Source organism: Streptomyces sp. NPDC014894, from assembly GCF_043080985.1.
Classification (GTDB): Bacteria; Actinomycetota; Actinomycetes; order Streptomycetales; family Streptomycetaceae; genus Streptomyces.
Map to the genome: position 1 here is coordinate 1 of NZ_JBIBWD010000016.1, position 115343 is coordinate 115343.

Annotated in this window: 88 protein-coding genes and 1 pseudogene (1 of these 89 running past the window's edge); 41 read left to right on the forward strand and 48 right to left on the reverse strand. The window is 73.1% G+C overall.

Annotated features, from left to right (window positions below; genetic code table 11):
* Positions 1-543 precede the first annotated feature (543 nt).
* Entirely contained in the window at positions 544-1584 is a 1041-nt protein-coding gene (locus tag ACF089_RS29870; RefSeq protein WP_392033227.1) for an NAD(P)-dependent alcohol dehydrogenase, read from the forward strand.
* Between the two features lie 104 nt (positions 1585-1688).
* Here ACF089_RS29870 and ACF089_RS29875 read toward each other — a convergent pair whose 3' ends face one another.
* Together ACF089_RS29875 and ACF089_RS29880 are read right to left on the reverse strand one after the other, a co-directional pair.
* Positions 1689-2525 (reverse strand): TrmH family RNA methyltransferase, encoded by an 837-nt coding sequence (locus ACF089_RS29875; protein ID WP_392033230.1) that lies wholly within the window; start codon positions 2523-2525, stop codon positions 1689-1691.
* A 735-nt stretch (positions 2526-3260) separates the two neighbouring features.
* Entirely contained in the window at positions 3261-6212 is a 2952-nt protein-coding gene (locus ACF089_RS29880) for a BTAD domain-containing putative transcriptional regulator (protein ID WP_392033232.1), read from the reverse strand.
* Positions 6213-6399: 187 nt separating this feature from the next.
* Between ACF089_RS29880 and ACF089_RS29885 the strand changes: the two genes are divergently transcribed.
* The gene (locus ACF089_RS29885; protein ID WP_392033235.1) at positions 6400-7965 is read left to right on the forward strand and encodes an MFS transporter; all 1566 of its coding nucleotides are present in this window, start codon (positions 6400-6402) and stop codon (positions 7963-7965) included.
* A 451-nt stretch (positions 7966-8416) separates the two neighbouring features.
* Here the strand turns inward: ACF089_RS29885 and ACF089_RS29890 are convergent, their stop codons facing one another.
* The gene (locus ACF089_RS29890) at positions 8417-9427 is read right to left on the reverse strand and encodes a TerC family protein (protein ID WP_392033238.1); all 1011 of its coding nucleotides are present in this window, start codon (positions 9425-9427) and stop codon (positions 8417-8419) included.
* A gap of 622 nt (positions 9428-10049) precedes the next feature.
* On the opposite strand from ACF089_RS29890, the gene ACF089_RS29895 reads away from it, so the two are divergent.
* The gene (locus ACF089_RS29895) at positions 10050-10988 is read left to right on the forward strand and encodes a LysR family transcriptional regulator (RefSeq protein ID WP_392033240.1); all 939 of its coding nucleotides are present in this window, start codon (positions 10050-10052) and stop codon (positions 10986-10988) included.
* A gap of 99 nt (positions 10989-11087) precedes the next feature.
* Here the strand turns inward: ACF089_RS29895 and ACF089_RS29900 are convergent, their stop codons facing one another.
* The 6 genes from ACF089_RS29900 to leuA form a co-directional block, all read right to left on the reverse strand.
* Complete coding sequence (locus ACF089_RS29900; RefSeq protein ID WP_392033243.1) at positions 11088-12548, reverse strand: class I adenylate-forming enzyme family protein; 1461 nt, start codon at positions 12546-12548, stop codon at positions 11088-11090.
* 104 nt (positions 12549-12652) lie between these two features.
* A complete protein-coding gene (locus ACF089_RS29905) occupies positions 12653-13501 on the reverse strand; it encodes a DUF6282 family protein (protein ID WP_392033245.1) in 849 nt (282 codons plus the stop codon).
* A gap of 51 nt (positions 13502-13552) precedes the next feature.
* A complete protein-coding gene (leuD, locus tag ACF089_RS29910) occupies positions 13553-14179 on the reverse strand; it encodes a 3-isopropylmalate dehydratase small subunit (RefSeq protein ID WP_392033248.1) in 627 nt (208 codons plus the stop codon).
* Positions 14176-15612 carry a 3-isopropylmalate dehydratase large subunit gene (gene leuC, locus ACF089_RS29915; RefSeq protein WP_392033250.1) on the reverse strand — a complete coding sequence of 479 codons (1437 nt, stop codon included), beginning with the start codon at positions 15610-15612 and terminating at the stop codon, positions 14176-14178. Before leuC ends, leuD begins: the two co-directional genes overlap by 4 nt.
* A gap of 73 nt (positions 15613-15685) precedes the next feature.
* Positions 15686-16378: a class I SAM-dependent methyltransferase gene (locus ACF089_RS29920; RefSeq protein ID WP_392033253.1), complete on the reverse strand. Its 693-nt coding sequence runs from the start codon at positions 16376-16378 to the stop codon at positions 15686-15688.
* Positions 16379-16453: 75 nt separating this feature from the next.
* Positions 16454-18364 carry a 2-isopropylmalate synthase gene (gene leuA / locus ACF089_RS29925; protein WP_392033536.1) on the reverse strand — a complete coding sequence of 637 codons (1911 nt, stop codon included), beginning with the start codon at positions 18362-18364 and terminating at the stop codon, positions 16454-16456.
* Between the two features lie 1550 nt (positions 18365-19914).
* On the opposite strand from leuA, the gene ACF089_RS29930 reads away from it, so the two are divergent.
* Positions 19915-21744, forward strand: coding sequence for a glycoside hydrolase family 3 protein (locus tag ACF089_RS29930; protein ID WP_392033256.1), 1830 nt, complete (start codon positions 19915-19917; stop codon positions 21742-21744).
* Between the two features lie 82 nt (positions 21745-21826).
* Here ACF089_RS29930 and ACF089_RS29935 read toward each other — a convergent pair whose 3' ends face one another.
* The 7 genes from ACF089_RS29935 to ACF089_RS29965 form a co-directional block, all read right to left on the reverse strand.
* The gene (locus ACF089_RS29935; protein ID WP_392033259.1) at positions 21827-22576 is read right to left on the reverse strand and encodes a 3-keto-5-aminohexanoate cleavage protein; all 750 of its coding nucleotides are present in this window, start codon (positions 22574-22576) and stop codon (positions 21827-21829) included.
* Between the two features lie 47 nt (positions 22577-22623).
* Positions 22624-23289 carry an RraA family protein gene (locus tag ACF089_RS29940; protein ID WP_392033262.1) on the reverse strand — a complete coding sequence of 222 codons (666 nt, stop codon included), beginning with the start codon at positions 23287-23289 and terminating at the stop codon, positions 22624-22626.
* Between the two features lie 7 nt (positions 23290-23296).
* A complete protein-coding gene (locus ACF089_RS29945; RefSeq protein WP_392033265.1) occupies positions 23297-24097 on the reverse strand; it encodes a carbon-nitrogen hydrolase family protein in 801 nt (266 codons plus the stop codon).
* Between the two features lie 55 nt (positions 24098-24152).
* Entirely contained in the window at positions 24153-25265 is a 1113-nt protein-coding gene (locus tag ACF089_RS29950) for an ABC transporter ATP-binding protein (RefSeq protein WP_392033268.1), read from the reverse strand.
* Position 25266: 1 nt separating this feature from the next.
* Positions 25267-26343, reverse strand: a complete 1077-nt coding sequence (locus ACF089_RS29955) for a PotD/PotF family extracellular solute-binding protein (protein ID WP_392033270.1) — start codon at positions 26341-26343, stop codon at positions 25267-25269.
* 160 nt (positions 26344-26503) lie between these two features.
* On the reverse strand, positions 26504-27301 hold the full coding sequence (locus ACF089_RS29960; RefSeq protein WP_392033273.1) for an ABC transporter permease: 798 nt from the start codon (positions 27299-27301) through the stop codon (positions 26504-26506).
* Positions 27298-28170 carry an ABC transporter permease gene (locus ACF089_RS29965; protein ID WP_392033275.1) on the reverse strand — a complete coding sequence of 291 codons (873 nt, stop codon included), beginning with the start codon at positions 28168-28170 and terminating at the stop codon, positions 27298-27300. The genes ACF089_RS29960 and ACF089_RS29965 overlap by 4 nt, the downstream gene beginning before the upstream one ends.
* A 255-nt stretch (positions 28171-28425) precedes the next feature.
* Here ACF089_RS29965 and ACF089_RS29970 point away from each other — a divergent pair, with 255 nt between their 5' ends.
* Positions 28426-28911 (forward strand): Lrp/AsnC family transcriptional regulator, encoded by a 486-nt coding sequence (locus tag ACF089_RS29970; protein WP_392033277.1) that lies wholly within the window; start codon positions 28426-28428, stop codon positions 28909-28911.
* A 119-nt stretch (positions 28912-29030) separates the two neighbouring features.
* On the opposite strand, the gene ACF089_RS29975 is transcribed toward ACF089_RS29970, so the two are convergent.
* The gene (locus tag ACF089_RS29975; protein WP_392033280.1) at positions 29031-29522 is read right to left on the reverse strand and encodes an Lrp/AsnC family transcriptional regulator; all 492 of its coding nucleotides are present in this window, start codon (positions 29520-29522) and stop codon (positions 29031-29033) included.
* A gap of 42 nt (positions 29523-29564) precedes the next feature.
* Entirely contained in the window at positions 29565-30548 is a 984-nt protein-coding gene (locus tag ACF089_RS29980) for a LuxR family transcriptional regulator (RefSeq protein WP_392033283.1), read from the reverse strand.
* A 211-nt stretch (positions 30549-30759) separates the two neighbouring features.
* Here ACF089_RS29980 and ACF089_RS29985 point away from each other — a divergent pair, with 211 nt between their 5' ends.
* Positions 30760-32172 (forward strand): aminopeptidase P family protein, encoded by a 1413-nt coding sequence (locus ACF089_RS29985; RefSeq protein WP_392033285.1) that lies wholly within the window; start codon positions 30760-30762, stop codon positions 32170-32172.
* Between the two features lie 80 nt (positions 32173-32252).
* On the opposite strand, the gene ACF089_RS29990 is transcribed toward ACF089_RS29985, so the two are convergent.
* From ACF089_RS29990 to ACF089_RS30000, 3 genes are all read right to left on the reverse strand, one after another.
* Positions 32253-34694, reverse strand: a complete 2442-nt coding sequence (locus tag ACF089_RS29990) for a SpoIIE family protein phosphatase (protein WP_392033290.1) — start codon at positions 34692-34694, stop codon at positions 32253-32255.
* Between the two features lie 61 nt (positions 34695-34755).
* Positions 34756-39309 carry a HAMP domain-containing protein gene (locus ACF089_RS29995; protein WP_392033293.1) on the reverse strand — a complete coding sequence of 1518 codons (4554 nt, stop codon included), beginning with the start codon at positions 39307-39309 and terminating at the stop codon, positions 34756-34758.
* Between the two features lie 175 nt (positions 39310-39484).
* Complete coding sequence (locus ACF089_RS30000) at positions 39485-39832, reverse strand: hypothetical protein (RefSeq protein ID WP_392033296.1); 348 nt, start codon at positions 39830-39832, stop codon at positions 39485-39487.
* A gap of 407 nt (positions 39833-40239) precedes the next feature.
* On the opposite strand from ACF089_RS30000, the gene ACF089_RS30005 reads away from it, so the two are divergent.
* Positions 40240-44559, forward strand: a complete 4320-nt coding sequence (locus tag ACF089_RS30005) for a DNRLRE domain-containing protein (RefSeq protein WP_392033299.1) — start codon at positions 40240-40242, stop codon at positions 44557-44559.
* Between the two features lie 312 nt (positions 44560-44871).
* On the opposite strand, the gene ACF089_RS30010 is transcribed toward ACF089_RS30005, so the two are convergent.
* From ACF089_RS30010 to ACF089_RS30030, 5 genes are all read right to left on the reverse strand, one after another.
* Positions 44872-46200, reverse strand: a complete 1329-nt coding sequence (locus ACF089_RS30010; protein ID WP_392033302.1) for a UDP-glucose dehydrogenase family protein — start codon at positions 46198-46200, stop codon at positions 44872-44874.
* A 260-nt stretch (positions 46201-46460) separates the two neighbouring features.
* A complete protein-coding gene (locus tag ACF089_RS30015) occupies positions 46461-47612 on the reverse strand; it encodes a nitrous oxide reductase family maturation protein NosD (RefSeq protein WP_392033304.1) in 1152 nt (383 codons plus the stop codon).
* A gap of 266 nt (positions 47613-47878) precedes the next feature.
* Entirely contained in the window at positions 47879-49750 is a 1872-nt protein-coding gene (locus ACF089_RS30020; protein WP_392033307.1) for a right-handed parallel beta-helix repeat-containing protein, read from the reverse strand.
* Positions 49747-51000, reverse strand: coding sequence for a glycosyltransferase family 2 protein (locus ACF089_RS30025; protein ID WP_392033310.1), 1254 nt, complete (start codon positions 50998-51000; stop codon positions 49747-49749). Before ACF089_RS30025 ends, ACF089_RS30020 begins: the two co-directional genes overlap by 4 nt.
* 691 nt (positions 51001-51691) lie before the next feature.
* Positions 51692-52342, reverse strand: coding sequence for a TetR/AcrR family transcriptional regulator (locus ACF089_RS30030; protein WP_392033313.1), 651 nt, complete (start codon positions 52340-52342; stop codon positions 51692-51694).
* A gap of 80 nt (positions 52343-52422) precedes the next feature.
* Here ACF089_RS30030 and ACF089_RS30035 point away from each other — a divergent pair, with 80 nt between their 5' ends.
* Positions 52423-52830: a RidA family protein gene (locus tag ACF089_RS30035; protein ID WP_392033316.1), complete on the forward strand. Its 408-nt coding sequence runs from the start codon at positions 52423-52425 to the stop codon at positions 52828-52830.
* A 54-nt stretch (positions 52831-52884) separates the two neighbouring features.
* Positions 52885-53793, forward strand: a pseudogene (locus ACF089_RS30040) (IS5 family transposase).
* A gap of 207 nt (positions 53794-54000) precedes the next feature.
* Here the strand turns inward: ACF089_RS30040 and ACF089_RS30045 are convergent.
* The 13 genes from ACF089_RS30045 to ACF089_RS30105 form a co-directional block, all read right to left on the reverse strand.
* A complete protein-coding gene (locus tag ACF089_RS30045; protein WP_392033319.1) occupies positions 54001-54516 on the reverse strand; it encodes a lytic polysaccharide monooxygenase auxiliary activity family 9 protein in 516 nt (171 codons plus the stop codon).
* A gap of 438 nt (positions 54517-54954) precedes the next feature.
* Positions 54955-56172, reverse strand: a complete 1218-nt coding sequence (locus ACF089_RS30050; RefSeq protein ID WP_392033321.1) for a methyltransferase domain-containing protein — start codon at positions 56170-56172, stop codon at positions 54955-54957.
* A 143-nt stretch (positions 56173-56315) separates the two neighbouring features.
* The gene (locus ACF089_RS30055; RefSeq protein WP_392033324.1) at positions 56316-57305 is read right to left on the reverse strand and encodes an NAD-dependent epimerase/dehydratase family protein; all 990 of its coding nucleotides are present in this window, start codon (positions 57303-57305) and stop codon (positions 56316-56318) included.
* The gene (locus ACF089_RS30060) at positions 57295-57957 is read right to left on the reverse strand and encodes a dTDP-4-dehydrorhamnose 3,5-epimerase family protein (RefSeq protein WP_392033327.1); all 663 of its coding nucleotides are present in this window, start codon (positions 57955-57957) and stop codon (positions 57295-57297) included. Before ACF089_RS30060 ends, ACF089_RS30055 begins: the two co-directional genes overlap by 11 nt.
* Positions 57954-58679: a class I SAM-dependent methyltransferase gene (locus tag ACF089_RS30065; protein WP_392033330.1), complete on the reverse strand. Its 726-nt coding sequence runs from the start codon at positions 58677-58679 to the stop codon at positions 57954-57956. The genes ACF089_RS30060 and ACF089_RS30065 overlap by 4 nt, the downstream gene beginning before the upstream one ends.
* Positions 58676-59959, reverse strand: coding sequence for a DegT/DnrJ/EryC1/StrS family aminotransferase (locus tag ACF089_RS30070; protein WP_392033333.1), 1284 nt, complete (start codon positions 59957-59959; stop codon positions 58676-58678). The genes ACF089_RS30065 and ACF089_RS30070 overlap by 4 nt, the downstream gene beginning before the upstream one ends.
* Positions 59956-60924, reverse strand: a complete 969-nt coding sequence (locus ACF089_RS30075; protein ID WP_392033336.1) for a Gfo/Idh/MocA family protein — start codon at positions 60922-60924, stop codon at positions 59956-59958. Before ACF089_RS30075 ends, ACF089_RS30070 begins: the two co-directional genes overlap by 4 nt.
* Positions 60924-62348 (reverse strand): NDP-hexose 2,3-dehydratase family protein, encoded by a 1425-nt coding sequence (locus ACF089_RS30080; protein ID WP_392033339.1) that lies wholly within the window; start codon positions 62346-62348, stop codon positions 60924-60926. Before ACF089_RS30080 ends, ACF089_RS30075 begins: the two co-directional genes overlap by 1 nt.
* The gene (locus tag ACF089_RS30085; protein ID WP_392033342.1) at positions 62345-63562 is read right to left on the reverse strand and encodes a nucleotide disphospho-sugar-binding domain-containing protein; all 1218 of its coding nucleotides are present in this window, start codon (positions 63560-63562) and stop codon (positions 62345-62347) included. Before ACF089_RS30085 ends, ACF089_RS30080 begins: the two co-directional genes overlap by 4 nt.
* A 98-nt stretch (positions 63563-63660) precedes the next feature.
* Positions 63661-64965, reverse strand: a complete 1305-nt coding sequence (rfbH, locus tag ACF089_RS30090) for a lipopolysaccharide biosynthesis protein RfbH (protein ID WP_392033345.1) — start codon at positions 64963-64965, stop codon at positions 63661-63663.
* Positions 64966-64988: 23 nt separating this feature from the next.
* Positions 64989-65861 carry a sugar nucleotidyltransferase gene (locus tag ACF089_RS30095; protein WP_392033348.1) on the reverse strand — a complete coding sequence of 291 codons (873 nt, stop codon included), beginning with the start codon at positions 65859-65861 and terminating at the stop codon, positions 64989-64991.
* Positions 65810-66898, reverse strand: coding sequence for a dTDP-glucose 4,6-dehydratase (gene rfbB, locus ACF089_RS30100; protein WP_392033351.1), 1089 nt, complete (start codon positions 66896-66898; stop codon positions 65810-65812). The genes ACF089_RS30095 and rfbB overlap by 52 nt, the downstream gene beginning before the upstream one ends.
* A 5-nt stretch (positions 66899-66903) precedes the next feature.
* Positions 66904-67977, reverse strand: coding sequence for an SAM-dependent methyltransferase (locus ACF089_RS30105; protein WP_392033353.1), 1074 nt, complete (start codon positions 67975-67977; stop codon positions 66904-66906).
* Between the two features lie 114 nt (positions 67978-68091).
* Here ACF089_RS30105 and ACF089_RS30110 point away from each other — a divergent pair, with 114 nt between their 5' ends.
* Positions 68092-68469 (forward strand): hypothetical protein, encoded by a 378-nt coding sequence (locus ACF089_RS30110; protein ID WP_392033356.1) that lies wholly within the window; start codon positions 68092-68094, stop codon positions 68467-68469.
* A 369-nt stretch (positions 68470-68838) separates the two neighbouring features.
* Here ACF089_RS30110 and ACF089_RS30115 read toward each other — a convergent pair whose 3' ends face one another.
* Positions 68839-70182 carry a helix-turn-helix domain-containing protein gene (locus tag ACF089_RS30115; RefSeq protein ID WP_392033358.1) on the reverse strand — a complete coding sequence of 448 codons (1344 nt, stop codon included), beginning with the start codon at positions 70180-70182 and terminating at the stop codon, positions 68839-68841.
* A gap of 279 nt (positions 70183-70461) precedes the next feature.
* Between ACF089_RS30115 and ACF089_RS30120 the strand changes: the two genes are divergently transcribed.
* From ACF089_RS30120 to ACF089_RS30150, 7 genes are all read left to right on the forward strand, one after another.
* Positions 70462-71568, forward strand: coding sequence for a radical SAM protein (locus ACF089_RS30120; RefSeq protein WP_392033361.1), 1107 nt, complete (start codon positions 70462-70464; stop codon positions 71566-71568).
* Positions 71565-74033, forward strand: coding sequence for an AMP-binding protein (locus ACF089_RS30125; protein ID WP_392033364.1), 2469 nt, complete (start codon positions 71565-71567; stop codon positions 74031-74033). The genes ACF089_RS30120 and ACF089_RS30125 overlap by 4 nt, the downstream gene beginning before the upstream one ends.
* A gap of 592 nt (positions 74034-74625) precedes the next feature.
* Entirely contained in the window at positions 74626-75492 is an 867-nt protein-coding gene (locus ACF089_RS30130) for an SDR family NAD(P)-dependent oxidoreductase (protein WP_392033367.1), read from the forward strand.
* Positions 75486-76496, forward strand: coding sequence for an ROK family protein (locus ACF089_RS30135; RefSeq protein WP_392033370.1), 1011 nt, complete (start codon positions 75486-75488; stop codon positions 76494-76496). Before ACF089_RS30130 ends, ACF089_RS30135 begins: the two co-directional genes overlap by 7 nt.
* Positions 76493-77707, forward strand: a complete 1215-nt coding sequence (locus ACF089_RS30140) for a DegT/DnrJ/EryC1/StrS family aminotransferase (RefSeq protein WP_392033372.1) — start codon at positions 76493-76495, stop codon at positions 77705-77707. Before ACF089_RS30135 ends, ACF089_RS30140 begins: the two co-directional genes overlap by 4 nt.
* Before the next feature lie 2 nt (positions 77708-77709).
* Positions 77710-78843, forward strand: coding sequence for a Gfo/Idh/MocA family protein (locus ACF089_RS30145; RefSeq protein ID WP_392033375.1), 1134 nt, complete (start codon positions 77710-77712; stop codon positions 78841-78843).
* Positions 78837-79688, forward strand: coding sequence for a glycosyltransferase family 2 protein (locus ACF089_RS30150; protein WP_392033377.1), 852 nt, complete (start codon positions 78837-78839; stop codon positions 79686-79688). Before ACF089_RS30145 ends, ACF089_RS30150 begins: the two co-directional genes overlap by 7 nt.
* Here ACF089_RS30150 and ACF089_RS30155 read toward each other — a convergent pair.
* From ACF089_RS30155 to ACF089_RS30165, 3 genes are read right to left on the reverse strand one after another with little or no spacing between them, the layout of a single operon-like run.
* Positions 79664-80368, reverse strand: coding sequence for a PIG-L deacetylase family protein (locus ACF089_RS30155; RefSeq protein WP_392033380.1), 705 nt, complete (start codon positions 80366-80368; stop codon positions 79664-79666). The two genes, ACF089_RS30150 and ACF089_RS30155, sit on opposite strands and share 25 nt — an antisense overlap.
* A complete protein-coding gene (locus tag ACF089_RS30160) occupies positions 80365-80853 on the reverse strand; it encodes a type II 3-dehydroquinate dehydratase (protein ID WP_392033383.1) in 489 nt (162 codons plus the stop codon). The genes ACF089_RS30155 and ACF089_RS30160 overlap by 4 nt, the downstream gene beginning before the upstream one ends.
* Positions 80846-81529 carry an HAD family hydrolase gene (locus ACF089_RS30165; protein ID WP_392033385.1) on the reverse strand — a complete coding sequence of 228 codons (684 nt, stop codon included), beginning with the start codon at positions 81527-81529 and terminating at the stop codon, positions 80846-80848. Before ACF089_RS30165 ends, ACF089_RS30160 begins: the two co-directional genes overlap by 8 nt.
* A 142-nt stretch (positions 81530-81671) precedes the next feature.
* Between ACF089_RS30165 and ACF089_RS30170 the strand changes: the two genes are divergently transcribed.
* The 9 genes from ACF089_RS30170 (at position 81672) to ACF089_RS30210 (ending at position 91896) form a co-directional block, all read left to right on the forward strand.
* Complete coding sequence (locus ACF089_RS30170; RefSeq protein WP_392033388.1) at positions 81672-83192, forward strand: alkaline phosphatase family protein; 1521 nt, start codon at positions 81672-81674, stop codon at positions 83190-83192.
* Between the two features lie 12 nt (positions 83193-83204).
* The gene (locus ACF089_RS30175) at positions 83205-83492 is read left to right on the forward strand and encodes an acyl carrier protein (RefSeq protein ID WP_392033391.1); all 288 of its coding nucleotides are present in this window, start codon (positions 83205-83207) and stop codon (positions 83490-83492) included.
* Complete coding sequence (locus ACF089_RS30180) at positions 83492-84835, forward strand: alkaline phosphatase family protein (protein WP_392033394.1); 1344 nt, start codon at positions 83492-83494, stop codon at positions 84833-84835. The genes ACF089_RS30175 and ACF089_RS30180 overlap by 1 nt, the downstream gene beginning before the upstream one ends.
* Before the next feature lie 8 nt (positions 84836-84843).
* A complete protein-coding gene (locus tag ACF089_RS30185) occupies positions 84844-85560 on the forward strand; it encodes a hypothetical protein (protein WP_392033397.1) in 717 nt (238 codons plus the stop codon).
* Positions 85541-86347 carry a sulfate adenylyltransferase subunit CysD gene (gene cysD, locus ACF089_RS30190; protein WP_392033399.1) on the forward strand — a complete coding sequence of 269 codons (807 nt, stop codon included), beginning with the start codon at positions 85541-85543 and terminating at the stop codon, positions 86345-86347. The genes ACF089_RS30185 and cysD overlap by 20 nt, the downstream gene beginning before the upstream one ends.
* Positions 86348-86551: 204 nt before the next feature.
* Positions 86552-87868 (forward strand): GTP-binding protein, encoded by a 1317-nt coding sequence (locus ACF089_RS30195; protein WP_392033402.1) that lies wholly within the window; start codon positions 86552-86554, stop codon positions 87866-87868.
* Positions 87865-89259 (forward strand): alkaline phosphatase family protein, encoded by a 1395-nt coding sequence (locus tag ACF089_RS30200; RefSeq protein ID WP_392033404.1) that lies wholly within the window; start codon positions 87865-87867, stop codon positions 89257-89259. Before ACF089_RS30195 ends, ACF089_RS30200 begins: the two co-directional genes overlap by 4 nt.
* Positions 89249-91087, forward strand: a complete 1839-nt coding sequence (locus tag ACF089_RS30205; protein WP_392033407.1) for a B12-binding domain-containing radical SAM protein — start codon at positions 89249-89251, stop codon at positions 91085-91087. The genes ACF089_RS30200 and ACF089_RS30205 overlap by 11 nt, the downstream gene beginning before the upstream one ends.
* Positions 91081-91896 carry a hypothetical protein gene (locus ACF089_RS30210; protein WP_392033410.1) on the forward strand — a complete coding sequence of 272 codons (816 nt, stop codon included), beginning with the start codon at positions 91081-91083 and terminating at the stop codon, positions 91894-91896. The genes ACF089_RS30205 and ACF089_RS30210 overlap by 7 nt, the downstream gene beginning before the upstream one ends.
* 182 nt (positions 91897-92078) lie before the next feature.
* On the opposite strand, the gene ACF089_RS30215 is transcribed toward ACF089_RS30210, so the two are convergent.
* Both ACF089_RS30215 and ACF089_RS30220 read right to left on the reverse strand, forming a co-directional pair.
* Positions 92079-92480, reverse strand: a complete 402-nt coding sequence (locus tag ACF089_RS30215) for a VOC family protein (RefSeq protein WP_392033413.1) — start codon at positions 92478-92480, stop codon at positions 92079-92081.
* Positions 92481-92521: 41 nt separating this feature from the next.
* Positions 92522-93709 (reverse strand): hypothetical protein, encoded by a 1188-nt coding sequence (locus tag ACF089_RS30220; RefSeq protein ID WP_392033416.1) that lies wholly within the window; start codon positions 93707-93709, stop codon positions 92522-92524.
* A gap of 126 nt (positions 93710-93835) precedes the next feature.
* On the opposite strand from ACF089_RS30220, the gene ACF089_RS30225 reads away from it, so the two are divergent.
* The 12 genes from ACF089_RS30225 (at position 93836) to ACF089_RS30280 (ending at position 108882) form a co-directional block, all read left to right on the forward strand.
* The gene (locus ACF089_RS30225) at positions 93836-94234 is read left to right on the forward strand and encodes a hypothetical protein (protein WP_392033419.1); all 399 of its coding nucleotides are present in this window, start codon (positions 93836-93838) and stop codon (positions 94232-94234) included.
* Positions 94231-95172 (forward strand): transglutaminase domain-containing protein, encoded by a 942-nt coding sequence (locus tag ACF089_RS30230; RefSeq protein WP_392033422.1) that lies wholly within the window; start codon positions 94231-94233, stop codon positions 95170-95172. Before ACF089_RS30225 ends, ACF089_RS30230 begins: the two co-directional genes overlap by 4 nt.
* On the forward strand, positions 95169-95579 hold the full coding sequence (locus ACF089_RS30235; protein ID WP_392033425.1) for an MmcQ/YjbR family DNA-binding protein: 411 nt from the start codon (positions 95169-95171) through the stop codon (positions 95577-95579). Before ACF089_RS30230 ends, ACF089_RS30235 begins: the two co-directional genes overlap by 4 nt.
* A 25-nt stretch (positions 95580-95604) precedes the next feature.
* Complete coding sequence (locus ACF089_RS30240) at positions 95605-96927, forward strand: trans-sulfuration enzyme family protein (RefSeq protein WP_392033428.1); 1323 nt, start codon at positions 95605-95607, stop codon at positions 96925-96927.
* On the forward strand, positions 96912-97928 hold the full coding sequence (locus ACF089_RS30245; RefSeq protein ID WP_392033431.1) for an OsmC family protein: 1017 nt from the start codon (positions 96912-96914) through the stop codon (positions 97926-97928). Before ACF089_RS30240 ends, ACF089_RS30245 begins: the two co-directional genes overlap by 16 nt.
* Positions 97921-98202 (forward strand): acyl carrier protein, encoded by a 282-nt coding sequence (locus ACF089_RS30250; protein ID WP_392033433.1) that lies wholly within the window; start codon positions 97921-97923, stop codon positions 98200-98202. Before ACF089_RS30245 ends, ACF089_RS30250 begins: the two co-directional genes overlap by 8 nt.
* The gene (locus ACF089_RS30255; RefSeq protein ID WP_392033435.1) at positions 98199-102443 is read left to right on the forward strand and encodes an amino acid adenylation domain-containing protein; all 4245 of its coding nucleotides are present in this window, start codon (positions 98199-98201) and stop codon (positions 102441-102443) included. Before ACF089_RS30250 ends, ACF089_RS30255 begins: the two co-directional genes overlap by 4 nt.
* Positions 102440-104317: an ATP-binding cassette domain-containing protein gene (locus ACF089_RS30260; protein ID WP_392033437.1), complete on the forward strand. Its 1878-nt coding sequence runs from the start codon at positions 102440-102442 to the stop codon at positions 104315-104317. Before ACF089_RS30255 ends, ACF089_RS30260 begins: the two co-directional genes overlap by 4 nt.
* A complete protein-coding gene (locus ACF089_RS30265; protein WP_392033439.1) occupies positions 104314-105603 on the forward strand; it encodes a glycosyltransferase in 1290 nt (429 codons plus the stop codon). Before ACF089_RS30260 ends, ACF089_RS30265 begins: the two co-directional genes overlap by 4 nt.
* A gap of 142 nt (positions 105604-105745) precedes the next feature.
* Positions 105746-106165 carry an SgcJ/EcaC family oxidoreductase gene (locus ACF089_RS30270; RefSeq protein WP_392033441.1) on the forward strand — a complete coding sequence of 140 codons (420 nt, stop codon included), beginning with the start codon at positions 105746-105748 and terminating at the stop codon, positions 106163-106165.
* A gap of 87 nt (positions 106166-106252) precedes the next feature.
* A complete protein-coding gene (locus tag ACF089_RS30275; RefSeq protein WP_392033443.1) occupies positions 106253-106756 on the forward strand; it encodes an SgcJ/EcaC family oxidoreductase in 504 nt (167 codons plus the stop codon).
* Between the two features lie 194 nt (positions 106757-106950).
* A complete protein-coding gene (locus ACF089_RS30280) occupies positions 106951-108882 on the forward strand; it encodes a GTP-binding protein (protein ID WP_392033445.1) in 1932 nt (643 codons plus the stop codon).
* 90 nt (positions 108883-108972) lie between these two features.
* Here ACF089_RS30280 and ACF089_RS30285 read toward each other — a convergent pair whose 3' ends face one another.
* Positions 108973-110754 carry a hypothetical protein gene (locus ACF089_RS30285; RefSeq protein WP_392033447.1) on the reverse strand — a complete coding sequence of 594 codons (1782 nt, stop codon included), beginning with the start codon at positions 110752-110754 and terminating at the stop codon, positions 108973-108975.
* A 195-nt stretch (positions 110755-110949) separates the two neighbouring features.
* Between ACF089_RS30285 and ACF089_RS30290 the strand changes: the two genes are divergently transcribed.
* Genes ACF089_RS30290 through ACF089_RS30300 form a run of 3 tightly spaced genes read left to right on the forward strand, consistent with a single transcriptional unit; the run spans position 110950 to position 113545 of the window.
* Complete coding sequence (locus ACF089_RS30290; protein WP_392033450.1) at positions 110950-112017, forward strand: NAD-dependent epimerase/dehydratase family protein; 1068 nt, start codon at positions 110950-110952, stop codon at positions 112015-112017.
* A gap of 56 nt (positions 112018-112073) precedes the next feature.
* Complete coding sequence (locus ACF089_RS30295; protein WP_392033453.1) at positions 112074-112568, forward strand: NUDIX domain-containing protein; 495 nt, start codon at positions 112074-112076, stop codon at positions 112566-112568.
* Positions 112565-113545, forward strand: coding sequence for a galactokinase (locus tag ACF089_RS30300; RefSeq protein WP_392033456.1), 981 nt, complete (start codon positions 112565-112567; stop codon positions 113543-113545). Before ACF089_RS30295 ends, ACF089_RS30300 begins: the two co-directional genes overlap by 4 nt.
* On the opposite strand, the gene ACF089_RS30305 is transcribed toward ACF089_RS30300, so the two are convergent.
* Both ACF089_RS30305 and ACF089_RS30310 read right to left on the reverse strand, forming a co-directional pair.
* Complete coding sequence (locus tag ACF089_RS30305; protein ID WP_392033458.1) at positions 113542-114639, reverse strand: radical SAM protein; 1098 nt, start codon at positions 114637-114639, stop codon at positions 113542-113544. The two genes, ACF089_RS30300 and ACF089_RS30305, sit on opposite strands and share 4 nt — an antisense overlap.
* 143 nt (positions 114640-114782) lie before the next feature.
* A protein-coding gene (locus ACF089_RS30310) for a carbohydrate ABC transporter permease (RefSeq protein ID WP_392033539.1) crosses the window boundary here: on the reverse strand, positions 114783-115343 show its 3' portion. 285 nt of this gene lie beyond the right edge of the window; the window shows 561 of its 846 coding nt (coding positions 286-846); its start codon lies off the right edge, out of view — the gene reads right to left on this strand; the stop codon is at positions 114783-114785.

Genomic DNA, 115343 nt, shown 5'->3' on the forward strand with positions numbered 1-115343 from the left:
ATCGCGGCGGAGAGCACGCCGAGGAGGGTCAGCCGGGCGGCCGACTCCAGCGGGGCGGTGAGCCGCTCGGCCAGCTCGCGGGCTTCGTCGCCTCCTGCTTCGGCGGCCACCGCGAGTTCGCGGCGGAGGGTGTCGACATACGGTGTGAGGTCCATGACGCCATCATGGCACCACAATGGCGTCACGGGCAAGCCCAGGCGGCGTCGTGTGGGGACAGGTCGCGGGGAAATCGTGCTTCACCTGCGGAAAGGCTCGGGTGGTGGTGCGGCTCGCGGTGGTGCCACGCGCGCTCGCGTGTCGTTGGCCGTGCGGGGTGGTGCTGTGTGGTGCCATCGAGTGCCGCAGGAGTGGCGCGCCCGCCCGCTCCGGCACCGGGCCGCCCGCCCGGCGCCCCTCCCGTCATGGTGCGAACGGGGCGACCTCATCCGTATCGCGCGGGGTGTCGCGTCCGGGGCGATCGCCGCACCTCCCCGGGTGCCCGGCCGTCAAGCGGAGTAGCATCATCCGCATATGGTCCAACGTTCAACATGATGGAGAAGAGCGATGAAAGCAGTGCAGTACCGCACCGTCGGCGCCGCCCCGGAGGTCGTGGACATCGCGGTGCCCGAGCCAGGTCCCGGGCAGGTTCTGCTGAAGGTGACCGCGGCCGGCGTGTGTCACTCCGACATCATGGTGATGTCGCTGCCCGCGGAACGGCTGCCCTTCCCGCTGCCGCTCACCCTCGGCCACGAGGGCGCGGGCACCGTCGCCGCCCTGGGCGACGGCGTCTCCTCCGTCGCGGTCGGCGAATCGGTCGTGGTCTACGGGCCGCAGGGCTGCGGACGCTGCGCGGTCTGCTCCTCGGGCCGGGAGAACTACTGCCCCCACGCGCGCGGCCTCGGCATCCACCCGCCCGGGCTCGGCTCACCCGGAGCCATGGCCGAGTACATGATCGTCGACGATCCGCGCCATCTGGTCGCGATCGGCGACCTCGACCCGGTCTCCGCCGTGCCCCTCACCGACGCCGGCCTCACCCCGTACCACTCCGTACGGCGCGCCCTGCCCAAGCTGACGCCCGGCTCCACCGCCGTCGTCATCGGCACCGGCGGTCTCGGCCATCTCGCCATCCAGCTGCTGCGCGCCCTCACTCCGGCCCGCGTGATCGCGCTCGACGTCTCCGCGGACAAGCTGGAGTTCGCTCGCGGCGTCGGCGCGCACGAGGCGCTGCTGTCGGACGCGAACGCTGCGGCGGGCGTGCGCGAGCTGACCGGCGGCCTCGGGGCCGAGGTCGTCTTCGACTTCGTCGGCGCGGACGTCACCGGACGGTCCGCCGTCGCCATGGCCGCGCTGGACGCGGACATCCAGATCGTCGGCATCGGCGGCGGCGCCGTCCCCGTCGGCTTCGGCCTGGTCCCGTACGGCGCCTCGGTCACCGCCCCCTACTGGGGCAGCCGCACCGAACTCGCCGAAGTCGTCGCACTCGCCCGGTCCGGCGCGCTGTCCGTGCACACGGAGACGTACGGCATCGACGAGGCCCCGCTCGCCTACGAACGGCTCCACCAGGGGAAGATCTCCGGCCGCGCCGTCATCCTCCCCACCGCCTGACCGCCTGACCGCCTGACCGCCTGACCGCGGACCCGGACTTCCCGGGTCCGCCCAGGGGCCCGCCGCACCTCGCCGCACCTCGGACGCATCCGGTGCGGCGGCGGTCAGGCCGCCCGCTTCCGCGCGGCGATCCGCTGCCGGGAAGCCTCGTACAGGACGACCGTGGCGGCGTTCGCCGCGTTCAGCGAACTCGCCGAACCGGTCATCGGGACGCTGACCGTGTGATCGCACGCATCCCGCCAGGCGCCGCTCAGTCCGGACGTCTCATTGCCGACCAGCAGCAGCACCGGCTGGGTGAAGTCGAAGTCGAAGACGTCGCGCTCCCCCTTCTCGTCGGCGCCGACCAGGACGATCGGCCGCCCCGCCGCCCGTCGCGCGTCGACCCACGCCATCACCTCGCCGGGCGAGGGGACGCGTACGGCCGGCACGGCGAACAGGGAACCCGTGCTCGCGCGGACCGATTTGGGGTCGTACACATCGGCGGCGTGCCCGGAAACGATCAGCCCATGGGCCCCGAAGGCGTCCGCGGACCGGACGATGCTGCCGATGTTCCCCGGGCCGGCCGGCCGGTCGAAGAGGACGCCCAGGAAGTCGTCGCCCGTGCCCAGCCGGCCCAGGTCGTCGGCCGGCATCCCGATGACGGCGACCAGTTCCGGCGCGCCCTCCCCCTTCTCCCCGAGGTCCGCCAGCATCTCCGGCGCCATGGCGTACCGCTCGGCCTCCACGGACCGCAGCACATCCTCCGCCCAGCGCGACAGCTTCCGCCCGTCGTCGTAGATCAGCGCCTTGACCGGCCAGCCGTACCGGACCGCCATCGATATCGGCCGTACGCCCTGCACCAGGAACTCACGCGCCCGTGTCCGCTTGTTCCGGTTGGTCAACAGCGACTCCCACTGCTGGAAGCGGGCGTTGCGTGAGGTGATTCGCCGGAGCGGTGGCACGGGTTCTCCAGGGCAAGCCAGGCTGATGATGTGATGAACGTCAGCCTAGCAACGGCCCACTCATAGAGCCGAGTTGTCCGAGGGCGACGTGGCGGCGGGCTTGTCCGAGAGTCGCCCGGAGGCTCGCGGCCGGAAGAATTGCCCGGTCAGCCCGTCGATGTGCACGCGTACACCGTGACCGCCGTGGATCAGGCGGGCCACGCTTCCGCCGGATCGGCTCCGGCTCCCGGCACCGCGCCGGACACCGGACTGGCCCCGGCCCCCGTCACGGAGCTGAAGGCCGCCACGACCGGCCCCGAGATCGAGCCGAGCTGGAGGCGGAGCCCGGAGGAGGACGTCGAGCGCTACGACCTCTACCGGGGCCTCCTCGTGAACGGGGCGTGGCGGTACGAACTGTGGGCCGACGTCCCCCAGACCCGATGTCCGCATCGACGTCGTCGAACCGGATCCGCTCCCCGAGCCGTGACGCGGAGGGCCTCGCGCCCGCCCGAGCCGCGCGCGGAGGCGTCGCCGACAGCCGACATCGCCGGGATCCTCGGGGCCTCCGGGATCAGCGAGAACACCGGGACCTACGGGATCCTCGGGGCCTCCGGCATCGGCGGGATCAGCGCACCGCGGGCGGTGGGTGCCTGTCGCGAGAGGTACGGGGACGGGCGGGCCGGGTCGTGGAGCCGGAGGCTCGGTCGGGCGGGGGTGCGTGGTGGGTCGGGCCGGGGGCGTGCGGCGGCGGCTGGGTCAGGCCAGGGGGACGGGTTTCAGCTCCGGCGGGGCGTCTTCGGTGAGGGGGGAGACGCCGGAGGACAGCCGGCTCTTGGCCAGCGCGCGGTTCAGATGGCGCTTGGCGGCCTGCTGGTCGCCGCCGAGGCGGGCGGCGAGGCCGAGGCCGATCTCGGCGCGGATCTCGCCCCGGAGGTAGGCGCGTTCGGCCGAGACGGAGCGGGCGCGCTCGTACAGCTCGGTCGCCCGCCGGGCGTGGCCGCCGGTCAGGGCGGTGCGGCCGAGCCAGGTCAGAGCTTCCACGACCTCGGTCCAGAGCCCGAGTTCCTCGGCCGCCAGGAGACCTTCCCGGTGCAGCCGCTCGGCCCGAGCGCGATCACCGCGGTACTCGGCCGTGAGCGCCAGCGACCGGGTGGCGCGGAGCCGGCCCCAGCGGTCGCCGGCCTCGTGGAAGAGCGCGGCGGCCAGTTCCGCGTGGGACTCGCCCCGGGCCGGGTCGTGGGCCGCGAGTTCGACCAGGGCCGCGGCCTCGCCCCAGTGGTCGCGGGCGGCGCGCGCCCCGGCGAGGCTCGCCGCCACCAGCCGACGGCCCTCGTCGTGCCGGCCCTGGCCGGTCAGACCGGTGCCGACGAACCACTGCAACCGGGCCCGCAGCACCGGATCGCCGAGACCGGCCGTCGGGTCCTCACCGGCGGTCGCGTCCTCATCCGCCGTCGGGTCCGCGCCGGTCGGAGCCGGGACCTGGGCCTCAGCAGAAGGCACCGCGCCTGCCGGCGCCGGGAGCCGGGCCTCACCGGCCGGGATCTGAGCCGCGTCCGCCGTCGCCATGCGCAGCTCCACTCCGGTCAGCCAGGCCCGGGCCGTCAGACGCGCGGCCTCGGCGGCCTCGCCGCCGGCGGCCAGCGCCGCCCGGAGCGAGCGGCGGGCCTCGGTGAGCCGCCCGCGCAGGAACCAGTACCACGCCAAAGCGTTCACCAGCCGCAAGGCGGACCCGGCGACCTCCCCGGCCACCGCGAGATCCAGGGCACGGCGCAGATTGACCGACTCCGCGTCCAGCAGCTCCAGGCAGCGCCGCTGGTCCGGGCCGCGCAGCCGCTCGTTCCACCGCTCGGCCGGCTCGATGTGGCACCGCACGAATCGCGCGCGGACGGCGGCCGTCTCACCCGCCTCCGCGAGCCGCTCGGCGCAGTAGGCGGCCACCGATTCCAGCAGCCGGAACCGGCCCGACTCACGGACCACCAGCGAACGGTCCACCAGCCGGGACAGCAGATCGCGCACGCGCTTGGCGGGCAGGTCCCGGTCGGCGCACACGGCCTCGGCGAGGGCCAGGGTGCAGCCGTCGGCGTGCACGGCCAGCCGCCGCAGCACGGTCCGCTCGTCCGCGCTCAGCAGCCGCCAGCTCCAGTCGAGCATGCTCCGCAGCGTCTGCTGCCGGTCGGGCAGCCCGCGCGCCCGGACCTCGGGCGGGGCGAACCGGCCGTCCAGGGCGAGGGAGTCGGCCAGCTCGGCCGGGCTCAGCGTCCGCAGCCGGGAGGCCACCAGCTCCAGCGCGAGCGGAATGCCGTCGAGCCGTCGGCAGACGGCGGCGACGGCCGCCGCGTTCTCCGCGTCGAGGACGAAGCCGGGCACGGCCGCCGCCGCCCGCTCCACGAACAGCTCCACGGCGCTGGACCGGGCCACCGCTCCCGGGTCGGAGTCCCGCGGCAACGCCAGCGGCGGCACCCGGTGCACCACCTCGCCGGGGATGCCGAGGGCTTCCTGACCGGTGACCAGCAGACGCCCCGCGGGGACGGCCGACAGCACGGCACCGGCGAGCACGGCGACCGCGTCGACCAGATGCTCGCAGTTGTCCAGAAGGATCAGCAGCCGCTTCTCGGCCACCGCCCGGCACAGCCAGCCCACCAGGTCGTCCAGATTCGGCTCCGAGGCCGCGGTGTCGCACAGTCCCAGCCTGGTGATGACCCGCTCGGCGATGTCCTCCGGAGTCGACCCGGCCCCCAGACCGGCCAGTTCGACCAGCCACACCCCGTCGGGGAACCGCTCGGCCATGCCGCGCGCCGCCGCCGTCGCCAGCCGTGTCTTCCCCACCCCGCCGAGACCGGTGAGCGTGACCAGCCGGGTGTCCGCGTGCGGGCTGAGCCACGCCCGTACCCGGCCCACCGCCTCCCGCCGGCCGATCAGCGAGGTCAGCGGGGTGGGCAGATTGGTACGGCACGACAGGGACTCGACGGTCGGCGGCGCCAGATGCGGCTCCTGGCGCAGAATCGCCTCGTGCAGCGCGGCGACTCCCGGACCGGGCGACACCCCCAGCTCCTGATCCAGCCGACGCCGCAGCTCGTGGAAGCTCCGCAGGGCGTCGCCCTGCCGCCCGGAGCGGTACAGCGCGCGCATGTGGGCCATCCGCAGTCGCTCACGCAGCGGATGCCGCGCGACCAGTTCACCCAGCTCGGCGGCGAGCGCCGAGTGTTCGCCCAGCGTCAGCCGTACCTCGGCCCGCTCCTCGACGACGGACAGGCGCAGCGCGTCCAGCCGGGCGATCTCGGCGCGGGCGAACAGGGACTCGGAGACATCGGCGTAGGCCGGTCCCCGCCAGAGGGCGAGCGCGTCGGCGAACAGATCCGCCTTCACCGCCGGTTCCTCGTGGGCGCGGGCGCGCTCGGCCAGTTCCTGGAACCGCAGCGCGTCGAGCACGCCGTCCGCCAGCAGCAGCCGATAGCCCGCGGGCTCGCGCACCACCTGCTCCCGGCCGAGCACCCGGCGCAGCTGGGAGATCTTGGTCTGGAGGGTGTTGACCGAGCCGCCCGGCGGACGGCCCGCCCACAGGTCGTCGATGAGACGGTCGGCCGGCACCGGTCCGCCCCCGTGGATCAGCAGATTCGCCAGCAGGGCACGCACTTTCACCTCGGGGACCCTGACGGGCAGCCCCTCGGCGTCCCACACGGCCAGCGGGCCGAGCACCCCGTAGCGCATGCCCGCAGTCTAGAGCCTGTCCTGTGGGCCGGGCCGGGCCGGATCGGATCGGGGAGCGGGGCCGGGGCGCGCCGGCCCGGCGGGATCCGGCGGACCGGGCCCGGCTCCGGCGGACCCTCAGGATTTCGTGCGGGCCGGTCGCCAGAGTGACCGGCATGTTCTCGAACTCGCGACACCGGGACGTGCGATGAGCGCGTCGACCGTACACAGGGCCGGCCCCCGGGAGTGGGGAGGGCTGGCCGTCCTCTCGCTGCCCACCGTGCTGCTCGGCCTCGACGTCACCGTGCTGTACGTCGCCCTTCCCTCGCTCGCGGAAGATCTGCGCCCGAGCGGCGCCGAGGCTCTGTGGATCATGGACGCCTACGGCTTCCTGATCGCCGGCTTCCTGATCACCATGGGCACGCTGGGCGACCGGATCGGCCGCCGGAAGCTGCTGATGATCGGGGCCGCCGCCTTTGGGGCCGTCTCGGTGGTGGCCGCCTACTCCGACAGCACCGAACTGCTCATCGCGGCCCGCGCGGCGCTGGGGATCGCCGGAGCCACGCTGATGCCGTCCACACTGGCCCTGATCAGCAATATGTTCGCCGATCCGCGTCAGCGCTCACTGGCGATCGGCGTCTGGGCGACGAGCTTCGCGCTCGGCATGGCGCTCGGGCCGGTGGTCGGCGGCGCGATGCTGTCCCAGTTCTGGTGGGGCTCGGCGTTTCTGCTCGCGGTCCCGGTCGCGATCGTGCTGCTGGTGGCCGCGCCGATGCTGATCCCCGAGTACCGCGCCCCGCGAAGCGGCCGGTTCGACCTGCTCAGCGTGGTCCTGTCACTGATCGCGATCCTGCCGGTGATCTACGCGGTGAAACGCTTCGCCAAGGACGGTCCCGACGCCCCCACGATCGTCGCCGCGCTGATCGGGCTGCTGTTCGCGGCGGTGTTCGTCCGGCGGCAGGGCCGGCTGACGAGCCCGTTGCTGGATGTGCGGCTCTTCAGGGACCGTACCTTCAGCGCCGCCCTGAGCGTCCTGCTCGTCGGGCTGATCGGCGTCGGCGGCTCGCTGCTGCTCATCACCCAGCAGCTCCAACTCGTGGAGGGACTGCCTCCGATCGAGGCGGGCCTGTGGATGGGGCCGCCCGCGCTGATGATGTTCGTGGCCGCGATCGGGGCTCCGCTGGTCGCGCGCCGAGTGCCGCCGGGGATCGTGGTGGCCGCCACCCTGGCGCTCTCCACGGTCGGATACGCGCTGCTCACCCAGGTGGACGCCACGGGCGGCATCGCCCTGATCGTGATCGGCTTCGGGCTGGTCTATCTCGGACTCGGGGCGATCGCGGCCCTGGGCACGGATCTGGTGGTCGGAGCCGCGCCGCCGGAGAAGGCCGGTTCGGCCTCGGCGATGTCCGAGACCGTGCAGGAGCTGGGCCTCGCCCTGGGCGTGGCGATCCTCGGCAGTCTGGCGACCGCCGTCTACCGGGGCCGCGTCGGCGACGCGATCCCCGCCGGCACGCCGGCCGACGCGGCCGAAGCGGCGGGCGACAGCCTCGCCGGCGCGGCCGCGCTGGGGGAGCGGATGCCCGTCGGCTGGCTCGACCAGGCCGAGGAGGCGGCCACCTCCGGTCTGAACACCGCGATGCTGGTCGCCGCGGTCGGCACCCTGGTCCTCTCGGTCCTGTCCGCCGTGGTGCTGCGGCACATCGGCGTCATCGGCGGCGACGAGCCCGAGAGCGAGGAAGCGGCCCCGGGGGAACCAGCCGGGGCGGAGGTCTGAACACTCCGGAGCCCGCCGGTCGGTGACAGACGATGTCGCCGCCCGCCGGGGGCCGCCGCCCGGGCCGGCTCACCCCGCCACGGCCCGGCCGGACGTCAGCGCTGTTCGAGCAGGTGCCCTCCCCGGGAACCGGCTGGGGGAGCCGACCGTTCCGCGCCGGAAGCCGCCGGAAGCCGCCGGAAGCCGCCGGAAGCCGCCGGAAGCCGCCGGAAGCCGCCGGACTGCGACGCTCGGGCACGGCGGAGGCGCACGACGGGAGGTGCGCGGTACGCCGCGATACGCCGGGGAGCGCCGACACGGCGCTCCCCGGCCTCGTACTGTCCGCGTCCGTACGGCGGCTCTGTACGCAGCCGGGGCCGCCGACGCGCCGAACAGAGGACCCTTCGGCGGCGGAAAGCCCGGCGGCCCCCATGCGAGGCATGGGGGCCGCCGGGCTTTCCGCGGGAGGGGATCAGCCCTGGGTGTCCGCCTTCTCGGCGGGACCCGACTTCTCCGCTTCCTCCGCGGCCTTCGCGTCCGCCTTCTTCGAGGCGATCAGGCTGGTGATCGTGGTGATGATCAGCACGCCCAGGATGACGCTCAGCGAGACCGGGAGCGTGATCTCCGGAACGTGGATGTCCGTCGTCTCGTGGATGCCGTGCAGGACCAGCTTCACGCCGATGAAGGCGAGGATGACCGACAGGCCGTACGAGAGGTGGACCAGCTTCTTCAGCAGGCCGACGATGAGGAAGTACAGCTGCCGCAGACCCATCAGCGCGAAGGCGTTCGCGGTGAAGACGATGTACGGGTCCTGGGTCAGGCCGAAGATCGCGGGGATCGAGTCCACGGCGAAGAGCACGTCCGTGACGCCGATCGCCAGCATGACGATCAGCATCGGCGTGGCCAGCCGCTTGCCGTTCTCGCGGATGAACATCTTCGTGCCGTGCCACTGGTCGGTGGTGGGGATGCGCCGCTCGATCGCCTTCATCAGGCGGCCCTCTTCCCAGTCCTCCTCGTCCTCGCCGGCCATGGCCTCCTGGATGAGCTTCCAGGCGGTCCAGATGAGGAAGGCGCCGAAGATGAAGAACACCCAGGCGAACGAGTTGATCGCGGCCGCGCCGGCGGCGATGAAGACGGCACGCAGCACCAGCGCGATCAGCACGCCGATCATCAGCACGCGCTGCTGGTAAATCGACGGGACCGCGAACTTCGCCATGATCAGCACGAAGACGAAGAGGTTGTCGACGCTGAGCGACTTCTCGGTCACATAGCCCGCGAAGAACTCACCGGAAGCCTGTCCGTCGCCCCAGATCAGGAGACCGACGCCGAAGAGGACGGCGAGAACGATCCAGACGAGCGTCCAGACGCCCGCTTCCTTGATGGAGACTTCATGCGGCTTCCGACCGCCTATGAAGAAGTCGGCCGCGATGAGTACACACAGTCCTACAACTGTGAGAACCCACATGGTCATTGAGACGTCCAACCCCGGTCCCTCCCTATGGCGTAAAGCGCCAACCGTACAAGTATGACCAAGGAATGGTAAAGCGAGCCCGAAAGCCCCTGGTCGTGGACATCGTCACACGGCCCGGCCGGACGCCGTTGAGGGGGTGGCGAGTTGGGGCGGACGCCCCGGGTCCGGTGTCCGCGCGGTGAAGGCTTGCGCATCCCGTGGAAGTGTGCTTCTCCTCGCTCCCGCGCGGACTCCCTCGCGTACGAGGACGCGCCGGGTGTACGGAGTCGTCCGCCGCGCGGGCGGCGGGGGCGTACCGCGCGCCGGTGTCCAGGGCTCCGGTCGCCGCCGGTTCGCGGGGGCCCGCCGCGCTTGGCGCGGGCGTGTTCTCCTCGCGCGGGGCCGAATGACGTCGCGCGGGTGCGGCGCGGGCGTGCGGATCCGCAGAGGGGGCGCGTGCGCATTTCGCGTGCTCCTTTCTGTGACGGTGGTGCGGACGAGTGCGGATGGGGCGTATGTGAATCCGTGGTGCGGCACTCTGGTGCGATTGCGGGGAATTGCCGTTTCGGCGCGGGCCGGCGTGCGTATCCGGACCGGCGAAGCCTTCACGCGATGACTCGGGTGCCACGATCGGCCGCTGGGTAACGTCGTATGCATGGAGCTGCGGACCCTGGAGTATTTCGTCGCGGTCGCCGAGGAGGGCTCCTTCACCAGGGCCGCCGCGCGCTGCCATGTCGTCCAGCCCGCCATCAGTCAGCAGATCCAGGGTCTGGAGCGGGAGTTGGGCGAGCCGCTGTTCGAGCGCCTGCACCGGCGCGTCGTGCTCACTCGCGGCGGCGTGGCTCTGCTGCCGCACGCCCGGGCCTGTCTGGCCGCCGCCGAGGCGGCCTCGGTGGAGTTCGCCGACCGCGCCGGCCTCCGGGGCGGCTCCTTCACGCTCGGCACCGTCGGAGCCCTGGAGAGCACCCCGATCCCGGCCCTGCTGGGGGAGTACTACCGCCGTCACCCCGGTGTGGCCGTGAGCCTCGTCGGCGCGTCGAGCCCGTCGCTGCTGACCGGGGTGCGCGACGGAAGCCTGGACGCGGCGGTCATGGCGGCGCCCAAGGAGGATCTGTCCAAGAGCGTCGGGACGCGCGTTCTGTTACAGGACTGGATCGTCGCGGTGGTGCCCGCCGGGAGCAGGGCGGCCGACCGGCCTCTGACGCTCGACGAGGTCTCGCGGGAGCCCGTCATCACCTACGGCCCCGACAGCGGCGTCCGCGGATTCATCAGCGACGCCTTCGCCGCGAAGGGCCTTCCACTGGACGTCGTCTACGCGACGAACAATGTGGCGCTCCAGATCGCACTGGTCGTCGAGAATGTCGGCATCGCGCTCGCTCCCGGTTCCAGTCCCGCGCCGGCGGCCGACCGGCGAGTCGTGGTGGTGCCGGTGCTTCCTTCCATCGTTTTCCAGAAGGTATTCCTCTGGCGCGTGGACAAGCCGCTGGGCGCACCGCTGAGCGCGTTCCTCGATATGTGGAAGGAATTGACCCCGGCCGTGCCGCCCGGACCCGACGGCGAATTCGCCCGATTCCCCTTTCCCCCGGCGGGCTGAACCGTACGCCGAGGGACCGGGCGGCCGTTCAAGCGGTACGCCGTACGCCGCGTCGCCGGGGCGAGGCCCGGGGAGCCGGCGGCCCCGGCGGAGACCGGCTCAGCGGGCGCGCTGCGGGGCCCAGCGCCGCCGGATGAGCGGCTTGTCCGGCTTGCCGACGACGGTGCGCGGTACGGACTCCACCTCCCGGACCACCCCGTGGAGACCGAGTTCCCGCAGCAGGCTCCCCACCTGGGCCACCGCCGCGCCGGACGCGGCGCCCGCCGAGGCCCGCACGACGACCAGCACGTCCGGCGCGTAGACCTCCGGATCCGGGGTCAGACTGACGGAGTCGGCCGCCGCCGGGCACCGTTCGGCGATCAGGGCGTCGAGGACCGGCGCCGGCAGCGGGCCGTCCGCGGACGCGACGGCGTCCGTCGTACGTCCCAGCACGCGGTACGAGCCGTCCGCGCCCCGCCGGGCGATGTCACCGGTCCAGAACTCCCCGCCCCGGAAGGTGACGGCGTTCGCCTCGTCGTCGTGGAGATACCCCTCGCTCGTGCAGTCGGAGCGCAGCACCAGGACGCCCAGATCGGGATCGGAGCCCTCGCCGAGGGGAGCGAGACGGGCCCGGACCCCGCCGACGGGGACCATGCCCGCCTCGCTCTGCACGATGTCGTCCATATTGCCGAGACCCAGGCCGAACTCGGTCGATCCGTAGACCTGTCGGAGACGGACGCCCAGGACCTCCGCGCCGCTCCGCATCAGGGCGGGGCTGATGTACGCGCCGCCGCACAGCGGCCGGCGCAGACCGGACAGATCGGCGGGGTGCGAGCGGGCGGCCCCGATGAGGTCCTCGTAGTGGTTGGGGAGCGCGCTCATCAGCGTGACGCGGCGCCGCGAGAGCTGATCGAGCAGCTCGGCGGGAGGGGTGCGGGGATCGGTCAGGATCAGCCGGGCGCCGGCCAGCAGGGCGGCGAAGACATGCAGGTCCGTGGCGTGGGCCACGTCCAGGGTGTGGCGGCAGAGGACGACGTCGGACTCGCCGACGCCGATGTCGGCGATCCAGCGCAGCCGCTCGCGGACGAACGGGCCCTGCTTCCACGACACCAGTTTGGGGAGCTTGGTCGAACCGGAGGTCCACAGCCGGCGGAAGACCCGGTCCGCGTGACCCGTCGCCAGGGGCGCCGACCCGGGTCCGGCGGCCGCGAGGGCGGCGAGACCGGTTCGCGGCGGCCCGGATTCCCCCCTGCCCGGGTGCGGGGACCCGACCCAGAGGACCGGCGCGGTGAGCGCGAACACCCGGTCGACGGCCGCGCGGTCGAAGTCCGCCAGTACGGGTACGTAGCAGGCGCGCAGCGCGGCCACCGCGAGGATGAACGCGACATAGTCGGGGGTGTTGGGCAGACCGTGGCAGACCACGGTGTCCCCGGGGCCCACCCCCCGGGCCCGCAGCCCGGCGCCGAGGAGTTCGGTGCGTTCGATCAGCCGGGCGTAGGTCCAGCTCTCTCCGCCGGCGGTCTCCACCGCCGGGCTTCCGGGCCGGGCGGCGGCGATGCCTCTGATGGTCTCGAACAGCATGGGCGATTCCGTTTCCTCGGCGGTCGGTCCGGTTCTCGGCGATGGGTCCGGTGTTCCGGTGGTGTCAAGGAGGCCGTGCGGTACGCCGGCGGACGTCCGGCGTGTCACGGCAGCAGCAGATCCCGCGTCGTGGTGGTCATGAGAGCGGCGGCGGCGGACTCCCCGACCCTTCGTTCCAGCTTCCGCAGCCAGGGGACGACGGCGTCGGCCGGCCGGGGGAAGTCGGTGTGTCCCAGGTCGCCGCCGAAGACCAGCAGCGGCAGCGGATAGCGCTCCGTCAGCCCGAGGCAGGACTCCTCCGGCGGGCCGAGCAGATCGGGGACGACGCCCAGCTCGCAGTGGGCGCCGAGAGCGCGCAGCGCGTCGGCGGCCTCGTCCCGCCAGCGCAGAAAGGCCAGCTTGGGGTGGTTGACGAGCAGCCGCCGCACCCCGCGCCGCCGGGCCTCGGCGAACACCACCAGCGTCTCGGCCGCGCTCAGATGGCCGCTGCCCAGGACCAGATCGTGGGCGGCCACGGCGTCGAGCACGTCGTACCACTCCGTACGCAGCCGCCCGTCGTCGACCACGTCGACGGGCAGCAGCTCGACGGGACGGTGGACGGACAGCTCCGGAGCCGCCGCCACCGCCGCCCGGTGGGTACGGGAGGACAGGGTGGGCAGCCAGACGACCCGTCCGCCCAGGCCCGCGGCGACCCGGACCGCGTCGGGACTGGCCCCGCCGACAGAGCTGTTGAGCACCACCCCGCCGTACACGCCCGTACCGGCCGCGGCGGCCCGTGCGGCCGTGCAGCCCTCGTGCGCCTTGAGGACCAGCGTGCTGAAGCCCTGGGCCCGCATCGCGCGGACGGTGGCGCGGTCGTCGCCGTGCCGGGGCAGCAGACTGGGGGAGGAGTGCACATGCAGATCGGTCATTGCCCGCGCCCAGTCGGGCCGGGTAGGGGATCGGTCGGTCATCGGGCCGCCTTCGTGCTGGTCCGGGCGCGTTCCGCGGACGCCGCCCGTGCGCTATTTCCTGGAGTGCCGATGGTTCACCCCGGCCCGCCCGACGGGGAGCCACGGCGCGCGGCCCTTCTCGTAGGCGCTGATGTCGGCGTCGAGCCGCAGGGCGAGGTCGAGCAGTTCGAGGCCGTTGACCAGCCGGTGACGGGCGGACCCGTCGAGCTGGAACGGTGCGGCGGCCACGCCGGCCGCCGCGCAGCCGACGGTCCGGCCGACGACGTCGACGGTGATCTCCGCGTCCGCGTCGTCCTCGGCGGCGCGCAGGAGCGCTGCGGCGACGTCCTCGGTCACCTGTACGGGGACCAGCCCGGCGTTGGGCAGGTTGTTGCGGAAGATGTCCCCGAAGGAGGGCGCGACGACGGCGGTGAAGCCGTAGTCGCGCAGGGCCCAGGCCGCGTGCTCGCGGGAGGAGCCGCAGCCGAAGTTCGGTCCGGTGACGAGAATGGCGGCCCCCCGGCGCTCGGGCCGGTTCAGGACGAAGGCCGGGTCCTGTCGCCAGTGCGAGAACAGCCCCTCGCCGTAGCCGGTGCGGGTGGTCTTCTTCAGCCAGGCGGCGGGGATGATCTGGTCGGTGTCGACATCGGATTCCGGCAGGGGCACACCCCGGCCGGTCAGTGCGGTCAGCGGTTTCATCGAACGCTCCCGAGGCGGGCCGAGTCGCGTCGGCCGAGGTCGTCGGCGGCGGCCAGACGTCCGGCCACGGCGGTGGCCGCGGCGGTCTCGGGCGAGACGAGATGGGTGCGGGCGCCGGGTCCCTGGCGGCCCTCGAAGTTGCGGTTCGAGGTGGAGGCGCAGCGCAGACCGGGGGCCACGGTGTCCCCGTTGATGCCGACGCACATGGAGCAGCCCGGCGAGCGCCATTCGAAGCCGGCGGCCGTGAAGACCCGGTCCAGGCCCTCCGCCTCGGCCTGCCGCTTGACCATCGCGGACCCCGGCACGACCAGCGCCCGCACCGAGGAGGCGATCCGGCGGCCGCGCAGGACCCCGGAGGCCGCGCGGAGATCCTCGATTCGGCTGTTGGTGCAGGATCCGATGAACACGATGTCGACGGGGATGTCGCGCATCGCCGTGCCCGGGGTGAGCCGCATGTACTCCAGCGCGCGTTCCGCGGCCCGCCGCTCCACCGGGTCGGAATAGTCCGCGGGATCGGGCACGCGCGCGTCCACGGACGTGGTCTGGCCGGGATTGGTACCCCAGCTCACCTGCGGGCCGATCGCCGACACATCGACGGTCACCTCCTGGTCGAAGGAGGCGTCGTCGGCGCTCCGCAGCGTCCGCCAGTGGTCCAGGGCCCGTTCCCAGAGCCGGCCGCGCGGGGAGCGCTCCCGCCCTTCGAGATAGCGGAAGGTCGTGTCGTCCGGGGCGATCAGACCGCTCCGGGCGCCGGCCTCGACGGCCATGTTGCAGACCGTCATCCGGCCCTCCATGGAGAGCGAGCGGATCGCCCGGCCGCGGAACTCGATGAGCGTCCCCGCCCCCGCGCGGGTCCCGGTGCGGGCGATGGCGGCGAGCACCAGGTCCTTCGCCGTCACCCCGGGGCGCGGATCCCCCTTGACCGTGACCGCCGTCGTACGCGGTCTCGCGGTGCGCAGGGTCTGTGTCGCGAGGACGTGCTCGACCTCGCTCGTCCCGATGCCGAACGCGACGGCCCCGAAGGCTCCGTGGGTCGCGGTGTGGCTGTCCCCGCAGACGATGGTCATCCCGGGCTGGGTCAGGCCCATCTGCGGGCCGATGACATGGACGATCCCCTGCCCCGGGGAGCCGAGGGGGTGCAGCTCGATACCGGCCTCGCGGCAGTTGTCGGCCTGGAGACGCAGCTGCCGGGCCCCGCCGTCGTCGGCGAGCGGCAGACCGGCCCCGGCGGGGGAGGTGGGGACCTGGTGGTCGGCCGTGGCCACACAGAGATCGGGACGCCGGACCGCGCGTCCGGCGCGTCTGAGCCCCTCGAACGCCTGGGGCGAGCTGACCTCGTGGAGGAGATGCAGATCGATGTAGATCAGATCGGCCTCGCCCCGCTCGACGAGATGCCGTTCCCAGATTCGGTCGACCAACGTGGTTCGGTTCATGACCCTTCCTCGCTCTCGGCGGAGCCGGCCGTCCGGCGTCCCCGTCCCGGACGGCCGGGGGAGGCCGGGTAAGTCAGGGAGCGACCCAGCCGGCGTAGGTCGCGAAGCGCCAGTCCTTGGCGAGGCAGTCGACCTCGGCGAAGCCGGCGGCCCGGAGCCAGCCCAGCTGGGTGCCGAGATCGATGGGGATGTCGAACCGCATCCGCTCCCGGCCCGCGTCCCACTCCGCCTCGGGCGTGCCGGAGCGGACCACATGGGCCTCGTGCATCCGGTCGTACATGGCCTCCAGCCAGGGTTCGGACCCCAGCAGCTGCTCGACATGGACGAACACCCCGCCCGGGTTCAGCCTCGACCGGACGCGCGCGAAGAGCCGGCGCTTCTCCTCGTGGGGCAGATGATGGATCGCGAGGGCCGAGACGACCGCGTCGAACCGCCCCTCCGGCAGCGGGTCCACCAGGTCCCCGACCAGCACCCGCACCCGCTGCTCCGACGCGAATCTGCCGCGCGCCTGGTCGAGCATCATCTCGGAGCGGTCCATCAGCGTCAGATCGGCGTCGGGGAGGGTCTCCAGCAGCCGGGCGCTGAGCAGCCCGGTGCCCGCGCCGAGGTCGAGGATCCGCGGCCGCTCGTCGACCGTCATGGCGACGGCCTGGACCGCGCTGTCGTAGAGGAGGTCGAAGGACGGGATCAGCTGCCGGCGCAGGGAGTCGAAGGTGGTCGGGTCCCACAGGTCGTTTCCCCGGACGGTGAAGTGCTGCTGCGACACGGTGTCTTCCGTTCTCTGGAGGGGCCGCGCCTCGGCGGCGCGGCGGGAACACAGGGGCCGAGGCGGTCTGCCGGATCAGGTGAGCGGGGCGCGGTCGGCGAGGGGCTCGCCGTGCGTGCGACGGGTGCCGTGGGTCTGATGGGTCTGATGGGTCTGGCGGGCTGGGCGGGTCTGGTGCGCGCGGTTCAGGGCGGAGAAGGCCGCGTGGAGGGCCGCGGTGTCCGGGTCCGCGGCCATGCCCACACCCCAGAACCGGTCCCGGACGGGGTGCTCCCGGTCCTTGAGGACGATCGCGGCCTCCAGATAGACGACGGCCCGCGCGTCGGGCCGGCCGTTCGTCGGATCCTGCAGGCGACGCACCACCCTGAGCTGTGCGCCGAGGCCGGACAGCGCGTCGACGAGGGCGTCCAGCGGGGTGGCTCCCTCGGCCACCAGCTCCGTCTTGTCGCCGTCGAGACTCACGGTGAAGCCGTGCGACCCGCCGGACCCGCCGGACCCGTCGGTTCCGGTGGACCCGCCCGCCCCGTCCGTCCCGCCGACCGGGCCGTGATGGCGCAGAAGGCCCAGCGGCCCTTCCGGATCCACATACGCGTCGTGGAACAGCTCCCGCAGCCGGGCGGGAGTGACCTCCCCGCCGGCCCGGTCGGCGAACGACTGCACCAGCCGCGCGAACTCCGCCCGCAGACCGGGAGGCAGGGCGAGGGAGTGCTCGGCCTTCATCACATGGGCCGTACCGCCCTTGCCCGACTGGGAGTTGACCCGTACCACCGCCCGGTAGTCGCGTCCCACGTCCTTGGGGTCGACGGGCAGATACGGCACCTGCCAGCGAACCGCCGCCGCGTCCCCCGGGGCCCGGTCCGCGGCCTGGGCCTCCAGCCCCTTACTGATGGCGTCCTGGTGGCCGCCGGAGAAGGCGGTGAACACCAGATCGCCCGCATAGGGGTGCCGGTCGTGCACGGGCAGACCGGTGCACTGCTCCATCGTGCGGCGAACGCCGTCCATGTCGGAGAAGTCCAGCTGGGGATCGACCCCGCGGCTGAACAGATTCATGCCCAGGGTCACCAGGCACACATTGCCGGTGCGCTCCCCGTTCCCGAACAGACACCCCTCGACCCGGTCCGCTCCGGCCAGCAGCCCGAGTTCGGCGGCGGCCACCGCCGTGCCCCGGTCGTTGTGGGGGTGCAGGGAGAGGATCACCGAGTCCCGCCGCGCCAGGTGGCGGCCCATCCACTCGACGGAGTCCGCGTACACGTTCGGCGTCGCCATCTCCACGGTCGCGGGCAGACAGACCGCGGCCGGGCGCTCGGGAGTGGGCTGCCAGACGTCCATCACCGCGTTGCACACCTCCGCGGCGAACCCCGGCTCGGTGCCGGTGTAGGACTCCGGCGAGTACTGGAGTCTGAGGTCGGCCGGCCATCGCTCGGCGTGCGCCGCCACATGCCGCGCCGCCGAGGTAGCCAGGGCCTTGACACCCTCGCGGCTCTGCCGGAACACCACCCTCCGCTGAAGGGCGGAGGTGGGGTTGTAGATATGGACCGTCGCCTTCGGAGCGCCGGCGATGGCCGCGAAGGTGAGATCGATCAGCTCCGGGCGGCAGGGGGCCAGCACCTGGATCCGCACATCCTCGGGCAGCGCGCCCTCGTCGATGATCGACCGGATGAAGTCGAGGTCGGCCCGGCTGGCGGCGGGGAAGCCGACCTCGATCTCCTTGAATCCCATGCGCACGAGCAGATCGAAGACGCGCCGTTTGCGGGCGGGCGACATGGGATCGGCCAGCGCCTGATTCCCGTCCCGCAGATCGACGGCGCACCACATCGGGGCGGCGGAGGCGACGGCGCCGGGCCAGGTCCGGTCGGGCAGGGAGATCGGCTCGACCTCCTCGAAATAGGGCCGGTAGCGGTGGGCGGGCATTTTGCTGGCCCGCTGTGTGTTCCACCCGGCCGCCCCGGCCGAAGCGGAACCCGCGTTGTGAGGAGGCGACGTCATTTGCTGCGCGTTCATGGAAGCTCCTTGCCGTGGCGACGAGTGCTCCTGCCGGGCTTTCGGGCGACGAGACCGCGGCGAATTCCCTCACAAGGAAGAAAAGAGAAAGTCGGGGTCCGAATGTGCTGGTGCCTGTGCTCGGTCGACCGAGAAGGCCCTCGTGGGGCTCGACGAGAAGTCTCCCGCGCAAAGGGCACGCAGACCAATACCCACTGCTGCTCGCACCGATCACGGATACTGATGCGTGAATTCCCCCGGCCGTCGGCCGTCTTCGCCCCGGCTGAGGCGCCCGGATACGGGAGGGCCCGCGCCCGGCCCGAGCCGGCCGTGGTGGAGGGCGTGTGCCCAGGTCCGGGCCGTGATCGGCGCCTTACGGCCTCCCGGCCGGCCGGAATCGGTTCTCGCCGTCCGACGGAAGGCCCGGCCCCGCCTCCCCGGGCTTCCCGAACGCCGAGCGGGCGCCGCCCGACCCGGATCGGGGCGAAGCCGAGCGAGCGGCGGCCGCCGTATTCACCATGGTCGCCCCAGGTCACCCCGCCCCTGTACGGGACTTCCGCCACGGCTGGCCGGCGGGGCGCGACACCGGGAATCGCACCCGCATTCGCGCGCACGCCGACCGTCCGCGCGCGTGATCGCCCGTGCCCGAAGATTTCCGGACGGTATGGCCGAAAGGGCGAGTACAGCTTCGCGGAAGGGCGAGGACAACTGCGGAGACGGAAGCGGAGTCCCGAAGGGTACGGGCGGCTGACCTCGCCCGTACCCCGGACGCCGTCCCCGTCGCCGCCGACGTCAACCGCCGTGCGATGCGCTCGCCGACGGGCTCCGCCGCGCGGTCCTGGGCGGACGGCGGGGGCGGCCGCCTCGGGGAACGCCTCGCCGCGGCCCGGGATCGGACGGACGGGTCCCTGGTCGCGGCCGGTCGCCCGGCGGTCGGTTCGACCGGCCGGCCGTCCGTGACGGTCGCGGGAAGCCCGCATGAGCGCGAGCCGCCGACGGATCGCGGCGTGGCCCGGGAGGAGCCCGGCGGCCGACGGCCAGGGCCCGGTGCGGGCGGGCGGGCGGTCCGGCACCGTGGGTGGTCGGCCGGAGCCGGAAAGTGTAAACGGAATATACACATCCCATAAAATGGCGCTGCGTTGACGGTTAATCACCGGGAGAAACCTGTCGCCCCGTGCGCGGACAGCCCGTCGAACAGGCCGGTCCACCGGCCCGGAACACGAGCGATCCAGGTTTCTATTCAGTAGCCACCCATCGATCGGCGGACCCTGTGCCGAAAGCGCCCGGGGCGGCCGACCTCGTCGCCCGACCGGCCCGTTCCCGGCCCGTTCCCGACCCGTCACACCCGTTCCCGACCCGAGCGGACGCCGAATTGGTTCACGCACACAGGGCACCTGACCCCATAAACGGTCATACTCCTGCCGATGTATGTCGAGTTCCCCTCCGTATGTGAAATTCCCCTTGCCCCGGCATTGATTCGTCGGTGATCATCCGGCTGTCCATTTGTCTTCGGAAGTCTCTCGACGTCGATATCAGACAAGGCCGGAAGGGCTGCCATGTACAACCGGAGTTTCTCCAGACGAACCCTCATCGCCGCTTCGACCGCCACCGCCGCCACGGCCGTCGTCGCCCAGGGCAGCGCGCCGTCCGCCGCCGCCGAGAGCCCCCGGGCCCGGGACGAACGGCTGCGGCGGATCATCTCCAGGATGTGCCTGGAGGAAAAGGTCGGCCAGGTCTTCGTCCCCTTCGTCTGCGGCCCCTCGGCCACCGAGCCCGGCCCGGAGGCCGCCGCGGCCAACCGGGAACTGCTGGGCGTCAGCACCGGGGCCGAGGCGATCGCCAAGTACCACCTCGGCGGGGTCATCTACTTCGTCTGGTCCGGCAACCTCCGCAACCCGCGGCAGATCGCCGGCCTCTCCAACGGCCTCCAGCGGGCCGCCCTCGACAGCGGGGCCGAGCTGCCGCTGCTGATCTCCATCGACCAGGAGTACGGCGCGAACGTCCGGATCCACGCCCCGGCGACCCAGCTCCCGGCCGCGATGGCCCTCGGCGCGGGCGGCTCGGCGCGCGACGCCCGCGCCGCCGCCCGGATCGCCGCCACCGAGCTGGCCGCGATGGGCATCCGCCAGAACTACGCCCCGGTCGCCGACGTCAACGTCAACCCGGCCAACCCGATCATCAATGTCCGCGCCTTCGGCTCGGATCCCCGGGCCGTCGCCCGGATGGTCACCGCCCAGGTCGACGGATACCAGCGGGCGGGCGTCTCCGCCGTCGCCAAGCACTTCCCCGGCCACGGCGACACCGCGGTGGACAGCCACTTCGGCCTTCCGGTGATCACCCACACCCGTGAGGAATGGGAGCGGATGGACGCCCCGCCCTTCCGGGCTGCCATCGACGCCGGCATCGACTCGATCATGACCGCGCATCTCCAGATGCCCGCCCTGGACCCGACCGACGATCCGGCCACCCTCTCCCACCCGATCATCACCGGAGTGCTGCGCCGGGAACTCGGCTACGACGGCGTCGTCGTGACCGACGCGCTCAACATGAAGGGCGTCCTGCTCAAGTACGGCGAGGAACGCGTCCCCGTGCTCGCCCTCAAGGCGGGAGTCGACCAGCTCCTCTACCCGAACAATCTGCCGCTCGCATGGAAAGCGGTCCTCCGGGCGGTCGAGGACGGCGACCTGGAGGAAGCCCGCCTGGACGAGTCGATCCTGCGGATCCTGCGCCTCAAGGACAAGCTGGGGCTGTTCCGGGACCCGTACGCCGCCCCGGCCGAGGTGGACCGCACGGTGGGCGCCCGGAAGAGTCTCGCCGCCGCCGACCGTATCGCCGAACGCACCACCACCCTGCTGGTGAACGAGGGCGGACTGCTGCCCCTGAACCGGCGCGCGCACAAGAATCTGCTGATCGTCGGCGCGGACGAGGAATTCCCCGAGAACCCGGCCCACAGCTCCGTCCCCACCCTGGCCGGCGCCCTCGGCGAACTGCGCTTCACCACCACCGAGCTGCCCACGGGACTCAAGCCCGGCGCCGCGCGGATCGACGAGGCGGTGGCCGCCGCCCGGGGCAAGGACGCGATCGTCGTCCTCACCTACGACCTCGCGGCCGACGACGGACAGCGCACCCTGGTCGAACGGCTGATCGCGACCGGTGTGCCGGTGGTCCATGTCGCCGTGCGCAATCCGTACGACATCGCCCGGCTCGGCGGGGTGAAGGCCTCGCTCGCCACCTACTGCTGGACGGGCGTCGAGCTGCGCGCCGCCGCCCGGGTGATCGCGGGCCGCGCCGAACCCCGCGGTGAGCTGCCCGTACCCGTACAGCGGGCCGACGACCCCGGCCGGGTGCTCTACCCCGTCGGCCACGGGCTGCGCTACGGCCGCTGACCCGTTCGTACAAGGGGTCGCGACACGGCTGCCCCGCACCGGGGTCCGGTGCGGGGCGGTACGCGGGCGGGGCGGCGCGGGGTCAGCCGGCGGCCAGCGCGCGGGCCGCGCGGACGAGCGCCGCGTTGTCGGGGGCGTCCGTGCCGTCGGGGAGGTCCGTGCCGTCCTCGAAGCCGACGCGGGTCTCGTGACCGTCCTCGACGGCGGCCCGCACCAGGGGCCACACGGTCGGGCCGTCGCCGTGGTAGAGGATCGGGGCGGTCACTCCCGCCGCCCGGATGCGCGCGGCCATCGCGCGGGCCGCCGCGACCGCCGCCTCCGGCTCCTCCTCCAGCGGCTCGACGAGGATGCGGACATTGTCGTGCAGCGTCGGCGACGCCAGCAGCGCGGGCACGTCGTCCATCGTCCACACGGCGCTCTCCAGCACCATGCCGCGCGCCACCACCAGCTCCGCGGTCCGTGCCGCGTCCTCCTCGCTGAACGCGACGGACGCGAAGTCGGGCAGCGCCTCCCACGACTCGACGAGCCGATAGCGCTCCTCGGGGCCCGAGCAGGTCCACAGACCCGTGGTGGTGCCGACGACGGCGTCCGGGGCGACCGCGCGGATCGCGGACAGCACCTCGGCGAGGGCCTCGGGCCGGATGGTCTGCCCGCCGTCCGGGGTGCGGACATGGAAGTGGACGACGTCCGCGCCGGCCGCGAGCACGGCGAGGGTGTCGGCGGCGATCTCCGACGCGGTGACCGGGACGGTGGGCCGTTCGGTCTGCGAACGCCCGCCGTTGACGGCGGCTTTGAGGAGCACGATGGTCCTTTCGGGGGTGAGGTCGGTCATGGGGATCTCCCCGGCGCGGTGACCGGGACGCCGGGGCGGGGGACGGGTCAGCCCAGCCGCCGGAGCGTCTCGGTGGCGCCGGTCAGCGAGCCCAGCGGCTCGCCCCGCCACAATGCGGCGACGAGGGCCGGCTCCTCCGCGTCGTCGGCGAGGGCCTCGTCCACGACGGCCGCGAGCCGCGCCGCGGGGGCGATGATCACACCGTTGGCGTCGCCGAGGACGACATCGCCGGCCCGGACCGGCACTCCGCCGCAGACGACGGGCGCGCACAGCGAACCGTCCGCGATGCCGTGCAGCTTGGTGGTCAGGGCGGTGTGCCCGTAGGCGTACACGGGCAGTCCGAGCGCGCGCAGCGCGTCGACGTCGGTGCACAGACCGTCCACGACGGCCCCCGCCGCGCCCCGGGAGGCCAGCGCGTTGACGACGACCTCGCCCAGCGGCGCGTGGCGCCGGTCGCCGCCGCAGTCGACCACGACGACGTCCCCGGGCCCGACGAGCCCGGCGGCGTGGTGCAGCACCGTGGAGTCGGTGGCGGTGATCCGTACGGTCACGGCCCGGCCGACGATCCGGTCGGTCCCCGCCCGGCGCTGGAGCCGGGGGTCGCAGAAGCCCTCCTCCAGATAGTGGCCGAGGGTCGGGAAGTCCACGCCCCGCAGCTTCTCCACGAGTTCCCCGTCGAGGGGGGCGGGCAGTTCACGCAGGTCGAGCGGCATGACTCAGTCACCTCGGTCCGATGATGATGCGGCGGTTGCGGAGTACGGGAAGGACGGTGCGGGCCCGGTCGATACGGTCCTTGTCGGCGTCCACGACGAGCATCGAGCGCTCCTCCTCGCCGAGGGCGGCCCGGACCACGCCGAGCGGGTCGACGGCCATGCTCATGCCGATGCAGTCGGGCGTGGTCAGCGACGACGCCACGACCCAGCAGGTGTTCTCGATGGCCCGGGTGCGCACCAGCGTCGCCCAGTGGTCCTCCTTGAGCGGGCCCTTGACCCAGGCCGCCGACACCGACAGCAGATCCGCGCCCATCTCCACAAGCGACCGGGTGAACTCCGGGAAGCGGACGTCGTAGCAGTTCACCAGCCCGACGTTGAAGTCGCCGATCCGGACCACGACCGGGCCGGTGTCGCCGCGCTGGACCTTGCGGGACTCCTTGTAGTCGAAGGCGTCGTACAGATGCATCTTGCGGTAGAGGCCGAGGACCTCTCCGCTCGCGTCCACGGCGACGACGGTGTTGTACGGGAGGGCCTCGCCGCTGTCCTCGAAGCCGGCCGCGATGACCGCGATGCCGTGGGCGGCGGCGATCCGGGCGATCCCTTCGAGGAACGCGGGCCAGTGGCGCTCGGCGAGTTCGCGGAGCGGGACCTCCTCGGACTCGTCGGCGTCCGAGGGGATCATCGACTCCTCGGGGAAGACGACGAGTTCGGCGCCCGCGTCGGCGGCGTCCCGGGCCATCTCCTCGATGACCGCGAGATTGGCGGCCGCGTCGGCGGTCGGGGCGAACTGGGCTGCGGCGACCTTCACGGTCGTATCTCCTTGCTGGGGTGGGACGGTGCGGTGTCGGGGCGGGGGCGCGCGCTCATTCGGCGAGCACCCGGGAGTGCCTCGGATGCCATCCGACGACGACCTCTTCGCCGATGCCGAGTCCGCTCACGTCCGTGCCGCGGACCTCGGCGACGAAGTCCTGGCCGCCGGTGAGGGCGAGGTGGTAGCGGGTGGCGTTGCCGAGGTAGACGATCTGCCGGAGGACGCCCTCCAGGAGGACGGGGCAGTCCGCCGGCTCCTCGCCGGCGCGGGCGAGCCGGACGTTCTCCGGGCGGACGGCCAGATGCACCCGGTCGCCGTCGGGCCGCCCGTGGCCGTCGGGGACCGCGATGTTCCCCAGCCCCTCCACCCCGAGCCGTCCGCCGCCGAGGGCGCCGGTGAGGAAGTTGGAGGTGCCGATGAAGTTCGCGACGAACCGGGTCGCGGGCCGTTCGTAGATCGCCTCGGGGGTGTCGACCTGGAGCACCCGGCCGCTGTCCATGACCGCGATGCGGTCGGACATGGTCAGGGCCTCCTCCTGGTCGTGGGTGACGGTGACGAAGGTGACGCCGACCTCGCGCTGGATCTTCTTCAGCTCCAGCTGCATCTCGGCCCGCAGCTTCTGGTCGAGCGCGCCGAGCGGCTCGTCCAGCAGCAGCAGGGAGGGCCGGCCGATCAGGGCCCGCGCGATGGCGACGCGCTGCCGCTGCCCGCCGGAGAGCCGGCCGATGGGCCGGTCCCCGTATCCGTCGAGCCGGACGAGCGCCAGCGCCTCCCGCACCGCTTCCGCGATCTCCGCCCTGGGCCGGGACTTGCGGACCTTCAGTTCGAAGGCGACGTTCTCGCGGACGCTGAGGTGTGGGAAGAGCGCGTAGCTCTGGAAGAGCATATTGAGGTCGCGCTTGTGCGGCGGTACGCCCGTCGAAGGGATCCCGGACAGTTCGACCGTGCCCTCGGTGGGCGTCTCGAAGCCGGTGATCATCCGCATCAGGGTCGTCTTGCCGCAGCCCGAGGGGCCGAGGATCGAGAAGAACTCGCCGGCCCTGATGTCGAGGGTCACGTCCTGGACGGCCGGGGCGCCGCCGAAGGTCTTGCCGACGCCGGTCAGCCGGACGGCGGGCACGGCGGTCTGCGCGCGGGGCTCCGGTTCTTTCACGGTGGTGGTCATGTCAGGACGCCTTCACCTTGGTCCAGCCCTGCTGGAAGTGCTTCATCGCGGGGCCCGGGTCGAGCAGGAAGTCCGCGTTCTCGATGGCCTCGTCGCTCGCGTAGATCGCCGGGTTCTCCAGCGCCTTCTTGTCCTTGACGAACTCCCGGGCCTTGGCGTTGGTGCTGGCGCTGCCGCCGTCGTCGGTGGCCATCGCCGCGATCTCGGGGCGCAGGGTGAAGTTGATGAACTGGTAGGCCGCGTCCGTGTTCTTCGCGCCCTTGGGGACGGAGAGTCCGTCCGTCCAGATCGAGCCGCCCTCCTCGGGCACGACGTAGTGGACCTTCTCGTTGGCGGCGACGACCTTCGCCATGGCCGTACCGCTCCACGCCTGGGCGGCGCACGCCTGCCCGGTGGACAGCAGCTGCGGGTAGTTGGTGGAGTTGTAGCCCGCGAGGATCTTCTTCTGGTCCTCCAGCGCCTTCGTCGCGGCCTCGATCTCGCCCTCGTCGGTGCTGGTGGCACGGGAGCCGGTGATCTGGAGCCCGGCGATGTACGCCGCCAGCATGTTGTCCAGCATGTAGACCTTGCCCCGGTGCTTTTTGTCGAACAGGGTCTTCCAGCTGGTCGCCGAGGGCACACAGGTCTCGTTGTACGCGAATCCCGTGGTGCCCCAGATCCACGGGACGCTGTACTTGTTGCCCGGGTCGTACGACGGGTCGCGGAACTTCTCCGCGAGATTGTCCAGGCCCTTGATCCGGGAGTGGTCGAGCGGCTGGATCAGCTGCTGGCCGATGAGCTGCTGGACGGTGTACTGGCTGGGCTCCACCAGGTCGTAGCCCGCCGAACCGGAGCTGAGCTTGGCGGTCATGGTCTCGTTGCTGTCGAAGGTGTCGAGCGTGACCTCGATCCCGGTCTCCGCCTCGAACTTCTTCACCACCGACTCGGGGATCTCCCCGGCCCAGGCGTAGATGTTCAGCTTCTTTCCTCCGCCGCCGCCCGAGTCGGCGCCGGAGCCGGAGCAGCCGGCGGCGACGAGCGCGCACGCGGTGGCGGCGGAGACGGCGAGGACGGTTCTGGGAACTCTTCTCGTACGCATGAGGGTGTGCCTTTCACAGGGTCGGCGGGTCGGCGGGACGGCCGGTCAGGAGTCGGGGGTGCGGCGCGCGGAGCGCGGGCGGGGGAGGGGGCGGCGGGACTCGGCGGGGTCCCGGCCGCGGCGCCGGGGCAGGCGCGCCCGGCGGGACGGAAGAGAGGCCCTAGCCGCGCTTGCCGCCCAGCAGCACCTGGCGCATCTGGCGCAGCCCGACCCCGGCGACGATCAGCAGGGTGAACAGCACCAGCAGCGTGCCCAGCGCGTTGATCTCGGGCGTCAGACCGCCCTTGAGCATCGAGTACACCCGCAGCGGCAGGGTGGTGGAGCCGATGCCGTTGGTGAACGTCGACATCACGATGTTGCCGAACGAGACGGTGAAGCAGAGCAGCCACGCGGCGAGCAGCGGCTGTCGCAGCAGCGGCAGGGTCACCCGCCGGAACGCCTGCCAGGGATCGCAGCCGAGGTCGGTGGCGGCCTCCCCGAGCGCGGGGTCCAGCGCGTTGTACGCGCCGAGCACGATGAGCGCCGCGTACGGCAGGGTCACCACCAGATGGCCGAGGACCAGGGTCGTCATGCCGAGGTCCGCGCCCATCGTCCCGAAGACCGACAGCATGGCCACGCCGAGCACGATCTCGGGGATGATCAGCGGCAGGAACAGCCCGCCGGAGAACACGGCCTTCCAGCGGTTCCCGAGCCGGGCCATGCCCATCGCGGAGAGCAGCCCGCACACGGTCGCGAGGGTCGCGGAGACGAGGGCGACCTCCGCGCTGACCCGCAGCGCGGCCAGCAGTTCGGTGTTGCCGGCGAGCGTCCCGTACCAGCGGGTGGAGAATCCGGCCCACTTGTAGGTGACCTCGGAGTCGTTGAACGACAGCACCACCACGACGACGATCGGGATGTAGAGGAAGGCGATGACGCCGCGGGCCAGCCAGGCGGTCAGGGTGTCGAGGGCGTGCTTCATGCCGTCTTCCTCCTCAGCCGCCGGGCGGCCAGTCCGAACACCGCGATCGAGGCCGTCATCAGCACCAGCAGGACCACGGAGGCCGCGGCGCCCATCGGCTGATTGCGGAACTCGGTGTAGAGGGTCACGATCAGATTGCCGACCAGCTGGTCCCGTCCGCCGCCGAGCAGCACGGGGATGACGAAGACGCCGAGGGTCGGGATGAAGGTGAGGAGCGCCGCCGCGAGCATCCCCGGCCGGGCGATCGGCAGCAGGACCCGGGTGTGCACCCGCCACCAGCCGCAGCCGAGGTCGCGGGCGGCCTCGCCCAGCGAGCCGTCCACCCCGCGCAGCGCGGCGTAGATCGGGAAGATCGCCGTCGGCAGGAACGCGTACACCAGGCCGATGAACGACGCTCCCTGGCTCGGTATCCACTGGGTGGGCCCGTCGGTGAGACCGAGGGCGTCGGTCAGGCTGTTGACCGGGCCGCCGGGGCTCAGCAGATTGATCCACGCGAACGTCCGGACGAGGAAGTCCGTCCAGAACGGCACGATGATCAGCAGCAGAAGCAGCATCTGGCGCTGCGGGGAACGGCCGGCGAGATAGTACGAGACGACATAGCCGAGGACGAGGCAGACGAGTGTGTTCAGGGCGGCCATGCCGAGGCTGTAGCCGAAGACCTTGAGATAGATCGGCTCGAACAGATCCTGGTAGTTCGTGAGGGTGAATCCGCCCTGGACGCCGCCGTACGCGTCGGCGGAGGCGAAGCTGTTGCGCACCACCAGGAGCAGCGGCACGAGCACCAGACCGAGCACCGTGATCCCGGCCGGCGCGAGCAGCGCCGAGGTCACGGCGGTCCGGCGCGCGGAGCCTCGCGCGGCTGCCGTCACCGAAGCGCCCGGCGCTCGGTCCGGTCGGGTGGAGGGGTCGTGTGCATGCGCTGTTCTCCTTGGTCCGGGCGGGGGTTCGCCGATGGAGAACAGCGTCGGTCATCAGCCAGTGGCCGGAAAGGCATAGGTGAAACGAATCCCGTGGAAAGTGGAGCCTATTTCCACGGATCTCGCAGCGTGAGACCGGTGTGACGGTCGACTCTTGACGTCCGGGGGATGATGGCTGCTACTACCACGCGTCCTTGGAGGTGTCCCGTGATCGATGACCTCGACCGGCAGATCATCGACCAGCTCCGAGTGGACGGCCGCCGTTCCTTCGCCGAGATCGGCCGTGCCGTCGGCCTCTCCGAGGCCTCGGTGCGCGCCCGCTACCAGCGCCTCCAGCGCAAGGGCGTGCTCCAGGTGGTGGGCATGACGGACGCGATACGGATGGGTGAGATGGAGGTCCACCTCGCCGTGCGCGTCCACCACATCCCCGTCGCCCTGGTCGCCCGTGAACTGTCCCGGATGCCCGAGATGCGCTATGTGGCGTCCTGTATCGGGCCCTACGACCTCATCGTCGACGTCCGCTGCCGCGACCTCGAACACCTCGCGGAACTCCTCACCGAACGGGTCCGCCGGGTCAACGGCGTCGCCCACGCCGAGGCGCTCACCGTGCTGGAGGTCATCAAGGACACCTACCTCTGGGCCGGATTCCGCGAGGTCCCGGTGCGCCCCGGGGAGCGCATCATCCCCGGCTGAGCACCGGGACCGCCGCGCGCCGCGCACCCTTCCCCCGGGCCCGGCGCGCCCCGCTCGGACCCCGCCGAAGCTCGGACCGGCGGAAGCTCGGACCGGCCGAAGCTCAGACCCGCCGAAGCTCAGACCGGCGGAAGCCCTCCCGGCTCCTCGGTGACGCCCTGCCCCACCGCGCTCGCCAGCCCGCTCCACGAGTAGTCCTTGAAGTGCTCCAGCAGCAGCAGAACCTGGAGCCGGGACACCCCCGGCAGCATCCGGATGTCGTCCAGCAGCTGCACCAGCTGCGCCTGGTCGCGGCAGGTGCCGTCCAGGAAGATGTCCTGACCGCCCGCGCAGAGCGCCACATGATTGATCATCGGCATCCCGGACAGCGACTTCGCCACCGCGCGCGGGGTCAGATCCCGGACCCGGATCATCAGCCGCACCGACTGATGGCCGAGCGTCAGCGGATCGCACAGCGCCACGATCCGCAGCACACCGCTCTCCTGGAGCCGGGCCACCCGCTGCCGCACGGTCGCCTCGGAGACCCCGAGGTCCCGGGCGAGCGCCGTATAGGGAGTCCGGCCGTCCCGGGTCAGGGTCGAGACGATCCTGCGGTCCATGTCGTCGAGCACGCCCTCAACCATGGCACACCCCCGCCGACCGGCGGCGGCCCGTCACAGCCACCCGTTCCGCCGCGCCTGGAGGGCCAGCTGGAAGCGGTTCCCCGCGCCCAGCCTCGCCATCAGGATCTGGAGCCGCCGGTAGAGCGTACGGCGGCTGACGCCCAGCTCACGGGCGATCACCTCGTCGCCCGCGCCGCCCGCGAGAAGCCACAGCAGCCGGCGGTCGGCGGGCGGCAGACCGCCCGGGCGCGTGGTGCGGCCCTGGAACGGCAGGGCGTCCCGCCAGGACTGCTCGAACAGCGCGACGAGCGCGGAGAGCAGCCCGCACGGCTGCACGACCAGCATCGTGTTGTGCACATCGGCCTCTCTGATCGACAGCGAGACGAGCGCGCAGCCCTCGTCGATGATCACGAGCTTGACCGGCACCGACGGCAGCACCCTGGCCTGCTCGCCGGCCCGGACGCACGGCTCGATCACGTCCCGCAGATGGCCCGGGTGCTCCAGCGACTCCCGCGAGTAGACGACCCGCTGGACCACCCCGCGCGCGAGCGTCGCCAGCGCGTCGTCCGTGGCCCCCGGCAGCGGGAAGTACGGCGGCGACTCGAACTGCCGGATCTGCTCGCGGGCGCTCGCCCAGGCCTGCCGGATCCTGGGCCCGACGGCCTCGCCGGTGACGACCTCCACGAGATCGTCGTCGTACGAGGCGAGCCGCTGCCGCCGGAACGACTCGAACGCGCCCCCCACCGCGATCCGCGACTCCTCGACCTCGGCCGCCCGGTGCCGGGCGAGGATCTCCAGCCCGGCCGCGGGCGGCACCGGGACGGCCAGGTCCCCGCCCTCCTCGGCGGCGGCCGCCAGACCGGCGTCGACCAGCGTGCCGTACGCGGCGGCGAACTCCGCGCCGCCGGCCCCGGCCCCGGCCTCGATCGCGCTCAGCGGGGCCGGGGCCCGTTCGAGCAGCGCCAGATAGACCTGGGCCGCCGTGTCGTCGAGCCCCAGCCGCCGGAGGGCCTCGCCGAGTCTTCCGTTCGTCATGCATCCGATTATCGACCGGGTCCGGACGGAATCTGGCCGATCCGTGCCAGTGGCACTCCTCGGCGCCGGACGGGCGCGGTGCGGGATACCGTCCGGGAGCCGCCGACGACCGGCGGACGCGAGGGCGCCCGGGCCGCGCCGGAGGACGACCGGTCCCGCGGCCCGCCGGGCCCCTCGCCCCGATGAACCCACCCAGCGGAAGGTGTACGACATGGCGAAAGGCCGGAAGAACGGTCTCTACTCGGGAATCTCCGAGGAGCTGTCCGCCCTGATGCGGACGGGGTGGGCGGACACCGAGCGGCACGATCTGCGGCCCGGCGAGCAGGCCCCGTACGCGGCCGCCCGCCGCGAGGCGCTCTCCGCGCGCTTCCCCGGCGAGCGCCTGGTGGTCCCCTCGGGGAATCTCAAGGTCCGCTCCAACGACGACTGCTACCCCTTCCGGCCGTACACGGGCTACGCGCACCTCACCGGCGACCGGGCCCGGGACGGCGCCCTCGTCCTGGAACCCCGCGCGGACGGCGGCCACGACGCCTACTGCTACCAGCTGCCGCGCGACGGCAGGGACGACGACGAGTTCTGGACCGGCCCCACGGCGGAGCTGTGGATGGGCCGCCGGCGCACCCTCGCCGAGGCCGAGGTCGTCCTCGGTCTGCCCTGCCGGGACGTCCGCACCGCCGCCGGCGACCTGGCCGCCGGCTCCGGCGCGCCGACCCGGATCGTCCGCGGCGTCGACCCGGCCCTGGAGGCCGCCGTCACCACCGACGCGGAGCGCGACGCCGAACTGGAGGAGGCGCTCAGCGATCTCCGTCTCGTCAAGGACGACTGGGAGATCGGCGAGCTGCGCAAGGCCGTGGACTCGACCGTCCGCGGATTCACCGATGTGATCCGCGAGCTGTCCGGGGCGGTCGCCACCTCCGAGCGCTGGATCGAGGGCACCTTCTTCCGCCGCGCGCGCCTGGAGGGCAACTCCGTCGGCTACGGCTCGATCTGCGCCGCGGGCGAGCACGCCACGATCATGCACTGGACGGACAACGACGGCCCGGTCCGCCCGGGAGACCTCCTGCTGCTCGACGCCGGCGTGGAGACGCACACCCTCTACACCGCCGACGTCACCCGCACCCTCCCGATCAGCGGGACCTTCACGCCCGTGCAGCGCAGGGTCTACGACGCGGTGTACGAGGCCCAGGAGGCCGGCATGGCCGCCGTCCGGCCGGGCGCCGCGTACCGCGACTTCCACGAGGCGTCCCAGCGTTCGCTGGCGGCCCGCCTGGTCGAGTGGGGATTCATCGAGGGCCCGGCCGAGCGCGCGTACGAACTCGGTCTCCAGCGCCGCTTCACCATGGCCGGCACCGGTCATATGCTCGGCCTCGACGTCCACGACTGCGCGCAGGCGCGGAGCGAGGAGTACGTCGACGGAGTGCTGGAGCCGGGGATGGCGCTGACCGTCGAGCCCGGTCTGTACTTCCAGCCGGACGATCTCACCGTGCCCGAGGAGTGGCGCGGCATCGGCGTCCGGATCGAGGACGATCTGCTCGTCACCGAGGACGGCCACGAGAATCTGTCGGCGGGTCTGCCGAGGTCGGCGGACGAGGTCGAGGCGTGGATGGCCCGCTTCGCCGGCTGAGCGGGGCGCGCGCCCGAGCCCTTCGGCGTACGGCCGCCGGCCGGGACTCCTCCCGGCCGACGGCCTTCCCGCGCCCGCTCTCAGGTGATGTGGATGCCGATGAGACAGGTGTCGTCGTCGGTGTCCGACCGGCTGTGGGCGAGCAGATCGTCCAGACGCTGTTCGAGCGGCCGGTCGGGTCCGCCCGCCGCGCTCAGCAGATGGCTCAGGGAGTCGTTGAGGGCGAGATCCTTGCGTTCCACCAGTCCGTCCGAGTACATCAGCAGCGTGTCGCCCTCCTGGAGCTGCATGTCCTGCTCGCTGTACGAGACGTCCGGCACCGCGCCCAGCAGCAGGCCCTGGCCCAGCGGGAACGTCCGGGCCTCGTGGTTCCGGATCAGGACGGGCGGCAGATGCCCGGCGCGGGCCCAGCGCAGCACCCGGGTCCTGGGGTCGTAGAGGCCGCAGACGACGGTGGCGGTCACCGGTTCGTCGAGATGGTGGGCGACGAGATTGAGCCAGGTGAGCAGCTGGCCCGGGCCGGCCCCGGTGACCGCGAGCCCCCGCAGCGCGTTGCGCAGCACCACCATGTTGGTGGCCGCTCCGATGCCGTGTCCGGCGATGTCGCCGACGCAGAGCAGGATCTGCCGGGACGGCAGGACGACGCTGTCGTACCAGTCGCCGCCGACGAGCGCGTCCGTGGCGGCCGGGCGGTAGCGCACGGCGACGCTCAGACCGGTGAGATGGAGCGGCCCCTGGCTCGGCGGCATGATGGCGTGCTGGAGCTGGAGGGCCAGCCGGTTGCGCTCCTCGGACTCGGCCTCGCTGTGGGCGAGCTGGTCGCGGGTGGCGTGGAGCGCGACCTCGGTCCAGTGCTGGGACGAGATGTCCTGGTAGGCGCCGCGCACCGTGACGAGCCCCTCCTCCTCGTCGAGCACCGGCTCCGCGATGACCCGGATGTGCCGGGTGATGCCGTCGGGGCGCTGGAGCCGGAAGGCCGCCGAGGAGGGGCGGCGGTACTGGAAGACGGTGTGCAGCAGCCGGTCGATCACGCCCGTGTCGTCCGGATGCGCGTGCGCCGACAGATCCCGCAGCGACAGCGGGGCCGACGTCGGCGGCCGGCCGTACAGATCGAACAGCTGGCTGTTCCAGGTGATCTCGCCGGTGGACAGGCTCTCCTCGAACCCGCCGATGCGCCCGAGCCGCTGAGCGTGCTGGAGCAGGCTCGCCAGTCGCACGGTCTCGTCCTGGATCCGCCAGACGAGCACCAGGGCCGCCCCGTGGCGGCTGACGCTGACCTCGGCCACGGCCGTGAGCGGGACCTGGTCGACCAGCGCGGTGAGGCGCATGTGCCGGGCCCGGAAGGGCTCTCCGGTGGCATGGACCCGCTCGACCCTCCCGTACAGCCCGTGGTCCTCGGCGGCCAGCGGGTACGCCTCCAGCAGCAGCGCGCCCCGCACCCGGTCGGCCGGGCGGCCGGCGGGGTCGGTGAACCGGCTGTTCACATGGCGGATACGGAAGTCGGCGAGGCGTCCGTCGGAGTCCAGGTGCGGGGTGAGGATCAGCACCGGATCGCTGAGCCCCTCCGCGAGGTCGATCAGCTCGGCGACGCCGGGGTGGGCGGCCGTCGCCCCGGCGGTCGGCGCGGGCCGGGTCTCCAGGGTGTGCGCGCACAGCTGGGCGAGCGCCTCGATCTGGCGGACGATCCGGGGCGGCTGCGGCGGCAGGGGGCCGGGCCAGCAGACCTCCAGTACGCCGTGGAGCCGGCCCCCGGTGCCCGCGGGGACGGCCATCCGCCCGCCGCGCGGCCACTGCCGGCCGCCCAGCGACGGGGTCGCCGGGTCCGTGCCGCCCGGCAGGACGACGGGTTCGCGTCCGCTCAGGGCCCGGCGCGCGAGGGTGGCGACGCCGGGCGGCACATGGTGCCAGAGCGCCGCCTCCTCCGGGGTGAACCCCGCGGAGCCGCTCAGGGCGAAGGAGCCGTCCCCGGCGGCGGTCCAGATGGCGACGGCGCACGCTCCGAGCGGGCGGAGGGCGTTGTCGAGCAGGGCGTGCGCGATGGCCTGGGTGTCGTCGGCGGCGAGGACGCCGCTCTCCGCCGTCCGCAGCCGGACGGCCGCCGAGGGGCCCGCCGGGCGGGGCGGGGGAGCGGCCGTACGCCGGTGGAACTCGGTCGCCACCTGGCTGACCTGGTCCCGGGAGGCCTCGTTGACGATGTCCGCGGCCAGCTCCAGCGGGGTGAGACGGGCCCGCTCGGCGATGGCGGCCAGCTGCTGGGCGGCCTGGACCGGTCCGCAGCCCAGCCGCTCGATGAGAATGCCCTTCGCCAGCTCCACCAGGGCGCGCCCGTCCGCGGTGGTCTGCGCCGCCCGGACCTCGTGCCGCAGGCGCTCCACCGTGGCCGCCAGCCTGCCGACGGGCGAACTGGCGGCCGTCTCGCACGCGGAGGCGTCGGGCTCGTGCCCGTACGCGACTTGCCGGGGCACGCCCGAAGCCGCCGTCGGGGCGTGCGGGCCGGGTCTGGGGTCGTCTGCGGTGCTCACCGTGATGGCCTGTTTCCTGGCGGGAGTTCGTCGTGGGGAAGGGGGGAGGGGCGGGCGCCGCTCAGACCGTCGTCGCCCGCCCGGGGGACAGCCAGCGGCGGACACAGTCGATGAGGTCGTTCGCGTCGACCGGCTTGGTCACGTAGTCGCTCGCCCCCGACGCCAGGCTCTTCTCCCGGTCGCCCGGCATCGCCTTCGCGGTCACCGCGATGATCGGCAGCTCCGCGTAGGCCGGCAGCCGGCGGATGGCCGCCGTCGCCGTGTAGCCGTCCATCTCGGGCATCATCACATCCATCAGGATGAGATCGACCCGGGGGTGCCGGACGAGGGCCTCGATGCCCCTGCGGCCGTTCTCCGCGTGGACGACATGGATGCCGTGCATCTCCAGGATGCCGCTGAGCGCGTACAGGTTGCGCGCGTCGTCGTCGACGACGAGCACGGTGCGGTCGGCCAGCGAGGCGTCGACGGGCTGGGTCGTCAGCCGGCCCGCGTCCTCCGCGCGGACCAGGGGCAGCACACTGCCGGGCTGTTCGGCGGCGAGATGGAGCGCGATGCGTTCGCGCAGCTCGTCCAGGCTGGACAGCAGCTCCAGGGGCCGGGTCTCGGACCGGCGCAGCAGGGCCTGCTCCTGGGCCAGTTCGAGACGCCGGTTGTTGTGGGCGAGGACGGGCAGCGCGGTGAGGGCGGGGTCGCCGTCCATGTGCTCCAGGAACTGCATCGCCTCGCCGTCGCGGAGATCGAGGTCGAGGACCACGCAGTGGACCGGTTCGGCCGCCAGGGCGGTGGCCGCCTCCTGGGCGCCGACCGCCGTGATCACCGCGGCGCCCGGCTGGTGGTCGCCGCGCTCGTGACCGGAGACCGCGAGGTCGGCGGCGGCGCTCTCCGCGACGAGCGAGAGCAGTCCGCGGGGGCGCTGCTCGATCACCAGCAGCCGGCGCTGCTGCCGGGGCAGCGGGGCGGCGGGCTGGTGGCGGGCGGCGGTCCCGGCTCCTCCCGCGCCGTCGGCCTGGTCCTCGAAGCCGGCCCGGGCGAGGGGGAGATAGAGGGTGAAGACGCTGCCGGCGCCCGGGGTGCTGCGGGCGGTGATCACACCGCCGAGGACCTGGGCGATCTCCCGGCTGATGGAGAGTCCGAGCCCGGTGCCGCCGTACCGGCGGCTGGTGGTGCCGTCGGCCTGCTGGAACGCGCCGAAGATGACTTCGAGCTGCTGTTCGGCGATGCCGATGCCGGTGTCCTTCACCCGGAAGGCGAGCGCGGGCCCGGCGGGGTCCATCCCGGCGGGCAGCTCGCCCTCCTCGGGCGGCCCGATCTGGAGTTCCACACTCCCGTGTTCGGTGAACTTCACGGCGTTGGAGAGCAGATTGCGCAGCACCTGGCGGAGCCGGGAGTCGTCGCTGACCAGCTCGCCGGGGACGTCGGGGGCGGTGGTGATGGAGAAGTCGAGGCTCTTCTGCGTGGTCATCGGCCGGAAGGTGGCCTCGACATGGTCGAGCAGTCTCCGCAGCGAGATCCGCTCCGGGTGGACGTCCATCTTGCCGGCCTCGACCTTGGACAGATCGAGGATGTCGTTGATCAGCTGGAGCAGGTCGGAACCGGCCGAGTGGATGATCCCGGCGTACTCGACCTGCTTCGGGCTGAGGTTGCGGGTGGGGTTCTGGGCGAGGAGCTGGGCCAGGATCAGCAGGCTGTTGAGCGGTGTGCGCAGTTCGTGGCTCATATTGGCCAGGAACTCCGATTTGTACTTGGAGGCGAGGGAGAGCTGCTGGGCGCGGGTCTCCAGCTCCTGGCGGGCCTGCTCGATCTCCAGGTTCTTGGTCTCGATGTCGTGGTTCTGGGTGGCGAGCAGCGCGGCCTTCTCCTCCAGTTCGGCGTTGGAGCGCTGGAGTTCGTCCTGCTGGACCTGGAGTTCCTCGGAGCGGGCCCGGAGTTCGCCCGCGAGGCGCTGCGACTCGACGAGGAGTTCGTCGGTGCGGGCGTTGGCGACGATGGTGTTGACGTTGACGCCGATGGTCTCCATCAGCTGGCCGAGGAAGTCGCGGTGGACGGGGGTGAACGAGGTGAAGGAGGCCAGCTCGATGACGCCGAGGACCTGGTCCTCGACCACGATCGGCAGGATCATGAGGCTGCCGGGGGTGGTCCCGCCGAGCCCGGAGGAGATCACATAGTCGCCGGGGACCTCGTCGGCGGCGATCGTGCGGCGGCTGCGGGCCGCCTGGCCCACCAGGGACTCGCCCGGTCCGAAGCGGGCGGTGATGGTGTCGCGGGGTCTCCCGTACCAGCCGATCAGGGTGAGCTCCGCACCCTGCGGGCTCTCGTCGGCCAGATAGAAGGCTCCGTACTGGGCCGCCACCAGCGGGGTCAGCTCGTCCATCACCAGCTCGGCCACCACGGACAGATCGCGGTGCCCCTGCATCAGCGAGGAGATCCGGGCCAGATTGGACTTGAGCCAGTCCTGTTCCTGATTGGCCCGGGTGGTCTCTCTCAGCGAGCCCACCATCGAGTTGATGTTGTCCTTCAGCTCGGCCACCTCGCCCGAGGCGTCCACGGTGATGGAGCGGGTCAGATCGCCCTCGGCGACCGCGCTGGCCACCTCGGCGATCGCCCGCACCTGGCGGGTGAGGTTCCCGGCCAGCTCGTTGACGTTCTCGGTCAGCCGCTTCCAGGTGCCGGAGACGCCCTCCACCTCGGCCTGGCCGCCGAGCCGGCCCTCGCTGCCGACCTCGCGGGCGACCCGGGTGACCTCGGCGGCGAAGGCGGAGAGCTGGTCGACCATGGTGTTGATGGTCGTCTTCAGCTCCAGGATCTCGCCCCGGGCGTCGACGTCGATCTTCTTCGACAGATCCCCGTTGGCGACGGCGGTGGTGACCTGGGCGATGTTGCGGACCTGCCCGGTCAGATTGTTCGCCATCGAGTTGACGTTGTCGGTGAGGTCCTTCCAGGTGCCGGAGACGCCCTTGACGTCGGCCTGTCCGCCGAGGCGTCCTTCGGTGCCGACCTCGCGGGCCACGCGGGTGACCTCGTCCGCGAACGCCGACAGCGTGTCGACCATGGTGTTGATCACCCCGGCGAGCGCCGCGACCTCGCCCTTCGCCTCGACGGTGATCTTCTGCGAGAGATCGCCGCGGGCCACGGCCGTGGCGACCTGGGCGATGGACCGCACCTGTCCCGTCAGATTGGACGCCATCACATTGACGTTGTCGGTGAGGTCCTTCCAGGTGCCCGACACCCCCCGTACGGTGGCCTGTCCGCCGAGATTGCCCTCGGTGCCCACCTCGCGGGCCACCCGGGTGACCTCGTCCGCGAAGGCGGAGAGCTGGTCGACCATCGTGTTGATGGTCTCCTTCAGCTCCAGGATCTCGCCGCGCGCGTCCACCCGGATCTTCTGGGAGAGGTCCCCCTGGGCCACGGCCGTGGTGACCTCGGCGATGGAGCGCACCTGGGCGGTGAGATTGTCGCCCATGACGTTGACGGACTCGGTGAGGTCCTTCCAGGTGCCGGAGACGCCCTTGACGTCGGCCTGTCCGCCGAGGCGTCCTTCGGTGCCGACCTCGCGCGCGACCCGGGTGACCTCGTCGGCGAACGAGGAGAGCTGGTCGACCATGGTGTTGATGGTGTTCTTGAGTTCGAGGATCTCGCCCCGGGCGTCCACGGTGATCTTCTGGGAGAGGTCGCCCTTGGCCACGGCGGTCGCCACCTGGGCGATGGACCGCACCTGGGCGGTGAGGTTCCCCGCCATCGAGTTCACCGAGTCGGTCAGGTCGCGCCAGGTGCCGGAGACGCCCTTGACGTCGGCCTGTCCGCCGAGGCGTCCTTCGGTGCCGACCTCCCGCGCCATCCGGGTGACCTCGTCGGCGAACGAGGAGAGCTGGTCGACCATGGTGTTGATGGTGTTCTTGAGTTCGAGGATCTCGCCCCGGGCGTCCACGGTGATCTTCTGCGAGAGGTCGCCCTTGGCGACGGCGGTGGTCACCTGGGCGACATTGCGCACCTGGTCGGTGAGATTGCCGGCCATGAAGTTCACCGAGTCGGTCAGCTCGCGCCACACCCCGCCGACCCCGGGCACCTCGGCCTGGCCGCCGAGCCGGCCCTCGCTGCCGACCTCGCGGGCCACCCGGGTGACCTCGTCGGCGAAGGCGGAGAGCTGGTCGACCATCGTGTTGACGGTGCTCTTCAGCTCCAGGATCTCGCCGCGCGCGTCCACGTCGATCTTCTGCGAGAGGTCGCCCTTGGCCACCGCGGTCGCCACCTGGGCGATGTCCCGCACCTGAGTGGTGAGGTTCCCGGCCATCGCGTTGACGGAGTCCGTCAGATCCGCCCAGGTCCCGGAGACCCCCGGGACCTCCGCCTGTCCGCCGAGGGTGCCCTCGGTCCCCACCTCCCGGGCGACCCTGGTGACCTCGGAGGTGAACAGGGAGAGCTGGTCGACCATGCCGTTGAAGACGGTGGCGATCTCACCGAGCAGACCGTCGGCCTCGCCGGGCAGCCGCGTCCCGAAGTCGCCGTCCCGTACCGCGGTCAGCCCGGCCAGCAGCTGCCGCAGCTCGGGCTCCCCCACCTTGGACCGACCCGGCCCCCGCGATCCGGCCCCCGTGTACTGGGTCCTCGCCTCAGCCATGTCCAACCTTCCCCATCCCCGGCCATACGGTCCGCGAGGAGGGCGACGGACCGACGGCACGGAGGAGAGCGGCCCTTCCCGCCCGCTCCTGCCGGAGGTCGCCACAGCCTCGCAGCAAATACGGTAGAGAGTACCCCCGGACTACCCACTGGTACGGCCCGAATCCCCGCGTCCGTCATGTTCGGCGGAGTCGGCGGAGGCCCGTGAGGCCGAGGGCCGGCGGGACGGGCCCGGCGGGGGAGAGCCGCTCGGCGACGGGCGGCCCCGGCGCGCCGAGGCAGAGGCGCCGGCGGGCCCTGCCGCGCGCGGCCGCGATCCGCGCGCCCCACACCACCGCCAACAGCACGGCGTCGATGGCGCGGTAGGTCCACGCGTTCTCCCGGCCCGTCGCCGCGCCCGCCGGACTCAGCGCCGCCCACAGGGCGAGCAGGAAGCACAGGGCGGTCGACGCGATGTCCGAGAAGCGCCCCCCGGAGCTGGGCGCGCCGCGCCGTCCCGCGCTCCGGATCTCCCATCGGCCCACCGCGGTCGCTCATGTCCCGGCTCCCGCCGTCGGTCGCTCGCGAGGACCCGTCGCGGAGCAACGGACCCCGGTCGTCATGGACTTCAGGGCGCCCCCGGCCGCCGCGTCGATTCCGGGGCCCGGGCCGCCGACGGGCCCGGGCCCGCGGGCGCGAACGGGCCTGCGGGCGCGAACGGGCCTGCGGGAGTGAACGGGCCCGCGCCGTGAACGGGCCCGGGGCCGCCTCCCGAGGAGGCGAACAGGCGTCAGGGGCGCGCCGTACGACGGGATGTCCCGCAGGACGCTCCAGCCCCGTCCGACGACTTCTGCACCGGCTGTTTTTGGACTTTCAGCCAACTTGGCCGACGGCTGACCATGATGGCTTTACTCTTTCCTCACATTTTCTTTAACTGGGGGAAGGCGACTCTGTGACAAAGAGTCATATACCAAGACGCTATTGGATCATCGGCACCTGTCTCGCGCTGACCAGTGCGATGACGCTGGAGGCGGGGGCCCCGCGCGGCGCCCTGGCGGCCGAGAAGACCGCCGTGTCACGACCCGCGGGGAAGCCCGCGGCGGGGGACGACATCACCGCGGCGATCCTGGCGGCCCGGCTCGCGAACAAGCGGGTCGAGGCCGTCGGAGAGCGCACCGAGACCCGTACCGTCTGGGCGAACCCGGACGGGACGATCACCGAGGACCAGTCCGCGGGCCCGGTCCGGTTCCGTACCGGCGACGGCTCCTGGTCCGCGGTCGACATCGCGCTGGTGAAGAAGGCCGACGGGCGGATCGGGGCCAAGGCCCACCCCCTGGGGCTCACCCTCGCGGGCAGAACCCCGCAGCGCGCCGACGCCGAGGCCACCCGCCGGCTGCGCGCCGCCGCGCCCGTCGCCGCCCCGGCCCCCCTGGTCTCGCTGACCGGCCGCAAGGGACAGCGCGTCGGGCTCGGCTGGCGCGGCGCGCTGCCCGCCCCGCGCGTCGACGGCACCAGGGCGACCTACCGGAACGCCCTGCCGCACGCCGATCTCGTGGTCGACGCCACCCGGACCGGCTTCGAGCAGTTCCTCACCCTCCGCTCCCGCGAGGCCGTCGGCGAGGCCGGCGTCCTGCGGATGACGCTGGACGCCGAGGGACTGACCGCCGAGCCCGCCAAGGGCGGCGGGGTGAGCTTCCTCGACACCAGGACCGGGAAGATCGCGGGCACCATGCCCGCCCCCGTCATGTGGGACGCCCGCAAGCACCGGCGCTCCGGCGAGCACACCCACCGCGCGCCCGTCGCCATGGCCTTCGCCCAGCACGGCGACCGCGTCGAGCTGACCCTGCGGCCCGACCGGGCGTTCCTGGCCGACCCGGCGACGAAGTACCCGGTGACCGTCGACCCGTCGGTGAACCTGCTCACCACCTTCACCACCTTCGTCCAGGAGGGCTTCACCACCGACCAGTCCACCGCGCAGGAGCTCAAGCTCGGGAACAACGGCTCCGGCCAGGTCGCCCGCTCCTTCCTCCGCTTCGACAACCGGCCGGTGAAGAACCGCCAGATCACCGCGGCCACGCTCAAGCTGTGGAACCACCACTCGTGGTCCTGCTCGGCGCGCTCCTGGGAAGTCTGGGACACCAGCACCCCGAGCACCGCCAGCCGCTGGACGGCCCAGCCGTCCTGGAACCGCAAATGGGCCTCCTCCACCCAGACCAAGGGCGGCGCCGCCTGCGCCGACGGCTGGACGACCGCCGATGTGAAGACCCTGGTGCAGGCCTGGGCCACCAACCCCTATCTCGAGAACTCCATGGGCGTCCGGGCGACCGACGAGACGGACCAGTTCGCCTGGAAGCGCTTCCACTCGCGCAACGCCGCGACCAATGTGCCGGTCCTCTCCGTCACCTACAACACCCTCCCGGCCACGCCGACCGCCGTCGCGCTCGCCCCGTCCTCGTACAACGCCCTCAACGGGCTGACGTACGCCACCTCCGAGACGCCCGCCTTCTCCGCCAAGGTGACCGACCCCGAGGGCGGCACCGTACGGGCGCAGTTCGAGGTGACCGCCGACCCCGCGAACGCGGGCGGCTACAGCTGGACGGGCACGAGCGCGGCGGTCGCCTCCGGCTCCGTCGCCAAGCTGGCCCTCCCGGCGGCGAACAAGCTCGGCGCTGCCGCGTACCGGGTGCGGTCGCGCGCCTACGACGGGCTGGTGTACGGCCCGTGGAGCGCGTACTCCCCCTTCAGGGTCGACGTCGCCCGTCCCGCCACCCCCGGCGTGAGCTGCGCCGGCCTCGCCCGGGACCAGTGGAACGACATCCCGGCCGGTGAGATCGTCTGCACCCTCACCTCCGCCTCCACCGACGGCCGCGGCTATCTCTGGGGTCTCGACGACCCGGCGACCGCACGCTCCGTCAACGACCCCGCGGGCACGGGCGGCCGGCCGCAGACCGTCCGGATGAACGTCACCGCCGGCTGGCACACCCTGCACGTCCGTACGGTCGACTCCGCCGGGCTGCTCTCGCCCGTGGTCGCGTACCAGTTCGGCGTGGGCGCCGAACCCGTCGCCCTCACCGTCCCCGACGTCCCCGGAGCGCTCCAGGAGGGCGGCACGGACACCGCCTCGCCCCTGCTCTCCGGCGTGGTCACCACCGGTGACCGGAACCTGGTGAGCGGCGAGTTCCAGCTCTTCGACGCGGCGGGCGCGCCGCTGCCCGGAGTGGCCCTGCCGCCCGCCGACGCCGAGAGCGGCAACCGCGTCGCCACGGCGATCCCCGAGGGAACGCTCACCCCGGGCGTCTCCTATCAGTGGGCCATGCGCGCCTGCACCGACACGGCGTGCTCCCCGTGGAGCGCCAGACGGACCTTCACCGCCAGGACCCCCGCCGCCGAGCCGGTCCCGCAGACCGGCTCCGTCACCCTCACCGGGGCCGCGCTCCAGGACGCCGCCGCGCCGGTCGGCGTCCAGGACTGCGGAGGCACGCCGTGCGCCGCCGTCCAGGACGAACGGCTGCTGGTCGGCACGCCCGACGGCGTCTCCTGGCGCACCTGGTTCAAGGCGGACCTCACGGCGATTCCGGCCGGGGCCCGGATCACCGACGCACGGCTGAGGCTGCACCGCGCCGACTGCGCCGACGGCGAGGTCTGCGAGGAGCCCGCCGCCACCCTGCACGATCTCGCGACCGCGTGGGGACCGCAGCAGAGCGGCCAGGAACTCGCCGCCGCGACGGGCGAGACCGCCTACGAGGCCGACGACGAGATGCCCACCCCGCTCCACGAGCTGAACCTCGGCTCCCTGGCCGACGCCTGGCGGACCGGGCAGGACAACCACGGGCTGAGCCTGCGCTTCGGCGACGAGCAGACGCCCGCCCCCGGCGTGGTCTACCACTCCTCGCGCGCCGCCGACCCGGCCAAGCGCCCCCGGCTGGTCGTCGACTACATCGCGGCGACCGCCCCGGGAACCCCCGAGGACGTCAAGGCCGTCGCGGCCGACGGCGGTCTGCTGGCCACCTGGAACGCCCCGGCCGACACCGGCTCCTCCGACGGCGTCCTCACCTACACCGTCGTCGCCCACCGGGGCGGGACCGAGGTCTTCCGCACCACCACCGTGCGGAACCGGGTCACCGTGCCCGGTCTGACCAACGGCGCCGACCACACCGTGACCGTCACCGCGACCTCTCCCTACGGCGCCTCCCCGGCCTCGGTCTCCCCGGCCGTGAAGCCGCAGGCCGTGGCCGACCGCGATGTCTACATCCAGACGGTACGGGACTACGCGGCGGCCCGGGCGGGACTGCTCAAGGGCACGTACACCACGCTGGACCAGGCCACGGCCTCCTCCCCGCACGGCGCGAGGTTCCGCGCCCTGCTCGCCGAGCAGACCCCGGAGCTGAACCGCCGGCGCGAGGCGTTCGCCCGCCACAGCCGCCACTACTCCACGGTCACCACCGCCTTCGACGAACTGCTGGTCGGGCCCGGCCCGAACGGCGCCGTCGTCGTCCGCGGCCGGATCACGGAGCGGGCGGTCCTCACCCACGCCAACGGCAGCGAGGAGCCCGACGAGGGCGAGCTGCCCGGCCGCTTCGTCTTCGACCAGGGCGCTCTGCGGCTGGAGGCGGACGACGACGCCGTCGAGGCGACGATGCCGAAGGACGGGACCGCCGCGACGGCCGCGCATCTGGCGGAGCCCGCCGCGGAGAGCGTCGAGGAGGTCCCCCCGGCCGAGGAGGAGCCCCCGCTGGTCGAGCTGGACGCCGACGGAATGATCCCCGTGAGCGCCGAGCCCGTCGCCGGGCCGGCCGGACGCGCCGCCCCCGACCGCGACGGCGCCGCGAGCTGGGCGCTGCGCAACCGGGACATCAAGTGGGACTACAAGCAGGACTGCACGAACTTCGTCTCCAAGGCGCTGCACCACGGCGGCAAGATGAAGATCCGCAAGGGCGGCCGGAAGAACCCCTCCCGCTGGTTCCGCAACAACATCGGCCCCAAGCGCCTCGACAGCTACACCTGGGCCGGCGCCGCCAATCTCCGCGACCACCTCAAGAGGTTCCGGGGCGGCGCGGAGATCTCCACGCGCAACGCCCGGCGGGGCGATGTCATCTTCGGCTACTACAAGTCCTCGAAGCGCTGGAACCACGTGGGCATCATCAGCACGGTGGGCAACGGCACCATCCACATCACCCAGCACGGCACCAGCACCTACGCCACGCTGAGCAGCTGGCTGAGGAACAAGAACCTCACCAAGGTGAGCATCATCCGCCCCAGCACGCGCGATTGAGCGAGCCGGGCGGCGCGGCAGCGCCGCCCCCGGCCGACGACGGCTCCGAGCGGGCCTGAACCGGCCCGGCAAGGCGGGGAGAGCCCCCGGGACGCACGCGTCCCGGGGGCTCTCCCACGGACCGTCGAGCCCGACGCAGGCGCCGAACGGATCGACGCCCCGGCAGATCGTCCGGACCGGCCCTCAGCGGCCCGGCCCGGACCGATCCGCACCGGCCCCGGTGAGGGTCGCGGCCCGCCTCCAGCAGCCGCGCCCGGACCGTCCCGACATCGTCGACGGCCCAGTACGGCCCGCCCGTCCGCGCGGGAGGGCTCAGGGGCGGCCCAGCGCTCGGTACTCCCACCCCGCCGCACGCCACTCGACCGGATCGAGCGCGTGCCGGCCGTCCACGACGCGCCGCCGGGCCACCACCGCGCCCATCGCGCGCGGATCGATCTCACGGAACTGGGACCACTCGGTCAGCAGCAGCACCACGTCGGCCCCGGCCGCCCCGGCGATGGCGTCCGTGCCGTACTCCAGCTCCGGACAGGCCCGCCGCGCGTTCTCGGCGGCGGCCGGGTCCACGACCGTCACCCGGGCCCCCGCCCGGTGCAGGGTCCGGGCCACATCCAGCGCCGGGGCGTCGCGGATGTCGTCGGAGTCGGGTTTGAACGCGGCCCCCAGCGCCGTCACCCGGACCCCGGCCAGCTCGCCGCCGGTCAGCTCGCGCACCAGGTCGACGGTGCGGGCGCGCCGCCGCTGATTGATCCCGTCCACCTCGCGGAGAAAGGCGACGGCCTGCCCCACTCCCAGCTCCTCGGCCCGATGGGTGAAGGCCCGGATGTCCTTCGGCAGACATCCGCCGCCGAAGCCGAGCCCCGGCCTGAGGAACCGCCCGCCGATCCGGTCGTCATGGCCGAGCGCCGTCGCCAGGACCGTCACATCCGCCCCGGTGGCCTCGCAGACCTCCGCCATGGCGTTGATGTACGAGATCTTGGTGGCGAGGAAGGAGTTGGCCGCGACCTTCACCAGCTCCGCGGTCGGCAGATCGGTGACCACCACGGGCGTCCCCCGCTCGATGACGGGCGCGAACACGGACCGCAGCCGCTCCTCGGCCCACGCCGACGCCACGCCGAACACCAGCCGGTCGGGCCGCAGCGTGTCCTCCACCGCATGGCCCTCGCGCAGGAACTCCGGATTCCAGGCGAGCTGGACATCCTCGCCCGCCGGGGCCGTCCGCCGGACGAGTTCGGTCAGCCGCGCCGCCGTGCCCACCGGCACGGTGGACTTGCCGACCACCAGCGACGGCCGGCGCAGATGCCGGGCGAGCGCCTCCACCGAACCGTCGACATGGCTCAGATCGGCCGCGTGCGAACCCTGCCGCTGCGGCGTCCCCACACAGACGAAGTGGACGTCCCCGAACTCCCCGGCCTCCTCGGCGTCCGTGCCGAAGCGCAGCCGCCCCGAGTCCAGCGCCTTGGCGAGCAGCTCCGGCAGCCCCGGTTCGAAGAAGGGCACCTCGCCCGCGCTCAGCCGCTCGATCTTCCCCGGGTCCACATCCACGCCCAGGACGTCGAAGCCCAGAACGGCCATGCAGATGGCATGGGTGGCGCCGAGATATCCGGTGCCGATGACGGTGAGTCGGGGGGCGGGATCGGTCATGGCGGCCTCCGGGCCTGTGTGGTCGGGCGGGGGAGGGGAGCGCGGCTGCGCCCCGTGCCCCCGAGGTGTCGCGTCCGGGGTGAGCGTGGGTGTGACGGATCGCCGCACCTGCCGTCGTCGGGAGACGGCGGCGGTGACGGTGCGGTGTCGGTCCCCGTGTCTGTGCTGGTCGCTGGTCGCTGTGCGGGTGCGGGTGCGGGTGCGGGTGCCGGTGCTGTGCCTGTGGCGGTCGGGCGGCTCGCGTCGTCGGCCGTGGGCCCTCAGGAAGCGCAGTCGACGTTGGCGAGCCCCTTCGCGGCGTCGGTCACCTTGTTGTCGCAGGCGACCTCGTTGCCGTCGGAGGTGAGCCGGAAGCCCCAGCCGGGTCCGTCCACGACGGCGGTGTTGCCCTTGAAGGTGTTGCCGGTGCCCCAGCCCTTGACGATCTGATGGGTCTGGAAGCCGTCCTCGGGGGAGTCGCGCCCCGTGTTGTCCTCGATCAGCCAGTCGTTGCCCTTGACGTCGACCCAGGAGTCGTTGTGGGAGCCGACCAGCTTGGAGCCGTCGAAGGTGTTGTCGGCCACCCGTCCGCCGGTGGTCCCCTCCTTGATGTCGACCGCCTCGGCCGTGGTGTCGCTGATGCGGTTGCCGACGATCTCGTTGCGGTCGCTCGCGTCCGGCGCGCAGCCGGTCACCTTGCACCAGTTGGACTTGGCGGTGCCGATGTAGACGCCCTCGCCGAACTTCTCCTTGCGCTGCCCGGTGTCCCGGACGACGTTCTCCCGGATCACATTGCCGGAGCTGAATCCGCGCAGATGGATGGCCTCGTCGCCGATCCGCTCGACGGTGAGCCCCTGGAACACCGTGCCCCGGACCCGGTCCGCCATCACGCCCTTCTGCCCGTTGCGCACGGTGAAGCCGATCACCCGCCAGTGGTCGGCCCCGTTCAGATGCAGCGCGTATCCGCCCTTGATTCCGCCGCCGTCGATGACCGCGCCCGGGCCGCCGCAGAGGAAGACGGGCTTCTCGGCCGTGCCGGCGGCCGTGGCGACGAAGCGCCCCTCGTAGACGCCGTCGGCGATCCGGATGACGTCCCCGGGCTTCGCCATGGACAGCGCGGACTTGAGGGAGCGGGCGTTCTCGACCGTGACCGAGGCGGGCGGGCAGTCGACGTCGCCGGAGGGGGCGGGCGGGACGGAGCCGGCGGGGGCGGTGGACGGATTCCCGCTCTCCGCCTCCTCGGGCGCGTCGGGTTCCTCGCGTTCGCCGGGCTCCTCCGTGTCGCTGGGCAGCACCCCGGGCCGCACCGACCAGGTCGACTTGGGCCCGGCCTCGGAGGCCCCCGGCCGCACCGCGGAGTCGGAGCCGTCGCCGTCCCCCGAGACGGCCACGACGAGGGCGGTCAGGGCGATCAGGAGGGCGGCCCCGGACATCCATACGGCCGGCCCCCCGGGAATCCCCGGCCGCGCGGGCGGCTCCGGCGGGTGCGGAGGCTGCGGCGGCTCGGGCGGCGGTGGTGGAAGGGATGACATCGTCGGTGACTCCGGCTTCGCGGGATGGTCGTGGTCGTGGCCGGGGGCGGCGGCGGGCCCGGTCGGATCCGCCCGGCCCCGGGCGGGGCTGTGAGCGGCGGCCGTCCGTCATCGCCCGCCGCCGACGGCGGCCGGCGACCTCGGGCCGCCGCACTCGCGTCGGAGCCTCACCCCCGGTTTCGGTGACGGCCGCTGGGCAGGGGCATCTTGTCGGCGTACGGATGGACGCCCAGCACCGCCGGGCCGCCCCGGGCGCGGCGCGCGCCCAGGATCGCCGAGACCAGGATGAGCAGCAGGATGAACGTCCAGAGCAGGGTCATCGGGCTGGCGTAGTGGCGGAACTTGATCCAGAAGGTGCTGGTGTCGTGCCAGGCGAAGGTCTGGTTCTTCTTGAGCGTGATGTCGCCGCGCGCCCGGCTGGTGTCCAGCGCGCTCGGGCCGACCCCGGCGACGACGTTGTACGTGACCTTGGACTTCCCGACCCCGCCCACCAGGGAGATGCCGTGCCCGGTCCCGTCCTGCACGGTGTTCCCCCGGACCTCGACCCGGGAGTCGCGCACATAGACGCCGGTGTCCGCGCCCTCGACGAGATTGCCGCTGACGGTCGCCTCCGACACCCCGTCGCGCACCGAGATGCCCTGCCGGGCCTGGCCGGTGAGATGGTTGCCGGTGATGGCGACCTTGCTGGCGTCCGCGCGGGCCACGATGCCCATGTCGCCGCCGTCGACCTCGTTGTCGTGGACGCCGACGTTCACGCCGCCGAAGATCTCGATGCCGTAGCGGCCGTTGTCCCGGGCCGAGCTGTGGGACACCGAGTTGGATCCGTAGCTGGCGATCGACTCACCGGCGGCGGACGGTCCGTCGGCCAGCGGGCGGCCGCTGAGCGTGAAGCCGTTGCCGCCGTTGGACAGCGCCTTGGAGCCGGTGACCCGGACCTGCTGGGTGGCGCGGGAGAGCACGAAGCCGTCGCCGGCGTTCTTCTCGGAGACGGTGCGGTCGACGACCACATTGGTGACGCCGCGGTGCAGCACCACCCCGTCCTCCAGGCTGTCGTCCACCCGGGTCCGGGTGATGTTGACCCCGGTCGCGCCCGAGATGAACATCCCGAACAGATTCCCCGAGACCGTGGAGTTGCTGATCTCGGCCGACAGATAGGAGAGATCGGGTATCGAGAACCGGCCGTCCGGCGTCGTCAGCTCTCCGGCGGGCTCGGCGATCACCCCGCTGCTCCGGGGCGTCTGCTCGGACTGCCGCTCCGCCTTGTCGTCCGCCGCCGACTGCTCCCGCTGGTTGAGATCCTGGTCGGCGCCCGAGTACTTGATGTTGCCGGTGTCGGGCCGGTCGGTCCCGGTGAGACTGAGCCCTCCGGTGCGCCCGCTCCAGAACCCCAGGTGGGAGACTCGGGTATGGGTCATGGAGAACTGGCCGCCGATGGCGCGCACATAGGCCCGCCCGTCCCGTACGTCCGTGTCGGGGTCGTTGGAGCCGGTGTCCGAGCTGCTGATCCGCATCGGAGCCTGCGGGGTGCCCTCCAGCATGAGCCGGCCGCCGAAGGAGACGATGGAGACGAAGCCCTTGGTGTTGCTCGCCAGCCGCAGATTCAGCCCGCCGGGGCTGGACAGCTTCAGCTTGGCCCCGGTGTTGAGATAGATGTTCTCGGTCAGCAGATAGGAGCCGTCCCGCTTGCGGACGAAGGTCTGCGGGGCGAGTTTGAGCAGGTCGGAGACGCCGTACGGCTTGGTGCGCGCGGTGAGCACCAGGGTGTATCCGCCCTGGGTGTCCAGCCGGTACGGGCGTGACCACTGGGGGCCCTTCAGCGGGGCGACGGCGGTGACCGCGCGGACCTGGTCGAGCCGGCGGTCCTCCGCCGCGACGAGGGCGGACTGGTTCTCCGCGTCCTCGGCGGTGAGTTCCTGGTTTCTTCCTCCGTCGTCGGCCGCGGCGAGCCCGGCCGCCGACGACGGGGCGGCGAGCAGCAGCGCCGTCGCGACGGGCAGCGCCGTCAGCAGCCGCGTGAACCGGATGCGCCGAGGGTTCATCGCCGTACCGCCCCCGCCGGAGTGGCCGCGCCGGACCGGCTCGGAGTGGTGAGGGAGGCCGAGTCCTGTCCCTCGCCGCCCACACTGGCGCTGGTGCGGGTCAGCCAGCCCTGCTTGTTCATGGTGAGGAAGGCGTACAGCTTGATCGGGAGCGAGATCATGATCACGACGAGCGCGAGCAGCGGCAGCAGGAAGATGTCCTGCGGGTAGCGGCGCAGATGCGAGTAGCCGCGGATGCCGCGTCCCACCACCAGCCAGATCACCACCAGCACCACGCCCCGGCCGTTCAGCTCCAGCCGGCTGAAGAGCAGATAGCCGAGCGCCATGCCCATCGTCACCGGCGTCAGCAGGATCTGCAGCACGGTGATCTTGGTGACCAGCGGCGCCCGCCAGAGCCAGCCCTTGTAGAGGGCGGTGAGATAGCAGCGGTAGGAGTTCCTGCTCCAGCGCACCCGCTGCTTCACGAAGGCGGAGAGGGAGGCCGGGAACATCGACAGGGCCCGGGCGGAGGACTGGTGCACGGTGCGGTAACCGGAGGCCAGCACCAGCCAGGTCAGCCGGCCGTCGTCCCCGGCGACGCAGCGGCGGCCGAGGAAGAACTCGTTCTCCAGGTTCTCCAGCACCGGCGCGACCGCCGCCCGCCGGTAGGCCGCGGTACGGCCGGAGAGACAGGCGACGGCTCCGGCGCGGCCCATGGCCGGGACGTAGTCGTAGTAGCGCAGATTGACCAGCCAGTCGGCCAGCCGCCGCCAGACGCTGGTGTTCCTGAGGTAGACGTTCTGCTGGGTGCCGACGCCGCCGACCTCCGGATCGACGAACGGCATCTGCACCGCCGCGAGCAGCCCGGGCTGCCAGCGGGTGTCGGAGTCGACCAGCACGATCAGCTCACTGGTCGCGGCCCGGATGCCCACTCCGAGCGCGGAGCGCTTGCCGTGGTGCTCGAAGGCCAGCACCCGCACCCGCGGGTCCTCCACCAGCGCCAGCCGGCGCAGCACCTCCGTGTCGTCCACGTCGGGCACGATGATGATCTCGGTGGGGTCCTGTTCCAGCCAGGTGTCCAGGCAGTCCAGCAGGATCTGAGGATCCTCGCGGTACGCCGGGACCACCACCGAGACGGTGGTGCGGAACTCGTTCACCACCGGCCGGGCGAAGCGCGAGAGCACCGCCCGGTAGAGCCACAGCGCCCAGACGAACGCCCCCGCGATTCCCAGAGGCATCAGCTCGCGCCACGATGTCTCCGCCACTGCCATGACGATCCATGACCACACCACGTCGAAAAAACCCGACACCTGTCCCCGGCCCCCCAGCCCACATGGCGATGACGTGGAATCTCAGAAGTCCACGCGAGGCGCAACTGTACGGGAGAAGGGCGGGGGCAAAGGACGATCTCTCCACACTTGACGCACAGTTTTCGCTCGACTCGCTCCATAAATCTCCACAACTTGGGCGGAGTTGATGCGTGGAAGGCCCATCATGACGTGTTCACAGGGGAGTTGGGGTGCCGCATCTGCTGCTCCGGAGCCCGTCCGGACGGGTCGGCGGTACGGGTCGGCGGTACGGGTACGGCGTCCCGTACGGCCCGGGTGCGCGCGGCGCGCCGGGGGCCGGCTCCCGCGACGGTCGGGGCGGGGGTGATGGTCTCCGGTCCGGTCCGACGGGCGGGGAGATGGGGCGACTTCCGGCCATTCGGGGGCCCGGCGGTCCACGGCGCTCGCGGCGGGCGGCGGCGGGCGGCTGCCGATGGCGTCGACCGGTCCGGTCCGGGCCCGTCTGTCGCGGTCCGGGGTGGCGCGGCCCTGGCTGTCGCGGTCCCGGGCGGCGCGGTCCGGTTCGGCGGTGCGGGAAGCGTTCCCGTGCTCGGCCGGCCGCCGTCGGAGCGGTTCCGTCCGGAGGCCGCGCGGCACTGAACGGGCCGACACGGGGCGCTGGTTGAGAGTCAGGCTAGGGCCTGTCTCTCCGATCACGAGAGCCGGGCCGGGCTGGGGCTATGCGGCCCCAGCCGTGCTCAACCGACCGGCGACATCGGTCGGGTTCGTCTCCTGCGCTGGTGAACAGTGCGGTCAGCATGGGCAAGCCGTGATCGAGTGTCTGGTGCGGCAGGGGGCCTGTGGCGACAAGTGAGGCGAGTCCGTGGCCGATCGTCCAGCTCTGTGTTGCCAGTTCCAGCGGGTCGACCTCGTTGCGGAAGCGGCCGTTCGCCTTGGCCCGGTCGATAGCGCGGACGAGGCGGTGCAGGGTTTCGTCCGCGGCACCGGTGTCTTCGAGGTCGAAGCCCGCGTCGAACATGACGCGGTAGAGATCGGGGTTCTCCATGGCATTGGCCAGGTAGGCGGCGCCCAGTGCGGCGAGGTCTCGTACCGGGTCCGCAGACATCTTGACGGCTGCGAGTTGGGCGGCGAGGCGTGTGAAGCCTTCCTGCCGCAGCGCCTTCCAGAGGCCGTCCATGCCTCCGAAGTAGGTGTAGACGGCCATCGTTGATACGCCGGTTCCGGCGACCAGGGTGCGCAGCGTGACCGGTTGCCTCGTCCGCAGCATCTGTGCGGCTCGGTCGAGCAGCAGGGAGCGGACCGCTGGATCTTTCGTCCTTGCCATGACCCCACAATACATAGCATCGCTATGCTTTCATGGGTGCTGATCTTGCTGCTCCTGACGCCAAGAGGAAGAGGCCGTTCATGTCCGTGACGCTGGTCAATCCCGAGGGGTTGCCGAAGCCCGAGGTCTACCGGCAGCTGTCGGTCGCCACCGGATCGAAGCTGGTGTTCCTTGCGGGGCAGGTCGCCCGCGATGCCGACGGCCGGCCCGTGGGCCAAGGGGACTTCGCCGCTCAGGTCGAGCAGTGCTATCTCAATATCGCCACTGCTCTGGCCGGGATCGGCGGCTCCTTCGATGACGTGGCGAAGCTGACCATCTATGTCGTCGACTGGAGTTCCGAGAAGATGCCGCTGCTGGGTGAGGGCGTGGGCCGGGCGGCAGCGAAGCTGGGCATCGATCCGGTCAAGCCGATCACCCTGCTGGGCGTTGCGGCGCTGGGGGAACCGGACCTCCTGGTCGAGGTCGAAGCCACCGCGGTCATCGAATAGCCGTATCGCTGCGAGCAGGGAGACCTTGGGGCTGGCCATGCTGAGCCGGGGGATCTGACGGACGGCGAATGGGCGGTGCTGGAGCCGCTGCTGCCGGTGAGTAACAACCGGTGCGGCCGGTGGCGCGATCACCGGCAGGTGATCAATGGGATCATCCACCGGCTGGGCACCGGGGTGCGGTGGCGGGAGCTGCCCGAACGCTTCGGCCCGTGGAAGACCGTCCACAAGCGGCACTTGCCGTGGTCGGCCGACGGCACCTGGGAAAGGCTCCTGCGGCACGTTCAGTTCGCAGCCGACGCCGAAGGCGACATCGACTGGAACATCAACGTCGACTCCACCATCTCACGGGCTCACCAGCACGCCGCAGGAGCACCGCAGACTCCACCGCCCGCGCCGGGCCCTTCAAAAGGGGGCTGCCGAAGGCCAGTGCGGCTGCTGCTGGCCGTCGTGATGCCGCACGGCCTCCTGGAGGGGGCGGTGCCACGGGCGAAGCTCTAGGCCGGTCCCGCGGTGGACTGACCACCAAGGTTCACATTGCTGTGGAGGGCCGCTGCCGCCCGCTGTCTTTGCTGATCACGCCGGGACAACGGGCGGACTGCACGCAGTTCGAGCTGGTCATGGACAAGATCCACGTACCACGCGCGGGACCGCCGCACGCCAGACAGCGTGAGCGCCGAGAAGGCGTACAGCAACCGCAAGATCCGCGCCTACCTCCGCAAACGCGGCATCCGGCGCGCAATCCCGGAGAAGAAGGACCACAAGGCCGTGCGCCTGCGCAGGGGTTCACATGGCGGACGGCCTCCGAGCTTCGACAAGGCCCGGTACAAAGATCGCAACACAGTGGAACGGGCCATTGGCAAGCTCAAGCAATTCAGAGCCGTGGCCACCCGCTATGACAAGCGCGGATACGTCTACCTCGGCACCGTCACCGCCGCCGCACTTCTCATCTGGCTCCGGTCGTAATCGGGGAGACAGGCCCTGGTCAGAGCCCGGCGGCTCGGGCGTGGGCGTGTGCCCGTCAACGGGCCCGTATACGCGGGGAATCGGGCAAGCGCGAGGGCGGGGGCCGGGGGAGTCCCGCTCCGCCCGTGCTCCCCGCCCGGCGCGATCGCGGTGGGCGAGGATCCGCCCACCGCGATCTCACTGCCCCGACGGCGCTATGCCGTCGCCTCAGCCGACGTTGACGTCGACACAGGCGTAGAAGGCGTTGGGGGTGTCGGCGATGTTCCAGACGGCGAGCACCTTCTGCTTGCCGCTGAGACCGCCGAAGCTGACCTGGTGGGACACGGTCTCGCCCGGCCGCGCGCCGCCGTCGTTGAACTCGGCGATCTTCCGGCCACCCGCGTAGTACTGCCAGGTGCTCGTGGCGTGGCGCGCTGTCAGACGCCAGTTGAAGGTGGTCGAGCTGCCGACCGGGGTCACCTTCCAGCCCTTGCCGTCGTTGTCCAGCTCGGAGAAGGCGGAGTTGCCGCCGCTGCAACTGCGCAGCCCCTTCGGGCCCTCGACGCTCTGCGGCTCGTACTTGATGGGACCACAGGGGACCGTTCCGGCGGCGCACTGGGCCTGCCGGCTCGGCGGTGAGGAGATGTAACCGTGGGCGCTGGCGCTACTGGCAGGCAGGCTCACGGCGAGCAGCGGCGCGATTCCCGCGCCGATGACCACGGCCAGCCTCTTCTTCCCGTTCATGTCAGCTCCTTCAGCCAGGGAGGCCCGCCGGCTCTGACGGACCTCGTCCAGGGCGGTGAGGAGGCGGTGACATGGCGCGTGTGCCGAGGCGGCGACCGGGTGTGGGGACACCGGCAGTCGGTGACTCGGCGACGGCCTCCCGCACCGCCTTGGTCTGGACCATACCGCTTGTCTGAGCACGGTCAAGTCGGTCGGGTGGTCGCCGCGGCCCCCGCGGGGCCCCTCCCGCGGGCCGCCGCCACCGGGAAAGGGCCGGTCAGCGGGGCTGTGCGCGACCCGCGGCGGAAGAAAGAATTCCGTCTCAGGAAAGGTACCCGTTCGGGGCGGACTTCGAGCGTGCTTCGAGAACGGTGAAGTCGCCTTCGGGCCGGACGAGTTGCCCACGGCTCGGACGAGCCGGGCGGGTCGGACGGGCCGGACCCGGACAGGCCGGTCGGGTCAGACGATATGGACATCGGGGACGTAGAGGATCCACCGCCCGCCCGACGCCGTGAACTCCTTCTCCTTCGCCATGATCTCCGCCGCGTGGTTCCACGCGAAGAGGACCGCGTAGTCCGGGTACGGCGAGGAGAACGCCTCCGACGGGCGGATCGGGATGTGGGAGCCGGGAGTCACCCGGTGCTGCTTCTCCAGGGTGGAGTCGCAGATGAAGGGGACCAGCTCGGGGCCGATCCGGGAGTAGTTGGTGACCGTGGCGCTCTTGCACGTCGCGCCGTAGCCCACCACGCTCTTCCCCTGGTCCCGCAGATCCGTGAGAAGCGACTTGAGGCTGAGGCAGTTGGACTCGGCCCGGGCGCCGAAGCTCGTGTAGGTCGCCCGCTCCGCGAGCCGCTGCTCCCGCTCGCGGGCCAGCCACCGGCCCACCGCCTCGCTCGGACGCCGCTCGCCCGCGCGGGCCGTCGTGTAGCGCATGGTGCCGCCGTGCACCGGGAGATGCTCGACGTCCACCAGGTCGAAGCCGTAGAGCTCGGCCATGGCCCGCACCGAGCGCACGGAGAACAGATAGAAGTGCTCGTCGTAGATCTGGTCGAAGTACGTATGGCTGATGATGTCGCCGAGATAGCGGTCCTCGAAGACGAAGACGCCTCCCTCGGCGAGCAGCGCGCGCACCCCGGCGAAGACCGAGTCGATGTAGGCGATGTGGCTGACGGTGTTGGCGGAGAAGATGAGCCGGGCGGTCCCCTCCGTCTCCCGGATCCGCAGCGCGGACGACTCCTCGAAGAAGCCGATGTGCACCCGGCTGCCGGCCGCCCCCGCCACCTTGGCCGCGTTCTCGGCCGGGTCGACGCCCAGATGCCGTACGCCCGCGGCCCGGACCGAGCCGAGCATGATGCCGTCGTTGCAGCCGATCTCCACATAGAACGGGTCGGGGCCGGTCAGCTCCGTCGCCAGATAGTGCCGGGCGGTCTCCTCGAAATGCCGGCGCATCAGCGCCGAGCCGGACGAGCGATAGGGATAGTCGGCGGGGAACATCCGGTCCCGTGACACTTCCTCGAACTGCTGCACCATGGTGCAGGTGTCGCAGAATCCGACGGCCAGCCGGTAGAAGTGTTCCGTGCCGATGTCGCCGGGCTCGGGGAACACGTCCGAGACGGGCTGGCGGCCGAAGTCGAAGAATTCCTCCACCGGGCCACCGCATATACGGCAATGAGACATGTCACGCAGCTTTCTGTCGGGGGTCCGGACGACCGACCCCGGTGTCGATGTCGGATGAGCGGGGCGAGAGCGATTGCGCGGTGTGCGTGAACGGCGCTGTGCGCGAACTGGACGCGCGGGCGGCGACGCGCGGGCGGTCGGACTCAGCCGGGCGGCATCCGGTGCTCCCGGTACCACGCGGCGGTCAGCCGCAGCCCTTCGCGCAGGTCCCGAGGGCGGAAGTCGGCGATCTCGCGCATCTTCGCGAGGTCGAAGGTCCTGTTCGAACGCCCGCCGGACTTCTCCCGGTCGAGCACGTACCGCTCCGGACGGCCCAGCGCGCCGCAGACCAGCCGGGCCAGCGCGATCGGCGAGACCGCCTCCGGCGTCCCCATGTTCACGATCCGGTGGACGTCCTTCTCGACCATCCGCAAGGTCGCGTCGACCAGATCGGTCACATAGAGATACGTACGGGTCTGGGCGCCGTCGCCCCAGATCTCGATCTCCTCGCCCGCCGCCGCCCTGGCGAACATCCGGGGGACCACCCGGTCGGTGTCCGCCTCGAAATTGTCGCGCGGACCGTAGATGCTGGTGAGCCGGGGACGGAAGACGCGCATTCCGTACTCCTCGCCATAGGTCTCGGCGAGGATCTCGGCATAGCTCTTGGAGAGGTAATAGCCGTCGGGGGCGTATTTCATGAAGGTGCGGAAGTCGTCCTCCTCCCGGGTGGGGCGGTCGGTGGCCGAGAGATAGACCTCGCCGGAGCCGAGCAGCACGACATCGGCCGTGCCGTGCCGGCGCGCGCAGCCGAGGACGTTCGACACGGTGCGCATGTTGGCGTCGAGGACGGTGGCCGGACGCTCCCGCCGGAAGGCCGCGTTCCCCGTGAGCGCCGCGCAGTGCACCACGGCGTCGACGCCGTCGGGCTCCGCCGCGACGGCCTCGTTCAGCGCGGCCTCGTCCAGCAGATCCAGCCGGACGGTCCGCAGCCGGTCCGTCGCCGGAAGCTGTGCCAGCACCTTCCGGTTGTCGCGCCGGTAGAGACCGATCACCCGCGCTCCCCGGGCCAGCAGCCCTTCGGCGAAGTGCGAGCCGATGAAACCGGCGACTCCCGTGACCAGCACGGTTCTGCCGGACCAGTGATCAGCCGCCATCCCCGCCCCCTTCGCGCGGCGTCGTCGCCGCGACCGTCGCCGGTCCCGTCCAGCGCGGCAGCAGACCGGCCGCCCTGGCCTCGGCCACCGTCGGGGCCGCCGCGTCCTTCGGGGAGAGCAGCCACCGCCCGTCCCCGGAGCCCCCGTCGCCCCTGTCATCCCCGAAGTCCCCGCCCGCCCAGTCGATGGCCAGATCGGGATCGAGGGGATGGATGTCGAGCTGCGTCCCCGGGACATGCGCCGAGGAGAGCAGATAGCAGACACAGGCGTCGTCCGTGAGGGCCAGAAAGCCGTGGGCCACCCCCTCGGGGACGTACACCGACCGCCCCGACGCGGCGTCCAGCTCGGTGATCTCGTACCGGCCGAACGCGGGCGATCCCAGCCGGAGATCGACCACCACATCGCGCAGCGCCCCCCGGACACAGCTGACGAGCTTGGCCTGGCCGGGCGGGATCGTCACCCCGTGCAGACCGCGGAGGGTCCCCCTCCGCGAGACCGAGTAGTTCACCTGCCGGGGAGTGAACGGCTGCCCCGTCGCCTCCTCCAGGGCCTCGGTGCGCACCCCCTCGTAGAAGGACCCCCGGGCGTCGGTCAGATGGCGCGGGGTGAGCGTGAACACGCCGGGGACGGCCCCCGGGACCAGGCGCGTCATGCCCGTACGCCGACGTACAGCCCCCGCCCGTTGGGCGGGCCCGGGAGGTGCTCGGTGCGGAGACCGGCGTCGGCGAAGGCCGCCGTGTACTCCTCGTGGGTGAAGAGGGAGTAGGTCTCCTCCTCGGTGAAGTGCCGTACGCCCGAGGGCTCGGCGACCGTGTAGTGGACCGTCATCCGGGAGCGGCGGCCGTCCCGTACGGAGTGCGAGACGCGGCTGACGACCAGCCGCTCCGACTCCGCGACGCTGCCCGTGACGAATCCGTCGAGGAACCGCTCGGGGAACCACCACGGCTCCGCGATCACCACACCGCCCGGCGCGAGATGCCGGGCCAGGGCGCCGGCCGCCGCGCTCAGCTCGGCCGTCGACGCCATGTACCCCATCGAGAAGCACATGCAGGTGATGGCGTCGTACTCCCGGCCGAGGTCGAAGTCGCGCATGTCGCCCCGGTGGATCGTGCTGTCCGGCAGCGCGGCCGCCGCGATCTCCCGCATGCCGTCGGAGAGTTCGAGTCCGTCGGCGACCGGGAAGCGTTCGCGCAGCCGGCGCAGATGGGCCCCCGTACCGCAGGCCACGTCCAGGATCGAGGCCGCGCCGGGTCTGCGGTCGAGCACCAGCCGGGCGATCTCGTCGGCCTCGGCGGCCCAGTCGCGGCCCCGGGCGGCGTGGACGAGGTCGTAGATCTCCGCGTGCCGGGAGCTGTAGGCGGTGGGGGAGGTCATGCGGCGTCCTTGTCCCGGGCGGCGGTACGGGCCTCGACACAGGCGCGGAACTCGGCAGCCACCGTACGGACGTCGGCGTCGTCGAGGCCCGCGTGCAGGGGCAGCAGCAGGGTGGTGTCCGAGGCGCGCTCGGCGTCCGGCAGCGGCCCGGCGTACGGTCCGTACGCCGGGACCCGGTGCAGCGGCGGATAGCGGAAGGTGGTGTAGACGCCGCGTTTCAGCAGGTCGGAGGCGACACCGTCGCGGATGTCCGGATCCAGTCGCACCCAGTAGAAGTAGTACGAGGAGGTGTGCCCGGCGGGCAGCGGCGGAGGCAGCCGGACGCCGTCGAGCCCGGCCAGCAGCCGGTCGTAGGTCTCGGCCACCGCTCGGCGGCGGGAGAGGATGGCGTCCAGCCGCCGCAACTGCACACTGCCGATCGCGGCGGTGAGATCGTTGCCGATCACCCGCCGGCCGAAGTCCCGGACGTCGAGATCCCACCAGCGGACGGGCACCCGGGCGCCGGAGGCGGGCACCCCGGCCGCCGGGTCGCTCGCCGGATCCTCCGCGGCCCGGTCGGTCCGGTCGGTCCGGTCGGTTTCGTCCGTCCCGTCCGCCGCCCGGTCCGCCCCGGCGCTCCGCGCCGCGCTCAGACCGCTGGACTGCTCCAGACCGTGGTACGCCAGCCGCCTCGCCCGCCGCGCCAGCGCCGGATCGGCCACGTACAGCATCCCGCCGTCCCCGGTGGAGAGCACCTTCATCGCGTCGAAGCTCCACACCGAGAGCGCGCCGAAGGTGCCGCACGCCCGGCCGCCGACGGCCGAGGCGACCGCGCAGGCGGCGTCCTCGATCAGCGCCACGCCCCGCTCCTCGCAGAGCCGGGCGATCCGCTCGACGTCCCCGGGGCTGCCGCCGTAGTGCAGGACGAGCACGGCCCGGGTGCGCTCCGTGAGCGCCCGCCCGATGTGCTCGGCCGACGGATTGAGGGTGTCCGGATCCACCTCGCAGAAGACCGGCCGCGCGCCCGTCGCGGCCACCGCGCTGGCGGCCGACACAAAGCTGATCGTCGGCATCACCACCTCGTCGCCGGGCCCCAGACCCAGCAGCTCCGTGGCGAGATAGAGCCCCGCCGTCGCCGAGGAGATGAAGATCGTCTGCTCGGCGGGCACCCCGAGGTGCGCCGCGAACTCCGCCTCGAACGCCGAGGTGCGCGGACCGTGGCCGAGCCAGCTGTCCGCGAACACGGCCGCGACGGCGCTCAGCTCCTTCTCGCCCAGGCTCGGCTGGAACACATTGATCACACTGGCCTCCGGGCCGCTGTCCGGCGGATCTCCCGCAGGAGCACCGCCTCGTCGAGAGGAACGGGATCGGGGCCGCCGCCCGTACGGACGGCGGCGGTGAAGGCGGCCAGCACACCGGCCGCCTGGTCGTACGCGGGCAGCTCCAGGAACCGCTCGCCCGCCTCGTCGACGACCCGGATCCGCGGCCGGTGGTCGGCGGGCGGTGTGAACGCCCGGTCCACAAGGATCCGCCCGGCGCTGCCGCGCAGCTCGTACGCGGAGCGGTACGGATGCTCCAGGCCGAAGGCGAGTTCGGCGGTGACCCCGGTCGGGGTGCGCAGCACCGCCGAGCCTCCGGTGTCGACCCGCGAGCCGGGGGACCGGGAGAGCGCGGCGTCCACCACCGTCAGCGGCCCGGGCAGCAGACACAGCGCGGCCCGCACCGGATACACGCCCACGTCGAAGAGGGCCCCGCCGCCCAGCTCGGGGCAGAGACGGATATCGCCCTCGGGCCGGGCGGGCACCTCGAAGGCGGCGTGCAGCGAACGGAGTTCGCCGATCGCGCCGTCCGCGACGAGCCGGCGGACGAATCCGTGCTGCGGATGGTGGACGAACATGATGTTCTCGGCCAGCACCAGCCCGCGTTCGGCGCCGAGCGCCAGCAGCGCGGCGGTCCGGTCCGCGTCCGTGGTCAGGGGCTTCTCGCAGAGGACATGCTTTCCGGCGCGCAGCGCGGCCTCGGTCCACAGCGAGTGCAGGGACGCCGGCAGCGGAACGTACACGGCGTCGACGTCGTCGCGCTCCAGCAGGGCCGCGTAGCCGTGCTCGGCGCGGCAGCCGTACGCGTCGGCCCAGGACTCGGCGGTCGCGGGCCGCCGGGAGGCGAGGGCGGTGATCGTGATCCCGGGGTCGGCCGCCATGGCCGGCAGCATCCGGCGCCACGCGATGTCCGCGCAGCCGAGGACTCCGAACCGTACCGGCTCCATCAGCCCCGCACCGCCAGGCTGTTGAGACAGGCGAGCAGGGTGCGCGCCTGGACGTTGACATAGTGCCCGTGCCGCACCAGGCCGGTGAGCTGGCCCGGGGTGACCCAACGGAAGCCGGGCGGGGCGTCGAGCGGGGCCTCGTCCTCGGCGGCCTCCACGATCAGACAGCGGGTGTCGGCCGCGAGGAAGCGGCCGCCCTCCTCGCTGTGGTGCGCGTCGTAGCGGATCCGCTCCGGGCCCGCGCCCAGCACCAGATCCAGGAAGCGCGGCGGCACCCGGTGGTTCCCCGGGGTGCACTGGACGGTGGGGCCCAGCTCCACGGTGTTGCGGTAGCCGCCCTCCACCAGGGCGTGCGCCAGCACATGCGGCACCCCGCCGAAGCGGCGCAGCACAAAGGCGGTGACACCCGTGCCCACGGGCGCGAACAGCGGCTGCGTCCAGTGCCCGACCTCGCGGTTGCCCGCCCGGACGTCCACCGCGACCACCTGGAAGTAGCGGCCCGACCGGTGCTCGATCCGCTCGGGCGACCTGTGCCAGTCCGCCACGGACGCCAGCGGGATCCGCTCCGCGCGCAGCCGCCGGGACGAGCGCTGCCCGGTGATCCAGGAGAGCAGCTCCACATCCCGGTGGAGGGCGGTCGGGCGGGGATCGGCGAAGGGCAGACAGGACAGCACCGTACGGGCGTCCATGTTCACCAGATGATCGCGGGCCAGCAGCTCGTGGATCTGGCCGAGCGTCAGCCAGCGGAAGTCCTCGTGCGGCTCCACGTCCTCGTCGGTCTCGACCACCATGTTGCGGTTGGCCTTGTGGTGGAACCACGAGCCGTGCTCGGACTGGAGGACGTCGGCGATCACCCGGCCGCGGCCCGGTTCGGTGAAGTGCTCCAGATACCGCACCCCGGATCCCCGGTGCACCTTCGTGTAGTTGCTGTGGGTGGCCTGCACGGTCGGGGAGAGCTGGAGCAGATTGATGTTCCCCGGCTCCATCTTCGCCTGGAGCAGGAAGTGCGGCACACCGTCGATCTCCCGGCACAGCAGCCCCAGGATCCCCACCTCGGGCTGGACGATCACGGGCTGCTGCCAGCGTCCGTCCTCCGCGCCGGCCGCGCCCTTCTCGACGGACGTCACGGAGACGTCCAGCCCCTCGACGCCGAAGAACCGTCCGCTGCGATGGACCAGATTGCCGCCCGGCTCCTGGAACGACCAGCCCTCCAGCGCCTCGAAGGGGATCCGCTCCACCCGGAACGGATGCGCCCGCGCGCGCTCCGCCAGCCACCCCGCCACCTCCGCCGTGCCGATCCCGGCCCCTTCGCGGGCGGCGGCCGAGCGGGCGAGCCGCTCGGCGACCGACGGGTCGTGGCGCGGCCCGGGCCGCGCGAGAACTCCCCCGGCGGCGCCCGCGGCCGCCATCACCGCGGCGCTCATCGCCGGTTCCGTACGGTGAGCTCCTCCAGCACCGGCACCAGCTCCGCCGGCCCCGGGGCCTTCGCCGCCTCGTTGGCCAGCAGCCGCGCGCCGTCGCGGAACGAGGGATCCCCGAGCACCCGGCCCAGCCGCTCCGACAGGGCCTCGGCGGTGAACTCCGCCACGCTCAGCGAGAGACCGGCGCCGCGCTCCTCCACATGGCGGGCCGTCTCGTTCTCCGACCAGAACGGCACCGGGGTGACCAGCTGCGGCACCCGGTGGGCCACGGCCGCCGCGAAACTGCCGGCCCCGCCGTGGTGGATCACCGCCGAGCAGGTCGGCAACAGCTGGTTGAGCGGCAGATAGTCGACCAGCCGTACGCCGTCGGGCGGGCCGTCCGCGGCCTCCGGCAGGCCCGGGCGCCCGGTCGCCACGACCTCCGCGCCCAGCGCGGTGACGGCGGACACCACCTCGGAGAAGGACACCCCCGACTCCTCGTAGAGCTGACGGCCGCGACCGCCGACGCCGAGGGTGAGGGCGACCCGGGGCCGCCGGGGCGGCTCGTCCAGCCACCGGGGCGCGGGCGCGCCGCCGTTGTACGGCACCCAGCGCATCGGCTCGTAGTGCAGATCGGCCGGCAGCCGCATCGCCTCCGGGACGGGGTCCACGGTCCACTGGCCGAGCAGCAGCTCCTCCGTGTAGGGCAGCCCGTACGCCTCCAGCATCGGCCGCATCAGGGCCGCCACCGGGTCCCGGCGCGTCCGGCCGTCCGGGGCGGCGGCGGCCTGTTCGAGCTGCTTTTTGCGCAGCCAGGCGATGTTGTCCTGGGCCCACAGAAAGCGCGCGTGGGCCGCGCCGGTCACCTCGGCGGCGACGGCGGCGGGCACGCACAGGGGATCCCACAGGACCAGGTCCGGCCGCCAGCCGCGGGCCAGCGCGACCAGATCGTCCACGACCGGCCGGTAGCGGGCGAGCATCGCGGTGTAGTGCAGCCACTGCGCCTGCCACCGGCTCGGTCCGGCCGTCGGATCCAGGACCATGGCCCCGGTCAGCCTCGGCAGCCTGGCCGGGTCGGGGTTGGCCGCGACGATCTCGGAGAGGTGCTCGCGGGCGCCGACGGCGACCGCGGTGAGCCCCGCGTCGGTCGCCAGCGACAGCGCGTCCTGGTGCAGGGCGACCCGGACCTCGTGACCGGCGTTCTGCAGCGCCCACGCCAGCGGAACGACGGAGTGCATATGGGAGGTATGGGGAAAAACGCAGAACAGTACGCGCACAGGGTGCTCCAATCCGGGGCGGTCGAGGCGGGCGGGCTCGGGCTGGGCCGGTGTCCCCGTCAGCCGCGGGTCGCGACGAAGTGCTTGATCGAGGCGACGACGTAGTCGAGCATCTCGGCGGTGAGCGCCGGATAGACGCCGGTCCAGATGGTCTGGCTGGTGACGATGTCGCTGTTGGTCAGCTCGCCGGAGACCCGGTGCCGCAGCCCCTGGTACGCCGGGTGGCGGGTGAGATTGCCCGCGAACAGCCGCCGGGTGCCGATCCTGCGGCGCTCCAGGAAGTCCACCAGCTCGGCGGTGGTGAAGGGGGCTCCGGGGTCGATCGTCATCACGAAGCCGAACCAGCTCGGGTCGCTGCCCTCCGTCGGCTCGGGCAGCAGCAGATGCGGCAGCCCGTCCAGCCCCTCGCGCAGCCGCCGCCAGTTGCGGCGCCGTGCCGCGCAGAACTCGTCCAGCCGGGCCAGCTGGCTCAGGCCCAGCGCGGCCTGGAGATCGGTCGCCTTCAGGTTGTATCCCACGTGCGAGAAGATGTACTTGTGGTCGTAGCCCTCCGGCAGGCTGCCCATCTGGTACGCGAAGCGCTTGAGGCAGCGGTCGCTCTGACCGGGCTCGCACCAGCAGTCCCGTCCCCAGTCCCGCAGCGATTCGACCACTCGCGCCAGCGCCAGGTTCGAGGTCAGTACGCAGCCGCCCTCGCCCATCGTCAGATGGTGCGCCGGGTAGAAGCTGACGGTGGACAGATCGCCGAAGGTGCCGGTGAGCCGGCCCCGGTAGGTGGAGCCCACCGCGTCGCAGTTGTCCTCCACGAGGAAGAGCCCGTGGGCGTCTGCCAGTTCGGCGATCTCGGCGGCCTCGAAGGGATTGCCGAGCGAGTGCGCCATAGAGATGGCGCGGGTACGGGGGCCGATGGCGCGGGCGACCTGATCGGCGGTCGCGTTGTAGGTGCCGAGTTCGATGTCGACGAAGACCGGCACCAGCCCGTTCTGGATGATCGGGTTGACCGTGGTGGGGAAGCCGGCGGCGACGGTGATCACCTCGTCGCCGGGGAGCAGTCTGCGGTCCTCCAGCGACGGCGAGGTGAGGGCGGAGAGCGCGAGCAGATTCGCCGACGAGCCGGAGTTCGTCAGATGCGCCTTGCGCAGGCCCAGTCTGCGGGCGAACGACGACTCGAACTTCCGGGAGTCGGAGCCCGCCGCGATGCGCAGCCCCAGCGCCGCCTCGACCAGCGCCACCCGGTCGTTCTCGTCCAGGACGGCGCCCGAGGGCCAGATCTCCGTGACGCCGGGCTCGAAGTCGCGGTCGGGCTCCTCCTCCTGGTGAAGCCGGCGCACTTCCGCCAGGATGCGCTCCTTGCGGTCGCCCATGGGCATGTCCTTCCCGGTCGCGGTCACGGTCGGGGCTCGGTCAGCAGGCCGTGCCGGCGACCGGCCGGGGCGGGGGCGTCGGGCCGGGTGTGCCGCTCCAGCTCCTCCCGGCTGATGAGGCCGGCCCGGAAGGCCGTCTCCTCGGGGCTGCCGATGGGCCGGGCCCCCGTCTGCTGGTTCATCCGGATGTACTGGGCGGCGTCGAGGAGGCTGTCGGGGGTGCCGGTGTCGAACCAGGCGCCGTCGTCGCCCAGCTCCACGAGGGTGGCCCGCCCCTCCCGTACGTACGCCCGGTTGAGGTCGGTGATCTCCAGCTCGCCTCGGTGCGACGGCTTCAGCGCCGCGGCCTTGCCCAGGGCGTCGTTGTCGTAGAAGTACAGTCCGGTGACCGCCAGGTTGGAGCTGGGGCGTTCGGGCTTCTCCGCCAGGTCGACGACGCGGCCGTGTCCGTCCACGGTGGCCACCCCGTACTGTTCGGGATCGGTGACCTTGCGGCTGAAGAGGGTGCAGCCCCGGTGGCGGCGCAGGGCGTCGCTCAGCCGCTCGGGGAGCGCGGGGCCGTGGAAGAGATTGTCGCCGAGCGCCAGACAGATCTTCTCGTCGCCGATGAACGAGCGGGCCAGCAGCAGCGCGTGGCCGAGACCCCGGGGCTCGTCCTGGACGGTGTACGCCAGCCGGATGCCCAGCCGCCCGCCGTCCCCCAGGAGCCGTTCGTACTGATCGCGGTGTTCCGGGGTGGAGATCACCAGAATCTCGCGCAGCCCCAGTTCGATCAGCAACGACAGCGGGTAGTAGATCATCGGTTTGTCATATACCGGAAGCAGTTGCTTGGACGAGACCAGAGTCAGCGGGCGGAGCCGGGTGGCCGAGCCGCCGGCGAGGATGATGCCGCGCACGGGGTGTCCCTCCTCTCGCCGTTCCGGGCGCCGCCGCTCGGGCGTCGCGGTTCGTCGGCCGGCAGGGCGCCGCCGTCCGACCGGTCCCACCAGTCGGGATGAGTGCGGTACCAGTCGACGGTGGCGCGCAGCCCCTCGGCGAATCCCACCCGCGGGCGGTAGCCCAGCGCCCGCAGCCGGCCGTCGTCCAGGGAGTAGCGGCGGTCATGTCCCTTGCGGTCGGTGACATGGCGGACGGCGCTCCAGTCCGCGCCGCACGCGGTCAGCAGCTCACGGGTGAGCCGGCTGTTGGTCAGCTCGGTGCCGCCGCCGATGTGGTAGACCTCGCCCGCCCGGCCGCGCTCCAGGGCGAGCTGGATGCCCCGGCAGTGGTCGTCGACGTGCAGCCAGTCGCGGATGTGCCGGCCGTCGCCGTACAGCGGCACGCTCCGGCCGTCGAGCAGCAGGGTGGTGAAGCGCGGGATCAGCTTCTCCGGGTGCTGGTACGGGCCGTAGTTGTTGCTGCACCGGGTGATGCGGACGTCGAGACCATGGGTGCGGAAGTAGGAGAGCGCGAGCAGATCCGCGGACGCCTTGGACGCTGCGTAGGGCGAGTTGGGGCTCAGCGGCGAGCGCTCGGTCCAGGATCCGGTGTCGATCGAGCCGTACACCTCGTCGGTCGAGACCTGGAGAAAGGGACCGGCGCGCCGTTCGAGCGCGGCCTCCAGCAGCACATGAGTGCCCGTCACATTGGTGTGGACGAAGGACTCCGCGTCGGCGATCGAGCGGTCGACATGGGTCTCCGCCGCGAAGTTGACCACGACCGTGCCGGGGTCGATCAGCTCGCGCACGAGCGCGGCGTCGGCGATGTCGCCCGGCACCAGCCGGAAGCGCGGATGGTCCGCCACGGCCGCGAGATTGGCCGGGTTTCCGGCGTACGTCAGCTTGTCCAGCACCGTCACGTCCGCGTCGGCCGACGCGGGATGGGCGCCGGAGAGCAGCGCGCGCGTATAGGCACTGCCGATGAATCCGGCTCCGCCGGTCACGAGTATGCGCACGGGTATCAGTTCCGGTGGGCGACGGCGACGGCGGTGCCCAGGGCGCTCAGCGGCACCGTGCGCCGGAGGGTGAAGCCGGCCTCGGCCAGCTCCGCCGTGAGCGAGGCGGTGTCCGGGTGGTAGGCCGCGCCCAGGGCGAGCCAGTCGACGGCGGAGGCCGCGAGCACCGAACCGGCCGGGGGCGCGTCGTACAGGAAGTCATGGATCATCAGCAGTCCGCCCTCGGGGAGGATGCGGCGCGCGCGGGTCAGCAGCTGCACCCGTTCCCGCCGGTCGAGAAGATGCAGGACGTGGGAGAGGAGCGCCGCGTCGTGCGGGCCGCCGCCGGGGGCGCTGTCCGGGCCCCCGGCCGGACCCTCGGCGGGGCCGCTGTCCGGGCCGCCGAGCGGATCGGTGCGCAGATCCCAGGGCTCCAGACGTACGCGGTCGGTGAGAGCGGCCTCCTTGACGACGGCCTCGGCGTGCTTCAGCATCGGCGCGCGGTCGTAGACCGTGGCGGAGAGACGGGGGAACATGCGGCACAGCGTGACCGAGTACCCTCCGCTGCCGCCCGCGATGTCGGCGAGGCTGGTGCGATGGCGCAGTTCGGGAAGCCGGGCCAGATACGGGGCGCTGGCACGGGCCCCGGTGAGCATGGCGTCGGCGAGGGCGGGCAGTTCGGCGTCGGGGATCTCCGTGGGGTGGCGCCGGCCCCGCAGGGCGGCGGTCACACCGGCGGCGTTGAGATGGTCCTCGGCCGCCCAGCGCTCGATGCGCAGCAGGGGGCGGGCGCTGCTCCCGGGCGGGCCGGTGAGCAGATCCCGGTAGACGCCGGTGAGCCGCCACGCGCCGTCCCGCTCGCTGAGCACGCCGTGCCAGCCCAGTATGCGGAGCAGCGCGAGCAGGGGCTCCGGACGCAGATCGAGCAGCTCGGCGAGCCGGTCGGCCGGGACGGCCGTGTCCGCCACGGCGTCCAGGAGCCCGACCTCCTCCGCCGCCTCGACGGCGGCGAGCGTCTTGCGTGCGGACCGCAGAGGGGAAAGGGGATCCGGGTCGGCCACGACTCCCTCGCTCTCCTTGTGGACGTTGACGATAGTCAAGAGATGTCTCCGAAGTGTGGGACACGAACTCACGCTTGGCAATATCTGTACCCCTTGTGATGACTATAGTAATGTCCCGCTTGACTGGACCTCGAATGAAGGAGTGTCAGGTAGATGAGTCCCACTGCGCAGGCGTTCGCCCCCCTCTTCCGGACCGCCGAGGACCCCGTCCTCGACGCGGGATCGGCGCCGGGGATCTCAGGTCCGGCGTCGGCCGGCACAGGATTCAGGGGCCTGTTCGACGGACTCTGTACGGGGGATCGCCCCGGGCGCGGCCGGCTCCGGCCGGCGGGCGGGAGACACGCCGAGGACGACTGGCCCTGGAAGGCGCGGGGGAGACGCTCCCGGGTGGAGGTGTCCTGGTCCGAGCAGGACAAAGGCGCTGAGGACGACTGGCCCTGGAAGGCGTGCGGCAAGGCCGCCGGGGACGACTGGCCCTGGCTGTCGCACGGCGAGGGCGCGTCGGAGGACAAGGCCGACTGGCCCTGGTAGGACCGCGCGCGGGAATGGGGTGAAGCGAGGCCGCTTCACCCCATTCGCCGCTTCGCGCGCGGATACGGCGGGCGGGCGGCGCGGCGGACGGGACGGCGGGCGGCGGGGCGGCCGGAGGCGGTGGGGCGGGTATGCGGGTCCGGCGTCGGGGCGGGCGCCCGGGCGGGCCCGGGGGAGGGCTTCACCGGACGGGCCGCGAACGGACGGCGAACGGACGGAGGACGGCGCGCGGTTGAGCGCGCGGCCGGACCCTCGCGGGCGGGGCCTCGGCGGCGGAGCCCCGGACGGACCTTCGGAGACGGCCCCCGGGCGGGGCCTCGGTGCGAGGGCTCGTGGTGGAGCCTCGGGCCGGAGCCTCGGGGCGGGGCCTCAGGCGGGCCGGATCTCGTCCATCCGCCGCCACATCTGCACCGCGAGCTGGTACGCCCCGTTCTCCTCGCAGATCGCGGCGGCGCTCCGCAGGGCCTCCAGCGCCTCGGCCGGCTGCTCCAGGACGTGCAGCTCCTCGGCCTTGGCCAGGCAGACCCGGGCCAGCTGGAGCCCGGAGAGCGGCGACCTGTCGGCGGTCAGCTCCGAGTACAGCTCCAGCGCCCGCTCGTGATGGCCGAGCGCGGCCTCGTGCCGCGCGCGCAGCGCGGTGAGCGCGGCGGTCTCCGCGGGCACGTTCATCAGGGAGGTGGTGTGCTCGGCCCCGATCAGCCAGTTGTGCGCCTCCTCCAGATGTCCCGTGCTCAGGAGGATGCTGGTGGTCGACCGGCAGAAGCGCAGCCAGTCCCGCAGCGTCATGGTGGCGGGCGGCAGATTGTCCCGCGCCCTGACCACGTAGGTGTGCGCGTCCTCGCCCCGGCCGAGCTGGTCGTAGGCCATCGCGGCGGCCCACTCGGAGCGGCCGAGGATGCCGGGGGTGTCGACCTTCTCCGCCAGCTCCAGCATCTGGGCGACCAGGCCGGGGACCGGCTCGGTGTCGCTCAGTTCGCACAGGACGGAGATCAGCGCGCCCAGCAGCCGCACATGCTCGGAGGTGCCGTGCAGCCCGGTGGGGCGCAGCAGCCCGGTGGCGTTCTCCAGGGTGGTGCGCGCCCGGACGAGATGACCCGTGTCGCGCAGCGCGGTGCCCAGCTCGGTGGAGAGCGCCACCGTCACGGCCTGCGAGTCCGGCCCGCACGCCGTGGTGGCCATCAGCTCCTCCAGCAGGACGAGCCGCTGTTCGTGGTCGCCCTGCGTCTGGAGCAGCCGCTGGAGCTGGAAGCCCACCTCCACGCTCTTGGCCTGGTCGCCGTCGGCGCGCAGCTGGTCGTAGAGACGGCGGAGCAGTTCGATGGCGCGTACGTAGTCGTTGCTCTGGAGCGCGTTGTCGGCGAGGATGCGCAGAGGCGCCCGCTGTTCCTGGGGGGCCGTCCGCGCGGTCGCCGTGCGGGCCGTCTGCGCCGCCTGTGCCGCCCGGTCCGCGGTGGGGCCGGTGGGGCGTGCGGGGGCGGGAGCCTCGGGGGCGAGGGTTCCGGCGATGCTCTGCCCGGTCAGTTCCTCGATCGGCATTCTGAGGCGGTCGGCGAGGTGGATGATGACGTCCAGCGTGGGCGCGCGCTTGTCCGACTCCAGCAACGAGACATAGCTGGAGGTCACAACGTCGCCGGCCAGCTGCTTTTGAGAAAGCCCCAGCTCAAGGCGGCGCGCTTTGATCCGCTCGCCGAAGTTCGGGTGTTGATTCCTCACTGTGTCCACCCTTTGCTCACCTGAGTTGCCCGACCTTGCCGACCGGGTGGTCGACGGGGCGGTCAACTGACTGCCCCGTCGCCGGTCATCTGTAGTTCCTGTGGTTCCGCTTTCTGGCGGAGTGTAACTCCAGTTGCCACTATACGGTCTATTCAACGATCATTGTTCTGGGTTCCGTGTGCGGTGGGTAGTCGTCCTTCAGCCAAAGGTTGACTTTAGTCAATGACTTCTGTCAATCTCGGGTAAGAGTCATGTCAGGCTCGACCGAAGGGGCGGGAAATGATCGACGGGCTCATCGGCAACGACCTCGTGGTCAACGAGGACTCATGCAACCTGAGCTGCACGTACTGCCTCACCGGTCAGAGCAACCTCAAGCAGGCCCACTCCGAGCAGCTGATCTTCCGGCCCCCGACGCGTGACCGCTACGAGCCGGAGAGCCTGCTCGGCAAGCAGCTCCCGGTCATCGACAGCCGCATCGACGCCACCTTCCGGGTCCCGCTGCTGAAGGTGACCGGCGGCGAGATCTTCCTGGTCGCCGGAGTCATGGAGTTCCTGCGCGCGCAGGCCGCCGAGCACGAGGTGCTGGTCATCCAGACCAACGGGGTGCTCGTCCGCGACGCGCACCTGGAGGAATTCGCCCGCTGGGGCAATGTCGTCCTCCAGGTCTCGCTCGACAGCCATCTGCACTCCGGCAACTCCCACCGGGTCGCCTCCGCGAAGCTGCACGTCAAGGTGGTCGAGCGGGTCGAGGCGATTCTCGACAGCGGTCTCGACGTCGAGATCTACGGAGTGCTCAACGACCGCAGCGTCGGCGAGCTGACCGCCTTCGCGCGCTGGCTCGCCGACCGTCCCACACCCCCCGTCTTCTTCCCCTTCCCGGTCCGCGGCCCCGACTCCGACCAGTTCGCCGTCCGCCCCGACCAGATCCACCACGTCGAGGAATTCGCGGCCCGCTACGACGAGTTCGCGACCGTGCTGCCGCCCCGGGCCTACTTCGACCGGCTGGTGAGCTTCTACCGCGAGAGCGGGCGCACCTTCCGCTGCCATCTCCCGCGGATGGTGATCTCCACCTTCAGCGACGGCGTCGTCACGCCCTGCCCCAACATCTGGTTCTCCAACATGGGCAATCTGCTGGAGGACGACTGGGAGGACACCCTGAGCCGGGTCGGCGAGACCGGGCTCTATCAGGCGCTGCTCGCGGAACGGCCCCGACTCGACGCCTGCCGGGGCTGCTTCACGCCCTGGGACACCCTCAGCATGTACTTCGACGACGAGATCACCCTCGACGAACTCTGCTCCGCCCCGACCTACTCGCCGCCCGCGATACGCCGGCTGATCGCCGAGAGCAAGCGGCGCTATCTGGCAGAAGAGGCAGGGCGCCGGTGACGGCGGCCACCGGCGCGGGGGCCGGCGGCCCGGCCGGCGCTCCCGGCGAGGTCGTGGCCCTGACCGGCCCCGGCGGCGCGGCCTGGGTCGACGCCTACCGGCGGCTGCTGAGCGCCGGGGCCGTACCGCTGCTGGTCGACCCGGCCGCGCCCGCCGACGAGCACCGGCGCTGGCTCGACCGCGCGGGCGGCGGACGGATCCTGCACACCGGAGCGGGCGAGGACGGCGGAGCCACGGCGTCCACCGCGGCGACCGGAGACACCGCGTACACCGGGGCCGCCGCGTACCCCGCGTACCCCGGGACCGGCGGAACCACCGAAGGCGGCTCGGCGACCGGGGTCGTCGGACACGCCGGGGCCGCCGGGGGGCTCGCGCACCTCGGACCCGCGACCGCCGCCGGACCGTTCGGCCCGGGGCCGACCCGGGCGGGCGGCGGCGGCCCCCACCCCCCGGGCACGGTCCTGCTGCCCAGCTCCGGCACCACCGGCACGCCCAAACTCGTGGCGCGCACCGTCGACTCCCTGCGCGCCGAGGGCCGCAGACATGTGCGGTGGGCCCGGCTCACCGCCGCCGACCGGGTGCTGCTGCCGCTGCCGCTCTGGCACGCGTACGCCCTGGGCTGGCTGCACGCCGCCCTGGAGGCGGGAGCCGCCGTGAGCCCCCATCCGCCGACCGCGCTCGGCGCGGCGCTGCGCGAGATCGAGCGGGGCGCGACCGTGCTCCCGCTCGTGCCCGCGGTCGCCCGGCTGCTCAGCGCCCGCGCGGGCCGGGCCCCGCTCACCGGCTCCGCGCTCCGGCTGGCCATGGTGGGCGCGGGGGCCGTCGACGCGTCGCTCGACGCCTCCTTCCGGGCCGCCTTCGGCATCGGCCTCGCCCGTGACTACGGCTCCTCGGAGACCGGTTCGCTCTTCAGCGCCCCGGCCGGGGCCCCGCCGGGCCGGGTCGGCCACCCGCTGGACGGCGTCCGCTTCCGGATCCTGGGCGACGACGGGTCCCCCGTACCCGACGACACGGCGGGCGACCTCCGCGTCAGCCTGGCCGAGGACCCGGACGCCGGCTGGCGGACCACCGGGGACATCGCCGCCTACCACCCCGAACACGGACTGCGGATCCTGGGCCGCCGGGGCCGGGCGGTGCGCCGGGGCGATCGCTGGGTGGCCCCCGAAGAGGTCGAGACCGTGCTCCGGGCGCACCAGGACGTGCTGGACGCGCGGGTGACCGGCGTGGAGGGCCGTACGGCCGCGGGCCCCACGACCCGGCTGCACGCCGAGGTGGTGAGCCTGCGCGGCACGGGGGCCGACAGCGCGGATCTGCACACCCACGCCAAGGACCGGCTCGCCGCGTACAAGGTGCCCGACCGGATCAGGGCCGTCGGCGAGCTGCCGCGGGGGCGGTCCGGGAAACCGCTGCCCGCCCGCCGGCTGATCCCCGGCGACGAGGCCGTGCTCATCGCCTGCGCCCAGGCGCACAAACGCAGCGAACTGCTCTTCGCGCTGCTCCGGCTGGGCGTCGTGGACCTGCTCCGCCAGGGCCCCGCCGACTCCGCCCGGATCGCCTCGGCCCTCGGGCTCGACCCGGACGTGTGCGAGCAGCTGCTCCAGGTCGCCGAGAGCGCCGGGCTGCTGCGGGCGGCCCCGCCCGACCCGGACGAGCGCCCCGCCGTACCCGTGGCGGCGGCCCACGAGGACCCGCCCGGGCCGCCGGCCGACGACGGCGGACCCCTGGCCGGGACGCTGGCCGTCCTCGCGCTGGAGGAGCGGCTCTCCCGCACCTGGGTGACCCGCGAACAGCTCACCGCCGTCGCCCGCACCGGACCGGCCGGACGCGCCTTCGACACCGAGGGCCCCGACGACGCGCTCCGCGAGGTCTACCAGCGGGCCATGCACACCCCGGCGGCCCACGGCCGCAGCCGGATCGGCCTCCGGCTGGCGGGCCCGCGCCCCGGCCGGCTGCTGGAGATCACCTGCGGACCCGGCCGGTACGCGCGGGCGCACGGCCGCCCCGGGGACGGCCGGCTGCTGCGCGTCGGCACGCTCGCCCAGCAGTCCGCGCACAGCGCCGCGGAGCCCGGCGGCCGCGAGGAGATCCCCGCCCCGGCCGACGGCGAACTCTTCGACCTGGTGGTCGTCTGCAACGCCGTGCACCTGCCCGGCCCCGGCAGCGACCTGCGGGCGCTGGCGGCGCGACTGGCCCCCGGCGGGCGGCTGCTCGTCGACGACGTGTTCCTCGACGCCCCGGGCGGTCTGCCCCAGGAGATCCGGCTCGACTGGCTGACGCACGGCGGCTCGGCCTGGCCCACCGAGGCCACCCTGACCGCCGGGCTGGGCGCCGCCGGATTCACCGTCCACCGCACGGTCCGCCTCGGGAAACCGGCCGTCACCCTGATCGTCGCCGGGTACGGGGCCGACCCGGGCCGCCCCACCGGGGGAGCCCCGACCGCACCGGGCCCCGAGGAGACCTCATGAGCGCCCGCCGCACGGGCCCCGCCGGGCCTTGGGGGCGCGCCCGCAGGGGCGGGTCCGGTTCGAACCGGGCCGTCCGGGTCGCGTCTCTTGTCGATGTCGGGGTGCGCCGCACGGCTTGTGCCGGGCGCCGGGACCGTGTCCGCCAAGGCGGGCCCGGTTTCGACCGGGCCGACCGCGTCGTGCCTCCCGCCGTCGTCGAGGAGCGCCGCGCTGCTCGTACCGGCGACCCGGAGCCCGCCCGCCCGGGCGGGTCCGGACGTGTCCGCGAGGTGTGCCGTAGCGCTCGTACCGGCGGCCGGGAGGGTCTCCGGGCGGCGGGGCGCGGCGCGTTCGCGGCCGATCGTCTCGGCTCCGCACGGCGCGTACCCGGCGCGGCCGCCGACGGGCCCGGGGAGCCCGCCCGGCCGCCCGGAGCCCGGCGGTGTCACCGCCCGGCCGGGCCGCGCGGCGCGTTCGTGACGGGCAGACCCGGGGCCCGCCGCGCGCGACGGGAGCGCGCCGGGGCGTCCCGTACCGATCCCGCCCGGTACGAGGACGGTTGTGTCCCGGGCGGTGGCGGAGTCCTTGTCCGGCAGGGTCGTGGAGGCACCTCATGACGGATCACTCGACCGGCTCGCTGGACGGCCGGCTCGCGCTGGTCACCGGGGCCACCGGTCACCTCGGGGAAGCGGTCTGCCGGGCGCTGGCGGCGCGGGGCGCGGCCGTGGTCGGGGTGCACCGGACGCGGGCGGAACTGGCCGAGGCGATCGGGGCCGCTACCGGGGCCCGGTTTCTGCGGGCGGACCTGGCCGATCCGGAGGAGACCGCCTCGGTCCTGACCCGGGTCAGGGAATGGGGCCCCGCGCCCGACATCCTGGTCTGCGCGCACGGCGCCACGGCCCGCCGCCCGGTGCTGACCGGCGCCCACGACAGCGCGGCCGAACACCGTCTGTGGCAGCTGAACACCGGCTCCGTACAGCAGCTCGCGTCCGCCGCCGCCAAACGGATGGTGCGCGCCCGGTACGGCCGGATCGTGCTCTTCGGCTCGCGCGGCGGGTCCGTGGGCATGCCCGGACAGCCCGGGTACGCGGCGACGAAGGCCGCGCTCTCCGGCTGGGCGGCCTCGGCGGCCTGGGAGCTGGGGCCGTTCGGAGTGACGGTGAACGTCGTCGCCCCCGGCGCGATCCGCGCGCGCACCGACCCAGGCACAGGCACCGACACAGGCACCGACACAGGCACCGACACCGGCACCGACACCGGCACCGGCACCGGCACCGGCACTGATACGGACACCGGGACCGGCACCGGCACCGGCGGGGTGTACTCCGCCGAGGAGGACGAACGGGCGCGCGGGCGCACCGCGGTCCGCCGGCTCGGCGAGCCCGCGGAGGTGGCCGACGCCGTCGCCTTCCTCGCCGGGCCCGGAGCCTCGTACATCACCGGCCAGACGCTCCAGGTGGACGGCGGGGCGCGGTGGTGACGGACACCGGCCCGGCGGCGCAGCCGCCGCCCGTCTCCCGCCCCCCGGCCCCCGGGGACCGCCCGCCCGTCGTGCTCGCCGTCGACATCGGCGGCACCAAGGCCGCCGTACGCGCCCGCGGCGACGGCGCGGACAGCGGGGTCCTCAAGGTCCGGTGGAATCCCGGGGCCACCCCCGACGACGACCTCGCCCAGCTCGCCGCCGCCGCCGCCCGCGCGCTGCGCGCCGCCGGCGCGGACCGCCCGAGCAGCGCGGTGGTCGCCCTGCCCGCCACGCTCGACGCCGACGGCCGGATCAGCCGCTGGCCGGGCCGAGCCTCGTGGCGCGGCCGGCGGCCGGCCGCCGAACTCGCCGCACTCTGGGGCCGGAGCATCGCCGTCCACGACGACGCCCTCCTCGCCGGGTACGCCGAGGCCCGCGCCCGGCCCCGGTTCGCCGGCGGGCTGCTCTATCTGGGCCTCGGCACCGGCGTCGGCGGAGCGTGGCTGCCGCCCCAAAGCGCCGCCGCGCCCCCGCCCCGCCTCGGCGACCTGCTGCCCTGCGAGGCGGGACACCTCGTGGTGCGCCCCGACGACGGACGGCCGTGCGACTGCGGACGGCGCGGCTGCCTCCAGGCGTACGCCTCCGGCCCGGCGCTCGAACGCGCCGCCGCCGCCGACGGCCGGCCCGCCGCCCTCGCCGAGGCCGCCGACGCCTGCGCCCTCGCCGTCGCGGACATCGGCGAACTGCTGCCGTTCACCGCGGTGGTGCTCGGCGGCGGGCTCGGCGCCGGGTCCGCGGGCCTCGCCGCCGCGCTGGGCGGCCGGCTGCGCCACCGCACCCGCCACGGCAGCACGCTGCCCGAGGTGACCACGGCCGCCCACGGCGCCGGCGCCTCCCTCCAGGGGGCGCTGCTGCTGGCCGAGTCCCGCGCGGTCGCCGGCCGGCCCCCGCTCCGCCCGCAGGCCGGACCGGTCCCCAGGGGGGCCGGACGCCGTCTCACAGAAGGAGACCCCACCGCATGACGATCAACGACCGGTTCGCGCCCGAGGCCGGTACGGCCCCGCCCGCCCTCGGCCCGGCCGAACTGCCCGTCTGGCCGCAGTACGACGACGGAGAGCGCACCGCCCTGATCCGGGCCCTCGAACAGGGCCAGTGGTGGCGGGCGGGCGGCAGCGAGGTCACCTCGTTCGAGCGGGAGTTCGCCGCGTACAACGGCGCCCCGTACGCGCTCGCCGTCAACAGCGGCACCGACGCGCTCGAACTGGCCCTGAGGGTGCACGGCATAGGCCCCGGGGACGAGGTGATCGTGCCCGCGTTCACCTTCATCAGCACCTCCCTCGCCGTGCAGAACACCGGGGCCGTCCCCGTACCCGCCGACGTGGACCCCGGCCACCAGTGTCTGACCGCCGAGACCGCCCGCAAGGCGGCCACCGAGCGCACCCGCGCGATCCTCCCCGTCCACATGGCGGGCCATGTCACGGACATGGCCGCGCTGCGGGAGGTCGCCGACGAGTACGGCGCCGTCGTCATCCAGGACGCGGCCCACGCCCAGGGCGCGACCCGGGACGGGGTGCTGGTCGGCGCCGATCCGTCGATCGCCTGCTACAGCTTCCAGAACGGCAAGCTGATGACGGCGGGCGAGGGCGGCGCGCTGACCTTCCCGGACCGCGAGTCCTACGACCACGCCTATCTGCTGCACGCCGTCGGCAGGCCGCCCGAGGACACCAGCTACCAGCACGTCACCGGCGGGATGAACGCGCGGATGAACGAGTTCTCCGGAGCCGTGCTCCGCACCCAGCTGGGCCGGCTGGCCGGGCAGACCGCGACCCGCGGCGAACGCGCCGCGCTGCTGGACGAGCTGCTCGCCCCGGTGGAGGGACTGCGCACCCAGACCCGCGACCCGCGGATCACCGTCAACCCGCACTACATGTATCTGCTCACCCTGGACGCCGACCGCTTCGACCGGCAGGCCCGCGACCGCCTCGTCGAGCTGCTCAAAGAGCGCGGTGTGCCCGCCTGCGTCAACTTCCCGCCCGTCTACCGCACCGCCGGATTCTGGGCCGGGGCCACCGAGTCGGTCACCGCGGACGAACTCGGCGCGCGCTGCCCCGAGGCCGAGCTGATCGGCGGCCGGGGACTGTGGCTGCACCACCGGATCCTGCTCGCCGAGCCCGAGACCGTCCGCAGGGTGGCCGCCGTCGTCGCGGCCGCCGTGGACGAGGCCGGACGCTAGCGGTGGGCCGCGCCTTCAGGACCGGGCTGATCGGCTTCGGCTGGATCAACGCACAGGTGTGGCTGCCGAGGCTGCGCGCGCACCCCTGCTTCGAGGTGGTGGGCGTGCACGACCCCGCGCTCGCCGCGGCCGGCGGGGCCGGACTGCCGCCGGACCTGATCGCGGACCGGCTGCCCGACCTGCTGGCGCGCGATCTCGACCTGGCCGTCGTGGGAACGCCCAACCATCTCCACGAGGAGACCGCCGGAGCCGTGCTGGACGCCGGGGTCGCCGCTCTGATCGAGAAGCCGCTCTGTCTGTCGACGGCCGAGCTGGAACGGCTGAACGCACGGTCGTGGGCGACCGGCGCGCCCTTCCAGATCAGCCGCCCCTCACCGCGCCGGCTCGATGTGGCGCGGCTGCGCTCGCTCGTCCCGCAGCTGTGCGCGGGGCCGGTCCGGGTCCACGCCGAATGGCTGCGGGCCGCCGGAGTGCCCCGGCCGGGCTCCTGGTTCACCCGGCGCTCCGAGGCCGGCGGGGGAGCCCTGCTCGACCTCGGCTGGCATCTGGCCGAGGTCGTCCAGGACCTGCTGCCGGACTCCCGGCGCACCGGACTCACGGCCGAACTCCAGGGCCCCGGAGGGGAACTGGCGCTCGGCGGGGCGCGCTGGCGCGGCGACGCCCCGGCGGCGGGCGCGCCCGCCGCCGCGCCCGGGGTGTTCGACGTGGAGGCCGACGGACGGCTCCGGGCCCGCTACCGCGACGGCTCGGAGCTGTCCCTGCGCGCGGCCTGGGCCAGCGAGACCGCCGTCGACACCACCCGGATCGAGGTGCGCGGCGCCGCGGCCGACGGCGAGGAGTGCCGGCTGGAGCTGGTCACCACCTTCGGATTCAGCCCCAACCGCGTCGCCCACCCGGTCCTGCGGGTGCGGCGCGGCGGCCGGAGCACCGAGTGGTCCGTCGGGACCGTGCCCGGCAAGGAGTACGACGACCAGCTCGACGCCACCGTGGCCATGCTCCGCAGATCCGCCCCCTGGCGCACCGAACTCAAGCGCACCGCCGAGGTGCTGGGCCTCCTGGAGGACGCCTACCGGATCGCCGGGCGGCCGCTGCGCCCGGGGACCCCGGCGCGGCCGGCGGGAGCGACCCGGTGCTGAGCGTGGTGATCCCCACCCGCGACAAGGCGGCCTCGCTGCGCGCCACGCTCACGGCGCTGGCCGCGCAGCGCTGCCCGCTGCCGTACGAGGTGCTGGTGGTGGACGACGGCTCCGCCGACGGCACCCGGGAGACGCTGCGCGCGCTGGACGGGGAACTGGCCGCCCCGCGGCCGAGGGTGGTCGCCGGGCCCGCGCGCGGTCGCGCAGCCGTCCGCAACGCGGGCGCGCGGGCCGCCCGGGGCGAGCGGCTGCTCTTCCTCGACGACGACATCCTCACCTCCGCCGGACATCTGGCGGCGCACGCGGAGGCCGGGGCGCGGACGGTGCTGGCGCACGGCCCGCTCCGGGAGTTCCCCGGGGCGCGCCGCTGGCTGGACCGGCACCGGGACGCCCCGGTCGCCGAACTGGCGGCCGCGGCGGCCCGGGTGGTGGCCGGCACTGAGGGCCGTCTGCCGCGCAACACCCTGGAGACGCTGATCTGCGCCATGGACGCGGGACAGGTCCCGCCCGTCGCGCCCTGGGCGGCCTGTGTGGGGGCCAACACCTCCATGCCCCGGGCGCTCTTCGAGCGGGTCGGCGGCTTCGACGAGGAGTTCGGCCGGGGCTGGGGGTGCGAGGATCTGGAGCTGGGCGTACGGCTGTTCGCGGCCGGGGCGCGCGCGGTGGTCCCGGCGGCCGCCGCCGGGGTCCATCTGACCCACGCCCGCCCGGACCGCTGGGACCAGCACGCGGCGAACATGGAGCGCTTCCGCGCCCTGCACGATCTCCCCGCCGTACGGCTGCTGCCGGAGCTGCTGGGGGAGGGCGGCGGCGTACGGGCCTATGTGGCGGCCTGCGTCCAGTAGCCCCAGGCGCAGCGGCGCGGCGCGCCCGTGTGCCGCGCCAGCGCGCGGGCGAAGGCGGGCGCGCCGCCGAACATGCCGCGCACCTGGGACTCGTACACGAGCGAGCCGCGCAGCCAGTCGCCGAAGTCGGCGGGCTCGGTGCGCTCCTCGTACCCGCCGGGGGGCGGCGGCGGGGCGTAGGGGAATTCCCGGTAGTGGCGTACGCGGGGGAGCGCGCCGCGCGGGGAGGTCCCCAGGGAGCGCTCGGCGGCGTCGCGCACCAGCCGGTGGTCCGCGTGGGTGCGGACGCCCAGCGGCAGCAGCAGTTCGTCGCACGCGCCGGTCAGCGGGGCGAGCAGCGCGGCGAGGCGTTCGGCGAGCGGGGCGTCGAGGGGGTGCGGGGCGCGGCGCAGGGCGAGGGGGCCGGGGTAGAGCGCCCGGCCCCCGCCGTCGTGCCGCAGGGTCGCCTCGGGGAGGCCGAGCCGGACGGCGCGCAGCGGCCAGCGGCCCAGCGCGGCCGTGTCCTCGGCGCGCCGCGGCGCGGCGGACCGCCCGGTGAGGCGGCCGTCGCCGTCGCCGTCGCCGTCGCCGTCGAAGACGGTGACGACGGTGAGTTCCCCCTCCCGGCACCACCGGGCGAGCATGCCGCCGCAGGACCACACCGCGTCGTCGGGGTGCGGCGCGAGCAGCAGCCGCCTCATCGGTCGCCGGGGGCGAGCCGGTGGATCAGCGCCTGGGCGGCGAGCCGGTATCCGTGCGCGCCCAGACCGCACAGGACGCCCGACGCGAGCGGTGAGAGGACCGAGTTGTGGCGGAAGGGCTCGCGGGCGAAGACATTGCTGAGATGCACCTCGATCCAGGGGCCCGGATAGCTCTCCAGGGCGTCCCGCAGGCTCCATCCGGCGATCATCAGCGCGCCGGGATTGACGATCGCCCCCGCGCAGTCGGAGGCGTCGTGGACCGCCCGGACGAGGACCGCCTCGCTCTCGTCCTGGACGCAGCGGAGGGTGAAGCCCGCCGCCGCCGCGGTCTTCTCGACGTCGCGTTCGATCTCGGCGAGTGTGGTGGTGCCGTAGATGTCCGGCTTACGGGTGCCCAGCCGGCCCAGGTTGGGGCCGTTGAGCAGCAGCAGCTCGCCGCGCGCCCCGGGGCCGGCGCTTCGCGGGCGTCCGGCGTGCTCAGCCAACGGAGACCTGCCGGTCCGCCGCGGGCACCAGCGCCGCGAGCAGGTCGAGCGGGCCCTCGGCGAGGGAGCCGGGCCGCTCCGCCAGGAGGGTCTCGCGGGTGCTCTGGCCCCAGCAGGCGGCGATCGTGGGCACCCGGGCGGCGTGGCCGCAGCGCAGATCGAGCACGCTGTCGCCGATGAACACGGCCCGCTCGGCCGGCACGGGAGCGCCCGGGAGCAGGGAGAGCGCGGTGCGCAGGATCTCGGCGTCGGGCTTGGGCAGCCGGACCTGGTCGCTGCCGACGACGACGTCGAGCAGTTCGTACAGCCCGCCGGAGCGCAGCGCCTCGACGGCCCGCTGACGGGACTTGCCGGTGGCGACGCCGGTGGGCACGCCCGCGGCGCGCAGGGCGCGCAGCACCTCGACGATCCCGGGATAGGGATGGACGAGATCCAGCCGGGCGGTGCTGGCGGCGGCGTACACCGGGGCGTAGTCGGCGCCGAGGCCGAACTTCTCCAGGATGACGTGGAGCGGAGCGCCCATGTGCTCCAGGAACGTCGTGAAGGGCGGCGGTTCGGCCCGGCCCGCCGCGGCCCAGACCGAGCCGAACGCGTGCCGCATGTTCTCGGTGGTGTTCAGCAGCACGCCGTCCAGGTCGAAGACGACGGCGCTCGGCGAAGTGTTCGGCGGTGTCATGAGTGCTCCGTTCACCGACACGACTTACAACTATAGTTGTCTAATGCTGACTAATATTGACTGTAGTTAAGGCTCCTGTCTAGTCTCGGACACCGGAGGAGCCGTCCACCACGCGAGGCGGTCTCCGAGGGGAGGAGGCACCGTGACCGCACACCCCAAGGCGCTGATCCTGGGGATCGACGGCGGAAGCCTGGCGATGATGGAACCGCTCATCGCACGGGGGCTGCTGCCCCATCTGGCCACGCTGCTCGGGCAGAGCATGTACGGCACCACCACGACGACCTGGCCCGCCCACACCGCACCCGGCTGGTCCACCTTCGTCACCGCGCGCCGCCCCGGGGGGCACGGCGTCTACCAGTTCTTCGGCACCCAGGAGGCCGACTACGGCGACCGGCTCACCGGCACCGGCGACTTCGGCTGCAGCACGATCTGGGAGTGGCTGGCCCAACAGGGCTGGAGCGCCGGAATCATCAATGTGCCGATGTCCCACCCGCCGCGCGAACTCCCCGGCTACCAGGTCACCTGGCCGCTGGAGCGCACCCTGCGCTTCAGCAGCCCGCCCACGCTCCTGGGCGAGATGTCCCGGGCGGGCGCGCCGTTCATGCCCGACATCATGGCGATGTTCCAGGGCGACCACGGCTATCTGGACAAGGCGCTGGCGAACGTCGCGGCCCGGGGCCGCTCCATCGTCCATCTGATGGAGCGCCACGAGACCGACGTCGTGATGGCGGTCATCACCGAGATCGACCGGATCTGCCACCACTACTGGCACTTCGCCGACGACTGCCACCCCCGCCACACCGCCCCGGACCGCGCCGAGTGGGGCGACGCCGTGGAGCTGATCCACCGGGCCGTCGACGCGGTGATCGGCGCCGTCCTGGCCAGGGTCGGGGACGACACCCCGGTCATGCTCGTCTCCGACCACGGCCTCGGCCAGGGGCGGCTCAACCTCGGGGTGAACAGCGTCCTGGCGGAGGCCGGACTGCTCGCCGTCCGCCCCGGCGAGGGCGGCCACGCCGGCTGGTTCGACGCCGACGGCGCCACCGTCGACTTCGAGCGCACCCGCGCCTACATGCCCACCCCCGGCTGCTACGGAGTCAATCTCAACCTCGCCGGACGCCAGCACAGCGGACTCGTCCGCGCGGACGAGAAGGCCGCGCTCACCGCCGAGCTGAGCGACCTCTTCCTGTCGCTGCGGGCCCCCGACTCGGGAAGCCCGGTGTTCGCCGCCGTACTGCCCCGCGCGGAGGCGTACCCCGGCGAGATGTCCCGTACCGCCCCCGATCTGCTGCTCGTCCCCGCCGACGAGGGGGTGCTCGCCGACCCCGGGCTCTCCGGCGGCGTCTGGCGCCCCAGCGAGCAGACCGGCATGCACCGCTACGCCGGCCTGTGGGCCTATCGCTCCCCGCGCGTCCCGGCCGGCCGCCGCGAGGAGCCCGTCGCCCTCTGCGACCTCGCCCCCACCCTCCTGCACGACCTCGGACTGCGCCATCCGGCCGCCGTGCACGGACGCCCCGTGCCCGAGGTGCTCGACGCCGGGGCCGGGCCGCTGCCCTTCCTGCCCGACCCGGGCGCACCCGAACCGCACCCGAAGGACACCGCACGCAGCCTGCGTGAGGACGATCTGACCGCCCGGACCCTCAGCGCCATGGGTTATCTCTGAGAGGAACACGCCATGACAGCGACAGCGGAGACCAAGGACCGACTGCGCAAGGTGGTCGTCGAGGCCCTGCGGCTGGACCGCGAGCCGAGCGCCGTGCCCGACGAGGGCCTGCGCCAGGCGCTGGACATCGACTCGGTGGCCGGCCTGGAACTGCTCATCTGGGTCGAGAACGAGTTCGGCATACAGATAGACGACGAGGATCTCAGCGTCCTGCTCGTCGACTCGCTCAACGTCCTGGGCGACTACGTCGAGGAGCGCCTCGCCCGCGCCGACGGCGCCCCGAGCGCCGGGGCCGCCTGATGCCCCGGCGCCGCGCCGTCGTCCTCGTCACCGAGGGCGCGGCGCCCGAGCTGCTGGAGCGCTGGGGCCCCGACGTCCTGCCGGCGTTCGCCCGGCTGCGCGCCGAGGGCGCTTCCGGCACCATGCACTCCGAGCTGGTGCCCTATGAACCCCCCGGCCTGATCAGCGCGTTCACCGGACACGGCCCCGCCGAGCACGGCTGCTTCTCCTACTGGGACGCGCACAGCCCCGACTACGAGCCCGCCGTGCTCGACAGCTCCTCCCCGCGCCGCCCCCTGCTGTGGCAGCGGCCCGAACTCGCCGATCTGACGACCGCCGTCGTCAACGTCTTCGGCAGCCACCCCGTCCGCCCCCTCAACGGCGTCTCCATCGGCTACCCGATGCGCCGTACCCTGCACGCCTGCCACCCCCGGGACCTGCCCGTCCGCCTCGGCCGGGCGGGCATCCACCTCGCCCACGACGTCAACATCTGGTTCACCGGCCAGGACAAGGAGGAGTTCACCGCCAAGGTGCTCGGCGCCGACCGGGCGCGGGCCGACGCCGCGCTCCATCTGTTCGACGGCGGCCAGGACGAGCGGCCCGATCTGCTCGTGCTCAATCTGACCGCGATCGACCGGCTCTCCCACGTCTACTGGCAGGAACTGGAGCCGGGCAGCCCCGTGCCCGAGGAGGAGCGCTCCGTACGGCGCGCGTACCGGCTCGCCGACGAGGTGCTCGGAGCCTTCCTCGACCGCGCCGACGAGCACACCGAGGTGTTCGCGTTCTCCGAGATCGGTTTCGGCCCGCTGCGCGCGTACTGCTCCGTCAATGAGGTGCTGGCCGCCGCCGGACTCCTCACCCAGGGCCCCGACGGCCGCCCCGACTGGACGGCCACCCAGGCGTTCGAGGCCGTCCAGGGCACCCAGGGCGTCAACCTCAACACCGCCGGGCGCTACAAGCACGGCATCGTCGAACCGCACCTGCGCGAACGGACGGCGGACCGGGTGCGCGAGGCGCTGCTCGCCCACATCAACCCGCTCACCGGGCTGCCGCTCTTCGCCGAGGTGCTCCGCGGCGAGGACGTGCACTCCGGCCCGGCCGCCCACCGCGCCCCTGACCTGATCCTCGTCCCCTACGACTGGCGCTATCTGCCGCTGGGCGACACCCACTGGTCGGCCCAGGTGCACCGCACCCTCCAGAGCGGCTGGCACCGGCGCGAGTCGTACTGGGGCGGGATCGGCGGCTCCTTCGGCTCCGGCGCGGGCCCCGACGGGCGGCCGCTCGATGTGGCCCCCACCGTGCTGCGGATGCTCGGCCGCCCGCCGCTGCCGGACCTGCCGGGCGTCCCCCTGGGGGCCGGATGAACACGCCCGTGAGCGAGCTGGTGCCGCTCGCGGTCACGCTCGACACCGACGGCGGGGCCTGTGTCGCGGGCGTCACCCCCGAGCGGCGGTGGATACGGCCCGAGCCGGTCACCGCCGCCCAGGTCACCGGCGGCGACCCCGTCTACGCGATGCACCGGCCGGTCCTGCTCGCCCTGGGGGCCCCGACCGGCCCCCGGGCCCGCCCCGAGGACCGCTCGGTGCACGGCGCGCCCCGGCCCGCCAGGCCCCCGCTCGCCCCCGCCGAGCGGACCGGGCTGCTGGCGGACGTCGCCGATCCGGACATCGCGACCGCCTTCGCGGGCGGGCGCAGCGCCGGACTCGTCGCGGTCCGCCCGCTGCGCTACCACCGCCGCCGCGCCACCGGCGGACGGACCTTTCTGCGCCTGGAGTTCACCGACGCGAGCGGCGAGCTCTTCGACTGGATCGTCCGCGACGTCCGGCTGCTCGGCGACGGAGACGACGGACCCATCCGTGTCACCCCCGACCCCGGCGACCCCGGCGGCGGCGATCCGGCCGCCGCCCTGCCCGCCGGAACCGGGGCCCCGCTGCTCTACGCGGCCGTGGGCCTCACCCACCCCAACGACAGGTTTCCCGGCCGGTTCCGGGGCTGCCACCCCCTGGTGGTGGGTCTGCACCCGGCCGACGGAAGCCCGCTCACCGCCACTTCGCTGGAAGGAACAGCCGGTGCACCAGGCACTGCGTGAACTGGAGAACGAGACCGTGCACATCCTGCGCGAGGTGCGGCAGCGCTTCGCCCGGCCCGCCCTGCTCTGGTCCATGGGCAAGGACTCCACCAGCCTGCTCTGGGCGATCCGCAAGGCCTTCTTCGGCGAGGTGCCCTTCCCCGTCATCCACATCGACACCTCCTACAAATTCCCGGAGATGTACGAGTTCCGCGACCGGATGACCGAGGAGTGGGGACTCGACCTCAGGATCCACCGCAACGAGGCCGCGCTCGCCGCGGGCATGGGGCCCACCCGGGGCAGCAAGCTCGACTGCTGCACCGCGCTGAAGACCGACGCCCTCAAACAGGCCATCGCCGCCGGCGGGTACGACGCCGTCATCGCCGGCATCCGCGGCGACGAGCACGGGGTCCGCGCCAAGGAGCGCATCTTCAGCCCCCGCGACGCCTCCTTCTCCTGGGACTACCAGGACCAGCCGCCCGAGTTCTGGAATCTGCACGAGACGGCGGTCGCCGACGACGGGCACATCCGGGTCCACCCCATGCTGCGCTGGCGCGAGATCGACATCTGGGAGTACGTCCAGGCCGAGAACATCCCCGTGCCCGGGCTGTACTTCGCCCGGAACGACGAGCGCTACCGCTCCATCGGCTGCGCCTGCTGCTGCACACCGGTCACCAGCACGGCGGGCAATGTCGTGGACGTCGTCCTCGAAGTGCGCCACGCCCGCGACGGCGAGCGGGCCGGCCGCGCCCAGGACAAGGAGGACGCCGCCGCGATGCAGAAGCTGCGGGCCCTCGGCTACATGTGACCGCCGCGCCCGGACCGCGCGTGCCCCGCACCGCACCGCCCCGGGCCGGACCGCGCCCGCTCCACCGCCGCCCGGCGTCCCACCGGACCCCGGACCCCGCACCCGCACCCCGCACCTCGCGCCCCCCGCCGTACCGCCTCGCCGTACCCGAACCGACTGCGAACCCACCGTGAACCGACCGGATTCGACCGGAAACGAGACCACATGACAACCCCGCGAACCACCGTGCCGGACACCGCGCCCGCCACGGCTCCGGCCGACACACTGCACGTGGCCTTCGTCGGCGAGGTCGACCACGGCAAGTCCACCCTCCTCGGCAGGGTGCTGCACGACACCGGAGCGATCACCGCCGACCGGCTCGGCGCCCGGATCGAGGACGGCGGACTGGCCTTCCTGCTCGACGGGCTCAGCGAGGAACGCGCCGACCTCTTCACCCTCGACACCGCCCAGGCCGTCCTGGAGACCGAGGCCCGCCGCTACGTCCTCATCGACGTCCCCGGCCATCTCGCCCTGCTGAAGAACATGGCCACCGGCGCGTCCCGGGCCGACCTCGGCGTCGTCGTCGTGGACTGCCTCGCCCGCACCACCGACCAGACCCGCCGCCATCTGCGGGTCCTCGAACTCCTCGGCGTCACCACCGTGGTCTGCGCCGTCACCAAGATGGACCTCATCGGCTACGCCGAGGACGGCTTCCGCAGGGTCGCCCGCGAAATGGCCGAACTGGCCGCCGACTGCGGCCTGCGGCTCTCCGCCACCGTCCCCGTCAGCGCCGTCGCCGGACACAACATCACCGCCCCCGCCCCGGCCGAACTGCCCTGGTACACCGGCCGCCCGCTGCTCGACACCCTCCACGGCCTGGGCCAGGAGCGGTCCCGCTCCGCCCTGACCCGGTTCGTCGTGCAGACCGTCGTCGGCGCGCCCGGCAACCGCCGTATCGCCGGCCGGGTCGAGAGCGGCACCCTGCGCCCCGGCGCGGTCCTCGCCGACAGCACCGGCGCGCGCCGCGTCGTCCGCACCATCGAACGGTTCGGGGAGGCAGCGCTCGACCAGGCGACCGGAGGCGACAGCGTGGGCCTGCTCTTCGACGGGGCGGAGCCCGCCCCCGGCACCGTACTGGCGCCGCCGGACCAGCCCATGACCAGCGGCCGGACCTGGCACACCCGGATCCTGTCCACCAGCGACACCACCGTCGTCGCCGAGGGCGACCGCTGCGTCGTCCGCTACGCCGCCGCCTCCGCGCCCGCGCGCGTCGAACGGATCGAACGCCGCTGGAACAGCGCGACCCTCTCCCCCCTCCCCGGGGAAGGCCCCGTCCGCTTCACCGAGTTCGCCGAGGTCCGGCTGCTGCTGGACACCGCCGCGCCCGCCGACCCCGTACACGACTGCGCCCCGCTCGGCCGCTTCATGCTCTGCGACGACGACGGCCACGCCCTGGCCCTCGGCGTGGTGGACCGGGTGGACCCGGAACCGGCCGCCCCCGGCCGGGCCCCGCTCCCGACGACCGCCGAGGAGTCCGTATGACCGCCCCCGCCCACTCGCGCTCCCTGGTCATCGGATTGGACGGGGTGCCCCACTGGCTGCTCCGGTCCCTCGCCGACGACGGCGTCATGCCCCGGACGGCCGCCCTGCTCCCGCAGGGCACGCTCCGGCCGCTGCGCGCGCCGGTCCCCGAGATCAGCTCCACCTCCTGGGCCAGTTTCCTCACCGGCGCCGACCCCGGCCGGCACGGCGTCTACGGATTCATCGACACCGAACCCGACAGCTACCGCACCTACTTCCCCAACGTCCAGGACCTGGCGGCCACCCCGGTCTGGCAGGCCACCGCCGCGGCGGGCGTCCCGGCGCTGGTGCTGAACGTGCCCGGCAGCTACCCCGCCCCGCCCGTCCACGGCGCCGTCGTCTCCGGCTTCGTCGCCCCCGACTTCGACCGGGCCGTATCGCCGCCCCGGCTCCGCGAACCCCTGAGCGCCCTCGGCTATCAGCTCGATGTGGAGGTCGGCGACGCGGCGAGCGATCCGGCCGGCTTCCTGGACCGGGCCGTCGAAGCGCTCCGCGCCCGCCGCCGGGCGTTCCGGATGCTGCTGACCGAGGAGCCCTGGGCGCTCGCGATCTGCGTGTTCACCGAGACCGACCGCGTCCACCACTTCCTGTGGGCCCAGGTCGTCGACCCGGCCGCGCCGCTGCACGGACGGATCATGGACTTCTACCGCGAGGTCGACGAGGCCGTGGCCGAACTGGTCGCCCTCGCGGGCGACGGCGGTCTCGCCATCGTCAGCGACCACGGATTCGGGCCTGCCGACACCCAGTTCTACCTCAACGCCTGGCTGCGCCGGGCCGGATATCTCGCCCTCCCCTCCGGCGCCGCCTCCCTGACCGAGATCGACGAGCGGACCACCGCCTTCGCCCTCGACCCGGGCAGGATCCATCTCAACCGCCGGGGGCGGCGGCCGCGCGGCCGGGAGATCGCCCCCGGCACGGCCGACGAGATCGCCCGCCGGCTGCTGTCCCTGCGCCGCGCCGACGACGGCTCCGTCACCGAGGGCGGCCCCGGCCGGCCGCTGGTCGCCGAGGTGCTGCACGGCGACCGGCACTACGCGGGACCCGTCGCCGACCGGGCCCCCGACCTGGTGGCCATGCCCGCGCCCGGAGTGCAGATCCGCGGCGCCTGGTCCACCGACGACCTCGTCGTCCCCGGACCCTTCACCGGCACCCACACCCGGGACGACGCCACCTTCTGGTGCCGCGGCGACCGGGGGCGCGGCGGCGTCGACATGCGCGATGTGATGCCGACCGTCCTCGCCGGACTGGGCATCGACTCCGCGCCCTCCATGGAGGGCCGGGACATGCGGGGCGTCGACACCTCGGCGCCCGTCAGCGCGGGCACCACGAGAGGAATCCGGGATGAGCACTGACGCGATCACCTCCCTGCCGATCGAGCCGGTCCGCCGGGCCAGACCGGGGGACTTCACCATCGCGCTGGACGAGCGCGTCACCGACCCGGCGGCCTTCCGGGTCAGCTTCGTGATCCTCCTCGACGGCGACCTCGTGATGTCCCCCGAGCACCTGGGCGTCGCCTACATGGCCGCCGTCCTGCGCCAGGTCGGCTTCACCTGCGAGATACGCGAGGTCGAGCACGGCAGCCACCGCACGGCCGTCGAGGAGATCGCCGCGTTCGGCCCGAGACTCGTCTGCTTCACCCTGATGAGCCTGAACGTGCCCAGCTGCGTGGAGTTCGCCGAGGCCCTGCGCGAGGAGCTGCCCGACGTGGTGGTCGCCTGCGGCGGCCCGGCCGGCACCTTCACCGGCAAGGACGTCCTGCGCGGCAATCCGTACGCGGACCTCGTCGCCGTCGGCGAGGGCGAGCCGCTCATCCTGGACCTGGTGCAGCGCCTCGCGCTGGGCGAGAGCGTCGAGGACTGCCCGGGGATCGCCTACCGCAGGTCCGACGGGGAGCTGCGGCAGAATCCGCCGCGCCCGCTCGTCCACGATCTCGACGTCCTCCCGTACCCGGCCCGGGACCAGCTCAAGGCGCACGGCAACAAGCTGGAGTACGTACGCGTCAGCACCAGCCGCGGCTGTGTCGCGCAGTGCACCTTCTGCTCGGCGCCCAATCTGGGCAACCGGGTCCAGGCGGGCAAGGCGTGGCGCGGCCGGAGCGCCGAGTCCGTGGTCGACGAGGTCGAGCACCTCGTCAAGGAGCACCACTTCCGGACCCTGGACTTCGTCGACTCCACCTTCGAGGACCCCGACGGCGGCCGGGTCGGCAAGAAGCGGGTCCGCGCCATCGCCCAGGGCATCCTCGACCGGGGCCTGGACATCTACTACAACGTCTGCATGCGGGCCGAGAACTGGCACGACACCCCGGAGGACCACGACCTCCTCGATCTCATGGTCCGCAGCGGTCTGGAGAAGGTCAACGTCGGCATCGAGTCCGGGGTGGCCGAGGAGCTGCTGCTCTGGGACAAGCGCGCCACCGTCGAGGACAACGTCACCGTCATCCGGATGCTCCGCGAGCACGGCATCTATCTCGCGATGGGCTTCATCCCCTTCCACCCGTACGCCACGGTGGAGACCCTCGTGGAGAACGCCCAGTTCCTCCGCTCGCACGCCGGTCACAATCTGCGGCGGCTCACCGAGCGGCTGGAGGTGTACCCGGGCACCTCGATCGTGACGAAGATGGAGGCGGACGGGCTGCTCGGGGAGAACTACCGCAAGGTGCTCGACCCGTACGACTACCGCTTCAAGGACGAGCGGGTGCAGGCGCTCGCCGTGCACTACGCCTCGCTCTACAACAACGACGACTACCACCAGCGCGGCGTCCTGACCGACCAGTCCGCGGTCTTCGAGTTCGAGACCTTCAACGTGGTGGTGCAGACCTTCGTCTCCCGGCTCTACCGGCGCTTCCACCAGATCCCGGCGGCCGTGGCCGAACTGGACGAGTTCAAGGACTTCCTGCACGCGCGGCGGCAGGAGATGGGACTCGCCAACTACGCCTTCTTCATGGAGAACCTGGAGGACGTGCTCTCCGGACGGCTCGACGCGGCGAAGCAGCGACGCCAGGTCGAGGAGGTCGAGGACCGGTTCCGGCGCTGCATCGACGCGATCCGCAGCGGACAGCTGAGGACCGGCATGCGGCTGCACCGGCTGGGTCTCGACGTCGCCGAGATCAGCTCCACCCTGCCCGTCCCGGAGCCGGGCGGCGCCCCCCGCAGCTACAACGGGGGCGCGCCGACATGGTGAACGGGGCCGCCCCGCCGGACTCCGGTGTGCCCGGGACCGGCCGGGACCTGGCGGTCTGCACCCTGGACGACCGGCGGCTGGCGGCCCGTATCGCCGCACATCCCAGGGTCGCCGGGGCGGGCCCGCTCGCCACGGCGAACGTCGGCATCGAGGAGCTGGTACGGGCCGTGGTGGCCCGGGACGGTGTGCACCGGCTCGTGGTCGCGGGCCGGGAGTCGAAGCTGTTCCGTCCCGGGCAGAGTCTGCTGGCACTGGCCGCGAACGGCGTCGACGAGACCGGGCGGATCATCGGCGCGCTCGGCCACGAACCGTATCTGCGGACCCTGCGGCCCGGTGTGGTGGCCGAGTTCCGCCGCCGGGTGACCATGGTCGATCTGCGGGGCTGCGCGGACGAGACCCGCCTCGCCTCGGTGCTCGACGCCCAGCCGCGCGCGGCGGCCGGAGCGGATCCGTGCCGTACGGCCGGGCTCGCCGAGGCGCTGGCCGGCAGCGGTCCGAGCGTGGTCCGGCTGGCCCCCGGCGGACGCCGCCGGCTGCTGAGCGCGGCCGGGGCGGGGTACTTCGTGGTGACGGTGGACGCCGCGCGGCGGCGGATCGTGCTGCGGCACTACGGGGAGGACTTCACCCAGTGCCGGGAGCTGGTCGGGCACAGCGCGGAGGCCCTGCTGCTGGGGGCGATCGAGCATGAGCTGCTGGGGCCGGGGGAACCCAGCCACGCGGGGTATCTCGGCGCGGAGCTGGCGAAGGCCGAGACGGCCCTGCGGCTGGGTCTGACCTATGTCCAGGACCGCCCGCTGACCGCCCGCTGAGTCACCGGAGCGGTGACGGCCGGAGCGTCTCACCAAAGGGGTGCCTCCGGAGCGGTCTCGGCCGGAGCGTCCCACCGGAGCTGCCTCGGTGGAGCTGCCTCGGCGGGCAGGACATCACCGGGCGGGAATCTCACCGGGAAGGATCCCGCCGGGGAGGCTCTCGCCGGGACGGTCCGGGGGGTTCACTCCGCCGGCGCGAGCGGGGAGTTGATCTCGACGAGATAGCCGTCGGGGTCGCGGAAGTGCGCGGCCCGGATGCCCCAGCCCGGCCAGTCCTGGACCTCCTTGACCAGCGTGGCGCCCGCGGCCTGGAGCCGGGCGGCGGTGGCGTCCACGTCGTCGGTCTCCAGGATCAGCGCGAACCGGTCCTGGCCGGGCAGCTCCGACCCGGCGCGCAGGGTGCCCAGCGCCTCGGCCATGACCTCGCGCTTGTTGATCGCCAGGTGGGTGCCCGACCCCATATCCAGCTCCGCGTATCGGCTGTCCTCGTCGCCCCAGAGGACGGAGAAGCCGCACACATCGCGATAGAAGAGGAAACACGCCTTGTAGTCCTCCACCATCAGGCGGACATAACTGCAGTGCACAGACGTTCCTTTCGTTGGCTCGCAGAACGTCAAAGTAGCACTCAGAGCCGCCCCACGATCCGGGCCGCGGCCCGCCCGTGGAAGATGTTCACCGCCGCCATCGGATACTCCCCGGAGGCGGGGGAGCGGGGCGAGCAGTGGCCGAGTCCGAGGCCGAACAGCCCCGGCACGGGACGGCCTTCGCGGTCCAGCACCCGCCCCCGGTCGTCCACCGCGATGTCCCCCGGACCGAACAGCGGCCGGCCGTCCGCGTCCAGCACCGGGAGTCTGCGCGCCCGGTATCCGGTCGCGGCGATGGTCAGCCGGGGCGGGGCGGTCGTCAGCCGGGGCGCGGCGGCCGGGGCCTCGCCCTCGCCGCCGCGCAGCAGCCGCACCCGGGGCTCGGCCCCGCGCAGCACCGCGCGGTAGATCTCCTCCGACTCGCCGCGCAGCCCGGCGAACCGGTTGATCTCGCGGGTGTCGGGGTCGACGGTGGCGACGGCGCCGGCCGGGGCGGCCGGCCCGCCCGGGCGGTAGACCAGGACCTCGCCGCGGGTCTCCACCCGTATCTGACCCGGGCGCAGCCCGTCGCCCCACTCGCGCAGCAGCAGCCCGACCGCCGAGAAGGCGCTGTGCGATCCGCCGAGGACGCGGATCGCGGCACCCTCGCGGACGGCCGCCGCGCACAGCGTGTCGCACTCGCGCCGCAGCATCGCCTCCGAGGTGACCTCCCAGGGCCCGCCGTCGCTCGGGGCCAGGGGCCGCGCGCCCACCGCGATCACCGCGCTGCGGGAGAGGGCGAGGGTGCGCCGCCGGGCGTCGCGGCTGTGGAACAGCCCCTTCTCGTCGACGAGGAGATGGTCGACGGGGGTGGAGAACAGGGTGTGCGCGCGGTTGAACCGCAGGGTGTAGTCGGCGACCTCGCGGGCGGTGCGGGCGAGGAAGCGGGCGGCGAGCCGGAGCGGGACCGGACGGTCGGACGCCCGGGCGAGGGCGCGGCCCTCCGGGGAGCGCAGCGCCGCGCGGAGCCGGCCGTCCGGGGCGAGTCCGTCGAGGAAGTCGACGGCCGCGGAGTTGGAGGGGATGTCATAGTCGAGGCTGCGCCACTCGTGGCGGGCGCGCCGGTCGAGGAAGACGCAGCCGTCCCGCATCAGCTCGTCGAGGAGCCCGGCGCGATCGGCGGCGACCGGGATGCCGAGGGCCGCGGGACCGAAGCCGATGACCTGGAGCCGCGCGGCGCCGAGCTGCATGGATGACCTGCCCTTCAACTGGTGTCAGGGGAAGCCTAGGAGGGGGATTGACTATAGTCAACGTGGTGGTTATGTTTGGGGCGTCCACTGGAGAGGCGCCTGTCACAGGGCAGCGGGGAGAGCGCGATGACCGTCGGGACACAGCCGCCGACCGAGGAGCGCGTGCTGCGCTTTCTCTCCGTCGGACAGGGCTTCCACCTCTTCGCGCAGGAGGAGGGCAAGACCACCCTGGGCGACCACTTCGTCTTCTACGACGACCTGGTGGACTCCGACGGCACGGTCGTGGGCCGCGACGCCGGTGTGTGCACCCTCGCGTCCGACCGCAGTTACCACCTCAATGTGACGATGGAGCTGCCCGGCGGCTGTGTCACGGCCCAGGGCTTCGTGGAGGACCAGCTCGGCCTGCTCGCCGTCACCGGCGGCACGGAGTCCTACCGCCGGGTCCGCGGCGACGTCCGGATCAGCCACTCGGGCGCCGAGGGGCTCGACGTCACCCTGAGGATCTCCGGAGTGCTCGAGCCGTGACGTCCGCAGCCGCCAGGATCCCCGCGACGGCGTCCGACGCGGTGATCGACGAGCTGCTGGCCGATGTCGCCCGGATCCCCGACGAGCACCGCAGCTACACCTGCGGCGGCTGGGAGGCCAGAACCCAGCACGGCGTGGGGGCCGAACTCCTCGAACGGCTGGCCCGCGCCGGACTCAGCAGCCGCGAGGTGGACGGCGAGCCGCGCTACGACGGACTGGACCTCGGGAACATCGCCCTCCACCTCGGGCTCTCCTCGGTGCAGCGGGTGGCCATCCGCTCCTGGGGCCGCTCCTGGGCCCGCGTCCGCCGGGGCCCCGGCCGCCACCGCCTCCAGTACGTGCCCGCCTGCCCCGACCCCGGCCACGAGGGCCTGTGCCGCTATCGGTTCGCCCTCCCCGGCGGCGAGCGCCGCGAGATCGCCCTCGGCCCGCTGGACGAGCCGCCGCCCGTGGTCCTGGAGAGCGTCCCGCCGCCCGCCGCGCCCGAACTCCCCGCCGATCTCGCCGCGCTGTTCCGCGAGATCGCCGGACTGCGCTTCTTCCTGCTGGCCGAGTCGATCCGCTGGGACGCCGACTTCATGCGCGCGACCGGCATCGCGGACTGCGGCGGAGTCTCCACCCTGCTGCTGCGCGAGGCCCGGGAGCTGGGCTACGAGGCCCGCCGGTCGTTCGGCCTGATCGTCGCGGAGCCCTTCTCCACGCCCCACCACTGGGCGGACGTCCGGATCGCAGGCGAGTGGGTTCCGTTCGACCCCATGATCATGGCGGCGATGGCCCGATGGTCCACCTCGGTCCCGGACGACACCCCGGTGACCCAGCCGCTGACCGGCCTCGTCACCCGGATCTCCGGGGAGTTCGTGCCCCCCGCCACCCACGGGAGCGCGGAACCCCGGGTCTCCTACGTCACCGAGTACCACGCCCACGGGAGCACCCCATGACCACCAACGACCGCCCGTCCGGGCCGCCGGCGGACCAGGACCCGCCCGGCGGACTCCCGTCCGACGTGCTGCACGCCCACTGCATGGCGAAGCCCGGCGTCACCCACGACAACGTCTTCGGCCCGCAGACCACCTGCTACCGCATCGCGGGAAAGATCTTCCTGATGGTCGGACAGGACGCGGACCCGCAGTACGCCACCTTCTCGTACGACCCCGAGGAGTCGCTCGCCCTGCGCGCCGCCTACCCGTCGGTGGTCCCGGGCTACTACTCCAACAAGCGCCTCACGAACACCGTCTACTACGACGGCCGGGTCCCGGTGGAACTCAGCCTCGACTGGGTGGACGAGTCCTACGCCATCGTCGTCGCCAAGCTCCCCCGCAAGGTCCGCGACCAACTCCCCGGCTGACCGCCGAGATTGTGAAGGTGTCCCAATGAGCGAACGGGACGGCACCGCCATCGGCTCCTTCCCCGGGGCCCGCGCCGACGCCGAGTGGATGAACGATCTCCGCCGCGAGCGCACCGCCGGGCCGCGCATGCCCCACCAGCAGTCGGTGGACGCGCCGGCCGGGGACTCCACCACGGCCGTGCACGGGGGCACCTATCTCGACCCCACCACCGGGGCGGTCGGCACCCCGATCTTCCAGACCAGCACCTTCCTGCTCGACGAGACCAGCTACGACGCCTTCTTCGAGGGCGTCACCCGCGATGTGCCGATCTACACCCGGTACGGCAACCCCTCGCAGTGGAGCGTCCAGGAGAAGCTCGCCCTCCTCGAAGGCGCCGAGAGCGCCCTGGTCACCTCCTCCGGCATGGCCGCCATCTCCACCACCGTGCTCGCCCTCACCAACCCCGGCGGACACATCATCACCGCGTACGACGTCTACGGCGGCACGTACAACCTGATGCGCGAGGACATGCACGCGGCGGGCCGCGAGGTGTCCTTCGTCGACGCGGCCGACCCCGCGCGCGTCGCCGAGGCCATCCGCCCCGAGACCCAGATGCTGCTCGTCGAGGGCCTGACCAATCCCCTGCTCAAGGCCCCGCCGCTGGCCGAACTGGCCGCGCTGGCCCGTGAGCACGACATGCTGCTCGTGGTCGACAACACCTTCCTCTCCCCGGCGAATCTGCGCCCCCTCGACCTCGGCGCGCACCTCGTCGTGCACAGCGCCACCAAATATCTGAACGGGCACAGCGATCTCACCGCCGGCGCGGTCGCCGGGTCCCGCAAGTTCGTCGACCGGGTGTGGGCGCAGGCCATGCGGCTCGGCGGCACGCTGGAGCCCTTCTCCTGCTTCCTGCTGGAGCGCGGACTGAAGACGCTCCCGCTGCGGATGCGCGCCCACCACGAGAACGCCACCGGCATCGCCCGCGCCCTCGCCGCGCATCCGCGCGTCACCGCCGTCCACCACCCCAGCCTCCCGGACTACCCCTATCCGCATCTGCGCGAGAGCGCCCGGGGCTACGGCGGCGTCGTCAGCTTCGAGGTCGCCGGGGGCGACGCCGCCGCGCTGCGCGTCATGCGGGCCCTGCGGCTGCCCCGGGTCGCCACCAGCCTCGGCGGGGTCGAATCGCTGGTCAGCATGCCCTTCAACACCTCGCACAGCTCGCTGACCCAGGCCCAGCGCTCGGCGGTCGGCATCCGCCCGGGGCTCATCCGCTACTCGGCGGGCATCGAGGAACTCTCCGATCTCGTCGCCGATCTGCACGCCGCCCTCGACGGGCCGGAAGAGGAGGACCCGTGCGCAACGGAATGAACATCGCGGGCGTCAGCGAACTGGTCCACGAGGTGCAGACCGAGCCCCGCGAGGCGATCTACCGGTACGCCGCCACCGCGCGCTGGGACGCGGGCCGGGGGCTGCGCGCCCGCAACGAGCCCGCCGTGCTCGGCACCGTGAAATCGCCCCGCCGCTTCGAACTGGCCGTCGCCGACGAGCGCGGACCCGCCGCGGCCGACGGACCGACCCCGGTCCGGCTCGCGCTCACCGCGCTCGCGTCCTGCGCGCTGACCACCTTCGTCGGCGGCGGCAGCGCGCGCGGCGTCACCCTGGAGTCCCTGCGGCTCGTCATCGCCGCCGACCGGGTCCGCGACGAGACCACCGACCGGCTCACCGACCTCGCGTACGCCCTCACCGTCCGGGCCGACACCGGGGGAGTGGACATCGCCGAGGTGCTGGCGGGGATGGAGGCGCAGAGCCCCAACCACCGGACCCTGGTGGACGCCCAGCCGCTCACCCTGGTCCTCGGCGGCGAGAGCGAGCCGGTGCCCGCGCCGCCCGCCCCCGCGGCCCGGCCCGGCACGCCCGTGTCGACCACGGTGACCTGGTCGTACAGCACCCAGTTCACCGCCGTGTCCGACGACGACCCGACCCCGCTCAGGGTCGACCAGCCCAAGCAGATCGCCGGTGTCGACTGGGGGCCCAACCCGCAGGAGTACCTCCTCATGGCGCTCGCGTCCTGTGTGCTCGGGCAGCTCGCCCGGCTCGCCGCGGACCGGGGCCTGCCCGAGCGGTCCTGGCGGGCCAGGGCCGGCGGACAGGTCGACATCCGGGGCCTGTTCAACATCGGCGACGACCCGATCGTCCCCGTCCACCGGCTGACCCTGGACATCACCCCGCCCGCCGAGGACGGCGGGCCCGGAGAGTGGCGGGACCTCGCCCGCGAGGCGGTGCGCCGCTCCCCGGTCGTGGCCCTGCTGACGGCGGGACACATCGTCAAGACCGACCTCGACGCGGGCGGGGCGACCGCCCATGGCTGACCCGGACCGCGTCGAGGCGGCCGCCCGCGAGTGGTGGACCCGGACGGCCTCCCGCGACGGCTCACCGCCCGCGCCCGACACCGACTTCTTCGCCGCGGGCTGCACCTCGCTCCAGGCGGTCATGGTCACCGCGGGGATCTCCGAGGACCTGGACGAGGAGATCCCCGTCCGGCTCCTCCTCCAGAACAGCCGTTACGGGGCCTTCCTCGACGCCCTCCGCACCTTCCTCGCCACCGCCGACGCCGACGCGCCCACCGGCAGACCGCCGTGGTGAGCCGCACCCCGCCCGCCGCCCCCGGGCCGGACCACCCCGGGCCGGACCCGAGCGGCGGCGCGGCGGACGCGCCCGCGCCGGGCGCCGAGTCGCGACCCGACACCCTCACGCCCGCGCCGCACGGCGGCGGATCGGCGCCGGACGCGCCCGTCCCCGCGCCTGACCGTGAGCCGCGCCCCGACAGCCCCGCGCCCGGAACGCCCGCCGAGCCGGCCGTCTCCGCGCCGCTGACCGATCTGCAACACGCCTACTGGGTGGGCGAGCAGGGCGCGTACGACCTCTCCACCGCCGCGCGGCTGCATCTCGACTGGGAGCTGCCCGAGCTGGACGAGACCGCGCTGCGCCGTGCGCTGGACGCGTGTTCCGCGCGGCACCCCATGCTCCGGGCGCGGGTCCGGGCCGACGGCGCCCAGAGCGTGGACGCGAACCGGCCGATACCGCTGATCGTCCGGGAGGACGCCGCCGAGGGCGAGCGCGATCCGGAGGCACGCCTGCGCGCCGACCGCGCGGAGGCGTCCGCGGCCCTGCCGCCGCTGTCGGAGGGTCCGCCGCTCGCCGCGGTGCTCGTGCGGACGCCGGGCGCGGTGCGGCTGACGCTGGTCCTGCGGCTGTTCGCCTTCGACGCGGCGTCCGTCGGGATCCTGCTGCGCGATCTCGCCGCCTTCCACCGGGACGCCGGACTGCGCCTCCCGCCCCCGGGCGCGTCCTTCCTCGACTTCGCCCGCCGCGAGGAGCGGCGCGCCGGACGGGCCAGACGGGACGCCGAGGCGTACTGGGCCGCCCGGATCCCCGAGCTGCCCGGCCCGCCCGAACTGCCCCTCGCGGCGGGCGGCCCGCCCCCGGACTCCGCCTCCTTCCGCCGGCACGTCTGGACGCTCGACGCCGGGCGTTCCGCCCGGCTGCGCTCCCGAGCCCGCGCCCGCGGCCTCTCCGTCAACGCGGTGCTGTGCTCGGCGTACGCCTCGGTCCTGTCCCGGTTCTGCGGCCAGGACGCCTTCACCCTCACCGTGCTCGCCTCCCGCCGCCCGGCGACCGCCCGCCACGCCGAGGTCATCGGCAACCACGGCACCACGGTCGCCCTCGCCGTCCCGCCCGCCCCCGGCGCGTCCTTCGCCGAGCGCGCCCGGCTGCTCCAGGAGCGGCTCCACGAGGCGTACGGACACTCGGCGGTCTCCGGCATCGAGGTGCTGCGCCGGATGAAGGCGCTCGGCGCGAACGCCCCCGAACTGCTGCCCGTCGTCTTCGCGAGCAGCGTCGGCCTGCCCGGCGGCGGCCCCGCGCCGGACGGCGGCGACACCGGCGCGGCCACCGGCGCCGGATCCGGCCCGGAGCGCGCGGAGGAGCCCCCCGGGCTCCCGGGCGCCCGTCCGCTCGGCGGCGCCCTGCACACCCCCCAGGTCTGGATCGACCACCAGGTCTACGAGGACGGCCCCGGCATCGGCTGCACCGTCGACCTGGTGGAGGACGTCTTCCCCGAGGGCTTCACCGCCGCCTTCCTGGCCGTCCACCGCCAGTGGCTGGACCTGCTCACCGACGCGGAGGACCGCTGGGACGAGCCGATCCGGCCCCTGCTGCCCGAGGCGCAGACGGCCGCCCGCCGGGCCGCCAACAGCACCGCCCGCCCGCTGCCCGCCCGCCTCCTCCACGACGGCTTCGACGAGCGGCGCCGGCGCGACCCCGGGCGCACCGCGCTCATCCACGGCGCGGAGCGGGTCGGTTACGGAGACCTCTGGGCGGAGGCCGCCGCGCTCGCCGCCCGGCTGACCGCCCGGGGCGTCCGACCCGGCGACCTCGTCGCCGTACGGGCCGCGAAGGGCCGCCGGCAGATCGCCGCCGTCCTCGCGGTGCTCCACGCGGGCGGCGCGTATGTGCCCCTGGCCCCCTCCACCCCGCCCCGCAGGCTCGCCAAGGTGATCCGGCACGCGGGCATCCGGCTGGTCCTCACCGACGACCCCGGCGGACTCGGCCCCGACCCCGGGGCCCCGGCCCTCGACCTCCGTACCGCGACCGCGCGCACGTCCCCGGCCCCGGCCGGTCCCGGCCACCGGGCCTCGCCGGACGATCTCGCGTACGTCATCTACACCTCGGGCACCACCGGCGAGCCGAAGGGCGTGGCCGTCGAGCACCGGGCCGCCATGAACACCATCGACGACCTCCTCGAACGCTTCGCCCTCGGACCCGGCGACCGGACCCTGCAACTCTCCTCGCTCGGCTTCGACCTCTCCGTCTTCGACGTCTTCGGCACGCTCGCGGCCGGCGGAGCGATCGTCGTGCCCGCCGACGGGCCCGTGCCCGACCCGGTGGAGTGGACCTCCCTCGTGCGCGAGCACCGCGTCACCGTCTGGAACTCGGTGCCCGCCCTGCTCGACATGGCCCTCCACGCCGGCGGCCCGCACGACCGGCTGGACTCCCTGCGCCTGGTGATGCTCAGCGGCGACTGGATCCCCCTCGGCCTCCCCGCGCGGATCCGCGAGCACGCCCCCGACGCCCTCGTCGCCGCGCTCGGCGGCGCCACCGAGGCCGCCATCTGGTCGAACATCCACCTCCCGGGACCGCGCCCGCTGCCGGGCTGGACCAGCGTCCCGTACGGCACCCCCCTCGCCAACCAGGGCTTCCACGTGCTCGACGGCGAACTCGCCGACGCCCCCGACTGGGTCCCGGGCGACCTCGTCATCACCGGCGCGGGCCTGGCCCGCGGCTACCACCGCGCGCCCGAGCAGACCGCCGCCGCCTTCCGCCGCCACCCGGAGACCGGCGAGCGGATGTACTTCACCGGCGACCGGGCCCGCTACCGCCCCGACGGGACCCTGGAATTCCTGGGCCGGGCCGACACCCAGGTGAAGGTACGCGGCCACCGCATTGAACTCGCCGAGGTCGCCTCCGCGGCCCTGGAGCTGCCCGGCGTCCGCGCGGCCGTCGCCGACGTCCTCGGCGAACGGCCCGACGAGCAGCGCCTCGCCCTCTTCGTCGCCTGCGACCCGGCCGACCGGACCGGACTCGCGGAGAAGGCCCGCGCGGCCGCCCGCGAGAGTCTGCCGCCGTACATGGTCCCCGCCGACGTGGTGCTCCTGGACGCCCTGCCGGTCACCTCCAACGGCAAGGTGGACCGCGCCGCCCTGCGCCGCGCGGCCGCCCCGGCCGCCGCCCGCAGCGGCGCGGGCAGCCCGCCCTTCCCCGGCACGGAGACCGTGCTCGCCGGGATCTGGGAAGCGGTCCTCGGCGCCCCGGTGAACGACCGCGCCGCCGACTTCTTCGACCTCGGCGGCACCTCGCTGCTCGCCGCCCGGATGGTCGGCCGCATCGAGACCGCCCTCGGCGTGCGCCCCGTGCTCTCCGGGCTCTTCCGCCACTCCACCCTCGCCGGACAGGCCCGGCTGGTGGAAGAGGCCGGCGCCTGCCCGGCCCGCTGCGCCGCCGTTCTGCGCGAGGAGCCCGGCGCGCCCCGGCTCGTGCTCTTCCACCCCGTCGGCGGCGGTCTCCTCTGCTACCGGGAGCTGGTCGCCGCGCTGCCGGAGGCCCGCCATGTCGTCGGCGTCCAGTCGCCCCCCGTACGCGCGGACGAGCCCGACGGCCGCGGCGACCCGGGCGATCGCCCCGCCCCCGGTGACGGAGTCACCGCCCTCGCCGCCCGCTACGCCGCCGAGCTGCGCGTCGAACTCGCCCCCGGCCCGGTCGTGTTCGCCGGCTGGTCCATGGGCGGCGTCCTCGCCCTGGAGACCGCCCGGCTGCTGCGCGACAGCCCCCTCGACGTCACCCGTGTCGTCGCGCTCGACAGCTATGTCGCCGCCGAGCCCGGAGCCTTCGTCCACACCGGTCCCGCCGCGGAGCGCGCCTTCCTCGCCGATCTGCGCGGCGGCTCGGGAACGGACCGGACCGCCGCCCCCGACGGCGACCCGCCCCCGGAGCGGCCGCTCCCGCCCGAGCTGCACGACCCGTACCGCGCCTATCTCGCCAACTACCGCGCGCTGCTCACCCACCGGCCCGCCCCGCCCCAGGACGTACCGGTGCTCGCGGTGCGCTTCCGGGACAGCGCGCCGGACGCCTTCCCCGGCCTGGTGCCGCTGACCGACCACTGGCGCGAACTTCCCCCCGGAGTACGCGTACAGGAGCTGCCGGGCCATCACTTCGCCGTCGCGGATCCCCTCCGCCGCGGAGCACTCGCCGACCTGTTGACACCCCAGAGGCCGGCCACGGAGAAAACGGCGGTCCCCACCGCCCGAGAAGAGCGAGGAAATTTATGACAACGGCTCAGCACCCGGCGACAGTGCCGGAGACCGGTGCGGACACCGTCATCGACGTGGTGGACCTGGCCAAGGACTATCCGGCCAAGGGGGGCGAAGCCGTCCACGCCCTGGCCGGGGTCAGCTTCCGGGTCCGCCGCGGGGAGATCTTCGGTCTGCTCGGCCCCAACGGCGCGGGCAAGAGCACCACCGTCCGGCTGCTGGCGACCCTCGCCACCCCGACCGCGGGCAGCGCCCGCATCGCGGGCCACGACACCGCGGCCCAGGGCGAGGCCGTGCGCCGGAGCATCGGCGTCGCCCTCCAGGAGACCGGTCTCGCGGAGCTGATGACCGCCCGTGAGGCGCTCTGCCACACCGGCAGACTCTGGGGAATGACCACCGAGGCGGCCGCCGCCCGCGCCGTCGAACTGCTGGAGCTGATCGGCCTGGAGGAGGCCGCGGACCGGCTCGTCAAGACGTACTCCGGCGGTATGAAGCGCCGTCTCGACCTCGCCCTCGCCCTGGTCCACCGCCCCGAGGTGCTGTTCCTGGACGAGCCGACCAACGGGCTGGACCCGGTGGCGCGCCGGCGCGTCTGGGACCAGGTGCGGGCGCTGCGGGACGCCGGCACGACCGTCCTGCTCACCACCCAGTACCTGGAGGAGGCCGACCAGCTCGCCGACCGGGTCGCCATCATCGACGGCGGCCGGATCGTCGCCGAGGGCACCCCCGACGAGCTGAAGCGCGCCCACGCCGCCGACACCGTCGAACTCGTCCTCGCCGACGAGGACGCCGCGCGCTCGCTGGCCGCCGACGTCCTCGTCGAGGGCGAGGCCGGCCGGACGACCGGGGCCCGCGTCGCGTACGCCGTGCGCAACCCCGACTCCGCCGTCCCCGAACTGCTGCTGACCCTGCACGCGCGCTCCGTCCGCCACCACGGCCTGCGGATCAGCCGGCCCAGCCTGGACGATGTGTTCATCGCCCTCACCGGCCACGGCCTCGCCCCCGGGGAGAGCGCCGACCCCGAGCCCGAGGAGCAGGCCGCGCCGACCGCCGACCGGCTCCGCAGCCTCGCCGAGGCGGCGACCGCCCCCCAGGGCGAATCCGCACCGCAGGCGCGCACGGCCGCCTCGCCGCTCACCCAGACCTGGCTGCTGCTCCGCCGGCTGCTGCGCGAGGCCCTGCGCAATCCGGCGGCCACCGCGCCGAACCTGATGATCGGCACGTTCTTCCTCTTCGTCTACGACGGACTGCTCGGCGGCTCGGCCGCCGCCCAGACGTCCGGCGGCGGCAACTACGCGAACTTCCTGCTGCCGACGATCCTGCTCTTCACCTCGCTCTCCGGGGGCGCGGCCGGACTGACCCTGGTCCAGGACATCGAGGCGGGCCATCTCAAGCGCCAGCTCACGATGCCGCTGTCGCGCACCGCGCTGATGACCTCGTTCACCGCCATCGGCGCGATCATGGTGCTCGCCCAGGCGGTCATCGTGACCCTGCTCAGTCTGACCCTCGGCATGAGCCCCGAGACCGGACTGCCCGGCCTGCTCGCCGTCTTCGGCCTGGCCCTGCTCTGGGGCCTCGGCATCGCCGGATACTCCGCGGCCACCGCCGTGATCACCGGCAACGCGGCGGCGGCCCAGGCGGCCACGCTGATCTTCTTCCCGCTGCTGTTCATCTCGCCCGCCCTGATGCCCGCCTCCGAGCTGAAGGGCTGGATCGAGGTCGCCTCGGCCGCCAACCCGGCCACCTATCTGCTGGAGTCAATGCGCGGACTGCTCAACGAGGGCTGGGACGCCGGACAGCTCGCCGTCGGCGTCGGGGTCGGCGCGGGCTTCGCCGCGCTGATGCTGGCCTGGGCGGCGACCGCGGTGAAGCGCGGAACGAGCCGCGTGTGACCGCCGGCCCGGAGGGGGACCTGAGCGGCCGCCGCCTGCTGTACGCGCTGTGGGACGGCGGCGGCAATGTCGCCACCACCCTGCTGCTGCTGCGCTCGCTCGCGGACCGCGGAGCCCGGATCACCGTGCTCTCGAACGAATCCGTGGCGGACCGGGTCCGGGCGGAGGGGCTGGACTTCACCCCCTTCCTCCTCGGCCCGAGGCACGATCCGCGCACCCGGGAGACCGACGCCCTCCAGCTCTGGGAGGCCTCGTCACCCGCCGAGGCCTCCCGGCTGATCCGGGACCGGGTCATGTTCGGGCCCGCGGAGGCGCTCTGCCAGGACACCCTCCGGGCCGCCCGGGAGTGCGGCGCCGAGCTGCTCGCCGCCGACTACACGCTCTTCGGATCGCTGGTCGCGGCCGAGCGGCTCGGTCTGCCGCACGTGGTGCTCATGAACACCATCTATCCGCTGCCGACCGAGCGGCTCGCGGGCCTGCGGGCGGCCCGCAGCGGTCCCTTCACCTATCTCTTCACCCGCATGCTGGCCCAGGGACTGCCCGAACTGAACCGGGTGCGGGCCTCGTTCGGACTGCCGGGGCTGACCACGGCGCAGGAGCAGTACGAGCGCGCCGACGCCGTGGTGGTCACCTGCCACCCGTCCTTCGACCCGGCCTCCTCCTCCGTCCCGCCCCGGGTCCACTACATCGGGCCGCAGGTCGAACCTCCCGCGGAACTCCCCGATCCGCCGCGCGGTCCGGTGCGCCGGGTCCTGGTCAGCCTCTCCACCACGGAGCAGCCGGAGGAGGCCCTTCTGGTCGACTCGCTGCTGAAGGCGGCGGCCCTGGTCGAGAACGCGGAGTTCGCGTTCCTCGGCGGGGTCCTCGACCCCGGCCGCGCGCTGCCCGCCCATGTCACCGCGCACGGCTACCTGCCGCTGGAGGAGCGCCTTCCGGGGGCCGATCTGATCCTGCACCACGGCGGCTTCGGCACCACGACGCGCGCCCTGCTGTGGGGGGTGCCCGCGATCATCTTCCCGTCCTTCCAGGAGCAGTTCAACAGCGCCCGCCGGATCGAGGAGCTGGGCGCGGGCGCCGGTCTGCGCCGGGACTCGACGCCGGAGGACATCGCCGAGGCGGTACGGGGACTGCTCGCCGATCCCGCGCTGCGGCCCTCGGCCCGGGAGCGGGCCCGCGCCTTCCGGGCGGAGCACGACGCGTCGGCGGCGGCCCGGGTCTTCGCCGGTCTCCGGCGCTCCGCGCCGGCCGCCGGGAGCCCCGCCCTCCCACGGCTCGCGGGGCCGTGATCCCGTAGCGATCAGACCGCCGCGACAGGCGGCGCCGGACCCTTCCGGCGCCGCCTGTCGCGCGTCCGCCCGGCGGTCGCGGCGGAGTCGTCACGGCGGGGAGCTTGACCTCATGTTTGGTTGAGGTTCCATGCTGGTCCCCATGAACACACCAGTGCTCGACAGCGAGACCCGTGAGCGGGAGACCGAGGCGATCCGGCGGGTGGTCGCCGCCCTCGAACACTCCCAGCGCGAAGAGCTGCCCGAGGCCTTCATCGATCTCTTCCGGGCCGACGCGATCTGGACCACGGGCCACGGCAGAAGGCTCTTCGGCCGCGAGGAGATAGCGGACTTCACCCGGAAGGCGCTCCCCGGGTCGATGCGCGGCTCGTCCGTCGCCTACGAGGTGACGCATGTGCTCTTCATCCGCCCCGACGTCGCCGCCGTCAAGGCGCACGCCCAGTATCTGACCGCGGACGGGGAGCCGGACGGCAATCCGGGCTCCCCGCTCTATGTGATGGCCAAGGAGGACGGCCGGTGGCTCCTGACCGCCTGCCAGAACACCGAGGTCCTCGACCTCTGAGCCGGAAGCGCCCCCTCCACCTCCCCCTCCACCTCCCCATCCTTCGGCCCGACCGGGACCCGAGCCCAGAAACCGGAGCGCAGGACCATGCAGGAACACCGCCCCGAGCCCGCCCGCACCCCCGACCCCGCCCGCACCCCCGACACTGCCCGTACCCCCGACCCCGCCCGTGACCTCGCCGCCGTCCGCCGTCTCGTCGCGGACGCCGAGCGCCACCAGAAGGACCCCGCCGCCCTGCTGCCGCTCTACACCCCCGACGTCAGCGTGGTGAACTTCGGCGGGCGGCGGGTCGTGGGCGTGCCGGCGCTGGCCCGGGCCATGGAGGAGGCGCTGGCCTCCCCGCTCGCACAGGTGTCGACCCGGACCGAACTCCAGGACGTCCGCTTCCTCGGCCCCGATGTGGCGATCGTGGCCGCGATCAAGCATGTGTACGACGAACGCGAGCCGGCGCTGCGGGACGGCCCCGACACCCGGCTGCCCTCCCGGACCGGACGGCTCACCTATGTCGTCGTCCGGGACCTCGACGCGGCCCGCGCGGGCGAGGACGTGTGGCGGATCGCCTCCGCCCAGACCACCCCCGTACGGAACTGATCCGTCCGCCCGCGCCCGGCGCCGCCGTGCCGCGCGGAAAACCCGTGGTGACGGCGGGGCGGCTCGGATACGATCCCCACGCTCGGGGCGACAGCCGCCCCGCCGTTCCCACTCCTGACGGAGGTCCTGAGAGATGCGTCAACTCATCGGTGCAGCCCACCTCGACGCCCCTTTCGCCTCTCTCAAGGACCGACTTGTCTTCGCACACCATCAATGTGGGCATCCTCGCGCACGTCGACGCCGGTAAGACCAGCCTCACCGAGCGGCTGCTGTTCGACCACGGGGCCGTCCCGCGGCTCGGCAGCGTCGACGCGGGCGACACCCGGACGGACTCCGGCGAGGTGGAGCGCCGGCGGGGCATCACCATCCGCTCCGCCGTGGCGTCCTTCGCCGTCGGCGGCCTCCAGATCAATCTGGTGGACACACCCGGCCATCCGGACTTCATCGCCGAGGTCGAGCGCGCCCTGTCCGTCCTCGACGGCGCGGTGCTGCTGATCTCCGCGGTCGAGGGCGTCCAGGCCCAGACCCGGGTGCTGATGCGGTCGCTCCGCCGCCTCGGCCTGCCCACCCTGATCTTCGTCAACAAGATCGACCGCACCGGCGCCCGGCACGACGGACTGCTCGCCGACATCCGCCGCGGGCTCACCCCCGCCGTCGCGCCGATGACCCGGGTCACCGGCCTCGGCGGCCCCGGGGCCCTGGCCGTCCCCCGCGCCCCCGCCGGACAGCCGTTCCCCGCCGAGGTCGCCGAGCTGCTCGCCGACCACGACGACGAGCTGCTGCGCCGTCTCATCGACGGCGACGGCGACGGCCCCGGGCCCACGCCCGGGGATCTGCGCCGGCGGCTCGCGGAGCAGACCCGGCAGGGCCTGGTCCATCCGCTCTTCTGGGGATCGGCGATGTCCGGCACGGGCGTCGCCGAACTCGTGGAGGGCGTACGCACCCTCCTCCCGCGCCCCGGGGCGCGCCCCGGCGGCGACCCGCGCGGCACGGTCTTCGCCCTCGAGCGCACCGGGCACGGCGAGAAGACCGCCCTTCTGCGGCTCTTCTCCGGTGAGCTGCGGGAGCGCGAGCGGGTCACCTTCCGGCGGCGCGGCCCCGGCGGCGCGAGCGAGGAGTACCGAGGCCGGGTCACCGGTCTGGAGATCATCGGCGCGGACGACGGCGGCCGGGGGCGCTCCGGCCCGCTCACCGCGGGGAACATCGCCAGGCTCCGCGGACTGCCCGGCGTCCGGATCGGGGACCGGCTCGGCGAGCCCGACGGCACGGAGCCCCGGGCGCACTTCGCCCCGCCGATCCTCGAATCCGTCGTCCGCCCGGCCGAGCCCGGCCGGGAGCGCGAACTCCACGCCGCGCTCGGCGAACTCGCCGACGAGGACCCGCTGATTCGGACCCGCACCGCGGGCGTCACCTCGGTCCTGCTGTACGGGGCGGTCCAGCGGGAGGTCATCGAGGAGCGCCTGCTGCGCGAGTTCGGCGTCGCCGCCGTCTTCGAGAAGGTGCGGCCGGTCTGCTTCGAGCGGCCCGCCGGTACGGGGGAGGCCTTCGTCGAGTTCGACCCGCGCGGGCCCAACGAGTGGTGGCAGACGGTGGGGGTGCGCGTCGAACCCGCGCCCCGGGGCGGCGGGAACGTCTTCGTCCGCGACGTCGAGGGGGGCCTGCTGCCCAGGGCGTACTTCCAGGCCGTCGAGGACGCGGTGGCGGCGACGCTCCGGCGCGGCCCGTACGGCTGGGAGGTGACCGACGCGCTGGTGACCCTGACCAGGGCCGGGTACGAGGCGCCGCTGACCACCGCCGCGCACTTCCGCGAGCTGACGCCGATCCTCCTCATGGCGGCGCTGCGCCGGGCCGGGACCACCGTCCACGAGCCCGGCCTCGCGGTCGAACTGGGCCTCCCGGGCGACGCCCTGAGCCCGGTGATCGGATGTCTGTCGGCCCTGGGCGGTGAGCCGGGCGCTCCGGTCGCGGACGGTTCGCGCTGGTCGCTCCCGGGCTCCGTGCCCGCCCGGCGCCTCCAGGACCTGGTCGCCGCCCTGCCCGGCCTCACCCACGGCGAGGGAACCCTCTGGTACGCCCCGGGCGAGGACCGCCGGGTGCGCGGCCCGGTCCCGGTCAGGAAGGACTGACCGGGACCGGGCGGACGGGGCCGTGCCGGAGTCCCCGGCACGGCCCCTTCGTCCCCACCCCGCCTCAGCGGGGCGCTCGCCGACGGGGGATCACTCGGACTCGTACCGGATGCCCTCGTACGCCAGCCACTGCGCGTAGGTGTGGAGCCCGTGGTGGAGGTCCACGGCGGGCTTCCACCCGGACGGCCGGACCGGGTCCATGACGGGCTCCGGGGCCGACGGGGCCGACGGGCCCGCGTCCGGCCGGGGCGGCGCGGACGGCCCGGACGGCGCGGGGACGGTCTCCACCGGGACCGGACGGACCGCGGACCGCACCCGCTCGGCCATCTCGGCCCTGCCGATCGGCTCCGGGTCCGGCAGGAAGAGGGGGCCCGACGGCGGCGGGGTCCCGAGCACCGCCGCGAGCGCCCCGATCAGATCGGCGGTGTGCAGCGGCCGCAGCGCCCCGCCCGGCGGGTCCGTCACGATCACCGGATGGCTGCGGAGCGCGCTCCACACCATGCGCCCGATCGGCGGGCCGGCCGAGCAGCCGGGACCGTACAGATCGCCGGTGTGCAGCACGGACGTGGTGCGGACCGTGCCGCCGGCGCGGTCGAGGAGGCGCACCACGGCCCGGGGCCCCAGGCCGTCGCCGTGCTCCGCCGTGAGCGGGCGCAGATCGATCAGCGCGTCGAGTCCGACGGGCGCTTGGCCCGCCGAGGGGGCGGCGGCGACCCGGTGGCCCCGGTCGGCGAGCCCCCGGCCCACCTGTTCGCCGAGCGGGGTCGCCCCGCCGATCAGTCCGATGTCACGGGCCGTGCTCCGGCGCGGCGTTCGCGCGGCGGCCGGCCGGCCGCCCGCCTCCAGACCCGCTTCGACGCCCGCCCGGGCGATCTTCGCCAGCCCTTCGCGGATCTCGGCGATCCGTTCCTCGCCCTGCGTGTGGCTCACTCCGCCGGGGCCGATGGTGGCGAGCGACTCGGCGAGGGCGGGTGTCTGGGAAAGGTCGGTGCCCCGTCCTTCCCGTCGATGGACGAATCCCATGGTGAAAGCGGTCAGCCAGGTGCCCCGAACCGCCTCCGGATCGGCTGCTTCGGTCAACCCGAGGTTGGCCGATTTAAGGCTGTCGACGCGTATGCCGGAGCCCTCCAGATAGTCCTCGCACTCCAGATGGAGCCAGCGCTCCGGACCCGGTCCGTCCACGCGTACCGTGCACTGCGCGACCCCGTGCTTGAAGAAGGGGACGACCCGCAGGCCCTCCAGCCGCGCGCCCTCGTTCCCCGGGCGGTCGCCGGGCAGGAAGCAGACCGAACGGCGCGGTCCCCGGAAGGCGTTGCCGGAGATGCTGCCGTGGTCCTCGTGCTCGGCGAAGCTGGGCACCGAGACATAGCCCGGGATCCGGTTGGCCCGCAGATACTGGTACATCAGGATGTCGTCGGGCCAGGCGTCGAGACGCTGTCTGCCGTACGCGACGAAGCCGGCGGCCACGCGGCGCGGCAGGATGATGGCGACACAGGGGAAGTACTCGTTGACCGCGCCGACCCAACGGGCTCCTGCCATCGCGCCCAGACGCACGGCCGCGCCGTTGCGCGAATCCCACAGGGCGAAGAGGGCGAGCGCCGCGTCCGGCATCTCCTCCACCGCCGCGCGGGCCCGTTCGAAGAAGGAGTCGGACAGGATCATGTCGTCCTGGACGACGAGCTGGTGCGTGGCGCCCTCCTCGACGGACGACCAGGCGGCCAGCGCCGTCCGCAGCACCGACGGCCGCCCGGCCGGATCAGGGTCCATGACGACCCTCAGGGCGCCGGGGGGAGCCGACTCGGCCAGTCTCCGCGCCGCGGGCAGGCGCTTGGGGTGGGTCATCACCGCGCCGCTGATGCGATATCGCGCCACTGATCCTCCGCGCTCCGGTTCCTGATGGACTGTTGAATTCCGCATCCTTGATGTCCTTCGCCTATTAATTTCGGACAGTGGGGTGGGGCTTTCGAAGGCTGCGGGGTTCTGAAAAGGCACCCTGGTTTCAGCCGACGAAGATCGTCATGCTGGCAGCACGCGAACCACATGCGTATCACCAATAGAGGAGTCCGCATGACCGTGAAGACCGATGCCGAAGGCGCCGACGCCATCGAATCCGTGGCTTCCCGACTGGAGAAGCTCCGAGGCAGCAAAGTGGTGGTGACCGGCGGAGCCGGGCTGGTGGGAAGCAGACTCACCGCCCTGTTGCGCGGGGCCGACGCGGAAGTCACCGTGCTGGACCGGATGGACGCCTATCCGGATTCCACGCATGAGCTGTTCGGTGCTCAGAAGATTGCCACCCGGCTGGTCGTCGGCGACATCCGCGACCGGGAACGGGTACGGGACGTTCTGCGCGATGCCGATTATGTCGTCCATGCCGCTGCTTTCGCCGATGTCGCCGCCTGCACCCGGCGTCCGGATATCGCCTTCCGGGCGAATATCGAGGGAACGGAGGTCGTCCTGGAGGAAACGGCCGCCGCCGATGTGCGGCGTCTCGTTCTCATCTCCTCCGCCGCGGTGTACGGCAATGGCGTCGCCCCCGCCGAGGGCGCCCAGGTCTTCGCCGAGGACCAGCCGGTGCACCCCTTGTCCGTATACGCGAACTCCAAGCTCTGGGCCGAGCACCAGACCCGGCTGATGCTCGGCGGCACCGGGACCGAGTACTCGATCCTGCGGTACTTCTCCGTCTACGGCGACCCGCAGGTGCCGAAGCCGGGCAGCCACTCCTGGATGGTGGCCTGGCTCGCCATGCACGCCCGGCTCGGTCTGCCGATGCGCCTCAACGGCGGCGGCGTCCAGGTGCGCGACCTCGTCCATGTCGACGACATCGCGGCGGCCACCGCGCTCGCGCTGGTCGAGGACGGGGTGGTCGGCGAGACCGTCAACGTCGGCACCGGCGTGCCGACCTCGGTCCGCGAGGTGGGCGAGCTGATCGCCCCGCACTTCCCCGGCTCCGAGTTCATCATCACCCCCCGCCCCGCCGACGACCCGCTCGGCGGCTACGCGGCGACCGACCGGCTCCACGAGCTGATGCGCTGGCGGCCCGGCATCACCGTCCGCGACGGGGTCGAGCGCTATGTGCGCTGGCTGACCGCCACGCCGGAGGCGGTGCCGAACTGGCTGACGGAGCCGGCCGCGTGACACCTTTGGCACAGACGGCCGGGCCCCGGCCGGGCGCCGAGGAAGGCCGCACGCTGGTGAGTCACACCGGGTCCTACATCTGGACGCTGCGCCAGTCGGTGGGCAGCAGACCGCTGCTCGTCCCCGGCGCGCAGATCCTGCTCCGGGACGGCGCGGGACGGATCCTCTTCCAGCAGCGCGCCGACAACGGCGTCTGGGAGATCCCGGCGGGCGCCTGCGAGGAGGGCAGCGACTTCGCCGGCACCGCCGTCCGCGAACTCCAGGAGGAGACGGGGCTGCGGGTCGGGCGCGAGGATCTGGTCCCGTTCGGCTCCCTCTCGGACCCGGACGTCCACACGCTCACCTACCCCAACGGCGATGTGACCCACTGCTTCGCCCTCTGCTTCCTGGCCCGGACCTGGTCCGGGACGCTCGCCCCGGACCCCGGCGAGGTGGTCCGGGCCGAGTTCCGCGACCCGGACGACGCTCCGGCCCCGCTGCATCCGCCGACCGCCGTGGTGCTGGAGATGCTTCGGGAGTTCGACTCCACGGGAAGGTTCCAGGCACGGTGAACGACCTCGATCCGATACGCGCGGCGGTGCCCTGCCGGGCCTGTCTGTCCGGTGAGGACCTGGACTGGCTGGGCGGCAGATCCGTCAGCCTCGCCCTGGACCTGACCACCACCGTGACGGCCGCCGCCGTACCGGCCGCTCCCGTCCCGGCCGCCCGCGCGGCCGGGACGGGGGGCTGGCCGGACCAGGTGTGGGAGTTTCTGCGCGGCCGGATCACCGGCCTCGGACCCGAACCGCCCGCCGTCACGATCCGCAGCGACGCGCCCTCGGCGAGCGGACTGTCGTCCTCGACCGCCCTGATCGTGGGGCTGTTCCGGGCGTACACCGGCGCCGCGGCGCCGGGCATCGGCCTCGGCACGCTCGCCCAGTGGGCCTACGAATTCGAGTTCGCCCACTTCAACGGCGGCGGGATGGACCATCTGGCCGTCGTCGAGGGCGGTGCGCTGCTGCTGGAGGGCAGGCCCGTCGGGCTGCCCGGCATTCTGGCGCGCCACGAGTTCCCCCGTCAGTGGGCCGTGGTCGTCGTGGACTCGGCGACCCGCAAGGACACCAGCGACCACATCCGTGTGGTGCGGGCCCAGCTCGCCGACGGCGATCCCGCGCTCTCGCTCTATCTCAAGGAGGCGGACCAAGCGTCGGCCGAGGTCTGGGAGGCGATGGGCACGGGCGACCTCGACGGGCTCACCGCCGCGATGGACCGCGCCCACGCCGCCATGCGCGACCGCCAGGGGATGTCCACCCCGCTGCTGGAGGAGCTGCGGAAGGCCGCACTCCGCTCCGCCGGCCTCCGGCTGAAGCTCAGCGGGGCCGGCGGAGGCGGAGCCCTGGTCGGGATCTGCCGTACCGAGGATCTGGCGGAGACGGCCGCCGCGCTGCGGCCGGCCCTGGACGCCGTCCACCCCGCCGCCCGGGTGATACCCGCCCGGGCGGCGGTCGGACTGGCCGCCCGGGAGACGGACGGCAGGACCCCGGTCTAGATGAAGGGGTCGTAGTCACTGCCCAGCTCGGGCGTCACCGCTTCGGCCGCGATCTTGTCCATTTCGAGGTTGGAGCGGTGACGCGCGCAGTGGAAGAGGCAGTCCCGGCTCGGATCGATCACCCCGCGGTCCGAGTTCTGCCAGATGTCCGGCAGCCGCTCGGTGACCGCGTCGCCTATCTTCGCCTGTGAATTGCCCCGGTGGTAGGAGCAGACATAGACCCCGGACGGGGTGATGAGCGTCCGCAGCTCCGCCACCTTGCAGTGGTGGTACTCCTTCGGCTGCACCGCCCCCACCCGCTTGCGCAGTGAGGTCAGGGTGGAGGAATTGATGATCTCGAACGAGCCGTCCGCCCACTGTTCGGCCTCGGCCAGCTGGTCGTCGACGGACTTCAGGATCTCCTCGGCCACCTGGATCACATGGTGGCCGTCGTCGAACATCGCCTTCGTCTCGAAGTAGTCGCAGCCGATGTCACGCGCCAGCCGCGCCGCCTCCAGCACCTCGTGGTGATTGCTCACCATGGTCCCGTCCCGCTTCCGGCGAGTCATCACCAGGAACGAGTAGCCGAGCGCCCCCTTCTTCACCTCGGCCAGCATTCGCATGTTCCCGACAACCTTGTCGAAGACGCTGCGGCCCTTGCGGTCAGGTCTGAACACGCCGTACGTCTCACTGGTCCCGGCGTCCATCGAGACGCGCACCCACGACGCGTACTCGGCCAGTTCGTCCAGGTTCTGCTGGATCATGGTGCCGTTGGTGACCACGCCGAGGGCGACGCCGGCCTCGCCGAGGACACGCAGCACATTGCGGGTGCCGCGGTGGGCCAGCGGCTCCCCGCCGCCGATGAGCACCACACCCCGCACGTTCATCTCTATGAGCTCTTCGGCGAGCTCGGCCAGTCGTTCGGGAGTGAACCGCCCCTGGTTCAGCAGCTTTCCGCTGATGCACTCCGGGCAGGCGAGATCGCAGAAGGTCGTCGGATCCAGGTCCACCACCAACGGCCCGGAGGAACGTTTGCCCTCCGCCGCTTCGAGCACTCGGGGCCAGCCGGAGGGCTGGTACAGCTTGGACACCAGGTCAAGACGGTCGAACGTCAAAATGAGCTCCTGCTGGTCAAGAGAACGGGGCCGGACGGCCCCCGTGTTCTCGGTGTTTCGACGGGGCGGTGCGCTGTGCCCCGCGCCCTGTCCATCGGGCGCTCCGCTGCCGGTGCGGCAGCGGCGGGGCGGGCCTCTGGCGGTCATCCCTTGACGGCTCCCGAGGCCAGGCCCGCGGCCACGCGGCGCTGGACGAAGAGGAAGAAGACGACGACGGGCAGCGCGGTGAGCGTGGCTCCCGCCATCAGCGCGCCGTAGTCGGTGCCGAAGCTGGTCTGGAAGGTGACCAGCCAGATGCTCACGGTCTGCTTGTCGGCGCTGGACAGCAGGACATACGCCAGGACGTACTCGTTCCACGCCTGGACCAGGGAGTAGATGGAGGTGGCGACGAGGCCCGGGGCGAGCAGCGGCAGCAGCACCCGCCGGAACGCGCCCGCCCGGGTGCAGCCGTCGACCATCGCGGCCTCCTCCAGCTCCACCGGGATCGCCGCGATGAACCCCCGCAGCAGCCAGACGGTGAAGGGCAGCATGAAGACCAGATAGGTCAGGATCACCCCGGTCAGACTGTCGGTCAGCCCGGCGTCGCTGAGCAGCAGATAGATCGGGATGATCAGACCGGCCAGCGGGATCATCTGCACGGAGAGAATCACCAGGACGAAGGCCTTGCGCCCGGCGAAGGCGAACCGCGCCACGGCGTAGGCGGC

Bases quoted from the DNA above. Each gene is read 5' to 3' on its own strand.
- ACF089_RS29870 (WP_392033227.1), top strand. From the start codon at position 544: ATGAAAGCAGTGCAGTACCGCACCGTCGGCGCCGCCCCGGAGGTCGTG.
- ACF089_RS29880 (WP_392033232.1), bottom strand. From the start codon at position 6,212: ATGCGCTACGGGGTGCTCGGCCCGCTGGCCGTGTGGGACGCCGAGGGG.
- ACF089_RS29885 (WP_392033235.1), top strand. From the start codon at position 6,400: ATGAGCGCGTCGACCGTACACAGGGCCGGCCCCCGGGAGTGGGGAGGG.
- ACF089_RS29895 (WP_392033240.1), top strand. From the start codon at position 10,050: ATGGAGCTGCGGACCCTGGAGTATTTCGTCGCGGTCGCCGAGGAGGGC.
- ACF089_RS29900 (WP_392033243.1), bottom strand. From the start codon at position 12,548: ATGCTGTTCGAGACCATCAGAGGCATCGCCGCCGCCCGGCCCGGAAGC.
- ACF089_RS29905 (WP_392033245.1), bottom strand. From the start codon at position 13,501: ATGACCGACCGATCCCCTACCCGGCCCGACTGGGCGCGGGCAATGACC.
- leuD (WP_392033248.1), bottom strand. From the start codon at position 14,179: ATGAAACCGCTGACCGCACTGACCGGCCGGGGTGTGCCCCTGCCGGAA.
- leuC (WP_392033250.1), bottom strand. From the start codon at position 15,612: ATGAACCGAACCACGTTGGTCGACCGAATCTGGGAACGGCATCTCGTC.
- leuA (WP_392033536.1), bottom strand. From the start codon at position 18,364: ATGACGTCGCCTCCTCACAACGCGGGTTCCGCTTCGGCCGGGGCGGCC.
- ACF089_RS29930 (WP_392033256.1), top strand. From the start codon at position 19,915: ATGTACAACCGGAGTTTCTCCAGACGAACCCTCATCGCCGCTTCGACC.
- ACF089_RS29935 (WP_392033259.1), bottom strand. From the start codon at position 22,576: ATGACCGACCTCACCCCCGAAAGGACCATCGTGCTCCTCAAAGCCGCC.
- ACF089_RS29940 (WP_392033262.1), bottom strand. From the start codon at position 23,289: ATGCCGCTCGACCTGCGTGAACTGCCCGCCCCCCTCGACGGGGAACTC.
- ACF089_RS29950 (WP_392033268.1), bottom strand. From the start codon at position 25,265: ATGACCACCACCGTGAAAGAACCGGAGCCCCGCGCGCAGACCGCCGTG.
- ACF089_RS29955 (WP_392033270.1), bottom strand. From the start codon at position 26,343: ATGCGTACGAGAAGAGTTCCCAGAACCGTCCTCGCCGTCTCCGCCGCC.
- ACF089_RS29960 (WP_392033273.1), bottom strand. From the start codon at position 27,301: ATGAAGCACGCCCTCGACACCCTGACCGCCTGGCTGGCCCGCGGCGTC.
- ACF089_RS29980 (WP_392033283.1), bottom strand. From the start codon at position 30,548: ATGACGAACGGAAGACTCGGCGAGGCCCTCCGGCGGCTGGGGCTCGAC.
- ACF089_RS29985 (WP_392033285.1), top strand. From the start codon at position 30,760: ATGGCGAAAGGCCGGAAGAACGGTCTCTACTCGGGAATCTCCGAGGAG.
- ACF089_RS29995 (WP_392033293.1), bottom strand. From the start codon at position 39,309: ATGGCTGAGGCGAGGACCCAGTACACGGGGGCCGGATCGCGGGGGCCG.
- ACF089_RS30010 (WP_392033302.1), bottom strand. From the start codon at position 46,200: ATGACCGATCCCGCCCCCCGACTCACCGTCATCGGCACCGGATATCTC.
- ACF089_RS30015 (WP_392033304.1), bottom strand. From the start codon at position 47,612: ATGTCCGGGGCCGCCCTCCTGATCGCCCTGACCGCCCTCGTCGTGGCC.
- ACF089_RS30020 (WP_392033307.1), bottom strand. From the start codon at position 49,750: ATGAACCCTCGGCGCATCCGGTTCACGCGGCTGCTGACGGCGCTGCCC.
- ACF089_RS30025 (WP_392033310.1), bottom strand. From the start codon at position 51,000: ATGGCAGTGGCGGAGACATCGTGGCGCGAGCTGATGCCTCTGGGAATC.
- ACF089_RS30030 (WP_392033313.1), bottom strand. From the start codon at position 52,342: ATGGCAAGGACGAAAGATCCAGCGGTCCGCTCCCTGCTGCTCGACCGA.
- ACF089_RS30035 (WP_392033316.1), top strand. From the start codon at position 52,423: ATGTCCGTGACGCTGGTCAATCCCGAGGGGTTGCCGAAGCCCGAGGTC.
- ACF089_RS30045 (WP_392033319.1), bottom strand. From the start codon at position 54,516: ATGAACGGGAAGAAGAGGCTGGCCGTGGTCATCGGCGCGGGAATCGCG.
- ACF089_RS30050 (WP_392033321.1), bottom strand. From the start codon at position 56,172: ATGTCTCATTGCCGTATATGCGGTGGCCCGGTGGAGGAATTCTTCGAC.
- ACF089_RS30055 (WP_392033324.1), bottom strand. From the start codon at position 57,305: ATGGCGGCTGATCACTGGTCCGGCAGAACCGTGCTGGTCACGGGAGTC.
- ACF089_RS30060 (WP_392033327.1), bottom strand. From the start codon at position 57,957: ATGACGCGCCTGGTCCCGGGGGCCGTCCCCGGCGTGTTCACGCTCACC.
- ACF089_RS30065 (WP_392033330.1), bottom strand. From the start codon at position 58,679: ATGACCTCCCCCACCGCCTACAGCTCCCGGCACGCGGAGATCTACGAC.
- ACF089_RS30075 (WP_392033336.1), bottom strand. From the start codon at position 60,924: ATGGAGCCGGTACGGTTCGGAGTCCTCGGCTGCGCGGACATCGCGTGG.
- ACF089_RS30080 (WP_392033339.1), bottom strand. From the start codon at position 62,348: ATGAGCGCCGCGGTGATGGCGGCCGCGGGCGCCGCCGGGGGAGTTCTC.
- ACF089_RS30085 (WP_392033342.1), bottom strand. From the start codon at position 63,562: ATGCACTCCGTCGTTCCGCTGGCGTGGGCGCTGCAGAACGCCGGTCAC.
- rfbH (WP_392033345.1), bottom strand. From the start codon at position 64,965: ATGGGCGACCGCAAGGAGCGCATCCTGGCGGAAGTGCGCCGGCTTCAC.
- ACF089_RS30110 (WP_392033356.1), top strand. From the start codon at position 68,092: ATGAGTCCCACTGCGCAGGCGTTCGCCCCCCTCTTCCGGACCGCCGAG.
- ACF089_RS30120 (WP_392033361.1), top strand. From the start codon at position 70,462: ATGATCGACGGGCTCATCGGCAACGACCTCGTGGTCAACGAGGACTCA.
- ACF089_RS30130 (WP_392033367.1), top strand. From the start codon at position 74,626: ATGACGGATCACTCGACCGGCTCGCTGGACGGCCGGCTCGCGCTGGTC.
- ACF089_RS30140 (WP_392033372.1), top strand. From the start codon at position 76,493: ATGACGATCAACGACCGGTTCGCGCCCGAGGCCGGTACGGCCCCGCCC.
- ACF089_RS30155 (WP_392033380.1), bottom strand. From the start codon at position 80,368: ATGAGGCGGCTGCTGCTCGCGCCGCACCCCGACGACGCGGTGTGGTCC.
- ACF089_RS30165 (WP_392033385.1), bottom strand. From the start codon at position 81,529: ATGACACCGCCGAACACTTCGCCGAGCGCCGTCGTCTTCGACCTGGAC.
- ACF089_RS30175 (WP_392033391.1), top strand. From the start codon at position 83,205: ATGACAGCGACAGCGGAGACCAAGGACCGACTGCGCAAGGTGGTCGTC.
- ACF089_RS30180 (WP_392033394.1), top strand. From the start codon at position 83,492: ATGCCCCGGCGCCGCGCCGTCGTCCTCGTCACCGAGGGCGCGGCGCCC.
- ACF089_RS30195 (WP_392033402.1), top strand. From the start codon at position 86,552: ATGACAACCCCGCGAACCACCGTGCCGGACACCGCGCCCGCCACGGCT.
- ACF089_RS30200 (WP_392033404.1), top strand. From the start codon at position 87,865: ATGACCGCCCCCGCCCACTCGCGCTCCCTGGTCATCGGATTGGACGGG.
- ACF089_RS30205 (WP_392033407.1), top strand. From the start codon at position 89,249: ATGAGCACTGACGCGATCACCTCCCTGCCGATCGAGCCGGTCCGCCGG.
- ACF089_RS30210 (WP_392033410.1), top strand. From the start codon at position 91,081: ATGGTGAACGGGGCCGCCCCGCCGGACTCCGGTGTGCCCGGGACCGGC.
- ACF089_RS30220 (WP_392033416.1), bottom strand. From the start codon at position 93,709: ATGCAGCTCGGCGCCGCGCGGCTCCAGGTCATCGGCTTCGGTCCCGCG.
- ACF089_RS30225 (WP_392033419.1), top strand. From the start codon at position 93,836: ATGACCGTCGGGACACAGCCGCCGACCGAGGAGCGCGTGCTGCGCTTT.
- ACF089_RS30235 (WP_392033425.1), top strand. From the start codon at position 95,169: ATGACCACCAACGACCGCCCGTCCGGGCCGCCGGCGGACCAGGACCCG.
- ACF089_RS30240 (WP_392033428.1), top strand. From the start codon at position 95,605: ATGAGCGAACGGGACGGCACCGCCATCGGCTCCTTCCCCGGGGCCCGC.
- ACF089_RS30250 (WP_392033433.1), top strand. From the start codon at position 97,921: ATGGCTGACCCGGACCGCGTCGAGGCGGCCGCCCGCGAGTGGTGGACC.
- ACF089_RS30260 (WP_392033437.1), top strand. From the start codon at position 102,440: ATGACAACGGCTCAGCACCCGGCGACAGTGCCGGAGACCGGTGCGGAC.
- ACF089_RS30270 (WP_392033441.1), top strand. From the start codon at position 105,746: ATGAACACACCAGTGCTCGACAGCGAGACCCGTGAGCGGGAGACCGAG.
- ACF089_RS30275 (WP_392033443.1), top strand. From the start codon at position 106,253: ATGCAGGAACACCGCCCCGAGCCCGCCCGCACCCCCGACCCCGCCCGC.
- ACF089_RS30290 (WP_392033450.1), top strand. From the start codon at position 110,950: ATGACCGTGAAGACCGATGCCGAAGGCGCCGACGCCATCGAATCCGTG.